The sequence below is a fragment of the Streptomyces hygroscopicus genome, assembly GCF_026168105.1.
GTDB lineage: Bacteria > Actinomycetota > Actinomycetes > Streptomycetales > Streptomycetaceae > Streptomyces > Streptomyces hygroscopicus_D.
This window is the reverse complement of sequence record NZ_LBMW01000014.1, coordinates 57,090-161,575: the sequence shown is the minus strand read 5'-3', so window position 1 is coordinate 161,575 and position 104,486 is coordinate 57,090. Positions and strand designations below refer to the sequence as shown.

General features: G+C 71.8%; 78 protein-coding genes and 7 pseudogenes. 39 read left to right on the top strand and 46 right to left on the bottom strand.

Features of this window, described 5'->3' with window-relative positions; all coding sequences use genetic code 11:
* From AAW14_RS16450 to AAW14_RS16430, 5 genes are all read right to left on the bottom strand, one after another.
* A partial coding sequence (locus tag AAW14_RS16450; protein WP_265564582.1) for a dynamin family protein occupies positions 1 to 778 on the bottom strand: 778 nt, incomplete at its 3' end.
* Positions 779 to 864: 86 nt separating this feature from the next.
* Positions 865 to 2,433, bottom strand: a complete 1,569-nt coding sequence (locus tag AAW14_RS16445) for a hypothetical protein (RefSeq protein ID WP_265564581.1) — start codon at positions 2,431 to 2,433, stop codon at positions 865 to 867.
* Positions 2,433 to 2,969, bottom strand: coding sequence for a hypothetical protein (locus tag AAW14_RS16440; RefSeq protein ID WP_265564580.1), 537 nt, complete (start codon positions 2,967 to 2,969; stop codon positions 2,433 to 2,435). Before AAW14_RS16440 ends, AAW14_RS16445 begins: the two co-directional genes overlap by 1 nt.
* On the bottom strand, positions 2,966 to 3,679 hold the full coding sequence (locus AAW14_RS16435) for a hypothetical protein (protein WP_265564579.1): 714 nt from the start codon (positions 3,677 to 3,679) through the stop codon (positions 2,966 to 2,968). The genes AAW14_RS16440 and AAW14_RS16435 overlap by 4 nt, the downstream gene beginning before the upstream one ends.
* 124 nt (positions 3,680 to 3,803) lie before the next feature.
* Complete coding sequence (locus AAW14_RS16430; RefSeq protein WP_265564578.1) at positions 3,804 to 4,595, bottom strand: RNA polymerase sigma factor; 792 nt, start codon at positions 4,593 to 4,595, stop codon at positions 3,804 to 3,806.
* Positions 4,596 to 5,047: 452 nt separating this feature from the next.
* Between AAW14_RS16430 and AAW14_RS16425 the strand changes: the two genes are divergently transcribed.
* Positions 5,048 to 8,281, top strand: a complete 3,234-nt coding sequence (locus AAW14_RS16425) for a CHAT domain-containing protein (RefSeq protein ID WP_265564577.1) — start codon at positions 5,048 to 5,050, stop codon at positions 8,279 to 8,281.
* Positions 8,282 to 8,408: 127 nt separating this feature from the next.
* Positions 8,409 to 9,698: an alpha/beta hydrolase gene (locus AAW14_RS16420; RefSeq protein WP_265564576.1), complete on the top strand. Its 1,290-nt coding sequence runs from the start codon at positions 8,409 to 8,411 to the stop codon at positions 9,696 to 9,698.
* A gap of 122 nt (positions 9,699 to 9,820) precedes the next feature.
* Here the strand turns inward: AAW14_RS16420 and AAW14_RS16415 are convergent, their stop codons facing one another.
* The 7 genes and pseudogenes from AAW14_RS16415 to AAW14_RS16380 all read right to left on the bottom strand — a co-directional run.
* Entirely contained in the window at positions 9,821 to 10,057 is a 237-nt protein-coding gene (locus AAW14_RS16415; protein ID WP_265564575.1) for a chaplin, read from the bottom strand.
* A gap of 209 nt (positions 10,058 to 10,266) precedes the next feature.
* Positions 10,267 to 10,419: a hypothetical protein gene (locus tag AAW14_RS16410; protein WP_265564574.1), complete on the bottom strand. Its 153-nt coding sequence runs from the start codon at positions 10,417 to 10,419 to the stop codon at positions 10,267 to 10,269.
* 156 nt (positions 10,420 to 10,575) lie between these two features.
* On the bottom strand, positions 10,576 to 11,247 hold the full coding sequence (locus AAW14_RS16405) for a hypothetical protein (protein WP_265564573.1): 672 nt from the start codon (positions 11,245 to 11,247) through the stop codon (positions 10,576 to 10,578).
* A gap of 460 nt (positions 11,248 to 11,707) precedes the next feature.
* Positions 11,708 to 12,700: a phospholipase D-like domain-containing protein gene (locus tag AAW14_RS16400; RefSeq protein ID WP_265564572.1), complete on the bottom strand. Its 993-nt coding sequence runs from the start codon at positions 12,698 to 12,700 to the stop codon at positions 11,708 to 11,710.
* A gap of 440 nt (positions 12,701 to 13,140) precedes the next feature.
* Positions 13,141 to 14,304 carry a substrate-binding domain-containing protein gene (locus AAW14_RS16390; RefSeq protein ID WP_265564571.1) on the bottom strand — a complete coding sequence of 388 codons (1,164 nt, stop codon included), beginning with the start codon at positions 14,302 to 14,304 and terminating at the stop codon, positions 13,141 to 13,143.
* 23 nt (positions 14,305 to 14,327) lie between these two features.
* Entirely contained in the window at positions 14,328 to 15,479 is a 1,152-nt protein-coding gene (locus AAW14_RS16385) for an ABC transporter permease (RefSeq protein ID WP_265564570.1), read from the bottom strand.
* Positions 15,476 to 16,645 (bottom strand): annotated as a pseudogene (locus tag AAW14_RS16380) (ATP-binding cassette domain-containing protein); the annotation flags it as partial. The gene AAW14_RS16385 and the pseudogene AAW14_RS16380, both read right to left, overlap by 4 nt.
* A 465-nt stretch (positions 16,646 to 17,110) precedes the next feature.
* Between AAW14_RS16380 and AAW14_RS16375 the strand changes: the two are divergent.
* From AAW14_RS16375 to AAW14_RS16335, 9 genes are all read left to right on the top strand, one after another.
* Positions 17,111 to 18,373 (top strand): serine hydrolase domain-containing protein, encoded by a 1,263-nt coding sequence (locus tag AAW14_RS16375; RefSeq protein WP_265564569.1) that lies wholly within the window; start codon positions 17,111 to 17,113, stop codon positions 18,371 to 18,373.
* 384 nt (positions 18,374 to 18,757) lie between these two features.
* Entirely contained in the window at positions 18,758 to 20,857 is a 2,100-nt protein-coding gene (gene fusA, locus AAW14_RS16370; protein WP_265564568.1) for an elongation factor G, read from the top strand.
* Positions 20,858 to 21,261: 404 nt separating this feature from the next.
* A complete protein-coding gene (locus AAW14_RS16365; protein ID WP_322741075.1) occupies positions 21,262 to 22,728 on the top strand; it encodes a hypothetical protein in 1,467 nt (488 codons plus the stop codon).
* Positions 22,729 to 22,956: 228 nt separating this feature from the next.
* On the top strand, positions 22,957 to 23,451 hold the full coding sequence (locus tag AAW14_RS16360; RefSeq protein ID WP_265564567.1) for an SH3 domain-containing protein: 495 nt from the start codon (positions 22,957 to 22,959) through the stop codon (positions 23,449 to 23,451).
* 226 nt (positions 23,452 to 23,677) lie between these two features.
* Positions 23,678 to 24,484 carry a helix-turn-helix domain-containing protein gene (locus tag AAW14_RS16355; RefSeq protein WP_265564566.1) on the top strand — a complete coding sequence of 269 codons (807 nt, stop codon included), beginning with the start codon at positions 23,678 to 23,680 and terminating at the stop codon, positions 24,482 to 24,484.
* Between the two features lie 143 nt (positions 24,485 to 24,627).
* Complete coding sequence (locus AAW14_RS16350) at positions 24,628 to 25,320, top strand: hypothetical protein (protein ID WP_265564565.1); 693 nt, start codon at positions 24,628 to 24,630, stop codon at positions 25,318 to 25,320.
* A gap of 265 nt (positions 25,321 to 25,585) precedes the next feature.
* Entirely contained in the window at positions 25,586 to 27,418 is a 1,833-nt protein-coding gene (locus tag AAW14_RS16345) for a phosphatidylglycerol lysyltransferase domain-containing protein (protein ID WP_416223314.1), read from the top strand.
* Between the two features lie 216 nt (positions 27,419 to 27,634).
* Positions 27,635 to 28,648 carry a permease gene (locus AAW14_RS16340; RefSeq protein ID WP_265564592.1) on the top strand — a complete coding sequence of 338 codons (1,014 nt, stop codon included), beginning with the start codon at positions 27,635 to 27,637 and terminating at the stop codon, positions 28,646 to 28,648.
* Complete coding sequence (locus AAW14_RS16335) at positions 28,645 to 29,448, top strand: TIGR03943 family putative permease subunit (RefSeq protein ID WP_265564564.1); 804 nt, start codon at positions 28,645 to 28,647, stop codon at positions 29,446 to 29,448. Before AAW14_RS16340 ends, AAW14_RS16335 begins: the two co-directional genes overlap by 4 nt.
* A 120-nt stretch (positions 29,449 to 29,568) precedes the next feature.
* Here the strand turns inward: AAW14_RS16335 and AAW14_RS16330 are convergent, their stop codons facing one another.
* The 3 genes and pseudogenes from AAW14_RS16330 to AAW14_RS16320 form a co-directional block, all read right to left on the bottom strand.
* Positions 29,569 to 30,345, bottom strand: coding sequence for an MBL fold metallo-hydrolase (locus tag AAW14_RS16330; protein WP_416223313.1), 777 nt, complete (start codon positions 30,343 to 30,345; stop codon positions 29,569 to 29,571).
* 154 nt (positions 30,346 to 30,499) lie between these two features.
* Positions 30,500 to 30,784 (bottom strand): annotated as a pseudogene (locus tag AAW14_RS16325) (ATP-dependent DNA ligase); the annotation flags it as partial.
* 143 nt (positions 30,785 to 30,927) lie between these two features.
* Positions 30,928 to 31,557, bottom strand: coding sequence for a DNA polymerase ligase N-terminal domain-containing protein (locus tag AAW14_RS16320; protein WP_265564563.1), 630 nt, complete (start codon positions 31,555 to 31,557; stop codon positions 30,928 to 30,930).
* 134 nt (positions 31,558 to 31,691) lie between these two features.
* Between AAW14_RS16320 and AAW14_RS16315 the strand changes: the two genes are divergently transcribed.
* Positions 31,692 to 32,147: an RpiB/LacA/LacB family sugar-phosphate isomerase gene (locus tag AAW14_RS16315; protein ID WP_265564562.1), complete on the top strand. Its 456-nt coding sequence runs from the start codon at positions 31,692 to 31,694 to the stop codon at positions 32,145 to 32,147.
* A 63-nt stretch (positions 32,148 to 32,210) separates the two neighbouring features.
* Here AAW14_RS16315 and AAW14_RS16310 read toward each other — a convergent pair whose 3' ends face one another.
* Positions 32,211 to 32,996 carry a CDP-alcohol phosphatidyltransferase family protein gene (locus AAW14_RS16310; RefSeq protein ID WP_265564561.1) on the bottom strand — a complete coding sequence of 262 codons (786 nt, stop codon included), beginning with the start codon at positions 32,994 to 32,996 and terminating at the stop codon, positions 32,211 to 32,213.
* 107 nt (positions 32,997 to 33,103) lie between these two features.
* On the opposite strand from AAW14_RS16310, the gene AAW14_RS16305 reads away from it, so the two are divergent.
* The 5 genes and pseudogenes from AAW14_RS16305 to AAW14_RS16285 form a co-directional block, all read left to right on the top strand.
* Positions 33,104 to 34,084, top strand: a complete 981-nt coding sequence (locus AAW14_RS16305) for a zinc-dependent alcohol dehydrogenase (protein ID WP_265564560.1) — start codon at positions 33,104 to 33,106, stop codon at positions 34,082 to 34,084.
* Between the two features lie 162 nt (positions 34,085 to 34,246).
* A complete protein-coding gene (locus tag AAW14_RS16300; RefSeq protein WP_265564559.1) occupies positions 34,247 to 34,645 on the top strand; it encodes a 6-pyruvoyl trahydropterin synthase family protein in 399 nt (132 codons plus the stop codon).
* A gap of 5 nt (positions 34,646 to 34,650) precedes the next feature.
* Positions 34,651 to 35,823, top strand: a complete 1,173-nt coding sequence (locus AAW14_RS16295; protein WP_416223312.1) for a glycosyltransferase family 4 protein — start codon at positions 34,651 to 34,653, stop codon at positions 35,821 to 35,823.
* Complete coding sequence (locus AAW14_RS16290; RefSeq protein WP_265564556.1) at positions 35,820 to 36,788, top strand: class I SAM-dependent methyltransferase; 969 nt, start codon at positions 35,820 to 35,822, stop codon at positions 36,786 to 36,788. Before AAW14_RS16295 ends, AAW14_RS16290 begins: the two co-directional genes overlap by 4 nt.
* Positions 36,785 to 37,927, top strand: a pseudogene (locus AAW14_RS16285) (lysylphosphatidylglycerol synthase domain-containing protein); the annotation flags it as partial. The gene AAW14_RS16290 and the pseudogene AAW14_RS16285, both read left to right, overlap by 4 nt.
* A gap of 389 nt (positions 37,928 to 38,316) precedes the next feature.
* Here AAW14_RS16285 and AAW14_RS16280 read toward each other — a convergent pair.
* Positions 38,317 to 39,081, bottom strand: a complete 765-nt coding sequence (locus AAW14_RS16280) for a creatininase family protein (protein ID WP_322741076.1) — start codon at positions 39,079 to 39,081, stop codon at positions 38,317 to 38,319.
* Positions 39,082 to 39,228: 147 nt separating this feature from the next.
* On the opposite strand from AAW14_RS16280, the gene ribA reads away from it, so the two are divergent.
* The 5 genes and pseudogenes from ribA to AAW14_RS16255 all read left to right on the top strand — a co-directional run bounded on the left by ribA (position 39,229) and on the right by AAW14_RS16255 (position 43,978).
* Positions 39,229 to 39,918: a GTP cyclohydrolase II gene (ribA, locus tag AAW14_RS16275; protein WP_265564552.1), complete on the top strand. Its 690-nt coding sequence runs from the start codon at positions 39,229 to 39,231 to the stop codon at positions 39,916 to 39,918.
* Between the two features lie 161 nt (positions 39,919 to 40,079).
* The gene (locus AAW14_RS16270) at positions 40,080 to 41,057 is read left to right on the top strand and encodes an ornithine cyclodeaminase family protein (protein ID WP_265564550.1); all 978 of its coding nucleotides are present in this window, start codon (positions 40,080 to 40,082) and stop codon (positions 41,055 to 41,057) included.
* Positions 41,054 to 42,199, top strand: a complete 1,146-nt coding sequence (locus AAW14_RS16265; protein WP_265564548.1) for an NAD(P)/FAD-dependent oxidoreductase — start codon at positions 41,054 to 41,056, stop codon at positions 42,197 to 42,199. Before AAW14_RS16270 ends, AAW14_RS16265 begins: the two co-directional genes overlap by 4 nt.
* Entirely contained in the window at positions 42,196 to 43,251 is a 1,056-nt protein-coding gene (locus tag AAW14_RS16260) for a saccharopine dehydrogenase (protein ID WP_265564545.1), read from the top strand. The genes AAW14_RS16265 and AAW14_RS16260 overlap by 4 nt, the downstream gene beginning before the upstream one ends.
* Positions 43,244 to 43,978 (top strand): annotated as a pseudogene (locus AAW14_RS16255) (saccharopine dehydrogenase C-terminal domain-containing protein). Before AAW14_RS16260 ends, AAW14_RS16255 begins: the two are co-directional and overlap by 8 nt.
* 13 nt (positions 43,979 to 43,991) lie before the next feature.
* Here the strand turns inward: AAW14_RS16255 and AAW14_RS16250 are convergent.
* Genes AAW14_RS16250 through AAW14_RS16240 form a run of 3 tightly spaced genes read right to left on the bottom strand, consistent with a single transcriptional unit; the run spans position 43,992 to position 47,229 of the window.
* Positions 43,992 to 45,218: a serine hydrolase domain-containing protein gene (locus AAW14_RS16250; RefSeq protein ID WP_265564544.1), complete on the bottom strand. Its 1,227-nt coding sequence runs from the start codon at positions 45,216 to 45,218 to the stop codon at positions 43,992 to 43,994.
* Between the two features lie 53 nt (positions 45,219 to 45,271).
* On the bottom strand, positions 45,272 to 46,654 hold the full coding sequence (locus tag AAW14_RS16245; protein WP_265564541.1) for an MFS transporter: 1,383 nt from the start codon (positions 46,652 to 46,654) through the stop codon (positions 45,272 to 45,274).
* Positions 46,651 to 47,229: a TetR/AcrR family transcriptional regulator gene (locus AAW14_RS16240; protein WP_265564539.1), complete on the bottom strand. Its 579-nt coding sequence runs from the start codon at positions 47,227 to 47,229 to the stop codon at positions 46,651 to 46,653. The genes AAW14_RS16245 and AAW14_RS16240 overlap by 4 nt, the downstream gene beginning before the upstream one ends.
* 98 nt (positions 47,230 to 47,327) lie before the next feature.
* Between AAW14_RS16240 and AAW14_RS16235 the strand changes: the two genes are divergently transcribed.
* The 3 genes from AAW14_RS16235 to AAW14_RS16225 all read left to right on the top strand — a co-directional run bounded on the left by AAW14_RS16235 (position 47,328) and on the right by AAW14_RS16225 (position 48,747).
* The gene (locus AAW14_RS16235) at positions 47,328 to 47,771 is read left to right on the top strand and encodes a PPOX class F420-dependent oxidoreductase (protein ID WP_265564537.1); all 444 of its coding nucleotides are present in this window, start codon (positions 47,328 to 47,330) and stop codon (positions 47,769 to 47,771) included.
* A gap of 365 nt (positions 47,772 to 48,136) precedes the next feature.
* Positions 48,137 to 48,259: a hypothetical protein gene (locus AAW14_RS16230; RefSeq protein WP_416223311.1), complete on the top strand. Its 123-nt coding sequence runs from the start codon at positions 48,137 to 48,139 to the stop codon at positions 48,257 to 48,259.
* A gap of 137 nt (positions 48,260 to 48,396) precedes the next feature.
* Positions 48,397 to 48,747 (top strand): VOC family protein, encoded by a 351-nt coding sequence (locus tag AAW14_RS16225; RefSeq protein ID WP_265564535.1) that lies wholly within the window; start codon positions 48,397 to 48,399, stop codon positions 48,745 to 48,747.
* A gap of 25 nt (positions 48,748 to 48,772) precedes the next feature.
* On the opposite strand, the gene AAW14_RS16220 is transcribed toward AAW14_RS16225, so the two are convergent.
* From AAW14_RS16220 to tkt, 9 genes are all read right to left on the bottom strand, one after another.
* Positions 48,773 to 49,438, bottom strand: a complete 666-nt coding sequence (locus tag AAW14_RS16220) for a TetR/AcrR family transcriptional regulator (RefSeq protein ID WP_265564533.1) — start codon at positions 49,436 to 49,438, stop codon at positions 48,773 to 48,775.
* A 198-nt stretch (positions 49,439 to 49,636) separates the two neighbouring features.
* A complete protein-coding gene (locus AAW14_RS16215; protein WP_265564532.1) occupies positions 49,637 to 51,031 on the bottom strand; it encodes a hypothetical protein in 1,395 nt (464 codons plus the stop codon).
* A complete protein-coding gene (locus AAW14_RS16210) occupies positions 51,024 to 53,891 on the bottom strand; it encodes a peroxidase family protein (RefSeq protein WP_265564530.1) in 2,868 nt (955 codons plus the stop codon). The genes AAW14_RS16215 and AAW14_RS16210 overlap by 8 nt, the downstream gene beginning before the upstream one ends.
* Before the next feature lie 421 nt (positions 53,892 to 54,312).
* The gene (gene gnd, locus AAW14_RS16205) at positions 54,313 to 55,200 is read right to left on the bottom strand and encodes a phosphogluconate dehydrogenase (NAD(+)-dependent, decarboxylating) (protein ID WP_265564528.1); all 888 of its coding nucleotides are present in this window, start codon (positions 55,198 to 55,200) and stop codon (positions 54,313 to 54,315) included.
* Positions 55,201 to 55,205: 5 nt separating this feature from the next.
* A complete protein-coding gene (gene pgi, locus AAW14_RS16200; protein WP_265564526.1) occupies positions 55,206 to 56,891 on the bottom strand; it encodes a glucose-6-phosphate isomerase in 1,686 nt (561 codons plus the stop codon).
* Complete coding sequence (gene opcA, locus AAW14_RS16195; protein WP_265564524.1) at positions 56,884 to 57,819, bottom strand: glucose-6-phosphate dehydrogenase assembly protein OpcA; 936 nt, start codon at positions 57,817 to 57,819, stop codon at positions 56,884 to 56,886. Before opcA ends, pgi begins: the two co-directional genes overlap by 8 nt.
* Positions 57,816 to 59,420 carry a glucose-6-phosphate dehydrogenase gene (zwf, locus tag AAW14_RS16190; RefSeq protein ID WP_265564523.1) on the bottom strand — a complete coding sequence of 535 codons (1,605 nt, stop codon included), beginning with the start codon at positions 59,418 to 59,420 and terminating at the stop codon, positions 57,816 to 57,818. The genes opcA and zwf overlap by 4 nt, the downstream gene beginning before the upstream one ends.
* A complete protein-coding gene (gene tal / locus AAW14_RS16185; protein ID WP_265564521.1) occupies positions 59,417 to 60,562 on the bottom strand; it encodes a transaldolase in 1,146 nt (381 codons plus the stop codon). Before tal ends, zwf begins: the two co-directional genes overlap by 4 nt.
* A gap of 19 nt (positions 60,563 to 60,581) precedes the next feature.
* Positions 60,582 to 62,675 (bottom strand): transketolase, encoded by a 2,094-nt coding sequence (gene tkt, locus AAW14_RS16180; protein WP_265564518.1) that lies wholly within the window; start codon positions 62,673 to 62,675, stop codon positions 60,582 to 60,584.
* A 146-nt stretch (positions 62,676 to 62,821) separates the two neighbouring features.
* On the opposite strand from tkt, the gene AAW14_RS16175 reads away from it, so the two are divergent.
* Positions 62,822 to 63,718, top strand: a complete 897-nt coding sequence (locus tag AAW14_RS16175) for a helix-turn-helix domain-containing protein (RefSeq protein ID WP_265564516.1) — start codon at positions 62,822 to 62,824, stop codon at positions 63,716 to 63,718.
* A 142-nt stretch (positions 63,719 to 63,860) separates the two neighbouring features.
* Here AAW14_RS16175 and AAW14_RS16170 read toward each other — a convergent pair whose 3' ends face one another.
* Positions 63,861 to 65,264 carry a glycoside hydrolase family 16 protein gene (locus AAW14_RS16170; protein WP_265564514.1) on the bottom strand — a complete coding sequence of 468 codons (1,404 nt, stop codon included), beginning with the start codon at positions 65,262 to 65,264 and terminating at the stop codon, positions 63,861 to 63,863.
* 430 nt (positions 65,265 to 65,694) lie between these two features.
* On the opposite strand from AAW14_RS16170, the gene AAW14_RS16165 reads away from it, so the two are divergent.
* On the top strand, positions 65,695 to 68,370 hold the full coding sequence (locus AAW14_RS16165) for an FAD/NAD(P)-binding protein (RefSeq protein ID WP_265564513.1): 2,676 nt from the start codon (positions 65,695 to 65,697) through the stop codon (positions 68,368 to 68,370).
* Here the strand turns inward: AAW14_RS16165 and AAW14_RS16160 are convergent.
* A pseudogene (locus AAW14_RS16160) lies at positions 68,370 to 68,553 on the bottom strand (hypothetical protein); the annotation flags it as partial. The gene AAW14_RS16165 and the pseudogene AAW14_RS16160 sit on opposite strands and share 1 nt — an antisense overlap.
* Positions 68,554 to 68,591: 38 nt before the next feature.
* Between AAW14_RS16160 and AAW14_RS16155 the strand changes: the two are divergent.
* Positions 68,592 to 68,693: pseudogene (locus tag AAW14_RS16155) on the top strand (ArsR family transcriptional regulator); the annotation flags it as partial.
* 130 nt (positions 68,694 to 68,823) lie between these two features.
* On the top strand, positions 68,824 to 70,164 hold the full coding sequence (locus AAW14_RS16150) for a 6-phospho-beta-glucosidase (RefSeq protein WP_265564511.1): 1,341 nt from the start codon (positions 68,824 to 68,826) through the stop codon (positions 70,162 to 70,164).
* 104 nt (positions 70,165 to 70,268) lie between these two features.
* On the opposite strand, the gene AAW14_RS16145 is transcribed toward AAW14_RS16150, so the two are convergent.
* Positions 70,269 to 71,954, bottom strand: a complete 1,686-nt coding sequence (locus AAW14_RS16145) for a carbohydrate binding domain-containing protein (RefSeq protein ID WP_265564510.1) — start codon at positions 71,952 to 71,954, stop codon at positions 70,269 to 70,271.
* A gap of 209 nt (positions 71,955 to 72,163) precedes the next feature.
* Positions 72,164 to 73,291, bottom strand: coding sequence for an ATP-grasp domain-containing protein (locus AAW14_RS16140; RefSeq protein WP_265564508.1), 1,128 nt, complete (start codon positions 73,289 to 73,291; stop codon positions 72,164 to 72,166).
* Positions 73,292 to 73,603: 312 nt separating this feature from the next.
* Between AAW14_RS16140 and AAW14_RS16135 the strand changes: the two genes are divergently transcribed.
* Complete coding sequence (locus AAW14_RS16135) at positions 73,604 to 74,527, top strand: metallophosphoesterase family protein (protein ID WP_416223310.1); 924 nt, start codon at positions 73,604 to 73,606, stop codon at positions 74,525 to 74,527.
* Complete coding sequence (locus AAW14_RS16130; RefSeq protein WP_265564506.1) at positions 74,472 to 75,155, top strand: 4'-phosphopantetheinyl transferase family protein; 684 nt, start codon at positions 74,472 to 74,474, stop codon at positions 75,153 to 75,155. The genes AAW14_RS16135 and AAW14_RS16130 overlap by 56 nt, the downstream gene beginning before the upstream one ends.
* Before the next feature lie 233 nt (positions 75,156 to 75,388).
* Here the strand turns inward: AAW14_RS16130 and AAW14_RS16125 are convergent, their stop codons facing one another.
* The 5 genes from AAW14_RS16125 to AAW14_RS16105 form a co-directional block, all read right to left on the bottom strand.
* On the bottom strand, positions 75,389 to 75,610 hold the full coding sequence (locus AAW14_RS16125) for a hypothetical protein (protein ID WP_265564505.1): 222 nt from the start codon (positions 75,608 to 75,610) through the stop codon (positions 75,389 to 75,391).
* 741 nt (positions 75,611 to 76,351) lie between these two features.
* The gene (locus AAW14_RS16120) at positions 76,352 to 77,848 is read right to left on the bottom strand and encodes an NAD(P)/FAD-dependent oxidoreductase (RefSeq protein WP_265564503.1); all 1,497 of its coding nucleotides are present in this window, start codon (positions 77,846 to 77,848) and stop codon (positions 76,352 to 76,354) included.
* A complete protein-coding gene (locus AAW14_RS16115) occupies positions 77,832 to 79,040 on the bottom strand; it encodes an MAB_1171c family putative transporter (RefSeq protein ID WP_265564501.1) in 1,209 nt (402 codons plus the stop codon). The genes AAW14_RS16120 and AAW14_RS16115 overlap by 17 nt, the downstream gene beginning before the upstream one ends.
* A 20-nt stretch (positions 79,041 to 79,060) precedes the next feature.
* Positions 79,061 to 79,591: a toxin-antitoxin system, toxin component gene (locus tag AAW14_RS16110; RefSeq protein WP_265564589.1), complete on the bottom strand. Its 531-nt coding sequence runs from the start codon at positions 79,589 to 79,591 to the stop codon at positions 79,061 to 79,063.
* A 32-nt stretch (positions 79,592 to 79,623) separates the two neighbouring features.
* Complete coding sequence (locus AAW14_RS16105) at positions 79,624 to 80,280, bottom strand: helix-turn-helix domain-containing protein (RefSeq protein ID WP_265564499.1); 657 nt, start codon at positions 80,278 to 80,280, stop codon at positions 79,624 to 79,626.
* A 233-nt stretch (positions 80,281 to 80,513) separates the two neighbouring features.
* On the opposite strand from AAW14_RS16105, the gene AAW14_RS16100 reads away from it, so the two are divergent.
* Entirely contained in the window at positions 80,514 to 81,182 is a 669-nt protein-coding gene (locus AAW14_RS16100; RefSeq protein WP_265564497.1) for a hypothetical protein, read from the top strand.
* Between the two features lie 131 nt (positions 81,183 to 81,313).
* Here AAW14_RS16100 and AAW14_RS16095 read toward each other — a convergent pair.
* The 4 genes and pseudogenes from AAW14_RS16095 to AAW14_RS16080 form a co-directional block, all read right to left on the bottom strand.
* Positions 81,314 to 81,514 (bottom strand): annotated as a pseudogene (locus tag AAW14_RS16095) (hypothetical protein); the annotation flags it as partial.
* Positions 81,515 to 81,637: 123 nt separating this feature from the next.
* The gene (locus AAW14_RS16090; protein ID WP_265564495.1) at positions 81,638 to 83,053 is read right to left on the bottom strand and encodes a M1 family metallopeptidase; all 1,416 of its coding nucleotides are present in this window, start codon (positions 83,051 to 83,053) and stop codon (positions 81,638 to 81,640) included.
* On the bottom strand, positions 83,050 to 86,910 hold the full coding sequence (locus AAW14_RS16085; RefSeq protein ID WP_416223309.1) for a Pls/PosA family non-ribosomal peptide synthetase: 3,861 nt from the start codon (positions 86,908 to 86,910) through the stop codon (positions 83,050 to 83,052). Before AAW14_RS16085 ends, AAW14_RS16090 begins: the two co-directional genes overlap by 4 nt.
* Positions 86,911 to 87,434: 524 nt before the next feature.
* Positions 87,435 to 90,008, bottom strand: coding sequence for a SpoIIE family protein phosphatase (locus AAW14_RS16080; RefSeq protein WP_265564493.1), 2,574 nt, complete (start codon positions 90,006 to 90,008; stop codon positions 87,435 to 87,437).
* Between the two features lie 592 nt (positions 90,009 to 90,600).
* Between AAW14_RS16080 and AAW14_RS16075 the strand changes: the two genes are divergently transcribed.
* On the top strand, positions 90,601 to 92,652 hold the full coding sequence (locus tag AAW14_RS16075; protein ID WP_265564491.1) for a phosphocholine-specific phospholipase C: 2,052 nt from the start codon (positions 90,601 to 90,603) through the stop codon (positions 92,650 to 92,652).
* Between the two features lie 77 nt (positions 92,653 to 92,729).
* Complete coding sequence (locus AAW14_RS16070) at positions 92,730 to 93,593, top strand: phospholipid scramblase-related protein (RefSeq protein WP_265564489.1); 864 nt, start codon at positions 92,730 to 92,732, stop codon at positions 93,591 to 93,593.
* A gap of 88 nt (positions 93,594 to 93,681) precedes the next feature.
* Here the strand turns inward: AAW14_RS16070 and AAW14_RS16065 are convergent, their stop codons facing one another.
* Entirely contained in the window at positions 93,682 to 94,647 is a 966-nt protein-coding gene (locus tag AAW14_RS16065) for a DMT family transporter (protein ID WP_265564487.1), read from the bottom strand.
* The gene (locus tag AAW14_RS16060; protein WP_265564485.1) at positions 94,644 to 95,531 is read right to left on the bottom strand and encodes a phosphatase PAP2 family protein; all 888 of its coding nucleotides are present in this window, start codon (positions 95,529 to 95,531) and stop codon (positions 94,644 to 94,646) included. Before AAW14_RS16060 ends, AAW14_RS16065 begins: the two co-directional genes overlap by 4 nt.
* A 202-nt stretch (positions 95,532 to 95,733) precedes the next feature.
* Between AAW14_RS16060 and AAW14_RS16055 the strand changes: the two genes are divergently transcribed.
* Positions 95,734 to 96,348, top strand: coding sequence for a TetR/AcrR family transcriptional regulator (locus tag AAW14_RS16055; RefSeq protein ID WP_265564484.1), 615 nt, complete (start codon positions 95,734 to 95,736; stop codon positions 96,346 to 96,348).
* Positions 96,349 to 96,508: 160 nt separating this feature from the next.
* On the opposite strand, the gene AAW14_RS16050 is transcribed toward AAW14_RS16055, so the two are convergent.
* Entirely contained in the window at positions 96,509 to 97,582 is a 1,074-nt protein-coding gene (locus AAW14_RS16050; RefSeq protein ID WP_265564482.1) for a DUF2510 domain-containing protein, read from the bottom strand.
* Positions 97,583 to 97,913: 331 nt separating this feature from the next.
* Here AAW14_RS16050 and AAW14_RS16045 point away from each other — a divergent pair, with 331 nt between their 5' ends.
* The 3 genes from AAW14_RS16045 to AAW14_RS16035 all read left to right on the top strand — a co-directional run bounded on the left by AAW14_RS16045 (position 97,914) and on the right by AAW14_RS16035 (position 102,133).
* A complete protein-coding gene (locus AAW14_RS16045) occupies positions 97,914 to 100,601 on the top strand; it encodes an ATP-binding protein (protein WP_265564480.1) in 2,688 nt (895 codons plus the stop codon).
* 314 nt (positions 100,602 to 100,915) lie between these two features.
* The gene (locus AAW14_RS16040; RefSeq protein WP_265564478.1) at positions 100,916 to 101,674 is read left to right on the top strand and encodes an IclR family transcriptional regulator; all 759 of its coding nucleotides are present in this window, start codon (positions 100,916 to 100,918) and stop codon (positions 101,672 to 101,674) included.
* A gap of 126 nt (positions 101,675 to 101,800) precedes the next feature.
* Positions 101,801 to 102,133, top strand: coding sequence for a hypothetical protein (locus tag AAW14_RS16035; protein ID WP_265564476.1), 333 nt, complete (start codon positions 101,801 to 101,803; stop codon positions 102,131 to 102,133).
* A 28-nt stretch (positions 102,134 to 102,161) separates the two neighbouring features.
* On the opposite strand, the gene AAW14_RS16030 is transcribed toward AAW14_RS16035, so the two are convergent.
* Positions 102,162 to 103,232 (bottom strand): ATP-dependent DNA ligase, encoded by a 1,071-nt coding sequence (locus AAW14_RS16030; protein ID WP_265564474.1) that lies wholly within the window; start codon positions 103,230 to 103,232, stop codon positions 102,162 to 102,164.
* A 148-nt stretch (positions 103,233 to 103,380) separates the two neighbouring features.
* On the opposite strand from AAW14_RS16030, the gene ligD reads away from it, so the two are divergent.
* Positions 103,381 to 104,409, top strand: a complete 1,029-nt coding sequence (gene ligD, locus AAW14_RS16025) for a non-homologous end-joining DNA ligase (RefSeq protein WP_265564472.1) — start codon at positions 103,381 to 103,383, stop codon at positions 104,407 to 104,409.
* Positions 104,410 to 104,486 lie beyond the last annotated feature (77 nt).

Here is a 104,486-nt window from a genome sequence, read left to right as displayed (position 1 = left end):
AGGCGGGGCCGCCGAGGTGGTCGCGGACGTACTTGTTCCAGACGTACCCCTTGAGCCGGTCGTCGGCGGCGCGGCCGTGGAAGAGGTTGACCACGGTGAAGATCCGCGTGCCCTCCCGCACCAGGTCGGAGGCGTTCATCAGCTCGTTCTGGCCCATCAGCACATCACTGCGGTAGACCAGTACGGCGGCGTCGCAGCGCTGGGTGGCCTCCTGGGTGACCTTGGTCCGGGTGGGGTGTTCGTCCAGGCCCGGCGAGTCGTAGACGACAACGCCGGCCTTGCACAGCCTGGCGGGAAATCCCATCTCGAACTCGCGGATGTACCGGAAGCGGCGCTCGCTCTCCTGCTCGTCGATGTCCAGGGTGGACTCCCGCAGATAGCGGTCCAGGGACCAGGTCTCGGACTTGCCCTCGAAGCTCCACGCCTTGATGTACGGCTCCTCGGCGTAACGGACCCCGGTGAGGGTGGCGGTGGCGGGCAGATCGTCCACGATCATGGGCCCCTGGTGCCCCGCGAGGTCGACGGGCTGTGTGGTGCCGCCGAGCAGGGCGTTGAGCAGGGTGGACTTCCCGTTCTTGAAGCGCCCCATCACCATCAGGTTGAAGGTGTCCGACCTCAGCTGGACGGCGGTCGCCTCCAGCCGGGACGCGGTTTCCTTCATCTCCAGCCCGCGCGCCAGCGCCGTCAGGCCGTCTATGGCCACGCCGGCCTCCCCGGTGGCCCGCTCGGCGCCCTGCAGCATCATTTCCGCGAGCGTGCTGTTCGTGTGCTGTGCCACGGTCTCCCCTCCCTTTCGTCCGGGCGGGCAGGTCGAGCGGCCCGCCCGGCATGTGGCGCGTCATCCGCCCCGCGAGGCGGAGATTCTCAGATCGTTACTGCGGCGAGCCGGCGCCGCAGCGCGTCCAGCTCGGCAGCGGCCTCGGCGGTGGCGCCGCGGCCGGTCGCAGGCGCTGCTTCGGGCGCGTCACGGCCGCTGTCCTGCGGCGGGCACAGGACGTTCAGCTCGCGGCCGGCCCGGTCCAGCGTCTGCTCCACGGCCCGGCGCAGCGCTCCGACCTCCCGGCGCACCGCGCCGGGGACGGTCTCCGACAGGCCGGCGACGCGCTTGCGCACGGCGTCGCGCCCGTAGGCGGTGGCGCGGACCAGCTGCTGTTCGGCCTGCCGATGGTGCAGCATGCCTCCCGCGGCGGCCCCGACACCGGCGCCGAGCACGGTGCCGAGTCCACTGGTGAGCACCGCTCCGGCGGCGGCCCCCAGGACTCCGCCCACCACGACCTCGGTCGCCATGCCGGCCGAGCGTCCGGGCGCGGCCCGGCCGGCGGAGGGATTGACGGAGGCCAACAGGGCGCCGTCGAGGGACACCGGGGATACCGCCCCCACGCTGCCCGGAGTCGCCCCGCAGGCCCTCAGTGCCTCGTCCAGCTGGTGGAAGAGCTCGCTCACCGCGAAGTCGATCCGGGCGGCCCTGGCCCTGAGCCCGGGACCGGTGGTGGCGGCCCAGCGGCCGACGCCCCGGTCCACGCAACTGCCGACCAGGCTCCGGACACGGGCGGGCTCGGACAGTTCCTCGCGATGGCTCTCCAGGAAGCGCTTGACATCGCGCAGCAGGTCCTGCTCCAGCATCCGCAGCGCCGCGGCGACCTCTTGCTCGGCGGCGGCCGCCTCGCCATCCAGGGTGCGCAGCAGCCCTCGGCGGCCATCCGTCAGGGCGATGCGAGCGGCCGCGCCCTGCCCGGCACGGCGCTGTGCCGGGTCGGCGGGCCGCGCCCGGGTCTGCTCGGCGATCAGGCCCGAGGCGAGGTCCAGGAGGTGAGCGATCCGGTCCGCCTGCAGTCCGGCGGGAGCAGCCACCTCACCGGTCAGCCGCTCCTCGAGCGCTGCGGCGTCGCGTGCGAGGCGCTCACGAAGGACCTCGGGCGCCTCGGCCCCGGTCCACAGCAGCCATTCGGGGTCGCCCCCGGCCCACTGCTCGTCGGGCCCCGCGTACAACAGGCGCCAGATCCGGCGGGCCACCAGGTCCAGGTCGCCGTCGCCGGTAAGCGCCTCGGCCCCGGTGAGCACCACGACCACCGTGCCCGGCGGGCGTGCCGCCAGTGCGGCGGCGGCCTCGGCCGCCTCGGGGCCCAGCAACTCCGCGCAGCCGAGGGCGAGGACGACACGGTTGGCGCTCAACGCGGGCCCCGGGTCGGCGTGCAGGGACTCCAGGGAGGCGCTGAGCGGTTCCCGGCCGTCCAGGCAGGTGCGCAGCCGCTCGGCGAGCGCCGGGACGTCCGCCTTGGGCGAGGCGCACAGCAGTACGGTCCGGTCGTCCGGCTGCGGAAGTGCGGCCGCGGCCTCGGTGACGGCCGTCCAGCCGTGGCGTGCAGCGGCCTGGACGACAGCGGCGCGCAGCGTGTCCAGTTCGGCGGCTGCGGGGATTGCGGAGTCGGACATCACTGCTCCAGCCAGGCGTAGAAGTCGGGCGTCAGGGCCCGGGACCACTCCTGGCACTCACGGGGCAGCACCAGGGGGAGGGTGGCGGCGAGGTCGCCGCGGACATCGGGATCGCCGGGGCTGCCCGCGAGGAAGGAGGGCAGCGCCCGGTCCATCAGGGCATCGAAGAGCCGCTGGTCCTCCCGTACCGCGGAAAGGGGCCGACCGCTCGGGGGCACGGTCACCGGGCCGCCCAGCGGGGCGTCGCCGAACGGGACGGCGGAGACCAGGGCGTACACGAGCAGCCGCGGTCGCACGATGCCGACCGCCCACCAGCGGTCGGGGGTGCCGATCCGCAGCGGCTGCCGCGGCGCACGCACGGCGGGGGCGGCGAAGACCGCGTACGCGGCGGTGCCCCAGCGAAGGGTGGGCAGCGGTGTGCAGACGTAGTGCTCCAGCGGCACCTCGGCCGAGCGCAGCGCATGCTCGGTCACCCCTTTACGGGCCTGCTCATAGGGCGTACGGGTGTGTTCGGACGGAGCGTCGGCGGTGTTCACAGCGGTGTCCCCTCCCCGGGGGCGGCGGCATGGACCCGGTCGGTCACCACGCAGTTGCCTCCCGCCCCCAGCCAACTGTCGGCCATGGTCGCGGCGTCGACGAAGCGAGCGGACTCGCCCGTGCCGCTGTCGTTGACGAAGAATCCTTCGATCTCCCCGGTCGCCGGGTCGCGGGCGACCCCGATGGGGACGACCGCGTGGTTGGCCCGGCCGCCGTCCCAGTAGGTGGCGTCGTCCCAGAGCGCACCGGCGTTGGCGGCGACGATCACTCCGTGGCCCTGTTCCAGGTTGGAAGCCAGGTCCTCCAGCGAGTCGGAACTCTCCACGTGTGCGGGCACGCCGTAGTCCGACAGGATGCGGGCCTGGTCGGGCAGTGTGGTGCCGCCGCGGGCCGCGGCGTCGCCCCCGGTCTCGCACAGGCCGTGGGAGACGGCGTAGGAGACGACATCGCTCTCGGTGACGTCGATGCCGAACTGCCTCAGCACTCCCTCACAGGAGCACAGCCCACAGGTGCCCTGGAAGCCGAAGGGGTTGTCGCCCTGCCGGTGGCTGTAGTCGGCGTAGGTGTCGACATCGCCGATGACCAGGGTCTCCCGTCCGTCGGGCAGGGTGCCGAGTGCGTACGGGACGTCGATGTCCGCTTCGACGGACTGCGTGACGACGTCCGCCGGTAGCTCCTGGAGCGGCTCTAAAGGTGACGCATGGTCCACTGTCCCCTCCTCCGTGGCTGCTGGCCCATCGAATGTGCTGCTTCACCCGTTGCAGACCCCGGTGGGCTCAGCGGCATTACCGACTTCGCGGCGCGACATGGTGCTGCGGGCGCGGCGCGGAGCCTCATGGCATGGCCAGGTGTCCGACGACCTTGGTGCAGGCCGAGCGCAGCAACGTGGGCCAGTTGCGGCGGCGGTGGTCGGTACGCCGATCGAGGACGGCACGCCGGAAGACGTCGGCCTCCGCATCCGTGAGCGGGTTGCGCGGGACGCGTGCGGCCTGCTCCATGGCGCGCCGCAGCGCGGACTCGCCGCCGACGAGCTCGGGGTGGTGAAGGAGGAGCGCGACCCTCAGCTTGGCGACCGCCCGGCAGTGGGCGACGGCGCAGCGCGGGCCGGGCAGGCCCAGGGCGGTGCCGATCTCGCCCCAGGTACGGTCGGGCAGCGCGAGCCTGGCCCGGACGACGGCGTACTCGGTGGGGTTGAGTTCTCCTTGCGCGCGGGCCTGTTCCGCCAGTGCGGGCAGCCAACAGGCGCTGGACGGGTCCGCGGACGGCGGGTCGGGCTCCGCGGACGTCTCGCGGTGCCGGTCGAGCGGGACCTCGCGCTCGGCCCGCCTGAGCTGACGTACCGCCAGCCGCGCCGCCTCGCGGGTGGCGATGGCCATGACCCAGGTCAGAAAGGCCGACTCGCCCCGGAAGGTCGCATAACCACGCCAGGCTCGCATCGCCACGGCCTGGCCCAAATCCTCGGCGTCGGCGGCGTTGCGCATCGTAGATCTTGCGTATGCGGCGACATGTGGACGAGCGGCGATCCATCTGAGTGTGAACTCATCGTGGTCGGTTGGGCACTTGCGCAGACCCGGGCCGGCACGGTCCTCCCGACCAGCCCCGTCCGGGAACAACTGTGCGTGCATGTGCGTCGGCAACCCCCCCTGGCGCAGACACATATTCGGCCCATCCCGGACCGACGGGGTGCCAGCCTAGGGGGAGTTGGTACCCGTTAGCGGTCTCTGTACTTCTTTGCCCGTGAAGCCCCATGACATGACCGATCCTGTCCGATTGCGACCGCCTCTCCCTCGGAACGCGGCGTCGTACGGAGCTGGAGGCCGCTGGAGGCCGCTGGAGAGGGCTGGAGGGGCCGGAGGGGCTGGAGCGCAATGGCTGGGGCAGGCCGGATGATATGTCCGCAGATCCCGCCAACTGCGGGGGATCGGGCGCTACGCTGCGACTCGTCGTATCGGCGCCTGCGCGGTGCCCGAGCTCGACGTGCCTGTCGGCCGGTATGCCGTGGGCGGGGGATTGGGGGGTCCTGATGCGCTGGTCCCGGCCGTGGAAGGCGATCGTTCGGACTATTTCGGTCGTCCTGGTGAGCCGGAAGGCCGGCCACCTGGCGCTGGCCGACGATCCGGAGAGAGCGGCCCGCCTCGTCGAGGGGGCCGTCGGCCTCACGGCGGCGGACTACCGGTCGTCAACGCGTCTGCGAGGAAAGCTGGACGGCTACCTGGAGAGCCTGCCCGACTTGATTGCCGCGCAGTACGTGCTGCTGCTGTCCGGTGCCCTCGGCACGGTTCGCAGGCAGGCCGACGCGCTGCGCGTGCTCGAGGCGTACTTCGCGCTGGAGGAACACGACTATCAGGACGGCTCCCGCGTGGCCGGGAAGCTGGCCACGCGCGGGGAACGGCTGCCCGAGGACATGCAAGTCTTCCTGCTGTTCGCCCTCAGCGGCTGTCTGGGGAACAACAACCGCGGTTCGGAGTGCACGAGCCTGCTCGCCGCCGACCTGGGCCTCGATCTCGGGCGGCCGCCGTCCGATCCCGAGGCCAGGGCCGAGGAACTGCGGCTGCGCCTGGCGCGTCGGCTGACCGGGTTGCATCCGGACGTGGCGGCGGCGTATCTGCAGATGGTCGTGATGAGTCTGGACGAGCTCGGCGCGGGCGACGCCGGTGGGCTCGTGTGGGAGGACCACCTCGGCCTGCGCGCGGAGGACTACCGCTCCTCGGAGCGTCTCGGCGCGAAGCTGAGCCCCTGGATCGACACTCTCGACTCGCCGGTGACCGCCGCCACGACGGTCGCCGTCCTCGCCGGCCACAAGGAGCTCACGAACCCCGAGCAGGCCCTGGCTCTGCTCGAGTGGTACGTCGGCGTGGGTCCCGACGATTACCGGAACGGGGCGGAGCTGGCGCGCAAGTGGCAGGCGTTCTGCCGTCGGCAGCCGGCGGACGTGGGACCGACGATCTGGCGGGTCTGGGCCGGGGCGCTCACCTCGGCCCATCGCCTTGACGACATGGTCACGCTGATGGAGGCCGACAGCGGTGTGGGCCTCGAGGACCTGGCCCACTCCGACCGCTTCGGCCCCAAGTGGGCCGAGCGTCTGCGCAGCGCCCAAGTGGACACGCAGGCCGCCTACATCCTCTCCCTGACGTTCCATCTGGTGGAGCACGGCCACCAGGAGTCCGCCGACCGGGTCGTGGACTGGTTCCTGCGCGGCTACGCCAACCTGTGGGAGATCCCGGCCGCCGGCGACCCCGGGGTGCGGCATGTGATCCCGCTCCTGGGACGGTGGCTGGAGGCACTGGCCCACCGGGAACCGGTGTTCTGCTTGCAGGTGTGCGAGCAGGCTGTGCTGTATCTGCGCCACAGCCTCCTCCTGACGGACCTGCAGATGCTCGACCGGCGGGAGTTCATCGCATACGTGGACGACCTGCGTCGCAGGATTCTGGAGGTCGCCGACCGATGGAGCGACGACGCGGCGACCTTCGCCGACGTGCACGAGCGCATCCTTCAGGCGCAGCTGTGGGACGCCGAGCTCGGACAGCGCCTCCGCTTCGAGGAGTTCCTGCTGACCAGGGTGCAACCGATCGCCCCGGCGAGCGCGCCCGAGGACCGCTGGCCCCTGACACTGCCGGAGCCGCTGTACTGGGACAGCCATCTCCCCGATCCCGACGCCTGCCGGGATGAGGATGTCCTGCGCCTGCTGAGCCCCGGCCGTTGGCGCAGGGCGTCGTACGAGACGGACGGCGCGGCTCCGACGGCGACCGGCGACAAAGCCGGGGCGCCTCCGGCCGAGCAGTCCGACTGGCTGCGCGAAGCGGAGGAAATCGTCCGGGGAGGGGTGACAGAGGGCCTCCTCGCCCGGATGCTGGGCACGAGTGGGCTGCTGGTACGCGCCGGATTCCGCGCCGACGGCGCCCTCGTCTGGGCGGCGCTGCGCAGCCACGACGGGCAGGCACTCCAGGTGGCGGCGGCCGGCGTGGGCAGGACCGGTGATCTCTGGCGATTGCGCTGGGCGGTGTTCCGGCACGACCTCGGCCTGTTGCTGGCCTCAGGGCGCGGGCAGTTGGCGGACGTCGTACCGGACGGGTCGGTGATGGATCCCAGGGACAGCCTCGTCGAAGTCCTCGAGTCCGTCCTCGACACCGTGACGGACTCACTCGTGCAGCACGCCGCAGGGCGCGACCGCACGGCCGCCGACTGGCTGGCCGAGATATCCTCGCAGGTCGAGGCGCTGGACTCCTCGAACTCGAGAATCGCCGGGGACGAGCGGCTCGGCACCCGCCTGCGCGACCTGCTCAACGCCGCCCTGGAGCCACCCTGGTGGCAGGACTCGGGCGCGCTGCTCCGGGACGAGATCAGCAGCCTCCGGACCGTCATGGCGCGCCGCCGCCAGGGACGTGCCTCGCGCAATGACCTGCAGGAGATCGACGACGCCACGCGCGCCTATCTGGCCGACGTGGCGGGCATCTGGTCGCTCGGCCCGCTCCCGGACCAGCTCCGGGACGGGGACGACGTGGTGTTCCAGCTCGAGGATGCGCTGCAGGCCGTGCCGGTCGCCCACTATCCGCTGCCCGACGGTAGCCCGCTGTACGCCCGGGTGCGGTCCACAAGGGTGTCGCTGTCCGTGCTCATGACCCTGTTGCAGCAGCGGGCCGAGCAGCGGTTCGCCACCGATACGCGACGCATCCTGGCCGTCTCCTACTTCGACGAGGACGACGAGGACGACGAGGAGAACTTCAGCTACGCAAGGTGGCTGCACCACGGACAGCGCCACCTCGCCCGGGCCTCCCGCGATGGCATCACCTGTCTGAACGCCGCCGAGGATCCCCCGGCCGCCCCCGGTACCCTGCGGGCCGCACTGGAGTCGTACCGAGCATTCCAGACCGTGACGGTGTGCGGGCACGGTTGCACCGACCAGGCCGGTGTGAAGCTGAGCGGCGGTGTCTGGGACGGCACGGGGTGCGACTGGAGAGCGGTCAACCTCCTGCTGCTCGCCAGTTGTTCCGTCGGCAGGCTGGAGCAGACCCTCGACTACGACGTCGAGGGACTGTGCGTCCAACTCGTCCTGCACCGCGCACGGTCCGTACTGGCCTGCCGCTGGCCGGTGATCACGCCGCAGGCAATCGCGTTCGCGAACGAAGTGGTCGCGCAGTACCTGGACCTCCGCGAGCTGTGTGACGGGGCGGCCACGAGCGCTGAGAACTTGCGTGCACGCGCCGTCAACGCGGCCCGGCACCGGTTCCTGCGCGGCGGCGACTCACGGGCTCCCGGCGAGATCGCACAGCTCAACACGGTGGCCGCCTTCGAGCTCTACGGGCTCGGCTGAGGGGCGACGCCTCCCCGGGCAGGGCAGGACGCCCTCTTGAGCAGGGCGGGACGCCCTCTGAACGGGAGCAAGACGCCCGCTGAGTAGGAAACAAGACGCTCTTCGAGCAGGGACAAGGAGTTTGGACGTGCCCCAGCAGGACGATGCCGTGCATTTCGGGCTGGTCTCCTTCGACCAGCACGGTGCGCTACGCGACGACCAGGACCTCCTGGCTCGGCTGGACGAGAGGCTCCGGTACGACGAGCCCGGGATCACCGACGTGTTCGTCTTCAGCCATGGCTGGCTGAACGACCAGGCGGCCGCCACCACCACGTACCAGGACTGGGTGCGCGCCATGGCCGAGTACCATCGCACGCGCCGGGCGGACATCCAGCGTCTGCGCCCGGGCTTCCGGGCGCTGCTGATCGGGATCCACTGGCCGAGCGCGCCCTGGGAGGATCCGGTCGGTGTTTCCTCGCTCGAGCAGCAGGTGACGTTCTACACGGACCTGATCGGCGACCCGTCCGCCGCGGACGAGCTCACTCCGCTCCTCGCTGAGGCTCGGCGGGCCCCCGACGCCGACACGCTGTCCGGCGTCGACGAAGCCCGGCTGCACCGCCTCGACGACATGGCAGGCCTGCGCAACGATCAGGTGGGCGCCATGCCGGGCAACGACCGTGAGAATTTCGATGCCGGACGCATCTTCGCCGACTTCAGGCGCAAAAGCGCGTCCCTGGGCCATTCGATCGGCGGCGGACCGCTCCGGCCGCTGCTGTCCCCGCTGTGGGTGACCAGTTTCTGGAAGATGAAGAAGCGCGCCGTGCACGTCGGGAGCACCGGCGTGCACCGGTTGCTCAGGGCTCTGCAGGCGGCGGGAGAGGGGCGCGGGATCCGGCTGCACCTCATAGGCCACAGCTTCGGCTGCATCGTCCTGTCCGCGGCCCTCCAGGGAAACACCGTGCGGAGCGGTCCGCTGCCGAAGCCGGTGCATTCACTGGTCCTGCTTCAGGGGGCCCTGTCCATATGGTCGTTCGCGCCCGCGATCCCGGACACTCACCGTTCCGGCTACTTTCACCCGGTCATCGCCGAGAAAATGGTGGCCGGGCCGGTGGTCACGACTCAGTCGGCACACGACCGCGCGCTGCGGTGGTTCTTCAGGGCAGCGGCCACGGTCTCCGGCGACGCCCGACTGGGTCCCCGGAGCCTGCCCCGGTACGGAGCCGTGGGCAGGTACGGCCTGGGCGGCCTGGCCGACCGGACCGTCGAGACGGCGGCCCAGCCAGGGCAGTTGCTGTACGAGTTCTCCCCGGCGTCCTGCTACAACGTCGACAGCAGCTCAGTGATCGTCCGCCACGGCCTGTCCCTCCAGGGTGCGCACTCCAACCTCGTTCGACCGGAGCTCGCCGGTTTGGTGTGGGGAGCAGTACTCTCCGGATGACCCGGCGCCGCCTGGCGCAAAGGGCGTCGGCAATGCTCCGAGAGACCGAATCCCGCCAATCCCCGGAGGGATTTGCCCCCGGGGGTGGGCGGGTGGTGACGTGGGCAACGGCAAGTTGATCGCTACTTGTTCACGCAGAGGTTGCCGGCCGCGGGGTCGATGAGTCCGACGACGTTGACGGTGCTCCCGCAGACGTTGGCATCCACTTCCACGGGGACCTGGACCACGTTCCCCGAGACGACGCCGGGCGAATTCCGGGCCTTCCCGTCGGCGTCGTGAGCCAATGCGACTCCCGCACCGGTACCGAGAACGCTCCCGGCAACCATGGCGACGACAGCTGCCTTCTTCAGCATGTTCATTCTCGCTTCCCTCTCTGGGTCGCGCCGCGACCACCCGCCGCAGCACTCCCCAGGAGCAACCATCGACGTCGGCGGGCGATGCGCCACGAGGGTGTTTTCCACCCGTTCGTACGAACGGTGGCACCTGGGCGTCGTGCGGTCGGCCCGCCAGGGCGATCCCCACAGTGCAGCCCGGCAAGAGCCGATGGGCGGCCTCCGTATGACTCCGGTCAGCTCGCCGCACGGGTGGAGGGCCCCGCCGTCACATGCTGGGCCGAGACGTTGAAGTACATGGCGTCCTTGGTGAGCGGCAGGGCGGCTTCGAACGTGCCGTTCTGGTCGAGGGTGACGGTGTGCAGGGCGACCCGCGTCGCTGCGAGCAAGCCCCCGGGCGGGGCCGGGAGCGGCTCCCGGCCTGACGGCCCCTGCGGCCTCCGGTCCTCCCGGATTCTGAAGCCCATCGCCAACCCTGAACCGGGTGTTGCAAGGACCACCAGAACCCCGGGAGGCCGGGGCCTTCGTTCCTCTGACGGACGGCGTCAGCGGCTCAGCCGGAACGTGCTGCCCTTGCGGGAGTCGGCGGAACAGGACGCTTTCTCCGCACCGGTCATCTTCCTGGTGCTGACGACCACCGCGTTGTTGGCCCCGTCGGTCCCGCTCGGGGCGGGACCGGTGACGGTGTCGGGGACGTACCAGTAGTAGTGGCCCCACTTCCGGCTGTCGTAGTGGGTCTGCCAGGTGCCCGAGACCGTCTGCATCACCTGTGCGCGGGATATCCAGCCCACCTCACCCGGCTGCACGGTCATGGTCAGTGAGCTGCTCTCCGAGTGCGAGCTGGACCAGGTGTGGTTGTAGGTTGCCGTGACGCTGAGGTCGATGATCCCCGCGATCTTGCCTCCCGCGGTGACGGAGACGCCCGCGGAGTCCGTGGAGCCCACGGTGTCCGACCAGGTCATCGTCTGGGTGGCCGCCGAGGTGCTGCAGTTGTGGAGCACATCGGACACCTTGTGGAACGCGCCCAGGTACGCCTGGCCGAGCACCGGCTCGTTGAAGGTGCACTTGCCTTCGCCGGATGCGCAGTCGGACGTGATCTGGGCGCGGGTCGGTCCGTCGTCGGCCGTGGCGGGCGTCGCCAGTGCGCCCAACGACACGATCGCCGCCGCCAGCGCGAGCAGCGCCCGGCCGTTCCGCACGGTGTGGTTCTTCCGCATGCGTGTGCCTCTCGCCTTGCTTCATGGGGGGTCGGTGACGCCCAACGAGGCTGCTGTCACCGCCTGTTGTGAGAGAAGACTCTTGCAAAAGATGTGGCAAGAACACCAAGTCGAGGCAAAGTAGTGTTTGATGTCGAAACAGTCCATGCCATTGCCCGATGAAGCGTCAACTACCCCTGGGGACATTCACAGTTGAGGATTGCGACGCACATCGGCGGAGGTGCTCGAGGGTGAACTCGGGCAAGGCGTGGGGGTCGGCCTGGGGTGCGGCTGGGTCGGCCGGGACGTCTGCTCCGGGGATGTCCCGGGCGTGGAGTTCGGCGTCGTCGAGCAGATCCGCAAGAGGCGCGCCTCGTCCGGCACATCGCCCGTCGACGCCCATCGGCAAGGCGCCCGCCCCTTGGATGCCCGCGGCACTTGCGGGTGCCGTGGGCATCGCTGCAGGATCACCCGTTCAGGGTCACGCGGGAGTGCCACCCGCGTAATCGCTGTTGAAGGTGGTCTCAATGGTGGTGGTCACGGACTCGGCAACCCCGGTACCGGTAAGGATGAGGCCCAACTCCCGGTTGTTGTTGAGCGAGTTGCTGCTGATGTTCATGGAGCCCGCCTCCACCTTCTGGGTGGACAGGCCGTAGTCGGCGATCATCGCCTTGGCGTGGATGTAGAACCCGTTGGGGTCGGAGTATCCGACGACGGTGCCGCCTGCCCCCTTGATCGCCGACACCTGGCTGGAGTAACTGGACGGGTTCTCCAGGACCACGCGCACGGCCACGCCTGCCCGCGCCCGCGCCACGATGGCGTTGACCACTGTGCTGTCGCCGAGCTCCAACTCCTCGACGTCGAGCTTCGCAGTGGCGCCGTTGATCAGGGAGAGCAGGCGGTTTCGGGAGTCGGTGGGGGACCAGAGCAGATGGTCGCCGTCGGTGGGGGTGATCGAGGTGCTGGTGTAGTCGGCGTTGAAGACCTTCTCGACCGAGGCGACGTCGCGGCTGTCGTCGTCGAACACCCCGTAGTCACGGCTGGTGGTGTAGTACTGGGAGGTGAGGTTGCCGGTCATGACCAGTGACTTGACGTCATCGACCGTGATGGTCTTCTGGTGGGTGTAGACGAAGGCGGACGGCGACCACACCACTCCTACGCCCGCGCTCGTCAGGGCGTTGTACGCCGAGCTGTTGGCGGTCTGGTGCTGGCGGTCCAGGATGACTCGCACGGTGACGCCCCTGTTCTTCAGGGCTATCAGGTCGTTGACGGCAGTGGTGTCCTCCAGCTCGTACATGGTCATGTCGAGGGAGGTGGTGGCCGAGTTGATGAAGTCGTAGATGGTGGGCTGACTGCCGCTCTGTGAGAAGGCGAACGCGGAGTAGCTGGCGGCGTTCGCCGGGACAGCGGTGGCGAGTACGGCGGCACTGGCCGCCAGGGCGACCCCCGCACGACCGAGAACCTTCCACAACATGCGTGACTCCTAGTCGAGTTGACGATCACGGCGGGGGGTGGCAGACGCGTGCATGACACCACGCGCGTAGAACGGTGAGGAGGGGCAGCGCGGTGAACTTGGCGTGACCGGCAAGCCGTGCCTGCGGAAAAAAGGAGGACGCCGCGCAGGTCGGAGGCGGTGCGGGCGATCCCCGCGAAATGGCAAAAGCTTCGTATGCGGCGCGCTCCGGCACCGGATCCGACCGGGCCCGTCCGGGAAGGTCGGGCGACACCGCCGGTTCAGCGCCCCCGCGCAACACGGGCATTGAGTTCCGCCCGGACGGTCTTGCCGCCGGGTGGACACGATTCCGTGCCCCAGCGGTCGGCCAGGGCGGTGACGAGGGGCAGGCCGAGGCCCGTCTCGCTGTCGGAAACCCCAGAAGGGCGGCGGTTCGCGTACTGGTTCAAGTCCAGCTGCAGCTACAGCCAGGGGGACGCCTTACTTTCCCAGATCTTCCGGTAAGCCACCTGGTACCCCACCGGATCCCAGGCCAGGGCCCCGCCCGCGTTCCCCGCCGTGGCCACATGCACCGGCGCCACATACCCGCTCGCCGGGCAACCCGTGAATGCGCGGTTGAACTCGTCGATCATCTGCCAGCCCTGTTGTGTGAGGGGTTCCGGGACCGTCGCGGACTGGTACTGCCTGCTGTTGATGCGCTGGAAGGCGGACGGGCCGCCGTCGCCCGCGCCGATGTTGAACGGGGGGCCGGAGCCCGGCCTGCCCTCGGCGCGCAGGGCCGGTGCGGCGTCGCCGAAGTACAGGTCGTTGATGGCCGCGGAGTCGGTCCAGCGGGAGCCCAGGCGGGACAGGAGGGAGGAGACCTCCTGGGGGACGCGGCTGCTCGCGTCCGGGAGCGGGATGTTCTCGTAGGACAGGAGCCGCACACCGGAGCAGGCGGCCAGTGCCTTTCTGATCAGTTCGGACTTGTTCCTGGCGAACGGGATCGAGGCATCGGTGAAGAGGACGACACCGGCGCGGCCGCCCGAGCGCGCGATGATCCAGTGGGCGGTGATCCTCGCGACGTCCTGGACCTGGGTGGTGATGTTGGTGAAGAGCTTGGGGTCCTTGCCGGGGCCGGGCTCGTCCACGGCGTGCCAGCCGATGAGCGGGATGCCCTCCGCGTTGGCCTCGGAGACCTGTTGTGACGTGGCCCTGGGGTCGAAGCCGCCGAGCACGATGCCCGAGGGCTTGAGGGCGATGGCCTGGCCGAGCGCCGCCTGGATCCCGGCGGGCGTGCCCGCCCCGTCGATCGTCTCGAACTTCCAGCCGATGGCCTTCGCCGCTTCCGCCGCGCCGTGCACCGTGCCGACGACGCCGGGGTTGGTCATGGTCTGGGCGACGTAGACGATCGTCCGGTGGGGAACGGCCTTCGGGCCGGTCGTGGGGCCGGTCCATGCGGTGCGTCTGCTCTCCGCCCCGCGGACGGCGGCCTTCGCCGTGGCGAAGGCCGCCGGACAGCCGGATGTCGACGGCTCCACGGAGGCACCGGTGCTCGACGAGGAGCCGCGCTCGCAGCCGGTGGCGACAACGGCGAGTGCCGCGAGGGTGGCGGCTCCGAGGGCGGTCCTGCGGTTCGGGTGCACAGCTGCCTGCTCCTGGTGGGGTGTCAGGGAGTCTGCGGAGGACCGTTGTCGGGGGTCGGCGAGGGAGTCATTGGCGCGGGCTCCTGACGGCCGGCCGTCGCACCGCTCTCGATGCGGCGGCGGGCGGCGTAGCCGGCGATACCGACCGCGAGCAGCAGTGTGCCGCCGTCGAACAGCGGGGTGACCCAGAACTCTGCGCCGAGTTGCTGGACTCCGGCGAGGCCGATGGCCAGGACGGTGACGGCGACGACGGTTCCGGCGGCGTTGGCGCGGCCCGGCCTGATCGTGGTCGAGCCGAGCAGGGCACCGACGAAGGCGGGCAGCAGATAGTCCATGCCGACGCTCGGGTTGCCGATGCGCTGCTGTGCGGCGAGCAGCACCCCGGCGAATCCGACGACCAGACCGGAGCCCGTGAAGGCGTAGATGCCGTAGCGGCGGGTGGGGATGCCGACCAGGCCGGCCGCGCGGGGGTTGGACCCGATGACGTACAGGTAGCGGCCGAGCGGCAGCCGTTCCAGCAGCAGCCACAGCAGGACGGCGAGTGCGAGGACGTAGTACGCGGGTGCGGGCAGGCCGAGGAGTTTGGAGTCGTACAGGTCGGTGAAGGCGGGCGGCAGGCCCTCGGGGCCGGGCACGATCCGGGCGCCGCCGGTGATCCAGCCGGTGAGGCCGTACATGACGGTGCCGGTGCCGAGGGTGGCGATGAAGGAGTCGATCCGGGCGAACTCGACCAGCAGACCGTTGAGTACGCCGACGACTCCGCCGCCGATGAGCACGGCGAGGCAGGCGTACGGCCAGGCCCAGCCCTCGTTCACGATCAGATGCATGACCATGACGTGGGCGAGGCCCAGGCCGTATCCGATGGACAGGTCGAACCTGCCGGTCGCGATGGGGATCGTCGCCCCGAGCGCGAGGACCGCCGCCACCGACTGGGCGGACAGGATCGCGGAGACGTTGTCCAGGGTCGGGAAGGTGTCCGGCAGGACGAGAGAGAAGACGAGGAAGAGCAGGGCGGTCAGGAGCAGCAGGCCGTAGGCGCCGATGAAGTGGCCGCTCACTCGGCCCAGCGGGAATCGGGGTCGCCGGGACGTGGGCTCGCGGCCCGGACGCCACCGGGGGCGGTGGGGTCCGGATCCGGGGCTCTGCGGTGATTCGGAGGGGCGCGGCCCGGTCATCGCTCCGTCGCCGTCCCGGTGATGGCCGGCATGGCGGAGGCCCGGCGGGTGAGTTCGGTGACCGTGAGGGTCTCGCCCGTCAGCTCGGCGGTCAGGGCCCCGCGGACGAAGACCAGGGCGCGGTGGCACACGTCGGCAATCTCCTCGAAGTCGGTGGAAATGAGCAGTACCGCGGCACCGGCGGTCAGCGCGTCGTCGAGCAGGCGGTGGATCGCGGCCTTGGCGCCGACATCCACACCGGCGGTCGGCTCCTCGAGGATCAGCAGACGCCGCTCCAGCCCCAGCCACCGGCCGACCATGACCTTCTGCTGGTTGCCGCCGGACAGTGTGGCGATACGGGCCTCGCTGTCCGGCGGCCGTACCCCGTACCGCTCCACCAGCGCCGCGGCCTCGGCACGCTCACGCCGGGGGCTGATCCAGTGCAGTGCCCGCAGGCCGTTCGCCCTCGGGTTGGGCAGGAAGTTCTCGCGCACGGTGAGGTCGGGCAGGCAGCCTTCCTCGTGGCGGTCGTTGCTCACGAAGCCCACTCCGGCGGCGACGGCGGCGGCCACCGTCCGCGGCCGGTACGGGCGGCCGTCCAGCAGCATGCGTCCGGAGCGGACCGGCCAGGAGCCGGCGAGTGCCCGGCCCAGGTCGAGATGACCGGCGCCGGTGAGCCCCACAATCCCCAGGAGTTCCCCCGACCGCACCTCGAGGCTGACCGGCCCGGCGGCGTCGGTCCGTACGTCCTCCAGCCGCAGCAGGACCGGCCCGTCCGTGCGGGCGGCCGCGGGACGGTGGTCGGCCGGTTCGTGTCCGACGATGTCGCGCACCAGCCGGGCCGGGTCGTGTCCGGCGAGGTCGCCCTGGCTGACGAGGCGGCCGTCGCGCAGTACGGCGAAGCGGTCGGCGACCTGGTACACCTCGTCGAGCCGGTGGCTGACGTAGATGATGCCGTGGCCGCGGTCACGCAGACTGTGCAGTACGTCGAAGAGCCGCGCGCAGTCGGCCGCGGGCAGGCTGGCGGTGGGCTCGTCAAGCACGATGAGCGCGGCCCGGGCGGAGAGAGCGCGGGCGATGGCGATCAGGGAGCGCTCGGCCCGGCTCAGATCGGCCACGCGGGCGTCGGGGTCGAGATGGCCGACGACGATCTCAAGTGGGCGAGTGGAACGGTCCGCGGGTTGCCGGCGCGCACGTGGATTGCGGGCGCCGCAGGCACGTTCGTCGATGCGGACGGGGGCCTTCCGTGCCGAGGGGCCGGACGGCCACGGGGGTGATGGCCAGGGCGGCGCGGGCGTCCTCGACGACGGGTCATCGCCCGTCTGGAGGGGGAGGCGGCACCGGCCCGGGAAACCGTCGTCCCGCCGCGCCTCGTCGCGCGTGGGACCACGGCGCAGCCGCGCGGGCGGGCCGGGCGGAGCCCCGCGGCGGCCTGGGCGGAGTCCCGCAGTGGTCTGCGCGGGGTCCCGTGGGCGGTCTGGGCGGAGTGGCCCGGCGGCCAGGATGGAGCCCCACGGTGGCCTGGGGGCGCCTCCATCGGGCGGATCGCCGACGGGCGGGGCGGCACGGGCGCTCCTATGCTGAGCCCGAGATCTTTTGCGGCTTATGTCCAACGGCAGGGCCGTGACCTGCGGCCCGGTTGGAGTCAGCTCATGAGGCGTCTTTGTGCACGGTTGCGCAAGGGGGGCGCGACCGCCGCCGCGGTGGGCACGCTCGCGCTGCCGATCGCCGTCGGGGCGGCATTCGGGCTACCGGGGTCGGACCCGTCAGTTCCGGTCGCCGTACCGACCGCACCACCCGGTTCCGCGGCGCCCGCCTCGGGCGAGATGCGCACCCTCACCCCCGCCGTGACAGGGCGGCTCGACAGGGCCGTTCAGCGGGTCATGCGGGAGGCGCACATCCCCGGAGTGACCGTGGGCCTGTGGACGCCCGACGGCGGCAACTACGTACGCTCGTTCGGGGTCGCCGACAAGAGCGACGGCCGCAGGATGTCACCGGATCTGTACATGCGCATCGGCAGTGAGACCAAGACGTTCACGGTGACGGCGCTGCTCCAGCTGGTGGACCGGGGCAAGGTGGGCCTGGACGACCCGATCGGCAAGTACGTCGCCGGCGTGCCGAACGGACACAGGATCACCCTGCGCCAACTGGCCGGAATGCGCAGCGGGTTGTTCAACTACTCCGAGGACGACGGCTTCTACAAGGCGCTGACCTCCGATCCACAGCGGCCGTTCACCCCGCGGCAGTTGCTGAACTACGCCTTCGGACACCCCGTGAAGTTCCCGCCGGGTCAGCGGTTCGACTACAGCAACACCAACCTGGTCCTGCTCGGCCTTGTCATCCAGAAGGCGAGCGGTCAGCCGCTCGCGGACTTCATCCGCGGGAACATCCTCGTACCGGCCGGCCTGACCCATACGCTCTTCCCGGCCGACGCGGCGTTCCCGGCCCCGCACGCACAGGGGTACACGAACCAGACCGCGAGCGGGAAGGTCGAGGACGCGGCCGACTGGAACCCCTCCTGGGGATGGGCGGCGGGTGCCATGATCTCCGATGTGCGGGACCTGCGTGTGTGGGCCCGTACGGTGGCCACGGGCAGACTGCCGGACGGCGGCAGGCTGATCAGCCCCGAGTTGCAGAGCCAGCGGCTTGTCACGCTGCCGACCACGATCCCCGGTACCGGGTACGGCCTCGGCGTCTTCAACGTCCAGGGCTGGATCGGGCACAACGGTTCACTGCCGGGCTACGAGTCCCTGACCGTCCACCTCCCGTCGGCACGTGCGACCCTCGTCGTGCTGCTGAACACCGACATCGACCATGGCGGTCAGGAACCCAGCACGCTCGTCGGCGAAGCGATCACGAAGATCGTCACGCCGAGGCACATCTTCAATCTCCCGGCGCAGCCGGCGGCCAGATGAGAACCCCTCAGGCCCCGTGGCCTGCCGCGTCCGGGCGCCCGGAAAAATCCGGTGCCGGGACCCTGACCTGCTTCCTACACTCATGACGCATCACGCGCCGCCCTTCCTCGCGGCGCGTTCGTGACGAGTGAGGGGAGCCCGGCCGTGCGTGAGTACACCGCTGTCGTCGTTCCCCCCTCCCGGTACGAGGTGATCCTCGTGTCCTCGTACGTCCGGTGCCGGCTGCGCGGCCGGAACCGGATGCCCGCGACGAACATCTGACCCCCGCTTGCTTCCCGGTCCCTTCGCACGGGACCGAGCCGGGGGCGGCCCCGGCCTGATCAGGGGCCCGTTCGCCGGGGAATCGCGCCGCCCTGTTCGGATCACCACGAAAGGCCACGGGCTGTGCGTACCGACCCGCACCGTCAAATCACCAGCCGCATCGAGACCGTTCGCAATCTCGGCATCCTCGCCCACGTCGACGCGGGCAAGACCACCGTCACCGAGCGGATCCTGTATGTCACCGGGACCACCCACAAACGCGGCGAGGTCCACGACGGCACGACCGTCACCGACTTCGACCCCCAGGAGCGCGACCGCGGCATCACCATCTTCGCCGCCGCCGTCAGCTGCGCCTGGAACGGCCACCGGATCAACCTGATCGACACCCCGGGCCATGTCGACTTCGCCGACGAGGTCGAGCGCTCGCTGCGCGTGCTGGACGGCGCGATCGCCGTGTTCGACGCGGTCGCGGGCGTCGAGCCGCAGAGCGAGTCGGTGTGGCGGCAGGCCGACCGGTACGGCGTGCCGCGCATCGCCTTCGTCAACAAGCTGGACCGCGCGGGCGCCGACCTCGACACCGCCGTGGAGTCGATCCGGCAGCGGCTGCACCAGGCTCCGCTGGTCGTCCAGTTGCCGATCGGTGCCGAGGACGGCTTCACCGGAGTGGTGGACCTGCTGCGGATGCGGTCGTCGGTGTGGGCGGACGGCGACGGCACGGCCGAGGAGGGCCCGGTGCCGGACGCCCTGCGTGAGGAGGCGCTGCGGCGCCGGCGGCTGCTGGAGGAGGCCGTGGCCGAACTCCACCCGATGGCGCTGGAGGAGTTCTGTGCCACGTCCGCGCTCCGTGCCGAGACCCTTGGCTCCGCGCTGCGCGACCTCACCCGTACGGGTGAGGGAGTGGTGGTCCTGTGCGGCTCGGCCTACCGCAACCGCGGGATCGAGCCGCTCCTTGACGCCGCCGTGGCCTACCTGCCCTCGCCACTGGACGTGCCGGCGGTGCGCGGCACCGAGGACGGCGCGGAACAGGAGCGGGCCGCCGACCCGGCGGGGCCGCTGACGGCACTGGCGTTCAAGGTGAACGCCACCCCCACCGGACGGCTCACCTATCTGCGCATCTACTCGGGCACTCTGCGGAAGGGGGACACGGTGATGGACGCGAGCGCCCGGCGCACCGAGCGGATCGGCCGGATTCTGCGCGTCCGGGCGGACCGCCATGCCGAGCTGGACCGGGCCGCGGCCGGGGACATCGTGGCGGTGGTCGGGCTGAAGTCGGCCCGTGCCGGGTCGACGCTGTGCGCACCAAGCGCACCGCTGGTCCTGGAGCCGCCGACGGTCGCCGACCCGGTCGTGTCCGTCGCCGTGGAGGCCCGGGGGAGCGCCGACGCCGACCGGTTGGCACCGGCGTTGGCCCGGCTCGTCGAGGAGGACCCCTCGCTGGCTGTCCGCACCGACGCCGAGACCGGGCAGACGGTGCTGTCCGGCATGGGCGAACTGCATCTGGAGGTGGCGGTGGAGAAGATCCGCCGCGCCCACGGCCTGGACGTCAACGTCGGCCGGCCGAGGGTCTCCTACCGGGAGACGGTCGTCCGCGGGGTGCGCCAATTGGTGTACCGGCACGTCAAACAGGACGGTGGCGCGGGCCAGTTCGCTCATGTCGTGCTCGACGTGGAACCCCTGGAGGAGGGCGGCGACGGCAAGGCGACCGGATTCGAGTTCCGCTCGACCGTCGGCGGCGGCGGTGTGCCGCAGGAGTACGTCCGGGCGGTGGCGGCCGGCTGCCGGGACGCCCTGGCCGAGGGGCCGCTGGGCGGCCACCCGGTGACGGGGCTGAGGGTGGTGCTGACCGACGGGGCGACCCATCCGAAGGACTCCTCGGACCTGGCCTTCCGCACGGCGGGCCGGCTCGGGCTCCGGGAGGCGCTGCGGGCCTGCGCCATGGTCCTGCTCGAGCCGGTGGTCGAGGTCACGGTCACCGTGCCCGAGGACGCCGTCGGCTCCGTGCTGGGCGATCTGGCGGCGCGCCGCGGCCGGGTCTCGGGCTCGACGGTGCGCGCGGGCCGGACGGTCGTCACCGCCGGCGTGCCGCTGGCCGAACTGTTCGGCTACGCGACCCGGTTGCGCAGCCGCACCCAGGGCCGGGGGGCCTTCACCACCCGGCCCGCCGGCTACGCCCCCGCCCCGGGCCAGGCGTCCCGGGCGTCCAACGGGGCACCGGCCCGGTAGCCACGTACCCGGGTGGCCAGGCGACGGTCCCGCTCCCGCAAGGGCGGGACCGTCGCCGTCCGGGATCGGCCGTCGCTGCTCCGGGGACCGTCACCGCTTCGCTTCGGGAGGGGAGCGCAACGGGGGCGGCAGTGGAGTGTCGCTGTGTCGGCAGGGGGAGTCGCTGCGTCGGCGGGGACGCGTCGCTGCGTCGGAGGGAGCGTCAATTTCGCTTCTCCGCACGCGGGTTCGCGGTTGTGGTGTGAGTCGGGCGCGGCTCGATGCGTGGTTCACATCACAGCCCCCGGACGGGGAAACGTGGAGCGGAGCTTCACATCTTCATGGCATGCTCACGACTTGTTACCCGCCGGTATTGTCGGTCCGGCGGGCGCTTCCTGCTACCCCCCACCACCTCAGGACAGGTCTTGCGCATCCGCAAGTGGCACCTGCGTGCCCTCATGCCCGCACTCACGGCATCCGCCCTCCTGCTCACCTCGGGCTGCTCGTCCGGCCCCGGCTCGTCCGCTTCCTCCGCCGCCGCGCCCGCCGGAGGAGCCGAGGCCTCCGCCTCGCCGGCCGCGGACGCCGGCAGCCCACTCGCCGTGGCGGCCGCCCCTGCGGCCACGCCCACCGCGCTCGCCACGGGCGGCAGCGGTGGACGGGCCCACCGGAGCACGCTCAAGGTGAGTTCGTACGACAGTCGGACCCGCCGCGCCGTCATCACGCACACCAGTAAGGGAACCTCCGCTCCTCCGAGCACCCCGGGGGCGACAGCGGGGACTCCGTCGGGCACCCCGGGCAGCTCGGCCGGACCGGGGCGGATCGCCGCCGGCGACGTCCTCGCCAGCGCCCCTGCGCCCGGCGCTCCCGAGGGCCTCCTCGCCAAGGTCACCAAGGTGATCGGCGACCGGGGCGACGGCACCGAGGTGCAGACCGCGCCGGCCACCCTGGACACCCTGCTCGGCGACGACACGGCCAAGGGCACGGTGCCCGTCGATCCCTCGACGTTCACCGTCGAGAAGCTGCTGCCCGACGTGCGGGTCTCCTGGGCCAGGACGGGCGGCATCCACTCGGGGCCCGAGGGCACGAAGGTCCCGCTCGGCAGTCTGCGTGTCGACGTGCGGGCCGACGCGCCCACGCCCGCGGGCCTGCCGGTGGCCGCGGACGCCACCGTCGCCGGATACGTCCAGGTCGCGCCCGAGGTGGACTTCTCCTACGGCGGAGGCGGCTCCGGGGCCGCCCAGCAGGGCGGCCCCGCGTCGGCGTACCTCGGGGTCTCGGGCGACTGGACCTCGCAGTGGTCCCTGAAGGGGCGTGCCGCGGCCTCGGTCAAGCCCACGCGGCTGCCGTTCGCGAAGCTCCACGCCGACCCCGTCCTCCAGGTGGGCCCGATCCCCGTCGTGGTCAACCTCGATCTGACCTGCTACCTCGAGGTCAGCGGTGACGGCACTGCGACCGTCTCGATCGAACAGAGCCTCAAGGGCGGCTTCAAGGCCGGTGGCAGCTTCGGTCCGGCCAAGGGCTGGACGCCTGTGAACGAGTCGACGATGTCGGGCACGCCGGTGCGCGCCTCCCTGTCCGCCGCGGGGAACGTGAAGGCGGCGCTCGGCGCGCAGGCCACCGTCGGTCTCTACGGCATGGTGGGTGTCACCGCCGACCTGGCGCCGTACCTGCGCGGCGAGGCGTCCGCGACGGTCACCGCTGCCACCGGCTCGGGTACGCGGCCCACGGCTGCCGCGGTCGCGTCCTGGGGTGTCTACGGCGGCTTCGACCTGAGGGGGGCGCTCCAGTTGCAGCTGTCCGTGTTCGGGACGCCGGTCTTCCAGCGCACGATTCCGCTGGGTGCGCTGCACCGGGAGTGGAAGCTCGCCGAAGGCGGCGCACAAGGATGAGGCGCCCCCGCGCGACGGCCCGTCGCCGTCGCGCGGGAGCGGCTCGGCGGCCGGAAGGGGACGAGGAACACGCCGGTGCGGTTCCCTGCGGGCATGGGTCATCCATCCGGCCGCCGTCCCTCGGGACATCCCAGGAACAGCGGGACGGAATTCCCGGCCACCGGCGCGGAAACGCTGGGTGACGTGAGATCACGCATCGTGATCGGCAACGTCAGTACGGAGGTTTCCATGATTCGTCGGACACTGCGGGGCGGTCTGCTGGCCGCAGTTGCGCTGTTCGCGCTGGTGCCCACGGCGGCCGTCGCCGTCGGAGGCGACCCCGCCGGCCAGGCGCCGGTCGTCGCGACGGTCCCGCATCGCCCGCACGCGCCGCTCCCCGCCCCCATCCGGCGTACGCCGGTCCGTCACTGTGCGCACCGCGCCCTGCGGTGCCCCCACCGCGCCCGCCGTGTACGCCACGTTGCGCGCCCGGCGTGCCACCGTCACACGCTCCGTGTCGCGGGGCGCGTGGCGACACGCCGCATTCGGCTGAATGTCCGCTCCGGTCCCGGGACCGGCTACCGGGTGGTGGGCCACCGCCGCGTGGGCGGCCGGGTGCTGCTGGTCTGCAAGAAGCAGGGCTCGTACGTCCACGGAAACGCGCGCTGGTACCGGCTCGCGGGGGGCAAGGGATACGTCTCCGCTCACTACGTCCGTACGCGGGGCGCCGTGCCCTGGTGCTGACGCGCTGCGCACCCCCCGGCCCCGAAGCGACGGCCTGTCCGGTCACCCGTGCGTGCCCGGGCGGGCCGCCGGCACGTCCCGTCCTCGCAACTCACCCTTCTTGTACCGGATTCGATGTGTGGCGGCACCGCGGAAGCGGGAACACATCCAGACAACGTGGGCGAACCGCCCATACCGGAACCGGCGTTGAGGGACAGGTCATGCGACAGCCCCAAGGATCGAGACCGTGAGACACGGCGCAGCACGGACGGCGCCGCCCTACCGGCAGGCGCCCTCCCCTCCCGGGCAGGTGAACGGGCCGTTCGTGACGGAGCTGCGCGATCTCAAGGAGCGTACCGGTCTCAGCCTCGCGGCCCTGGCCGCGCGCACCCCCTACAGCAAGTCCGCCTGGCACCGCTATCTCAACGGCGTCCAGCGGCCCCCTCGCTCGGCGGTGGAGGCGCTCGCCGGACTCGCCGGCGTCGACGTCACCTCCGTCCTTGCCCTGTGGGAGACGGCCGAGCGCCTGCCCGTCGCGGACGCGCCGCCGCGCGACGCCCCCGCGGTTCGGGCCGCCCGGCCCCGGCGCATACCGCTGTCGGCCCTCGTCCTGGTCGTCACGATCGCCGCGGTGGCCGTCACGCTCGTCGCCGCCGACCGGTTCGGCGCGCCGGGCGGCGGGCGGCCGGCGTCGGCCGTCCCGCGGTGCCGGGGGGCCTCCTGTCAGGGGCATCTGCCCGATGTCGCCGCCTGTGACCGGGATGCGCAGACCAAGAGCGCGGTGCGCGACACCTCCTATGCCGTGCGGCTGGAGTACTCGCCGTCCTGTGGCGCGGTCTGGGGCGAGGTCAGGGCGAAGGCGTCGGACGCCCGCGTCATCTCCGTCCGGGCAGGGCGGGATGCCCTGTCGGCGACGTACCCGGGAGACGGCTCCGGCGGCTCGGCGAGCCCCATGCTCGCCGTGACATCACCCGAAGGTGTGGAGGCGTGCGCCAGGGTGGACGGCAAGGTGGCGTGCACCGGCCTGGACGACGAACCCGCCGGAGACCGGTGAGCGGATGATCGGACGGGTGCCCGTTGGGGACACGTCCCGCACGGGCGCACTTCACTCCGGCGGAGGTCCTACATGTTGTAGGGTTTGCGTCGTTCGTCCGCCGGTCGGTGTCGGCCGGCGCATTGTCGCCGATCGGGGAATCCGTGCAGGACACCGACGAGCCGTCAGCAGTGATCGGCCCGATCTTCGAGCGGATGGTGGAGCGCGCCCTGGATCTGCCGGAGATCGCGACCGCGACCGGTTCCGCCGAGGCGGGTCCGTCGCGCGAGCGGCTGCGCGCCGAGGCCTTGGAGGCACGCGACCGCCTCACCGGAGTCGCGGCATGTGAGTACGACCACTACCGCACGCTGCGGACCGCCGCCCGTGTGGACGGAACGCGGCAGGACGCCGACCGGACCACCAAGAGCGGGTTCCTGCCGGTGCTCGCGCTGCTGGTGCCGAGCCTCGGGGCCGTGGCCACCGGTGCCTTCCTGCTGTGCGGATTCGGCCTGCGGGCCTTCGCCGCCCGTCCCCATATCGACGACGGGCTGGTGATGGCCGGGGTGATCGCGGCCGCCGTGACGGCCGGAGCGGCCCTCGGGGACCTCGGCTGGCTTCTGGTGAACCGTGCGCGGCGCCGCCGCCCCGGCAGTGACGATCCCGTGGACCGTGATCCCGGGGTGCGCCGGGCCCGCGAGGCCTTCGAGTGCGCCGTGCTGGAGCGCGGGCTGGTGCCGTTCCTGCTGGAGCGGGTGCCTCCCGGGCTCGTGGAGCACGAGTGCGGGCACGAGGGAAGTGGGGGAGGGAGGCGTGTGGACGAAGGGCGCGCCGTGGGTACGGAGGAGAGGGTGCGGTAGACGTGCCCGAGCCGCTCACAAGGGTGACCCGCGCATTGGCCCCGTCGGCCCCCGTCGGGGCCGTGGTCCCCGGGCGCTGGCGTCCTCCTTGTCTGACTCCTACCCTAGGTGAGGTTCCCGTCACCCCTACGAAATGTAGGGTCACCCCCACGAAATGTAGGGTCTACGAGAACTCTGGGAGAACCAAGGGCAGTCCCGCGCCCGTGTGTCAGCTTCCGTCCGCGCCGGTCCTTCCGGCCCTTTGTATCAAGGATGAGTCATCGCGTTGCCCGCACAGCAAAAGCCAGTGATCCCCCAGCAGCGCGCCCAGCGCCCGCAGACGACGCCGGAAGGGCGACCGCCCCTCCTCACGCGGCTGCGCCCGGGGGCGGCCGCAGCCACGGTCTGGTACCTGCGCCTGCTGGCCCTGCTGAACATCGTGGCGGTCGTCTCGCTGCCCTTCCGTGAGGAGGTCCACGAGCACAACGCCGGTCAGTTCTTCACGCCGTACCTGGCCACCGCTGGTCTGGTCTCGGCGGCGCTGGCGCTGTTCCTGTCCCTGGTCATGCGGCGCCGCAAACGGGCGGCGTGGATCTTCAACATGCTGCTGGCGGGCCCCCTCTTCGCCCTCTACGTGCTCGCGCTGACTCAGCACCACTACGGCCGGCACGTCTTCAACTGGATCTCCGCCCTGCTCACCGGCCTGTTCGTGGCCGCGCTGCTGCTCGGCCGCAAGGAGTTCAGGGCCGTGGGCGACCGCTCCAACCCCAAGCTCGCGGTGATCGTGGCCGTCGGCGGCGTTCTGGTCAGCGGCGGTATCGGCACCCTCCTGGTGAACGCCACCAACAAGAAGGCCGGGGCCTCCCTGACCGACGAGATCGCCTACACGCTGCTGCGCGGCGTCAGCGTCGGCCCGCTCGCCGACCACATCAACCACGTGCACGCGCCGCGCTGGGTGGACATCACCATCAACGTCCTGATGGCGGCCTCCTTCCTGCTCGTCCTTTACGCCTGCTTCCGTTCGCCGCGCGGCCAGGAACTCCTCGGGGAGGAGGACGAGCGGCGGCTGCGGGCCCTGCTCGACAAACACGGCGAGCGGGACTCCCTCGGCTACTTCGCGCTCCGCCGCGACAAGGCCGTGGTCTGGTCCCCCAGCGGCAAGGCCGCCATCACCTACCGGGTGGTCGGCGGTGTCACCCTGGCCTCCGGCGACCCGATCGGCGACCCCGAGGCCTGGCCCGGAGCCATCGACGAATGGCTGGAGGAGGCCCGTCGGCACGCCTGGACGCCCGCCGTCATGGGTGCCGGCGAGGAGGCCGGGACGATCTACGCCCGGCACGGTCTGGACGCCCTGGAACTGGGCGACGAGGCGATCGTGGAGGTCGCCGATTTCAGTCTCGAGGGGCGCGCGATGCGCGTCGTGCGGCAGGCGCACAACCGCGTCCGCCGCGCCGGGTACACCGTGCGGATCCGCCGCCACGGGGACATTCCCGAGTCCGAGATGGCCACCCTCATCGAGAAGGCCGACCACTGGCGCGACGGCGGCAGCGAGCGCGGCTTCTCCATGGCGCTGGGGCGCCTCGGCGACCCGGCCGACGAGAACTGCGTGATGCTGGAGTGCCGCGACGGCGAGGGCGAGCCCCGGGCCCTGCTCAGCTTCGTCCCCTGGGGCCGGCAGGGCCTGTCCCTCGATCTGATGCGCCGGGACCGCGGCTGCGAGAACGGCCTGATGGAGTTCATGGTCATCGAGCTGCTGCTGCGCGCCCAGGACCTTGGCATCGAGCGCGTCTCGCTCAACTTCGCCATGTTCCGCGCCGTCTTCGAACGCGGCTCCCGGCTGGGCGCCGGCCCCGTCCTGCGGCTGTGGCGCTCGGTGCTGACCTTCTTCTCACGCTGGTGGCAGATCGAGTCCCTCTACCGCGCCAACGCCAAGTACCGGCCGGTCTGGGAGCCCCGCTTCCTGCTGTTCGAGAAGACCAGCGACATCCCGCGCATCGGCATCGCCAGCGCGCGGGCCGAGGGCTTCCTGGACGTGCCGAGCCTGCCGTCCCTGTTCGGCCGTCGGCACGCCCCGGCCGCTCGGGCCCAGCAGCGGCCGGCGCTCGAGCGGAGCCATTGACCTCGAGCGGAGTCGTTGACGGAGTTCGAGCGGAGCACTTGACGAAGTACGGCGGGGTAGTCGACCGAGTACGGAAAGGGTCACCGGGTACGGAAAGAGTCATCGAGCGGCAAAGTCCGGGTCGGGGGTGAGACGCGCGCCGCGGCTCGGCGTAGTGAAGGGGAGGGGGAAGCCCCCCCGCCGCCCGCCCCTCCCGGAGGTACCCCGTCCGTGACGATCGTCAAAACACCCCCGGCCCCGGCCGACCGGGGCCATGAGGAGGAGACTCCGCAAGGGCAGGGCTGGCAGTTCAACTCCTCCCTCGGGCTGACCCTGCTCCTCCTCCTGCTGGTCGTCGGCCAGGGCCCGATCCGCCGGGCGCTGGCCGCGCCGGTGATGCAGAGCTGGATGACCGTCTTCCTGGCCGTCGTCGTCCAGGCCCTGCCCTTCCTCGTCCTCGGCGTCCTGCTGTCGGCGGCCCTCGCCGTATTCGTCCCACCGTCGTTCTTCGCCCGGGCCCTGCCGAAGCGGGCCGCCCTAGCGGTGCCGGTCGCCGGGGTGGCCGGGGCGGTTCTGCCCGGCTGCGAATGCGCCTCGGTGCCGGTCGCCGGGGCGCTGGTGCGCCGGGGCGTCACACCGGCGGCGGCGCTTGCCTTTCTGCTGTCGGCTCCCGCGATCAACCCGATCGTGCTGACCGCCACCGCCGTCGCGTTCCCCCGCGACCCGGAGATGGTGCTCGCCCGGTTCGCGGCGAGCCTTCTGGTGGCGTGCACGATGGGCTGGCTGTGGCAGCGCCTGGGCCGCACCGACTGGCTGCGGCAGCCGGCCCGCGCCTCGTACGAGGGCCAGGGCAAGGGCGCCGCGTTCTGGGGCTCCGTACGGCACGACGTGATGCACGCCGGCGGCTTCCTGGTCGTCGGCGCCATGGCCGCGGCCACGCTCAAGGCCGTGGCACCGGCGAGCTGGCTGCGTACGGCGGCCGACAACCCGGTGGTGGCGATCCTCGCGCTCTCGATCCTCGCGGTGCTGCTCTCCATCTGCTCCGAGGCGGACGCCTTCGTGGCGGCGTCGCTGTCGCAGTTCTCGCTCACCGCCCGGCTCGCGTTCCTCGTGGTCGGGCCGATGATCGACCTGAAGCTGTTCGCGATGCAGGCCGGGACGTTCGGACGGTCCTTCGCGCTGCGGTTCGCGCCAGCCACCTTTGCGCTGGCGATCCTGGGGTCGCTCCTGGTCGGGGCGGTGCTGCTGTGAACCGTCAGGCGCAGGCGGCGGTCCTGTTCCTGGTCGGCGGGGCGATGCTGCATGCCGGAACCACCGACCTGTATCTGCGGTACGTCAAGGCCGGGCTGCGCCCGCTGCTGCTGGCGGCCGGCGCCGTCCTGATCGTGGCCGCCCTGGCCACCGTCTGGTACGAACTGCGCCGGGCACGGGCGGCCCGGATGCGGCGGGACGACGTGCATGACCATGCGCGGCACGAGCCGGGCGACGAAGGGCACGACCACGCCCCGTACGAACCGGGTGACGACGGGCACGGTCACGCACACCGCGAGCCGCGGATCTCCTGGCTCCTCGTGCTGCCCCTGTTCGCCCTCATCCTGGTCGCCCCGCCCGCGCTGGGCTCGTACAGCGCCCTGCGCAGCGGTACGGCGCTTCAGCCGCCCCTGGCCTATCCGGCCCTGCCGTCGGGCGATCCGGTCCGTCTCGGTCTGGTGGACTACGCCGGCCGCGCGGCGTACGGGCACGGACGCTCCCTCGGCAGCCGCAAGGTGGAGATCACGGGGTTCGTCGCCCTCGACGGCGCCGGCACGCCCTACCTCGTTCGGATGGCCCTGAACTGCTGTGCGGCCGATGCCCAGCCGGTCAAGGTCGGTCTGTCCGGGAAACTGCCGCCCGTGCTGCAGCCCGACTCCTGGCTCGACGTGACCGGCACCTACACGGGCAAGCGGACCAAGGACCCGGTCAACGGCGGCATCGTCCCGTTCCTCGATGTCATCCGGGCCAAGCCGGTGCCGACCCCGAGCGACCCGTACGACGAGAGCTGGAACAGCTGACGGCGGGGCCGATACGGGGGGCGCCGACCGCGCGGCTCGTGCCGGCCCGGCGTTGCGGCCGGGTCGCCGTGTGCTGGTGCCCGACCGCCGCCGTTGCGGAGCGGACCGCCGGCTTGGGGGTCAAGGCGCTCCGGCGGACCGGTCCTCCCGGGCCGCCAGATCGCGGGCGTGGGCGACTGCGGCGACCGCGTTGAGGTGGACTGCCGGGCCGTGGCCGGGGAGCAGGACCTCGGCGGTGAGTTCTTCGAGGGCGGTCAGGGAGTCGAGCGCGCGGCCCCGGTCCCGGTGGAACATCCGGGGCAGCAGCTGGGGTCCGCGCCGACGGGACGTGGGATGGCCGCTGACCAGCGCGTCGCCCGTGATCAGAATCCCGGCGTCGGGCAGATGGTAGGCGCAGTGCCCGTCGGTGTGACCCGGGGTCGGCACCGGAACCGGATGCCCCGGAACGTCCAGCACGTCCTCCCCGGGGAACGGCTGCGGTTCGACGACCGGGATGTGTGCCGTGCCGCCCGCCCGCAGGGCATGGACCGCCCAGGGCAGGACTCCGGGACGCCAGCCGTTGGCCAGGACCTGGCCGACGGAGACCTGGTGCAGGAACTCCCGCCGTGCGTGTGCCAGTTCGGCCCGGTGCATCAGTACCCGCGTCCCATGGGCGCGGCGCAGATGTTCCGCCGCGCCCATGTGGTCGTTGTGCGCGTGCGTGATCAGCACGGCGGCCAGGGCCCCGGGGGCGACCCCGACCGCCGTCAGTGACGCGAGGAGACGTTCCCGGTCCCTGGGATAGCCCGTGTCGACCAGGGTGGCCGTGTCGCCGTCCTTGACGATCACCCAGTTGGTGCTGCTCCCCGCCACGAGGTACACGCCGGAGCCGACCTCGACGACGTCGTCGTTCAGCATGGATCACCGCACCTTCTTCCGGGCCCGAAAGGCGGGCCGACCTCGGGCACTCGCGGCGGGCGCCTCGCCCGGCGTCACCGAGCGCATCCTCTCGCAGCCCGAGTGCCGGGCCCGTCCTCTCCCGCCGGTCGTCCCCTCACCGGCCATGCACCCGTCACCCGGCCACGCGCCCAGCCGGACGCTCGCGCACGACCTCGCTCGCCTTGTCGTCGCGCAGCCCGAGGAACCGCGGATGGCGCAGCATGCCGTCCCGGGTCCACTCCGTGAACCCGATCTGCGCGACCAGTACGGGCTTCACCCAGTGGGCGCCCTTCTCACGCACCGCACCGGCGAACGGCGAGGTGGCGACCGCCATTTGGTCGAGCCGGGCGCGCAGGCCGGGCAGCGTACGCCGGTCGAACCAGGTGCCGGCCCTGCCCGCGTAACGGAGCCGAAGGCCCACTCGCCGTCGCGGCAGAAGTCCCGTCTGTTGCTCAGCGTGACGAGCATGGGGCGTGCGGCGAGTTCGGCACCCGCACGCGCCGGGACGAGGAGCCGTCGCTGCTCTTCGGGCAGCGCATACAGGAGACGGCCCATCAGCGCTCACTCTCCGTGGGTGCGCGCGAATACCTGGGCGAGCGTACGTCCGCTGCACACCGAGCGGGCACGGCGCGGGTCCGGCGTCGTGCGTCCACCGGAGCGGGCGTGGCCGGCCTTCACCATCAGCCAGGCCTCGTCCCCGCCTTCTCGCCCGCGGAACCGGGTGAGGGCGTACTCGCCGCGCAGCTTGGACCCGTGCAGCCGGAACGTGGCGTGCCCCCGCCTCAGCGACTCCTCGAAGGGCACGGGCCGATCACGGCGGTCATGGCTCAGCGGTTCGTACCAGCCGCGATCCCAGACGATCACCGTTCCGGCCCCGTACTCGCCGTCCGGAATGACACCCTCGAAGTCCGCGTACTCCAGCGGATGGTCCTCGGTGGGCACGGCGAGGCGCCTGTCGCCGGGCACGGTGGACGGCCCCTTGGGGATGGCCCAGGACTTGAGGACGTCGCCGACCTGGAGCCGGAAGTCGAAGTGCATCGTGCTCGCGTCGTGGATCTGCACCACGAACAGGGGCGCCTCGCGGGACGCCTCGTCGCGGTCGCCGGAGGGCGCCTGGGCGCCCTCCGGCTCGCCGGTCCGGCCGAAGTCGCGTTTGCCGCGGTACTCCCGCAGCCGCTCGCTGCCGCTCACGTCCCGTTCCTTTCCGCGCCGGTCCGCATGGTGTGCCCGCCTCGTGGGGCCCGAGTACCCCGTGGGCCGCCATGGCCACCTGGGGGGCGTGAACGAGCACGTTCCGGAAGACCGGGGCGAGTACGCTCCGGAACATGCGGATCGCCGTTTCCTCGGACATGGACGAACCCGTGGCCCGCTGCCTCGTCGAGGAGCTGCGCAGCCGCGGCCACGAGGTGCTGACGCACGGGGCGCTGCGCCCCGGGGCCGACCCTCAGTGGGCGGCGTGCTCGGAGGCGGCGGCCCGTGAGGTCGCCGACGGGACGGCGGACCAGGCGGTCGTGTGCTGCTGGACCGGCACCGGGGCGTCCATCGCCGCGAACAAGGTGCCGGGAGTGCGTGCGGCGCTGTGCACGGACGCGTACACGGCGGACGGCGCCCGCCGCTGGAACGACGCCAATGTGCTGGCGCTCAGCCTGCGGCTGACGTCCGGGCCGCTGCTGAAGGAGATCCTCGACGCCTGGTTCGCCGCCGAGGCGAGCGGGGACACCGACGACCGGGAGAACGTGGCCCATGTCGGCCGGCTCGACCTCGGCAGGACGGCCCCGTAGCGGGCCGTCGCGGGGGTGCGCCGGTGCCGCGGCCCGTCGGCCGGGAATGCCGCAGCCCGTCGCTCAGCCGCCCGCCACCAGCTCCGCGACCGGCTGCATCACCGCGTCGCCGACCGTCTGGGCCGGTCCCCGGTCACCCTCCCGCACGCTCCACAGCCACAGCACGTCCCGTCCGAACGACCACACCAGCGACGCCAGGGCGGATGCGACGACCCCCGCAGTCGCCGCATACGGCAGCAGGCCCGAACCAGCCATCAGCAGGGCGATGCCCTGCCACGCCGCCACCGTCTTGCGCGCCATGCTCGGCGGCAGTTCGCCGTTCAGCCACGGCAGCACCTTGGCCGCCGCGACGAACACGTACCGCATCGCGCCGATCAGCAGCACCCACGGGCCGAGCGACATCGACACGTACACGCTGAGCACCAGGATCAGGAACGCGTCGACCTCCATGTCGAAGCGCGCGCCGAGCGCGGTCGAGGTGCCCGTGCGGCGGGCCACCTTGCCGTCCACACCGTCCAGGATCAGCGCCACCGCGGTCAGGCCCACGAAGAGCGTCACCGGCGGCGAGCTCTCGAACGAGTCCGCGACCAGCGCCGTGACCCCGCCCACCAGGGTCGCCCGGCCCAGGGTGACCCGGTTGGCCATGCCGAACGAGCGCAGACGCGAGCGGAGCACGGCGCGGGTGAGTACGGCCCAGGTGGCGAGCGCGAACGCCAGCCCCGTCAGCCAGCCGGCCGGGCCCATGCCGATCGCCGTGCCCAGCAAGGTCAGCAGCAGCACCTGCACGCCCGCTCCCACGGTCGTCTCCTGCTGCAACAGCCTCGCGTCGTATGTGTGGTTCAGGGCCACCGCTCACCCTCCGGCCAAGTGACAGATTCGATCTCCGCGCGTACCTTGTGCGCGACTTCTCGTAGCTGCGTACGTGAAGAGTCGGCCGATCGTTCAGGAGCACGCACATGGACCTCACAGCACGCGCCTTCTGGCTGCGCTCGCCGGGGCAGGGGGAGGTGCGGGACGTCGAGCTGCCCGAGCCCGGTGACGGCGAGGTGCTGGTGCGCGCGCTGTGCTCGGGCGTCAGCCGCGGCACCGAGACCCTCGTCTTCCGCGGCGGTGTGCCGGACAGCCAGCATGCGGCCATGCGTGCCCCCTTCCAGGAGGGTGAATTCCCGGCACCCGTGAAATACGGCTACCTGAGTGTCGGACGGGTGGAACACGGACCCGCCGAGCTGGTCGGACGGACCGTCTTCTGCCTGTATCCGCACCAGAGCCGATACGTCGTCCCGGCCTCGGCCGTCACCGTCGTACCCGACGCCGTGCCCGCCGGGCGCGCCATCCTCGCAGGCACCGTCGAGACCGCCGTCAACGCGCTGTGGGACGCCGGACCCCAGGTCGGGGACCGGATCGCCGTCGTAGGCGGCGGCATGGTCGGATGCTCCGTCGCCGCCCTCCTCGCCCGCCATCCCGGGGTCCGCGTCCAGCTCGTCGACGCCGATCCCGCACGCGCCGAGACCGCCCGAGCGCTCGGCGTCGACTTCGCCCTGCCCGAGGACGCGCTCGGCGAGCGCGACCTCGTCGTCCACGCCAGCGGGACCGAACAGGGACTCGTACGGTCCCTGGAGCTGCTGGCCCCGGAGGGCACAGTCGTCGAACTCAGCTGGTACGGCGACCGGCGCGTCACCCTGCCGCTCGGCGAGGCCTTCCACTCGCGCCGCCTCACCCTGCGCAGCAGCCAGGTCGGCACCGTCTCGCCGCGCGCCCGCGCCGGACGCACGTACGCCGACCGGCTGGCCCTCGCCCTCGACCTGCTCGCCGATCCCGCGTTCGACGCGCTCATCACCGGTGAGTCCGCCTTCGAGGACCTCCCCGACGTGCTGCCACGCCTCACACGTGGTGAGCTCAAGGGGTTGTGCCACCGAGTCCTGTACGACGCCGACTGATCCCCCGCCGCCCGAGTTGCCCGGACTCCGGGGAAACCCCCAAGGAACTCCCAGGAAACCTCGAAACAAGGAGAACGGGCACCTGAACAACGCGCACGGGGCAGCCGTACTACACGACGTGCCCCGGCAGGGGATCAGAGGCAGCACCTGGAGGGTCGTCCGTTGTTCAGCATCACCGTCCGCGATCACCTGATGGTCGCCCACAGCTTCCGCGGCGAGGTCTTCGGACCCGCGCAGCGACTGCACGGAGCGACGTTCCTCGTGGACGCCACCTTCCGCCGCGCCGAGCTGGACGACGACAACATCGTCGTCGACATCGGACTGGCCACGCAGGAGCTCGGCGCCGTGGTGAGCGAGCTCAACTACCGCAACCTCGACAACGAACCGGACTTCGCGAACACCAACACCTCGACGGAATTCCTGGCCAAGGTGATCGCCGACCGCCTCGCGGAGCGGATCCACAAGGGCGCGCTGGGCGAGAGCGCCCGTGAGATCGGGGGCATCGCCGTCACGCTGCACGAGTCGCACATCGCCTGGGCGAGTTACGAGCGTGCCCTGTGACAGACATGACCGTCGACCGGGCCTCCCTGAGCTACGTGCCCGTGCAGCACCCGGCTCTGAAGAACGCGGACATCATTCCCATGTCGCTGCGCACCGTGCACTTCGTCATGCCGGGCGGCGTGGACGATCCGGCCGCCCCCAGCGGCGGCAACGCCTACGACCGCCGAATCTGTCTCGACCTGCCCGGCTTCGGCTGGCAGATCCACCCGCACACCGTCGAGGGCTCCTGGCCCCGGCCGGACGCGGCGGCCCGCGCGGAACTCGCCCGGGCGCTGCGGGAACTGCCCGACGGCACGGTCGTCATGCTCGACGGTCTCGTCGCCTGCGGCGTCCCCGAGATCGTCGTGCCGGAGGCCGAACGCCTGTGCCTCGCCGTCCTCGTGCACCTGCCGCTCGGCGACGAGACGGGTCTCGACCCGAAGACCGCGGCCGAGCTCGACGCCAAGGAGCGCGCCACCCTGCGGGCCGTGCCCGCCGTCGTCGCCACCAGCGACTGGGCCGTGCGCCGGCTCGTCTCCCACCACGGGCTCGCCCCCGAGCGCGTCCATGTCGCCGCCCCCGGCGCGGACATCGCGCCCCTGGCCCCCGGCACCGACGGCGTCTCACGGCTGCTGTGCGTCGCAGCGGTCACCCCGCGCAAGGGGCAGCACCGGCTCATCGAGGCCCTCGCCACGGTCACCGACCTGCCGTGGACCTGCGTCTGCGTCGGCGGGCTCGGCCACGACCCCGCGTACGTCGAGCGCCTGCGTGCCCTCATCGACGAGCACGGCCTCGGCGACCGGCTGCAGTTGGCCGGACCCCGGACCGGTGCCGAACTGGACGCCAGCTACGCCGCCGCCGACCTCATGGTCCTCACCTCGTACGCCGAGACGTACGGCATGGCCGTCACCGAGGCGCTCGCCCGCGGCATCCCGGTCCTCGCCACCGACGTCGGCGGCCTGCCGGAGGCGGTCGGGCGCGCGCCCGACGGCGGTGTGCCCGGAATCCTCGTCCCGCCGGAGGACCCCGCAGCGCTCGCCGCGGAGCTGCGCGGCTGGTTCGGCGAGGCGGACGTGCGGCGGCGCCTGAAGTCCGCCGCGCGTGGACGCCGGGCCGCGCTGGACGGATGGGCGACCACGGCCCGCAGCCTCGCGGGCGTCCTGGGGCGGCTGCACCACGACCCTCGGAGGGCGGCATGAACACGGGTACGACCCCTTCGGGACCCCAGGCGGGTACGACACCGGAGATACCCCAGCGCACCACGGCGCCCGCGGACACCTCCGAGCCCGGGGCCCTCTCCGCGATACCCGCACCAGGCAACGGTCAGTCCGAGGTACCCCGATACGCCCCGCAATGGCTCCAGTTGCGTGAGCCCGCCGACGCGGCGGCGCGCTCCGGTGACCTGCTCGACCCGCTGCGGATCCGGCTCGCCGACCGGGCCGGCGGTCCCGCCGACATCGTCGTGCACGACCTGGGGTGCGGCACCGGTTCGATGGGCCGCTGGCTGGCCCCGCTCCTCGAAGGCGCCCAGCACTGGGTCCTGCACGACCGGGACCCGTATCTGCTGCACTTCGCCACGGTGGGGGCGCCCCGGACGGCCGCCGACGGCAGCCGGGTGACCGTCACCACCCAGCGCGGCGACATAGGGCGGCTCACCCCCGACGCCCTGGCCGGGGCCTCGCTGGTGACGGCGTCCGCGCTCCTCGACGTCCTCACCGCCGAAGAGATCGACACGCTCGCCGCTGCCTGTGTGGGCGCAGGCTGCCCGGCGCTGCTGACGCTCTCCGTCGTCGGCCGTGTCGACATCACGCCCGCGCACCCCTTGGACCGGGAGATCGGCGAGGCGTTCAACGCGCATCAGCGTCGTGGTGAACTCCTCGGCCCCGACGCGGTGGACGCGGCCTGCGAGGCCTTCACCCGGCTGGGCGCGAGCGTGCGGGTGCATCCGAGCCCCTGGCGGCTCGGCGCCGAGCAGGCCGCGCTGACCGAGGAGTGGCTGCGGGGCTGGGTCGGCGCGGCCGTGGAGGAGCGGCCGGACCTCGAGGCCTCCGCCGAAGCGTATCTGCGGGAGCGTCTGGCCACCTGCGTGGCGGGGGAGTTGCGCGTGGTGGTGCACCACAGCGACGTGCTCGTCCTGCCGCAGCCGTCGGGAGGAACGTCATGACCGCGCCGACGGCAGCGCCGACTGCGGTCGTCGGCACGCAGGCGGTCGCCGGCGCCCTGCCCGCCGACGGCACGGCTTCCCCGGCACAGGCCGGTGCGCCGTCGGCCGAGGAACGTGCGGCGACCCTGCCCGCGCCTCCCAGGGAAGCCACCTCGGCTCCCGCCTCGGACGAGGCACCCTCCACCCCGCGCCGCCCTGTCCGGCGCGCCCTGCGCACGCACCTCGGCACGGTCGCCGGGGCCGCCATCCTCGGGGTGCTCCTGTGGCGGCTCGGCACCGGTGTGTTCCTCGACGGGCTGCGGCGGATCGACGTCCCGACCCTGCTCGCGGGGCTCGGGATCGGCGTGCTGACCACTGTGTTCAGCGCCTGGCGCTGGTGTCGCGTCGCTCGTGCGCTCGGTATCCGGCTGCCGCTCGGCGCCGCCGTCGCCGACTACTACCGCGCGCTGTTCCTCAACGCGGCGCTCCCCGGCGGTGTTCTCGGCGATGTGCACCGCGCGGTGCGGCACGGACAGAGCGCCGGTGACATGGGCCGCGGCGTCCGCGCCGTGGTCCTGGAGCGCACGGCCGGCCAGGTGGCCCTCGTGGCCGTCGGCGTGCCGGCCCTGCTCACGATGCCCTCGCCGGTGCTGAGCCAGGCCCGTCACCTCGCCGGACTGCTGGCGCTCGGCGCGCTCGGTGCCCTCGCCGTCGTGGCGGCGGTGCGGATGGGCCGGGCGCCCCGCCCGTCGCGCGGGCGCCGTGCGTTCGGCGCCGCGCTCGTCGAGGCGCGGACCGCCCTGCTGGCCCGCGGCAGCTGGCCGGCCGTCCTCCTTTCGTCCGTCGTCGTACTCGCCGGGCATCTGCTGATGTTCCTGGTGGCTGCCCGCGTCGCCGGGTCGGACGCGTCCCCGGCCACCCTGCTGCCCCTGGCGTTGCTCGCCCTCATCGCGATGGGGCTCCCGCTGAACATCGGCGGCTGGGGTCCCCGTGAGGGCGTCACCGCCTGGGCCTTCGGCGCGGCGTGCCTCGGCGCGGACCTGGGGCTCGCAGTCGCGGTCGTCTACGGCGTACTCAGCTTCGTGGCGAGCCTGCCCGGACTCGTCGTCCTTCTCGCCCGTTGGTACGCGGGACTGCGGCGCCCGGGCACGAATCCGGAGCCGCCGGAAGGTGGCGAACACTCCTGTGTCGCGGGTGCGGAGACGCCGGAGGTGGGCGAACACGCTCCTGTCGCAGGTGCGGAGACGTCCCCCGATGGCGAACAGGTCCTTGTCGCGGGCCCGGAGACGTTCACCGGTCGCGAACCCGTCTCCGCCGTGGGCCCGGAGACGTCCGCCGGTGCCGAAAATGTCTGTGCCGCGGGCGCGGAGAGGACTGGCGGAAGTGGACAGGCCCTCACCGTGGGCACGGTAGAACCCTCCGTGGCCGTGCCCAGGCCGCGCCAGCCGGGCCCGGAGCGCACCCCCCACGCGCTCCGTGCCCCGGTGCCGCACGCGACCACCTATCCGCGCTCACCCCCGGCGCCGCGAACACCGGGCCCGACGCGGCGTCATGACCGGTGCAGGCCCTCCGGTTTCGCGACGGGCACGCCGCCGGCGGCCTCGTCCGAGGCGACCAGGGAGAAATACGCGTCGAAGGAGTCGGCGAGCGTGGCGAGCAGTTGCTTCCCCTTCTCCGCGGAGGCAAGCGAAGGACGCCCCACGACACCGGACTCCGTATAGGCCGACATACCGAGGGTGAGCAGATGCCTGCGGTCGTCGGCGATGAAATCCGTCGTTTCGTAACCGGGCCTGACCAATTCGGGGTGACAGTGCAGAAGAATGGAGGTCTCGATTTCCCCGGCATGCATGTCACTGAGCAACGAGGTACGCACACCGGCCCGTTCGCGGGCCGCCTCCCAGTCCTCCAGGGCCGGGAAAAGCGCCATCCGCACACCGCTGCCCGCGGATTCCTGGACGACATTGCCGAGGACGTAATTCCCGCCGTGCCCGTTGACCAGCACCAGGGCCTCGACGCCCGAGCGGCGCAGCGATTCGGCGATGTCCTTGACCATTGCATGGAGGGTGACGGAGGAGATGCTCACGGTTCCCGGCCACGCCGCGTGCTCGTGCGAGCAGGAGATCGTCACGGGAGGAAGGAGGTGAACCGGATACGCCGCGGCGATCTCGCGAGCGATCGCGCAGGCGACCAGCGTGTCGGTCGCCAGCGGAAGGTACGGGCCGTGCTGTTCGAAACTGCCCACGGGAAGGACGGCGACCTGACGGTGGGGACCGGCAGCCCGTGCCCGTACGTCGTACGAGGTGTCCCGCGGCAGCACACCGGAACCATGCACGCGCGACGCCCCGGAGGCAGCCGCGTCACCCGTCGGCCCCGTCCCAGCGGTGTCCGCAATTCCCGAATCGCTCATCTTTACACGGCCTTTCGTCTCGTACCGCCTGCGCTTACCAGATAGGAACAGATCATGACAGAAATTGACGGCGTGCTCGGCGGGAATGCCCACCGCTCGGGAGTCCCCCGAGTCGTGAATGCCCGTTCGTCCGGGGTCACCCGGGTCGTCAAGGCTCCCCTGCCCACCAAGTACGGTGATTTCCAGGCCTTCGGCTACCTCGACCACGACCGCGGTGACGAACAAGTGGCCCTGGTGTACGGCGACATCAGGGAAGAGGGGATGCTCACCCGGCTCCATTCCGAGTGCCTTACCGGGGACGCCTTCGGGTCCACGCACTGTGAGTGCGGGCCCCAACTCTCCACCGCGCTGCGGGAGATCGTGGCCGAGGGGCGCGGCATCCTCGTCTACCTCCGCGGCCACGAGGGCCGTGGCATCGGCCTGCTCGGCAAGCTGCGCGCGATGAAGCTCCAGGCGGAGGGCCTGGACACGGTCGAGGCCAATCTCGCCCTCGGGCTGCCGGTGGACGCGCGCGACTACGGCGTCGCCGCGGAGATCCTGCACGACCTCGGCGTACGATCGGTGCGCCTGCTCTCCAACAACCCGCGCAAGCGCGAGGCGCTGCTGCGGCACGGCATCAAGGTCGACGAGCAGGTGTCGCTGCTGATCCCGCCCTGCGAGAACAACATCACCTATCTGCGTACCAAGCGGGAACGGCTCGACCACTACCTGCCGCACCTGGACGCGGTGGTCCACTCCTCCTGAGCGGGTGCGCGGCGGCCGGCCGGCGTCCCCTCGACGCCGGCCGCCGCGCCCGCCGGCTGGGGTGCACCGGCCGTCCCGTCCGCAGCCCGTGCCGTCTTGACGCACGCCGCCGTGCCCGCGGCCGTGGTGACGTCGGCCCGGATCCCGGAAACAATCGGGGAATGACCGACGACGTCCTGCACCTTTCCGCCGAGCGGGTCCTGGAACTGCTGGACACCGACCGGGCGATCCGCTCCCAGCGTGCCGCCTTCACCGCGCTCGGGGAGGGTACCGCCGAACTCCCCGGCAAGCTCATGCATCCCAGCCGCCACGACGACAGTGTGGTCTTCGCCTACCTCGCCCGCCTGTCCGCCGACACCGGCCCCGTCGCCAAGGTGGGCAGTGTGAACCCGGGCAACTCGGCCGCCGGGCTGCCCACCGTCCACGCGGTCATCAACGCCCTCGACCCCGTGACGGGACAGCTGGTCGCCGTTCTGGACGGCACGGCCGTGACCACACTGCGCACCGCCGCCGCCAGCGCCGTGGCCTTCGACGTCCTCGCCACCGCCGGCAGCGCGGAACTGGGTCTCCTCGGCTCCGGCGCCCAGGCGCTCGCCCACGCCCGGGCCGTCGCCCGGGTGCGCCCGCTGCGCTCCGTACGCCTCTGGAGCCCCACCCCGCACCGGCGCGAGCGCGCGGCGGACGTCCTCGCCGCCGAACTCGGCATCCCCGTCAAGGCCGCGGCCACGGCGGAGGATGCCGTCGCCGGGCTCCCCATGGTCGCCGCCTGCACGCTCAGCAGTACGCCAGTCGTCCGCGGCGCCTGGCTCGCACCCGGATGCACCGTCGTCAGCGTCGGATCCTTCGAGCCCACGCGCAACGAGGTCGACGCGCAGGCGGTACGGCGGGCCGCCGCCGTGGTCGTGGACGACCCGGAGACGGCCCGGGAGCACGCGGGGACGGTCGTGGCCGCGCTGCGCGACCGGCTGCTCGCCGAGGACGACCTGATCCCGCTGGGCGGGGTGCTCACGGGCCGCCGCGAGGCGCGCAGGAGCACCGACGACATCGTGCTCCACATCAGCGTCGGGCTCGGAGTCCAGGACGCGGCGGCGGCCTGGGCCGTGATCGACGCCGCCCGTGGCAGGGACCCGCGCCCATGACCACGCGCGCGAGCGTCGTCGTCATCGGCGGTGGGGTGATGGGAGCGAGCGCCGCCTACCACCTGGCCCGCGCGGGCGTTCCCGACGTCGTCCTGGTCGAGCGTGACGAACTCGCCTCCGGCTCCACCTCGCGGGCCGCCGGCGGCATACGGGCGCAGTTCTCCGACGAGCTCAACATCCGGCTCGGGGCGCGCAGCCTCGAGGCGTTCGCGCGGTTCGCCCGGGAGCCGGGGCAGGACATCGGGCTGCACCGGGTCGGCTATCTGTTCCTGCTCTCCACCCCCGAGGAGGTGGCCGCCTTCGAGGCCGGGGTGCGCCTGCAGAACTCGCTCGGTGTGCCGAGCCGCATGATCGACGCGACCGAGGCGCGCCGCCTGTCGCCACTGATCACCACGGACGGGCTGCTGGCCGCCGCCTTCTCGCCGGACGACGGGCACTGCACCCCCGAGTCCGTGGTGCACGGCTACGCGGCCGGGGCGCGCCGGTACGGCGCGCGCATCCTGCGGCACTGCGCGGTCACCGGCATCGAGCTGCGCGGCGACACCATCACCGCCGTCGTCACAGAGCGGGGCCGGATCGAGACCGACACCGTGATCTGTGTTGCGGGCGCCTGGTCGCGGGCGGTCGGCGCGATGGCGGGCGTCGACCTTCCAGTGGTGCCGCTGCGCCGCCAGATCGCGGTCACGGAGGCCGTGCCGGAGCTGCCGCCTGGGCTGCCCATGACCATCGACTTCACCACCAGCTTCTACTTCCACACCGAGGGCCCCGGCCTGCTCGTCGGCATGTCCGACCCCGACGAGGAGCCGGGCTTCGCCACCGAGCCGCACGACCGGTGGATCCCGCGGCTGTGCGAGGCGATGGAACGCCGGGCACCCGGCCTGCTCGACCTGCGCCGCACCGGCGGCTGGGCGGGCCTGTACGAAATCACTCCGGACCACAACGCGCTGATCGGAGAGGCTGCTTCACCCTCGCGCTTCCTCTATGCCACCGGCTTCTCCGGCCATGGCTTCCTCCAGGGACCCGCCGTCGGCGAGGTCCTCAGGGATCTCTGCCTGGGGCGCGTACCCTTCGTCGACATCAGCCCTCTGAGTGTCGACCGCTTCGCCGCCGACGCCTTGCGCCCGGAGGTCAACCGCGTATGACCGCGCTCCATCTGTGGCTCCGCCACGAGTCCCGTACGACCGAACGGCGTACGCCGATCGTGCCGTCCGACGCCCGGCGGCTGATCGAGAGCGGAGCGACCCTCACGGTGGAGGACTCACCGCAGCGGGTCTTCCCGGCAGAGGCGTACGAGGCGGTGGGTTGCCGTGTCGCCGAGGCCGGCTCCTGGGTGACCGCGCCGCCGGACGCAGTGATCGTCGGACTCAAGGAACTTCCCGACGATCCCACGGCGTTGATACACCGTCACATCTTTTTCGGGCACGCCTTCAAGGGGCAGCCCGGCGCCGGGAGCCTGCTGCGGAGGTTCCTCGCGGGCGGCGGCACGCTGCTCGACCTGGAGTACCTGGTGGACGACAACGGGCGTCGGCTCGCGGCCTTCGGCTACTGGGCCGGATACCTGGGCGCCGCCCTCGCTCTGCTCCACCACCGAGGCCTGCTGACCGCACCACTGCAGCCGACCTCGAAGGAGGAGCTCGACGAACGGCTCCGCGCGGCGACCGGCGAGGTGCGGGCGCTGGTGATCGGTGCGCTCGGGCGCAGCGGACGCGGCGCGCGGGTCGCCCTGGGCGTGGCCGGGGCCGACCCCACGTGCTGGGACCTCGCCGAGACCCGTGAACTGGACCGGCCGGCGCTACTCGGCCACGAGCTGATGGTCAACACCGTACTCACGACGCGCCCGGTCCCGCCGTTCCTGACGGACAAGGACCTCGACGACCCCGGACGGCGGCTGCGCACGCTGTGCGATGTGACGGTCGACGTGGGCTCGCCGCTGAACCTCCTGCCGGTCTACGACACCCCGACCGGCTGGGACGAGCCGGTCCGCCGGTTGCGCGAGCAGCCCGTCCTCGACCTGATCGCCATCGACAACCTGCCGTCCCTGCTGCCGCTGGAGGCAAGCACGGACTTCTCGGCGGCGCTGACACCGCTGCTGCCGGACTTCGAGGTGGGCGGATCCTGGGGCCGCTGCCGGGAACGGTTCGACGAGGCGGTCCGTGAACTCCGGGCCGGAAAGGGGGAATCGGGCGATCTCTGAGTCCCGGGAGCGGTCCGCGCCGGTTCCGGCGAGCGGCACGGTCCACTGGATTGGCGCGGGCCTGTCCACCGGCAGCGGTCTCGCGGCGTTGTGCGACACCGCCGACCGCGTCCGCCTGTGACACCGGACGGAGGAACGCGCCGCGCGGTGTCTGGCCGGTCTCGGCCTGACGGGGCGGGTCGTGCCGCGCGCGTTCACTCTGCCCGCGCTCGCGGCGGAGCCGGCGCCGGGCGACGTGGTCGTCTCGATGCTCCCGGCGCCGGACCACGCGGCCCGTACGGCCTTCCGCCCGCCTGGAGGATACGGACCTTCGTCCGCGGCACGCTGCGTCTCGACGGCTGGCTGCGCGCCTGGGACCGGGTCTTCGAGGAGCTGAGGGCGGGCGACGACGCACGGATCGCGACCCTGGCCGCCGAGTTGGCGGCGACGTACCCGACGACGGACGAGGACCGCGACCGCGTGGTCCTCGCCGTGTCCCTCGACGTACGGGCCGGGACGGGGCAGACCTGGTCCGGGCGCGCTACCGCCTGGACCTGCGGGGCACGACCCAGGAGAGCGCGATGGCCCGCTGCGTCTCCCGCCCCTGGCCCTCGGGGTCCGCCACACCATGACGGGCTCCCTGCCGCCGGGGCTCAACCGGGCTGCCGGGACCCCAGTGCGCTCCGCGCAGTGGCTGGGCGAACTGGCCGCGGACGGGCTGGAGTTCACACTGCGGACGGAGAGCTGAAGGACACGGCGCCTCAGCCGGTGACAGCCTCGTGGACGAGTCGCTTCAGTTCCGGGTACACCGTGTGCGAGCCCGTGGGACGCAACTGGGTGAGGAACTGGACCGTCAGGTCGTGGTGCGGATCCACCCAGAAGGTCGTCGTCGCCACACCGCTCCAGCCGAACGAGCCCAGCACCGCGGGCGAGCGGGTGAGTGCGGGGTCGGTGACGACGGAGACGCCCAGACCGAAGCCGAGTCCGGCCCTGCCGGGTTCGCGGTGGACCTGGCTGCCGTAGGAGCGCAGGTCGGCGTCGCCCGGGAGCTGGTTCGAGGTCATCGTGGCCACCGTGCCGGCGCTCAGCAGGCGGACGCCGTCCAGTTCGCCGCGGCGGCGGAGGAACTCCATGAAGCGGTGGTAGTCGTGTGCGGTCCCCACCATGCCGCCGCTGCCGGACAGGAGGCGGGGGCGGCCGTGCACGGGCAGACCCGGGACCGGGGTGATGCCGCCGTCCTCCGTCTCGCCGTACAGTTCCGCGAGCCGGGGCGCCTGGGCCTCGTTCACGCACAGGCCCGCGTCCTCCATCCCCAGCGGGCCGAAGACCCGTTCGGCGAGGAAGTCGTCCAGGTCCCGGCCCGACACCACCTCGATGAGCCGGCCCACGACGTTCGTCGCCACCGAGTAGTTCCACTGCGTGCCCGGCTCGAACTGCAAGGGCAGCCTCGCATACGCCTCGCACGTCTCGGCCAGATCCGTGCCCGGCACGACGGACGAGCCGATGCCCGCCTCCCGGTACAGGGCGTCGACGGGGTGCGCGCGGTAGAAGCCGAACGTCAGCCCCGCCGTGTGGGTGAGCAGATGGCGGACCAGGATCGGCTGCCCGGCGGGACGGGTCCGGACGGCGGGGCCGAAGCCGCCGACGTACACCCGCGGATCGGCGAACGCCGGAAGGAACTCGGCCACGGGCGTGTCCAGTCCGAAGCGGCCCTCCTCCATGAGGATCAGCGCCGCAACCGATGTGACCGGCTTCGTCATCGAGTACATCCGCCACAACGTGTCGGTCTCGACCGGCAGCCGTTCCCGGACGTCGCGGTGGCCGTGGGCGGTGAGGTGGGCCATGCGGCCGTGCCGGGAGACGGCCACCAGATAGCCGGGCAGCCGGCCCTCGTCGACCTGGCGCGCGAAGTGCTCGTCGAGGCGGGCCAGGGCCTTCGGATCGAGGCCGACCTCGTCCGGCTCCACCTCTTGCCGCAGGTGTCCCATCGTTCTCCTCCGGTCTCTCCCCGTGCCGTCCCGGGGCTTCCGGGTCCAACATTTCATGATCGGCTTCGGGCCGGGACCGATCCCTCCACGCCGGTGGTCCGGATTCCGGACCGGCCGGGCAGCCGCAGGGCGAGCGGTACGCCGAGCAGGGCCACACCGGCGAGCACCGTGAGGGTGAGCCCGGACGCCGCGTTCGTGCACGTCATCAGCGTGCTCGCGGCGGCGACGCCGACCGTGGGCCCGACGTTCAACGCGGTCTGCTGCAACCCGCCGGACACCCCGGCCGATGCCACGGGCACCCCACGGACGACGACGGCGGTCGCCGTCACCATCACGGTGCCGAATCCGGCGCCCGCCAGCAGGAATCCCATTCCCACCGACACGGCCGAGGACTCCGTGCCGAGAGGGGACAGCATCAGGACGCCGAGAGTGAGGAGCACCGCGGCCACTCCCGCTGTACGCCGGTGACCGTAGCGGCGCATCAGTACGGCGGACACCGGCGCGCCGGCCACCATCGCCACAGGCAGCGGCAGGGCCCGCAGAGCCGTCCGCAACGGGTCGAGCCCCAGCACGTCCTGCAGCACGTAACTGCTCACGAACAGCGCCCCCAGCATCGCCGCCGACGCGGCCACCAGCAGCCCGAGCGCACGGCGGACGGGCGCCGAGCCGAGGACGTCCGCCGGCAACAAGGGGCTCGCGGTGCGCCGTTCGTGTCGTAGGAACAGGCAGCCGAGGGCCGTTGCCGTCAACAGTGCCGGTACGGACGCCGTCGGCCTGCCGGGCTCCGACAGGCCGACGAGGGCGAACACCAGGGACACCAGGGCCCCCGCGAGCAGACCCGCGCCCGGAAGGTCCAGCGACGGCCGGGAAGCAGGCACGTGTTCAGGACTCCGTACGACGCCCACCAGGACGCCCATGACCAGCGCGGGGGCGACGTTGAGGAAGAAGACGGCCCGCCAGCCGAACGGGGTCACCAGCGCCCCGCCCACCAGCGGACCGGCCGCGGCAGCAATCCCGATCGCGCTGGTGCGCAGCGCGATCGGCATCCCCAGCCGGTCGGGCGGATACGCGGCCCGGAGCATGCCGAGCGTCGCAGGCTGCAGCAGGGCGCCGAACACGCCCTGGACCACCCGTAGCCCGATCACCCATCCGATGCCCGGGGCCACCCCGATCCCGGCGGAGGCCACGCCGAAGCCCACCATGCCCAGGGCGAAGACGCGCCGGTGGCCGTGGCGGTCGCCGAGGCGGCCGGCGAAGACCAACAGGCTTGCCACCGCGATGAGATATCCGGTGCTCGTCCACTGGACCTGGGTCAGGGAGGCGTGCAGATCCTGTTGGAGGGCGGGCTGCGCGACGGTCAGTACCGTGCCGTCCAGCGCGACGATCAACGCCCCGACCACGCTGCCCGCGAGGGTCAGCCCACGGTGCGCCCTCACCGGGCCCCCGGACCGAGGTGCGCGTCCAGAGCGGTGCGCAGCAGGGGCGTGATCTCGTCCGCACCCGTGGCCAGGGGGAGACTGCCCCAGGTCCACAACTGGGCGATGCCGTGCAGGTTGGCCAGCAGGGAGCCCGCGACGAGTCGCGCGTCGGCGTCCGGCCTGGCCCGGCCGACCAGGTCCACCAGCAGGGAGAACAGCGGCAGGCTCGTCTCGCGCAGCCCCAGATGGCCGCTCTCCAGCAGATCATGACGGAACATCAGCTCGTGCATTCCCCGGTGGGTCAGCGCGAAGTCCAGATAGGTACGTCCCAGCGCCTCGAGCCGCTCCCGGGGGCTCGTCCTGCCGTCGCCGACCGCCTCCGCCGCCCGCGCTGCCAGGTCGGTGAAGCCACGGCGCGCGATCGCCGACAGCAACTCCAGATGGGTCGGGAAGTAACGGCGCGGCGCCCCGTGTGAGACCCCCGCCCGCCGGGCGATCTCCCGCAACGTCAGCGCCTGGGCGCCCTCCGCGGTCACCAGGTCGACGCCCACGTCGATCAGCCGGGCCCGCAGCCCTGTCTCCGGATCAGTCATGGACACTGTCTACCAGCCGGACGTAGACACTGTCTACCACTTCGGTGGACGCTGTCTGTCCGGGAATGCGCAGCTCTCCCCGGCGAGTTGACGAGGGTATGACTGAGGACACCACGCAGGACACGCTGCTCGCACTGCTCTCCGAGGGCCACGGCGGGGTGCTGGTCACCCTCAAGCGAGACGGCCGCCCCCAGCTGTCGAACGTCAGCCACGCCTACGACCCGGACGAGCGCGTCATCCGGGTCTCGCTCACGGACGACCGCGCGAAGACCCGCAACCTACGCCGGGACCCGCGGGCCTCGTACCACGTGACCAGCCCCGACCGGTGGGCCTACACGGTCGCCGAGGGCACGGCCGACCTCTCGCCCGTCGCACAGGACCCCCATGACGAGACAGTCGAGGAACTCGTCCGGCTCTACCGCGACGTCCTGGGCGAGCATCCCGACTGGGACGACTTCCGCGCCACCATGGTCCGCGACCGGCGCCTGGTGCTGCGGCTTCACATCGAGCGCGCGTACGGCATCCCCAGGAACCGGACGTGAAGTCCGGACGGTCCGCGCGAGTGCCGCCGCGGGCTCACGCCTCCCGCACGGCGGCGTACACCTCGGCGTTCACTGCCCAGGTGTGCTGTCCGGACAGCACACCTGGGCAGTGAACGCCGAGGGCACCGGTGCGGCAGGGCGGACCCGCGCCGGCGTGGGGGTCGCGGTTCAGCCCCGCACCGGAATCGGACGGCGCGCGACACAACCCACCGGCTCGGGGCGCCGCCGACGACCAGGACGGCCAGGGAGGGAACGTCCGTCAGCGCCTCGGCCACCGGGCGCGTCCCGTGAGCGAACGCCGCTGCTGCAGCCGTCCGCCTGGAGTGGGCGTACCGGCCGCCCGTTCGGAGCCTCCGGCCGCCCTGATGATCAACCCGTTGGAGGGCGCACTGCTGATCGCCCGGAGCGAGCGGGACGTACGTGCCCTGACGGCCGTCGCGCGGGAATTCGGACCGCTCCTCGACGCGGGCAGGGAACGGGGCTGGTGAAACCGGGGCGTACCGGACGCCCGCCCGTGAGCCAGGGGTGCCCCCTTCACCCGTATGGTCCGAGGCCGTACGCCAGTCGCATGGCGCTGCGCGTGCTCACGCTTGTCTGCCGCGCGGGTCCGGCCTAGTCTCCGCCCGTGATCAATGGGGCACATGTCGTGATCTACTCCCAGGACGCCGAGGCCGACCGGGCCTTCTTCCGGGACGTCCTCGGCTGGGCGCACGTGGACGCGGGCCGTGGCTGGCTCGTCTTCAAGGCGCCGCCGGCCGAACTCGCCGTCCATCCGGTCGATGGCGAGCCCTGGCACGAGCTGATGCTGATGTGCGACGACCTCGACTCCACGATGGCCGGACTCACCGGGAAGGACGTCGAGTTCACCAGTCCCGTCACCGAGGCACGCTGGGGGCGGGTCACCGGCTTCCGGCTCCCGGGCGGGGGCCACATCGGACTGTACGAACCGCTCCATCCCGTGGCGCACGGCCTGTGAGCCGCAGGTTTGCCCACGGTGACGCTCAGTCCTCCGTGCGGTCCGCCGTCAGATAGGCGATGACCATGTCACCGAGCATCCTGCGATAGTGCTCCCGCCGACCGGAAGCCACCAGGTCCCGGCCGAAAAGCGCGCCGAACGTGTGCCGGTTGGCGACCCGGAAGAAGCAGAACGAGCTGATCAGCGCATGCAGGTCCACGGCGTCGACGTCCGCCGTGAACAGTCCCGACTCACGGCCCGCGTCCAGGATGCGGCCGATCACCTCCAGCGCGGGCGAGCCGATGCTGCCGAGTTCCTCGGACGCGGCGATGTGCTCCGCGCCGCGGATGTTCTCGATGCCGACCAGACGGATGAAGTCGGGGTGCTGCTCATGGTGGTCGAAGGTGAGCTCGGCGAGCCGGCGGATGGCCGCCACCGGGTCCAGGTGCTCGACGTCCAGCTCCTGCTCGGCCCGGCGGATCACCCCGTACGCGTGCTCCAGAACGGCTGTGAACAATTGCGCCTTGCCGCCGAAGTAGTAGTAGATCATCCGTTTCGTGGTGCGGGTGCGGGCGGCGATCTCGTCGACCCTGGCCCCGTCGTACCCGGCGCGCGCGAACTCCTGCGTCGCCACGTCCAGGATCTCGGCCTTCGTGCGGGCGGCGTCACGGATGCGGCCGGCTGGGCGTGCCGGTTCGTCGACGCTGGTCATCGGGTTCCTTCGGACGAGGGGCGAGCCCTCCGGCTCGTTCGCGTGCCCGCGATTGTAGAAGCCCGTTCCCACGGCCGTGGAAGCCCGGTCACGCCCCGTTCCGGGTCGGCGAGGACGCCGGGCCGCGAGCGCGTCGCCGTCCTCGCTCAGGGGGGTGGCCCGTGCGCCGACGGTGACCGCACGGAGATGGCGACGGACTCAGTCGTGGTCCCACAGCTCCGAGTGCCGTCGGTGCGCCTCGGTCAGGCCGTGGCGGAAGAACCGGTCGTAGTAGTCGCCCTCCACATGGTGAGCCTGCAGCCAGACGCCCGGTACATGGATCGCGTCCGTGTGTGCCGGGAAGCGGCGGTGCGTCGCGATGACGTACTCGCAGACGTCCCGGGCACAGTCGATCACCCGCTCCTCGTACTCACTGGCCTCCGCTAGATAGCGCTGCCCATAGCCCTCCCGGTAGATGCGGGTGAAGACGTCCTTGTCGGTGTAGACGCCGCCCGGACCGAACTTCGCCCCGACGACCGCGTCCACCGCCTGGGACATGGACGGGTACGCGGGCGGGCAGGCTGCCGCGATCAGGGGCTCACCCTCGGGCGAGGTGAGCCCCACGGGATGCGAGCGCAGCGTCGCGTACCGGGGCAGCGGGACGTGCCAGCGCCAGATGTCGGCCGGGCGCCAGCGCGGGGTGACGAACGTGAAGCCGAGCATGCTGCCGTACGCGCGCGAGAACTTCGGGTCGCCGAGCGCGATCTGGGGATTGATCGAGGCGTGGATCCAGGCGCCCAGGCCCATCGCCTCGGCCGTCAGCATCAGGTTCTGCAGCAGAAGGTCCGCCTCGATCTGGGTGCGCATCGGGCCGAGCGCGCCCAGCGGCAGCTTCAGGTCCTTGTTCAGGAACCCGCTCGCGACCCACTTCCGCACCCCGGCCGGACGGTAGAAGTTGCGGTCGTCGACGAGCGTGGGGCGCGCCCCGTCCGGCTGGGTGAGCAGATACATCAGCGCGTTGATGTACTGGTGCGAGAGGTCGACCACCGGGAAGAACACGGTGGTTCCCGGCAGGTTGGACAGGAACCTGTTCGAGTCGAGGTACGCGGGGAAGTCGCGCATCCCCCGGTCCACGTCGAGCCGGTGGTCGAGCACCCGCACCTTGGCCTCCCGGGCCCGTGCCACCAGGGTCTCCGCGTCGAAGGGCTCCTGCGGCGCCGGGGGCAGCCTGCGCAGGTAGTACGTTCCCGTGTCGTTGATCATGAAGAAGTGGGTGCCCTGCGCGTTGTCCGGGCTGCCCGCGGTGCGCCCGGTCATGGTCAGATTGGGCTTGGACATGATGGGCGTGCCGTCCCGCGGGTCCTCGAAGGGACGGTCGGGCATGGTCAGTCCCGTGGAGCCGGTCAGCGCGATCAGCACCGCCTCCTCCAGTTCCGACAGGGGGAGCGGGGGATGCGGGGAGCGGTAGCTCATCGAGCCCGCGGGCACCGACGCGCCGCGGCTGACGCGGTGGGTGCGGCGGTGCCAGACCGTCTCCAGCAGGGGCCGGGTGAAGAGGTCCTTCAGGCCGCGGGCCGTGCCGTGGCCACGCACACGGTCGCTTCCGTCAGTCATCCGAGCCCCCGTCGGTCGTCGGCCGTACCGTCCGCCACGGCGCGAAAGCGCTCGCGTCCCGTGGCAGCAGCGCGGCCAGCTCCGGGCAGTGCCGCAGGACCACGGAGTTCATGCCGCCCGTCTCCACCCAGTCGATGCCCAGCGGGGTGTACACCTCGGGCCGGTAGTCGACGGTCAGGAAGCGGTCGGACTGCAACCTGCGGCTGGCCATCAGGATGAAGACACGGAACGCGGTGTCGCTGAAGCCGAACCCCGTCGGCGGGTTCTCCGCGAACAGTCCGACCATCGTGTCGATCTCGTCGACCGACCGGTAGACCTCCTTGAGGCGCCCCAGCGTGTCGGCGTTCTCGGTGAGTTCCTCGAAGGAGCGGATGCGCCGCTTGTGCAGACCCGCGCGGAAGTCGTTGTAGCGCGGGACACCGCGCCGCCGGGTGCGCACCAGGTCGACCACCGACAGATCGATGATCTCGCCGTCCCGCTCGAAGTGCCGCAGTGCGTGCGGGAAGTTGTGCAGGGTGATCGCACCCGGGTGCGCGATGCCGAACGAGTACAGCGTGTTCGCCAGGCCCGTCTTGCGGATCCGCGACTCGGCCGCGCCGCCCTGGATGTCCGCGAATCCGACCGTCTCCAGCCGCTTCCCGAAGTGGTGCTCGCACAGCTCGAAGTCGTCCGGGATCAGTGGGTGCATCCGGTAGACGGTGACGAAGTCCTCGGTCAGCGAGTACGGCGCCGTGTGGTGGTCCGGCAGGGTCTTCGGGATGCCCTTGAGCGAGTGCGCCTCGAACAGCCACAGGCCCAGTTGGTTCAGCCAGTTCTTCGGGGGGCCCTGCCAGTTGGTCCGCAGCGCGAGGTCGATGGCCTCGGTGGCGAGGATCGCCGGGGTCCACTCCACTGTGTGGATCTTGGCGATCAAGGCCGAGACCACCAGCCGGGCCGTGTGGTGGATCCGCTCCTCGCTCATCGACGGGTACTCGGCGCGCAGCGCCTCGCAGACCGCGTTGTGCTCGCGCGCGAACAGGGTGTGCATCGCGCTCAGCCCCATCCACCAGCTGTCGTGGAAACCGGTGAGCGGAATGCCGCCGGCCCCGATCGGCAGATGCCCGTCCTCCAGCCGGATGCCGGCGCCACCGTCCGGCTCACGCAGGAGTCGGGCGGTCCGTTCGTCCTCGCCGTACACCTCGGACCCGTCCCACCAGTGCGAGGCCGTGTTCCCGAACAGGATCGGCGGACGGCCCGGCACCTCGATGCCCTTGTTCTCCGCGAACCGCATCACCTTCTCGGCCGGGCCGCCCGGCGTGTTGTGCCAGGTGCCGCTCGCCGGCGGCAGCGGCACCTCGACGGACCGCTCGCCCGGCTGGTACCGGCGGTGGTTGACCCAGTCGTGCACCTGGAACTGGATCCAGGCGGCGGCGAGGACGTTCAGCGACGTCGCGGGCAGGAACCGCTCGCGGTGCAGCAGTTCTCGGCCGACCGTGACCGGGTTGGGGGTGTCGAAGAGGTCGGGCCGGTAGTCCGGGGCGAGGTTGCGGCCGAAGGCGGCGCCCACCGCGCCCATGCCGGGGACGGACAGATCGCCGTACGTGCCGTCGTAGGACCGTTCGGTGCGCAGCCGCTCCGGAACCGGCTCCGGCACCGGCTGGGCCCCCGGCGGTGCCTCGTGGGGTTCGGCGTCGATCAGGTTGTGCCGGCGCAGCGCCTTGCGCAGGAACACCAGGTTGAGAAGGCTCAGCGGCAACGGCAGCCGGTGCCAGGGGACGGACCGGTTCAGCAGCCGGAAGGCCGCGCCCACGGGCGGTGCGAGGAGCCGGTTGCGCAGGGGCTCCGGAGTGACGAAGCGCAGGCCCTGGCGGTGGGCGCTGCTGGCCTGGTAGGCGGCCTTGCGCGCCCGGTTGATGTTGCCGAGCGGACGGAACTCGTCCGTGGTGTACCAGGGGTTGAAGGAGAGGTCCTCCACGCGGCGGGCGGCGGCCCGGGCCTCGGCGGCGTCCACGTCCTGGCCGGGGATGGTGAGCAGGGCGACCGGTACGACGGGCGCGACCCGCTCGGTCCACTCCGACGACGCGTTCTCGACCGGCGTTCGCCGCTCGTCCACGAACCGCTGGACGCACAGGTCGAAGACGACGTCGCCCTTCGCCAGCCGCTGTGCGATCTCCCGGCGGAGGAAGTCCGGGTCCGTGCGGTCGGGCGGCGGCGCGGGCGGGCTGCCCGGCGCCGGACGCAGCAGATAGCGCACCGGCCCCGCCTCGCCCCACAGGATCGCGCCACGGCTCCAGTAGGTCTCCTGCGCCAAGGAGGTCACGACGCGCCGGATCCCGGCCAGGACAGTGCGACGCATACGCAGCGCGGTGCCGAGACCCACCGCCGCCGGCAACCTCACGAACAGCCCCCAGGCCTTCAGCAGCGGAGTGCGGGCCCCCGCCATCGCCTTGGCGAACGCCACGAACTCCCGTGCGTCGCGGGCGTGCGAGACCGGATGACTGGTCGCCAGCAGATCATGGCTCTCCCGCTCCGACACCCGCACCCGTACGGCCGCGCCCCGCAGGTCGGGCGCTCCGTCCCCCTGCTGGATGCCGCTCGCGTTCGACAGTCGTACGGTCGCCGGATACTCGGCGCCCGGCCGGGCGAAACCGACGCACAGACCGGACGGCAGGTCGTCGTGGAAGCGGAGCCGGGCGTTCTCCACGGCCAGTGCGGCCTTGGCGTGGAATGTGCGCTCGATCCGGCCACCCCCGGTCCGCCGGTTCCCAAGCTGAACCTCCATCAGTTCCTTGGCCAGGCGCTCGAACACCAGCCGTTCCGCCTCGGGACTTCCGCCCTCGTACCGCTCGTACTGCCGCTCGTGCTGCCCGCTCTCGGCCATGGTCGCTTCCTTCGTGCGGATGCGTGCGCAGGGGCCAGCACGGTATCGGTCGGGTCCGGGATGTCCACAGCTGTGGTTTCCGCCGATGTGCGCGGTCTCTTCGGTTATACGAACATCAGGGCGGACGGCGGCATTCAAGCGGGTCAGCGGGATGGCCGGATTTCAGTTCGGAACTGGTGTACAACCCGCGCACTCCTCCGCTCCCAGCAACCCCATCCGGCCCCGTCGAGGTTGGCCGAGAAGTAACTCGCCCGCGAAGCGCGCCCTGCCTCTCGTTCCTGCACGGCGAGCAGCGGGGCGAGGAACTGGCATGTCCCTCGCCCCGCGGGGTGAGCAAGTGGTTCTCGAGCCGGTGTGCCGACCCGTGACGCTCCACTCGGTTTCGCCGTGGCGGACCAGCAGGAGGTCGCCCACGGCTCGCCTAGTCCGCGGACTCGACGGACTCGACGGGGTGGCCGCCGAACTGGTTGCGCAGCGCCGCGACCATCTTCATCTGCGGCGAATCCTGCTGCCGGGACGCGAACCTGGCGAACAGCGACGCTGTGATCGCGGGCAGCGGCACCGCGTGGTCGATGGCGGCCTCGACGGTCCAGCGGCCCTCGCCGGAGTCCTCGGCGTAGCCGCGCAGCTTGTCCAGGTGCTCGTCCTCGTCGAGGGCGTCGACCGCGAGGTCCAGCAGCCAGGAGCGGATGACCGTGCCCTGCTGCCAGGAGCGGAAGACCTCGCGGACGTTGTCCACGGAGTCGACCTTCTCCAGCAGCTCCCAGCCCTCGGCGTAGGCCTGCATCATCGCGTACTCGATGCCGTTGTGCACCATCTTGGAGAAGTGGCCCGCGCCCACCTTGCCCGCGTGGACGAAGCCGTACGGACCCTCCGGCTTGAGCGCCTCGAAGATCGGCTTCAGCCGGGCGACGTGCTCCTTGTCGCCGCCCACCATGAGGGCGTAGCCGTTCTCGAGGCCCCACACTCCGCCGGAGACTCCCGCGTCCACGAAGCCGATGCCCTTGGCACCCAGCTGCTCGGCGTGCTTCTCGTCGTCGGTCCAGCGGGAGTTGCCGCCGTCGACCACGGTGTCACCGGGCGAGAGCAGAGCCGTGAGCTCGTCGATCGTGGACTGGGTCGGGGCGCCTGCCGGGACCATCACCCAGACCACGCGCGGGGCTTGGAGCTTCTCGACCATTTCGGTCAGGCTGCTGGCGTCGGAGACGTCGGGGTTGCGGTCGTAGCCGATCACGGTGTGGCCCGCGCGGCGGATCCGCTCGCGCATGTTGCCACCCATCTTGCCGAGACCGATGAGTCCGATCTGCATGTCAGTCACTTCTTCCTCAGCTTGCGGTACGCGGCCACGAGGGCGGCGGTGGACGTATCGAGACCGGGGATCTCGGCTCCCTCGGTCAGGGCGGGTTCGACGCGCTTGGCGAGGACCTTGCCGAGTTCGACGCCCCACTGGTCGAAGGAGTCGATGTTCCAGACCGCGCCCTGGACGAACACCTTGTGCTCGTAGAGAGCCACGAGCTGGCCGAGGACGGACGGGGTCAGCCCGGTGGCCAGGATCGTGGTGGTGGGGTGGTTGCCCTTGAAGGTGCGGTGCGGCACCTGCTCCTCGGGCACACCCTCCGCCCGGACCTCCTCGGCGGTCTTTCCGAAGGCGAGGGCCTGGCCTTGGGCGAACAGGTTGGCCGTCAACAGGTCGTGCTGGGCCTTGAGTTCGTCGCTCAGCTCATCGACCGGGTTGGCGAAGCCGATCAGGTCGGCCGGGATCAGCCTGGTGCCCTGGTGCAGCAACTGGTAGTAGGCGTGCTGGCCGTTGGTGCCGGGCGTGCCCCACACCACCGGGCCGGTCCCCCACTCCACCGGCTTGCCCTCGCGGTCCACGGACTTGCCGTTGGACTCCATGTCCAGCTGCTGAAGGTAGGCGGTGAATTTGGACAGGTAGTGCGAGTACGGCAGCACCGCGTGCGACTGGGCGTCGAAGAAGTCGCCGTACCAGATGCCCAACAGGCCCAGAATGAGTGGGGCGTTGGCCTCCGCCGGGGCGCCGAGGAAGTGCTCGTCGACAATCCGGAAACCGTCGAGCATCTCCCGGAACCGCTCCGGGCCGATGGCGATCATCAGCGACAGGCCGATCGCCGAGTCGTACGAGTACCGGCCGCCGACCCAGTCCCAGAACTCGAACATGTTGTCCGGGTCGATGCCGAACTCGGCGACCTTGCCGGCGTTCGTCGACAGCGCCACGAAGTGCCTGGCGACCGCCTTCTCTCCGCCGCTCCCGGCTTCGCTCGAGCGGGAGGTGCCCCCCTCGTCCAGCCCCTTCAGGAGCCAGGACCTGGCCGAGGTCGCGTTGGTGATGGTCTCGATGGTGGTGAAGGTCTTCGAGGCGACGATGAACAGCGTCTCCGCCGGGTCGAGATCCCGTACCGCCTCGTGCAGGTCCGCGCCGTCCACGTTGGAGACGAAGCGGAAGGTCAGCGAAGGGTCGGTGCAGGCGCGCAGCGCCTCGTACGCCATCGCCGGGCCGAGGTCGGATCCGCCGATGCCGATGTTGACGACGTTGCGGATCCGCCTGCCCGTGTGGCCGGTCCACTCGCCCGAGCGGACGCGGTTCGCGAAGGCGGTCATCTTGTCGAGCACCGCGTGCACCTTCGGCACCACGTTCTCACCGTCGACCTCGACCACGGCGTTCCGCGGGGCGCGGAGTGCGGTGTGCAGGACGGCCCGGTTCTCGGTGACGTTGATCCTCTCGCCGCGGAACATGGCGTCCCTGAGTCCGAACACGCCGGTGGCGGAGGCCAGTTCCTGGAGGAGGGCGAGGGTCTCGTCGGTGATCAGGTGCTTGGAGTAGTCGATGAGCAGGTCGCCGACGCGCACGGTGTACCGCCGCGCCCTTCCGGGGTCGTGGTCGAAGAGCTCGCGCAGGCTCGGGTGGAGCATGGCTCCGGCGCGATGGTCCTCCAGGGCCGTCCATTGGGGGCGGCGGGTGAGCCTGGGGCGGTCAGACATGACTGGCCTTCTCCTTGACGCCCTTGCTGCGCAGGGCGATGGCGTACATCTCGTCCGCGTCGAGGCGGCGCAGCTCCTCCGCGATCAGTTCGGAGGTGGGGCGCACCTTGAGCGCCATGCTGCGCGGCGGCTGGCCGGGCAGGGTGAGCGTGGCCATCGGGCCCTCGGGGCGGTCGATGACGATCTCGCCGTTCGCGGTGCCCAGCCGGACGGCCGTGACGACCGGGCCGCCGCTGACGACCCGCTCGACGGGCACCTTCAGGCGGCTCTCCAGCCAGCGGGCCAGCAGCTCGGCGCTCGGGTTCTCGGCCTCGCTCTCGACGGCGGCCGAGGTCACCTTCGCCCGGGCCTGGTCGAGGGCGGCGGCCAGCATCGAACGCCAGGGGGTCAGCCGGGTCCAGGCGAGATCCGTGTCGCCCGGAGCGTACGAGGAGGCCCTGGTCTCCAGCGCGGCCAGCGGGTCCTCGACGGCGTACAGGTCGGTGATCCGGCGCTGGGCGAGGGCACCCAGCGGATCGCCGGACGGGTTGTCCGGCATGTCCACCGGCCACCACACGACGACGGGTGCGTCGGGCAGCAGCAGCGGCAGCACCACCGAGTCCGCATGGTCGGACACCTCGCCGTACAGGCGCAGGACGACCGTCTCGCCGGTACCGGCGTCCGCGCCCACCCGGACCTCCGCGTCCAGGTGCGAGCGCGTACGGTCGCGCAGGGTGCGTGCGTGCCGCTTGATGACGACCAGGGTGCGCGAGGGGTGCTCGTGCGAGGCTTCCTCGGCCGCCTTGATCGAGTCGTACGCGTTCTCCTCGTCCGTCACGATGATCATCGTCAGGACCATGCCCACGGCGGGGGTGCCGAGGGCGCGGCGGCCCTGCACCAGCGCCTTGTTGATCAGGCTTGACGTGGTGTCGGTCAGGTCGATCTTCATGGCCTGCGCCAGCTCCGTCCGTCTCGTGCGAGCATCTCGTCGGCTTCTTCCGGACCCCAGGTGCCCGCGGCGTACTGTGCGGGCTTGCCCTGCGTGGCCCAGAACTCCTCGATCGGGTCGAGGATCTTCCAGGACGCCTCCACCTCCTCGGGGCGGGGGAAGAGGTTGGCGTCGCCCAGTAGTACGTCCAGGATCAGCCGTTCGTACGCCTCCGGGCTGGACTCGGTGAACGACTCGCCGTAGGCGAAGTCCATCGTGACGTCCCGGATCTCCATCGAGGTACCCGGCACCTTGGAACCGAAGCGCACCGTCATACCCTCGTCGGGCTGCACCCGGATGACGATCGCGTTCTCGCCGAGTTCCTCGGTGGCCGTGGAGTCGAAGGGGGAGTGCGGCGCCCGCTGGAAGACGACCGCGATCTCCGTGACCCGGCGGGCCAGGCGCTTGCCCGTGCGCAGGTAGAAGGGGACGCCCGCCCAGCGCCGGTTGTCGAGCTCCATCTTGATCGCGGCGTAGGTGTCCGTGGTGGAACCGGGGTCGATGCCCTCCTCCTCGAGGTAGCCGACCACCTTCTCGCCGCCCTGCCAGCCGGCCGCGTACTGTCCGCGCACGGTGTGCACGCCGAGGTCCTCCGGCAGCTTCGCCGACTTCAGGACCTTCAGCTTCTCGGTGGCCAATGCCTCGGCGTCGAAGGCGATCGGCTCCTCCATCGCCGTGAAGGCCAGCAGTTGCAGGAGGTGGTTCTGGATGACGTCCCGGGCGGCGCCGATGCCGTCGTAGTAGCCCGCCCGGCCGCCGATGCCGATGTCCTCGGCCATGGTGATCTGGACGTGGTCGACGTACGACCGGTTCCAGATCGGCTCGTACATCTGGTTGGCGAAGCGCAGCGCCAGGATGTTCTGGACGGTCTCCTTGCCCAGGTAGTGGTCGATGCGGAAGACCTGGTCCGGCTCGAACACGTCGTGCACGATGGCGTTCAGCTCGCGTGCGCTCTCCAGGTCGTGGCCGAAGGGCTTCTCGATGACGGCGCGCCGCCAGGAGCCTTCCGCCGCCTTGGCGAGCCCATGCTTCTTGAGCTGCTGGACGACCTGCGGGAAGAACTTCGGCGGCACGGAGAGGTAGAACGCGTAGTTGCCGCCGGTGCCGCGGGTCACGTTCAACTCCTCGACGGAGGAGCGCAGTTGCTCGAAGGCCTCGTCGTCGTCGAACGTGCCCGGGATGAACCGCATGCCCTCGGCGAGCTGCTGCCACACCTCCTCGCGGAACGGCGTCCGGCTGTGCTCGCGCACGGCTTCGTGCACCACCTCCGCGAAGTCCTGGTCGGCCCAGTCGCGCCGGGCGAATCCGACGAGCGAGAAGCCCGGCGGCAGCAGACCGCGGTTGGCCAGGTCGTACACGGCCGGCATCAGCTTCTTGCGGGACAGGTCGCCCGTGACGCCGAAGATGACCAGGCCGGAAGGGCCCGCGATACGGGGAAGTCGGCGGTCGCGCTGGTCGCGCAGGGGGTTGACCCAGCCATTGGGCCGCTGGGTCTCACCGGCCTTCTCGGCCTCGGCCTGCGTGACTTCCCGAACCGTCTCCTCAGGACGCTCCGTGCTCATTCCCCGGCACCTCCCTTGTTCTTCAGCGACGTCGCCACGGCGTCCAGCAGGTCCTGCCAGGCCGCCTCGAACTTGGCGACGCCCTCGTCCTCCAACTGCTTCACGACCTCGTCGTAGGAGATCCCGAGCCGCTCCACGGCCGAGAGGTCGGCGCGGGCCTGAGCGTAGCCATCGGTCACCGTGTCGCCGCGGATGTCGCCGCCCCTGGCGGTGGCGTCGAGGGTGGCCTCCGGCATGGTGTTGACCGTGCCCGGCGCGACCAGCTCGTCGACGTACAGCGTGTCCTTGTACGCCGGGTCCTTCACGCCGGTCGAGGCCCACAGCGGCCGCTGCCTGTTGGCCCCGGCCCGCTCGAGGGCGAGCCAGCGCTCCCCGGCGAAGACCTCCTCGTAGGCCTCGTACGCGAGCCGGGCGTTCGCCAGGGCCGCCCTGCCCTTGAGGGCGAGGGCCTCGTCCGTGCCGAGCTTCGTCAGCCGCCCGTCGATCTCGGTGTCGACACGGGAGACGAAGAAGGAGGCGACGGAGTGGATGGCGGACAGGTCCAGCCCGGCGGCCGCGGCCTTCTCCAGGCCGGCGAGGTAGGCGTCCATGACCGCGCGGTAGCGCTCCAGCGAGAAGATCAGCGTGACATTGACGCTGATGCCCCGTCCGACGACCTCGGTGATGGCCGGAAGACCGGCCTCGGTCGCCGGGATCTTGATCATGACATTGGGGCGGTCGACCAACCAGGCGAGCTGCCTGGCCTCGGCGATCGTCGCCCGGGTGCGATGGGCGAGCCTCGGGTCGACCTCGATGGAGACCCGGCCGTCGCGGCCGACCGTCGCGTCGTACACGGGCCGCAGGACGTCGGCGGCGTCGCGTACGTCGGCGGTGGTCATCATGCGGACGGCCTCCTCGACCGTCACGCCCCGCACCGCCAGGTCGGCCAGCTGCTCCTCGTAGCCTTCCCCGGAACCGATCGCCGCCTGGAAGATCGACGGGTTGGTGGTCACGCCCACCACGTGCTTGGTGCGGACGAGTTCGGCGAGGTTCCCGGAGGCGACCCGCTTGCGGGACAGGTCGTCCAGCCAGACCGAGACGCCCGCGTCGGACAGGCGCTCGAGGGGATCCGCGGCTGCGGACGGTTCAGTCACTGTGATCATCTTCTTTCTGGCGATCGGATCAACCGCGTACGGCGGACGGGCCCGTGGTCGAAGTGAGCACGGCCCGGGCCGCGGCGGCCACGTGCTCGGCGGTGAAGCCGTACTCGGCGAACAGGGTCCTGGCGTCGGCGGAGGCGCCGAAGTGCTCGAGGGAGACGATGCGTCCGTTCTCACCGACGTACCGGTACCAGGTCAGGGCGATGCCCGCCTCGACCGCCACGCGGGCCTTCACGGACGGCGGAAGGACGCGCTCGCGGTACTCGGCGGGCTGCTCCTCGAACCACTCCACGGACGGCATCGACACCACCCGGGTGCCCACGCCCTCGGACTCCAGCCGCTTCCGCGCGGCGACGGCGAGCTGCACCTCGGAGCCGGTGGCGAGAAGGATGACGTCCGCAGTCCCGGTGGAGGACTCCTGCAGGATGTAACCGCCCTTCGCCGCCTCGGGGTTCGGGGCGTAGACCGGCACGCCCTGGCGGGTGAGCGCGAGGCCGTGCGGGCCCGGGTCGGTGGAGTGCCGCCTGAGGATCTCGGCCCAGGCGATCGCGGTCTCGTTGGCGTCGGCCGGGCGGACGACGTTCAGGCCCGGGATCGCGCGCAGCGAGGCCAGGTGCTCGACGGGCTGGTGGGTGGGACCGTCCTCGCCGAGGCCGATGGAGTCGTGGGTCCACACATGGGTGACGGGGAGCCGCATGAGGGCCGACAGCCGGACGGCGTTGCGCATGTAGTCGGAGAAGACCAGGAAGGTGCCGCCGTAGATGCGGGTGTTGCCGTGCAGTGCGATGCCGTTCATCGCCGCGGCCATCGCGTGCTCGCGGATGCCGAAGTGGACCGTACGGCCGTACGGGTCCGCCTCCGGCAACGGGTTGCCCTGCGGCAGGAAGGAACTGTTCTTGTCGATGGTCGTGTTGTTCGACCCGGCCAGGTCGGCGGAGCCGCCCCACAGCTCGGGGATGACCGCACCCAGCGCCTGCAGCACCTTGCCGGAGGCGGCACGCGTGGCGACGGACGCGCCCTCCTCGAAGACCGGCAGCGCCTGCTCCCAGCCCTGCGGCAGCCGGCCGGCCACGACGCGGTCGAACAGGTTGGCGCGCTCCGGCTGCGCGGTGCGCCACTCGGCGATCCGCTTGTCCCAGTCGGCATGCGCCTCGGCGCCGCGCTCGAGGGCCCCGCGGGTGTGGGCGAGTACGTCGTCCGCGACCTCGAAGGTCTGCTCGGGGTCGAAGCCGAGGACCCGCTTGGTGGCCGCGACCTCGTCCGCGCCGAGCGCCGAGCCGTGTGCGGCCTCGGTGTTCTGTGCGTTCGGGGCGGGCCAGGCGATGATCGTGCGCATGGCGATGATCGAGGGGCGGCCGGTCTCGGCCCGCGCCGCCCTGAGCGCCGCGTACAGCGCGTGGACGTCGATGTCACCGTTCTCGGCGGGCTCGATGCGCTGGATGTGCCAGCCGTAGGCCTCGTACCGCTTCAGCACATCCTCGGAGAAGGCCGTCGCGGTGTCGCCCTCGATGGAGATGTGGTTGTCGTCGTAGAGGAAGACGAGGTTTCCGAGCTTCTGGTGGCCGGCGAGCGAGGACGCCTCGGCGGAGATGCCCTCCTCCAGATCGCCGTCGGAGACGATCGCCCAGATCGTGTGGTCGAAGGGGGAACTGCCCTCGGGGGAGTCCGGGTCGAACAGTCCTCGCTCGTAACGGGCGGCCATCGCCATGCCGACCGCGTTGGCGACGCCCTGGCCGAGCGGTCCCGTGGTGGTCTCGACGCCGGCGGTGTGACCGTACTCCGGGTGGCCCGGCGTCTTCGAGCCGGGCGTGCGGAAGGCCCTCAGATCGTCCAGCTCCAGCTCGTATCCGGCGAGGAAGAGCTGGGTGTAGAGGGTCAGCGAGGTATGACCGGGGGAGAGGACGAAGCGATCGCGGCCGGTCCACTCGGGATCGGCGGGATCGTGTCGCATCACCTTTTGAAAGATCGTGTATGCCGCGGGGGCCAGGCTCATCGCGGCGCCCGGGTGGCCGTTGCCCACCTTCTGCACGGCGTCGGCCGCCAGAACGCGGGCGGTGTCGACGGCCCGCCGGTCGAGTTCGGTCCATTCGAATCCGTCGGTGCTCGGGGCACTCATCTTCAGGAAGTCCTCACTGGATGCGGAATCACTGGCGGAACGTCGTCAAAACTAAAAGTCTGACTTTTGCTGGGGAAGGTGCCCCTGTGTCAGCCTTCGGTGAAAGTGGGACAGCGGCAGCGGGGCCGGGGTGGCGTGAGACGGACATGGCGGATATGGCGGACAGAAACGCGCAAGGCGGCGATGAGATCAGGACGTACCCCTTCCCGGTCGACCTGAGCGTCTGCGGCGTCGGCATGCAGATCGGGCCCATGGGAAGCGACCGCACTTGGCACCGGGATGCTCCGCTGGACCGCGTCCACCGCATCGACTTCCATGTGGTGATGCTCTTCACCGGCGGCCCCGTGACACACATGGTGGATTTCGCCGAGTACCGGACGACCGCCGGCGACCTGTTGTGGATCCGGCCCGGCCAGGTGCACCGCTTCTCCCGGACGAGCGAGTACCGCGGCACCGTGCTGACCATGCAGCCCGGATTTCTGCCACGCGCCACGGTGGAGGCCACGGGCCTGTACAGCTACGACCTGTCGCCGCTGCTGCACCCCGATCCGGCCCAACTCGCCGGGCTGCGGACGGCCCTGGCCCATCTGCGGAGCGAGTACGAGGACACGGACACCCTGCCCCTGAGCCTGCACACGGCGGTGTTGCGCCACACCCTGACCGCATTCCTGCTGCGGCTCGCGCATCTGGCAGCCGGCTCGGCCGAGGCGGAGCGGGGGCAGGCCGACACCACGTTCACCCGGTTCCGGGACGCCGTCGAGAAGGACTTCGCGACCAATCACAGTGTCAGCGCGTACGCCGACGCTCTCGGCTACTCGCGCCGCACCCTCGTCCGCGCCGTTCGTGCCGCCACCGGCGAGACGCCCAAGGGCTTCATCGACAAGCGTGTGATCCTGGAGGCCCGGCGGCTGCTCGCGCACACGGAACTGCCGATAGGCCGCGTCGGCGCCGCCGTCGGCTTCCCCGACCCGGCGAACTTCTCGAAGTTCTTCCAGCTTCACACCGGGCAGACACCGGTGGTGTTCCGCGCGGAACTGCGGTAGGCGGCCGCGCCGCGGCGCGCCCCCGACCGGCCACGGCGGCCTCAAGGCCCGTGCCGCGGTGCCTGTTTGCGCTCATGACGGCGACGCCAGGGGTTGACCCGTGCAGGTCGACCTCCCGGCGCCGCCGGATGTGCCCGTGGGGTCAGTGACCGAAATCGAACCAGTTCACGTTGACGAAGTCGGCGGGCTGGCCGCTGGTGAAGGTGAGGTAGACGTCATGCGTGCCGGTGACGGAGGTGATGTTCGCCGGGACCGTTCTCCAGCTCTGCCAGCCTCCCGTGTTGGCCACCGCGAAGCTGCCGATCGGTGCGTTCGTACGGCTGTCCAGGCGCACCTCGACCAGTCCGCTGACGCCGCCGGCCGCACCGCTCGCGACCCTTCCGTAGAACTGCGTGGCCGGACTCGACCCGAAGTCGACGCCCTTGTAGAGGGCCCAGTCGCCGTTCGCGAGGGAGCCGACGTCCTGGCCGCCGCCGGTGTCCGTGGTCGGCTCGGGGACCACGCCGGACTGGCTGTCGTAGGACTCGGCCTGGATCGGGCCGTAGGCGTCCCGATTGCCCGACGGCGGAGGTGTGGTACCGCTCCCACCCCCCGACGACTGGAGCACCTGCACGTAGTCGACCACCATGGGGTGGCCCGGCTCGGTGCCGCTGTCGGGGCCGCCGCCGAACGCGCCCGGGAAGCCGCCGCCCATGGCCACGTTCAGGATGATGAAGAATCCGTGACCGGTGGCGTTCGCCCAGGTCGTCGCGTCGACCTGGTTCGCCTTCACCGTATGGAAGTTGACGCCGTCGAGGTAGAAGCGGATCTCCTCGGGGCTCGTCGACCTGTCCCACTCCACCGCGTAGGTGTGGAAGCCGGCCTGGCACGTGGTGCCCGTACACGGTGTGGAGTTGCCGATGCCGGACGTCTCGTTGCAGGGGCCGCCCGGGTTGGTGCCGCAGTGCATGGTGGCCCAGTCGGTGTTGAGGCCCTGGACGTTCTCCATGACGTCCAGCTCGCCGACGCTCGGCCAGTTCTGGTAGTTGCCCCGGTAGGGCGCGCCCAGCATCCAGAACGCGGGCCAGTAGCCCTTGGCTGCGGCGCCGGTGACATCGGGCATCTGTATCCGCGCCTGGACGCGCAGCTTCCCGCCGGCCGGGGGCTGGAAGTCGGTGCGAGTGGTCTCGATGCGACCCGAGGTCCAGTTGCCGGACGCGTCACGGCGCGGGGTGATGAGGAGATTGCCGTTGCCGTCGAGCGAGACGTTGCCGGTGCTGGAGGACATTGTCTCGACCTCACCGGTGCCCCAGTTGGCGGCGCCGCCCGGATAGCTGGTGCCGGTGTCGTACTGCCAGTCGGCCGTGTTGACGGCGGAGCCGGCCGCGCCGTTGAAGTCGTCCAGGAAGACCTGGGTCCAGCCGGAGGGGGGTGTGGGTGCCGAGGCGTTCGCGGGCAGGGTGGCGGCCGTGGCGGCCGCCACGGCCAGACCCATCGTGCCGAGCACGGCGACCAGGACGCGCCGGAGTGGCCCGCGTCTCGCGGGTATGCCGGAAGTGACCTTCATGGGGAGCCTCTTCGCGTACGGAGTGGGGGTGTGCGGGGGCCCAGGAGAGCGGTGGTACTGCGCGGATGGACGTGAGAGCGCTCTCAGGCAGCGCGGCCAATGTGCTCTCTGTCACTTCCGCCGTCAAGAGGTAAAGCCGAAAAACTCCTTGCGGTGGACGGGAGTTCAGATGCCGAAGTGAGTGTGCGGACCGCCGTTCGACACCGTCTCCGCGGAGCCACCCGGCGCTCGGGCGGCCGTCGCCGTGTACTGCGTCCAGCGTCCGCTGTATGGGTTGATTCTTTGAATCGGAAGGGGCGCGGCCTGGGATTCCTTTGAAGACACGCTGAGAGACGGCCTGAACGACGGTTGTCCTGGTACCGCCGATGATGAACACAGTAGGAACGGGCGTCGCGACCTGCCCCGGACCCAACGATCGGCGGAGGTACATGTGATTCCAGCCCGCACGCGGCACACGCTGGCCATCGTCGGTGCGGGCGCGGCCGGCGCACTCACCGCGATCCAGGTGTGCGAGACGGCCGCGCGCCGCCGAGCGCCCCTCGACCTCGTCCTCATCGACCCGGCGCCGGAGGCCGGACGTGGCACCGCATACGCCACCCCCGACCCCCGGCACCGGCTCAACGTGCCTGCCGGCGGAATGAGTTGTTACCCCGACGACCCCGGTCACCTCACCCGCTGGCTGTGCCGCCATGGCGAACCCACCGTCACCGCGGACGACTTCATCACCCGCTACCGATTCGGCGCCTACCTCGCCGACACCCTCGGCCAGGCCATCGTCCGCGCCCACGGAGTGGTACGGGTGCGGCGGGTGCGGGCACGGGCGGAGAGCTGTGCGGACGCCGCCGACGGGCGGGTGGAGGTGCGGCTCGCGGACGGCGGGCGCCTGTCGGCGGACAGCGCGGTGCTCGCCACCGGGCCCGCCCCCGGCAGCGGCGCCTGGGCTCCGTCCGCGCTGCGGACGTCACCGCGGTTCGTGGCCGCGCCCTGGGTGCCGGGCGCGCTGGACGGGCCCCTTGCCGACACCGCCGATGTGCTGCTCGTCGGTACGGGGCTGACCGCCGTCGACCTGGCCCTGACCCTCGACCGTCCGGGCCGCGTGCTGCACGCCGTGTCCCGGGGCGGTCTGCTCCCGCAACCGCACGCCCTGCACCCGGCGGGGTCGATGCCCCCGCCGGAGGGGCTGACCGGGGCCTCCCTGGCCGAGCTGCGGCGGGCCGTCTACCGCCACGCAGGGCGGGCGTTGCGCCGTCACGGCGACTGGCGCCCCGCGCTGGACAGCCTGCGTCCGCACACGGCTCAGCTGTGGGGGAGTCTGACCCCCGGCGAGCGAGCCGAGTTCCTGGAGCGGGACGGTGCGCTGTGGAACACGCACCGGCATCGTATGGCGCCCGCCACGGCGGAGGCGCTGGCCCGGGTGCGGGCGTCCCGGCGGCTGCGGGTGCACTCCGGCCGCATCGCCGAGGCCCGCACCGAGCCGGACGGCACGGTGGCCGTCGTCCTCGCCGACGGCCGTACCCTCCGCGCCGGCTGGGTCATCGACTGCACCGGCCCCGGCCGTCATCTCGACGACCCCCTGTGGCATGCGCTCGTGGACGCCGGAGCCGCCGTCGCAGGCCCCCTCGGCATGGGCGTGGCGACCCGGGACGGACGGCTCCTCGACGCCCACGGCCGGGCCGCCCGGCCGCTCTTCACGCTCGGTGCCCCGCGCCGCGGCGAGCTCTGGGAGACCACCGCCGTTCCCGAGATCCGGGTGCAGGCGGCCGCGCTGGCCCGGGAGTTGCTGGCCCCGCTCACTCCGCCGGTGCGTCGCAGCCGCCGTCGCCCCGTCGACGGGCACGGCCTCGCCCTGTCCACCCACGCCGACGCGGCCGCCGCCTACCGCACCGGACTCGACCGGGTCCTCAAGGTCAGGGCCGGTGCGGAGGACGCCTTCCGGCGGGCGGTTGCGCTCGACCCCGGCTTCGCCCTGGGACACGCCGCGCTCGCGCTGCTCGGCCATGAGTGCGGCGCCGAAGTCGACGTACCCCGGGCCCTCGCGGAGGCACAGCGGTCCGCGCGTGAGCGGGCCGACGACCGCGAGCGCTCCTTCGTGGACGTCGTCACCTGCCGAGTACACGGGACCGACGCGGACGGGACCGCCCTGCTCGGCCACCTCGACGCTCATCCGGGCGACGCGCTCGCGCTGGCCGCCGCCGTGCCCACGATCGCCTTCTCGGGTGTGAGCGATCTCGACGACGCCTACGCGCTGCAGCTGGTGGAGCGCACCTCGCCCGCGTACGACGGCCACTGGTTCCACACCTCGCTGCTCGCCTTCCTGCGCCAGGGGCAGGGCCGCTTCCACGAGGCCGGCGAACTCGCCCACCGGGCCCTGGCCGCCGAGCCCGCCTCCGGGCATGCCGTGCACGCGCTCGCCCATGTCCACTACGAGTGCGGCGTCCATGAGTCGGGCCGTGACTGGCTCGACGCGTGGGTGTCGGGTCAGGGGCGCGGCGCGGTCCACCGGGCGCACTTCTCCTGGCACATCGCACTGCACGAACTGGCGTTGGACGATCCGGCCGCCGTCCGCAGGCGATGGTTCGCGCATCTGGCACCGGGACGTGTGTCCGGGGTGCGCGCGCTGGTCGACTCGGGGTCGCTGCTGTGGCGGGCGCGGCTGAGCGGCAGCTGGCCGGGCCAGGTGCCCGCCACGGACGTGCTCGATTCGGTCGCCCGGGAGGTCGTGGAACGGCCCGCGACCGCGTTCACCGCGCTGCATGCGGCCGTCGCCCTCGCCGCGGCGGGCGATACGGCCGCGCTGCGCCGGCTGCGCGACCATGCGGCGGGCGCCGACTCGGTACAGCGCGAGGTCATCGTCCCGCTGTGCGAGGCGTTCGCCGCGCTCGTCGAGGAACGCTTCCACGAGGCGGCCCGGGGGCTCGACGCCCTCCTGCCCGTGCTGCGCAAGGTCGGCGGGAGCGCCGCCCAGCGCGAGGTGGTCGAGGAGACGCTGCTGTACGCCCTGGTCGCCGACGGCCGCTGTGACGCGGCGCGCAGGCTGCTGGACTCCCGGCTGGACCGCAAACCGGCCCCCAGGGACCGGCGGATGCTGGCCGCCCTCCCGCGCTGACGGACGCCGGGCGCGGTGACACCGCTGTCGTACCGCCCGACGCCACCGTGCCCGGCCGGCCGGTCTTCCGTCGCTCACACGCTGGAGAATTCCGTGGTCCCAGAACTCCCGGATGAAGCCGCCCTGAAGACGGGGGGTGGACTCGATGGCGGCCCAGTGATCGGCGAGTGTGCCGTTGCCGTTGATCCACACCTTTGAAAATGACGAGTAGTGTTCACGGCGTGCTGGCGGAACGACGACATCGGCTCATCCCGCGGGCTCTGCGCTCCGGCGGCCCCGCGGCCGTTACCGACCCCTCCCAGCAGCCGGGCGCCCTGCGCCGAGGTCGCCTGGGAGGGCGTACCGGAAATGGACGCCAGTGCGGCGTGCGCCCCGGGGCGCCGGCCGACCCTGCGACCCGGTCCTGCCTGGAAGAGGCGGCGTCGAGGTGATCGTGGCAGGAAAGGTGCAGACGTGAAGCTGACGATTCTGGGCGGCGGCGGATTCCGGGTGCCGCTCGTCCACGGAGCGCTCCTCGGGGACCGCGCCGAGGGCCGGGTCACCCGTGTCGTGCTGCACGATCCGGACGCGGAGCGGCTGTCGGCGGTGACCCGGGTGCTGGCCGAGCAGGCGGCGGGTGTGCCCGACGCGCCCGAGGTGACCGCCACGACCGGCCTCGACGAGGCGCTGCGCGGCGCCGACTTCGTCTTCTCCGCGATCCGCGTCGGCGGTCTGGAGGGGCGCGCGAACGACGAGCGGGTGGCGCTCGAGGAGGGCGTCCTCGGCCAGGAGACCGTCGGGGCGGGCGGCATCGCCTACGGCCTGCGGACCGTGCCCGTCGCCGTCGAGATCGCGCGGCGGGTGGCCCGGCTGGCTCCGGACGCCTGGGTCATCAACTTCACCAACCCGGCGGGTCTCGTCACCGAGGCCATGTCCCGTCACCTCGGCGACCGCGTCATCGGCATCTGCGACTCCCCGGTCGGCCTCGGCCGCCGTATCGCCCGCGTGCTCGGCGTCGCGGACCCGCGCGAGGCCTTCATCGACTACGTGGGACTCAACCACCTGGGCTGGGTGCGCGGCCTGCGCGTCGGGGGCCGTGACGAACTGCCGCGGCTGCTCGCCGACCCCGACCTGCTCGGCTCGTTCGAGGAGGGCAAGCTGTTCGGCGTCGACTGGCTCCGGTCGCTTGGGGCGATCCCGAACGAGTATCTGCACTACTACTACTTCAACCGCGAAGCCGTCCGCGCCTACCGCGAGGCCGGGAAGACCCGCGGCGCCTTCCTGCGCGACCAGCAGTCACGGTTCTACGAGGAGGTCAGGCGCCCGGACGTCGCGGCCCTGGAGGTCTGGAACCGCACGCGGGCCGAGCGGGAGGCCACGTACATGGCCGAGAACCGGGAGACGGCGGGCGCCGGAGAACGCGACGCCGACGACCTCTCCGGGGGGTACGAGAAGGTGGCCCTCGCCCTGATGCGGGCCATCGCCCGTGACGAGCGCACGACGCTGATCCTCAACGTCCGCAACCGCACCACGCTCTCGGTTCTCGACGCCGAGGCGGTCATCGAGGTGCCCTGTCTGGTCGACGCCAACGGCGCGCACCCGTTCGCCGCCGACCCGCTCCCGGATCACGCGACCGGCCTGGTGTGTGCGGTCAAGGCGGTCGAGCGCGAGGTGCTGTCCGCGGCCGAGTCCGGCTCCCGTGCGACCGCGGTGAAGGCCTTCGCGCTGCACCCGCTCGTCGACTCCGTGAACGTGGCCCGCAGGCTGGTCGGCGCCTACACCTCGGTCCACCCCGGCCTGGCCTATCTCGAGTAAGCGCCTGGCGGGGGTTTCGCGGGGGCCGCTGCCGACGCCGTGGGCCGGGCCGTTTCCCAGGGTGTCGGGGGTGCCCGGCTCCTCGGGCACCCCCACACTCACGCTCAGCCGGTGAACCCGGCCGTGATGGACGTGAACTGCCAGTTGTTCTGGCTGATGCCGGAGCAGTTGCTCACCACGCCGCCGCCCGCGCACGGCCGGTCGCGGTTGACCGCCCAGAAGGCCAGGCGGGCGATGTGGTGCGAGTTGGCCCAGTCGCGGATCTGGGTCCAGATCGCCGGGGTGGTGTTCTCCTGCTGGTCGGACAGGCCGTTCATGCCGGAGATGCCGATGTGGGAGTAGGCCGTCGCGTCGTCCCAGCCGAACGTGGACTTCAGCTTGGCCTTCAGGCCCTCGGCGGCGTTCACGGTGTTGCCGTACATGTCGGAGCCGCCGCCGAAGTCGAACGGCATGATGGTGAAGACGTCGATGCCCGCGTTCAGCGACTGCGCCTGCTCGATCAGGCGGTTGCCGTAGTACGTGGGGCCGGTCGTCGAGGTGCCGAAGGTGACGATGGTCCGCAGCCCCGGGTTGTTCGCCTTGACGGTCCTCAGCGCGGTAAGGATCTTGGCCTGCACGGCCTCGTTCTCGAACTCGTCCGTGTTCTCGATGTCCATGTCTACGGCCTTGAGGCCGTAGGCGTCGATCACCTTCTGCAGGGCCCCGGCGAGCGCGCTCGCCGAGGAGCAGTTGGCGCCGAGCTTGCTGCCCTGCCAGCCGCCGAACGACGGGACGACGTCACCGCCCGCGGAGCGGATCTGGTTGATGACGGTCTGGTCGGTGCCGCCGGTAAGCGGCCGGTTGCCGTCCCAGGCGGGTGTGCAGCCACCGGAGTCCAGCATGAACGCCATCGTGTACGCCTTGATGCCGGTGGAGCTCATCACCGAGGTCGCGCTCGGCGGGTCGCCCCAGCCGAGGTAGAGGTAGGGCGCGGCCTGTTTGAAGCCGGAGCCGCCGCCGCTGCCCGCGTCGGTCGTGACGGTGACCGCGTTGGAGGCCGCCGAAACGTTGCCGGCCGCATCGCGCGCCTTGACGGTGAAGGTGTAGCTCGTGCTCGGCGCGAGCCCGCCGACCGTCGCGGATGTGCCGGAGACGCTGAGCACCTGGTTGGAGCCGCTGTAGATGTCGTACGCCGTCACTCCGACGTTGTCCGTCGCGGCCGACCACGACAGCGAGACGCTCGAGGAGGTCTTGCCGGTGGAGGCCAGGTTCGCCGGTGCGGTCGGCGGCTGGGTGTCCGAGCCGCCACCGCCGCCCGGCCCGTCGAGGCTGATGTCGTCCGCGTAGTAGGTGCCCTGCGCATACCAGCCGTGGACATAGATCGTGGCGCTGGTCTGCGAGGCACCGGTCGTGAAGGACACCGACAGCCGGCTGTACGCCGACGGGGATGTCGTCCAGGTGGAGGCGCCGCCGCTCACGCCGAGGTACACGTAGCTGCCGCGGACCCAGCCGCTGAGGGTGTACGCGGTGTTGGGCTGGACCGGGACGGTCTGGCTGCACTGCGCGTCGTCGCTCGAACTGGGCGCCGCCGCAAGGGCCTTGGAGCCTCCGTGGACGGGGCTGGAGACGACCGAGCCCAGATTGCCGGTGCAGGACCAGGGTGAGAGGCTGCCCGACTCCAAGCCCGGATTGGACAGGATGTTGGCCGCGTGGGCGGTCCCGGGGAGGGCTACCGCCCCGGCCAGGGCGAGAGCGCCGGAGCCGACGAGTGCGAAGAAGGCACGTCTGGAACGTCTGAGGAGTGTGCGCACGCGATCTCCCTGATGGGGATGGGGGGTTCGGGAGTGCTGGGGAGTGCAGAAGGGTGCGCAACCCAAGTTGGTATGGACCAATCGGGCTGTCAAGGTGTCACACCACAATTGGTCCAGACCGCGTCCCTTCCCGGGCGCGGGCCGTGGCAGGGTGCGGATCTGGCGCGTGGGCGCGGCAGGACACGAACAACCCGCTCTCGGCGGACGTCCTACAGGGGCAGGACCTCCGCCGCTCCCACCCCGACGGAGCCGACCGGAACCGCGGACAACACCGACGCCTGATCCGCCTCGTCAACCCTTTGCTGCGGCAGCGAAACGGAGCGAACGGGCCGCGGCCCCGACACCACCGTGTAATCCGTCCCCAGGAACGGCGGGGCAACCTCGCCCGGATCCTCGCCGAGAGCCAACCGCAGCGCCGCCCACGGCGCGTTGATCCCGCAGAGCGACAGCTGGTGCAGCCCGCCCGCCGGGCGGGTGTTGACGTCCAGGAGCACCGGCTCTTCGCCGTACATGCGGAACTGGATGTTGGAGAGGTGGTGCAGACCGAAGCCCTCCGCGAGCCGCCTGGCCGGCTCCAGCCACTGTTCGTGCAGCGTGAAGCCCCGGCGGCGGCCGTTCTTCGTGCGGCCCACCGCCATACGGATCCGGTTGTCGGGACCGGTCAGACAGTCGACCGACACCTCGGGCTCCTCCAGCCGCGGCATCACCAGCCAGTCGACCGGCTCGCCGGCCTCGCGCACCGCCTGGACGACCAGATCCAGCGGCACGTAAGGGCCCGGGAAACCGTTCAGATGTACGAGTGAGAACGGGGCACGCGTGATGACCCGGAAGCCGACGCCGCCCGCACCCGCAGCCGGCTTGAAGCACGCCTTGTGCCCGTCGGCCTCCAACTCCTCGACGGCGCTGGTGAGTTCGTCCTCGGTCGTGACCCGCCGCCACGGCGGCACCGGGACCCCGATCGACTGTGCGGCCTGGTATGCCGTCGCCTTGTCCCGGAAGAGCGCCGCCGCCTCGGCGGACGGCGCCAGCAGTGCCGTACCGGCAGCCTCGAACTCGGCGCGGTGCGCGACGATCGCCTCCTGGTGCTCGCGGGGCACGAACACATCGATGCCCCGGCGCGCGCACTGGTCCAGGGCGTATTCGACGTACGCGGCCGGGGACAGGCCCTCCGGCTCCAGTTCGGCGGTGTCCGCCGCGGCCAGCACGGGCGAGTCGGGGTCGCCGTGCGTGGCATGGATCTCGACGGCCCGGTCGCTGGGATTTCTCCGCAGCTGATCCATGAAGAACACGTTCTCCGCGTACGTGCGGTTGAGCCAGACGCGTACGCGAGAGACCATTCAGGCCGCCTTTCACGGTGTGCGGGCAGGGCGGAGCGGGCCGTGCCCGGCCAGGGGAGGGGGAGGTACACCAGACCGCCGTACGTGGACGACCGTCCGTGGCGGATGTGTTGGGGCGATCATAGGCCCTCCGTGGTGCTTCCACTGCTACGCGCGTGTAACGGATTCCCCCGGCCCGTGTGCACCCGCCACAGGTGGAGTCCGAGGTGATCGCGCCGCGGTTTCGGCTGCCTTCCGAGGTACCCGTGCCCCTGCCGCGGGTCGCTCTTGTCCGTCGGCCGTCCGATGTGTTCTTGTGGTCCCATCCGGTTCATGAAAGGGGCGAGTGTGGAGTCGACGGACGGCCGTGGACGACTGCTCGCCATCAGCGACCTCCACATCGGATACCCGGAGAACCGCGCCCTCGTCGAGCGCATGCGCCCCACGTCGGACGAGGACTGGCTGCTGGTCGCCGGTGACGTGGCCGAGACGGTCGCCGACATCCGCTGGGCCCTTGAACTGCTCGCCCGACGCTTCCGCAAGGTCATCTGGGCCCCCGGCAACCATGAGCTGTGGACCCACCAGAAGGACACCGTCACCCTTCGCGGTGTCGAGCGGTACGAGCACCTGGTCGCCCTGTGCCGGGAGCTGGGCGTGACCACGCCCGAGGACCCCTACCCGCTCTGGCAGGGGCCGGGCGGCCCGGTGGTCGTCGCGCCGCTGTTCCTGCTCTACGACTACTCGTTCCTGCCGGAGGGCTGTACGACCAAGGAGCAGGGGCTGGAGTACGCGCGCGGCACCGGGATCGTGTGCACCGACGAGTTCCTGCTGCACTCCGACCCCTATCCGAGCCGCGAGGCGTGGTGCCGGGCCCGGGTCGCCGAGACCGAGCGCAGACTGCAGGAGATCCCAGGCGATCTCTCCACGGTGCTGGTGAACCACTATCCGCTCGACCGGCACCCCACGGCCGTCCTGCGCTACCCCGAGTTCGCGATGTGGTGCGGCACCACGATGACCGCCGACTGGCACCGCCGCTTCCGGGTCGCGTGCATGGTCTACGGTCATCTGCACATTCCGCGGACCACTCACCACGAGGGCGTCCGCTTCGAAGAGGTGTCGGTGGGCTACCCCCGGGAATGGCGCCCGCGCGCCGAGCCGCCGGGGAGGCTGCGCCGCATTCTGCCGATGGAGGTCCAAGCAGGTGATCGAGGAGCTGCTCCCGGGGTCGGTCGCGGTCGTGGAGGCGCACGGCGGTGACGCCCTCGGCGACGGCGACCCCCTCTACCCCGAGGAAGAGGCGGTCATAGCGCAGGCCGTCGAGAAGCGGCGCAGGGAATTCACGGCCGTACGGGCCTGCGCGCGGCAGGCCATGGAGAAGCTCGGTGTGCCGCCGGGGCCCGTCCTGCCCGGCGAGCGCGGCGCACCGCGCTGGCCGGACGGGCTGATCGGCAGCATGACGCACTGCGCGGGTTACTGCGCCGCGGCGCTGGTCCGCTCCGGAGAACTCGTCTCGCTCGGCATCGACGCGGAACCCCACGACCAACTGCCCGAGGGCGTCCTGGAGGCGGTCGCCCTGCCCACCGAGCAGACGCGGCTGCGAGGCCTCGCCCACAGCCATCCCTCCGTCCACTGGGACCGGCTGCTGTTCAGCGCCAAGGAGTCCGTCTACAAGGCGTGGTTCCCCCTGACCGGGAAGTGGCTGGACTTCCTCGAGGCGGACATAGAGATCGCCCCGGGCGCCCCCACGGATGTCGCCGGCGGCTTCCGGGCGCAACTCCTCGTGCCCGGCCCGCTGGTGCAGGGCCGTCGCATCGAGGCGTTCGACGGCCGCTGGATCGTGCAGCGGGGGCTGGCCGCGACGGCCGTCGTCGTACCCCGCCCCTGAAGGGTTCCCGCCAGGCGGGGCCCGGCGCATTCCCGCCGTGCGCACGCCGCCTGGCCCATTCCCGCCGTGCGCCGCACGACGCCTGGTGCGTTCACCTCGCCGCGTTGCCGGATCACCCGCCTACGCCCCGTACGCGGGAGGTTCTCCGCCGTGCCATGCGCCCAGCCCACCGCTGGGAGATGCCCCTGCACCGGACGCGGCGCGCCACGCCGAGGAGAGTCGTCGGACACCCACTAGGGGCACCACTGTCCGCACAGCCGGAAGAACTCCTCCTCGGTGCCCGCCAGTCCCGCATCCGCCAGGGCCCGGTCGGCCTCGGCCAGGGCAGCGGTCGGGACCACGGGTGGTCGTTGCGCGTCCGGCGGGCCGTCGAAGGCTGCTCGTACGGTGTGGAGGAGGCGCAGATAGGCCTGGACGGCGGCGCGTTGATGGTCGGTCAGTACGGCGGTCGGCATCTGTTGGCCCTTCCCGGGTCGGCCGTGCGACGGGTGTCGCGCGGTGGCATGTGCTTGGCATGCGCCCCGCGGTCCGCGGACTGTCGTCCGCCCGCACCGGTGGCGCACCTCCAGCTTGCCGTCCGCCACTGACAATCCGGCTCGGGTGCCCGCGGGTTCGCCCGCTCAGCGGAAGCGAAAGGCATCGGGGACTCGTCGGTGACCTGGGCCGAGGTGCTCCCCGGCCTCGCCCGCAGGACCCACATCCGCCGGCGCCGGGCGAGTGAGCCGGGAGGACGGCCCGGAGCTTCGGGCCGTCCTCCTCTTTCGGGTGCACCTGGGTTTCTCCACCGTCCGTCTGCCCGGCCTACGCCCCCAAGTGGGCCTACCCTTCCGCCTGATGAGGCCGCGGGACAACGATCCGGGCCTGGGGCCGCGGAGTTGCCGACCCTCCTGGGCGCCCTTCCGGACGCCCTCCCGCAGCGTGTCCATCCGCACCCCTGCGGGCCGCGGACGACTGGCGCGGGCCGTCGTGGACCGTGCTCGACCGCTGCTGTCCTACCGAGGGCATGCCCACGATGCTGATCCTGGGCGACCGCAACGCAGTGGCGACGCTCATCCGTGCGACGACCCCAGTCCCGCCGGCCAGGTCGGCCCCGAGAGTCCTGTGGGCGTCATCGCACGGCTCCTCGCCCTCCAGGCGTGCGTCGGGGCCTCCCTCTCCTTGCCCGTCGGGGCGAGAGGACCGCTCGTGCCGTGTCGTCAGGACGTGCCGGAGCGCGCGGCATTGCCGGTCGGGGAAGCCCCGGCCGTGCGTCCCCGGGCCCCCGGGACCTCCCCTCCCTGCGTCGTGCCGGTGACCGCCTCCCACTCCGCTCCGGTCAGGGGCGGAGCCGTGAGGAGCGGTCGGCGTGGGCCGCGAAGCACCGCGATCGCCACGGCCGGTCGCAGCAGTTCGCTGACGGGCTTCGACAGGGTGACCACGTCGAAGAACGCCCGGGCCACCAGCGGGCGCCCGGTCGCCGTGAGCATCAGCCGGTTGACGTAGGCACCGAGGAGGCGGTTCGCTGGGCCCGGGGCCTTGCCGATCGCGAACGGGTAGTGGATGTCGGTGCTGGTCGCCAACTCCCAGGCCGTCGCCACCGGACGAGCCACCGCCCGCTGCGCCCGCCGCGCGAGCCCCGGCGCCGTCAGCCCGTGCTCTGCCACCAGTTCGCCCAGCGCCAGCGCGCCCTGCGCGGCCACCGAGATTCCGTGCCCGTAGACCGGGTTGTACGTGGCCACCGAGTCACCGAGCGCCATGAACCCTTCGGGCCAGCCCTTCACCTTCTCGTAGAACCGGCGGCGATTGACCGTGCTGCGGGTGACGACCGGGTCGGACAGCGGCTCCGCGTGAGCGATCAGCTCGCCCACCACGGAATGCCGGACGCTCTCGCGTGCGAAGGTCTCGAACTCCGCGGCGGAAGCGGGCGGTTCGCCGCCCCGGGTGCCGGAGAGCGTCACCAGCCACCGTCCGCCCTCGATGGGCTCGATGGTCGTGGTCCGTCCCGGAACCGGCACCGTCGCGTCCGACTGCACGTTCACCAGAGGGAACTCCTCCGTGTCCGGAGGCGCCCGGAAGATTCGGCTCGAGTAGACGAGTCCGGAATCCACCTCCTCCAGCGGCGCCGCGGGCACACCGATCGCCTCAAGCCAGACCGATGCGCAGGAACCGCGCCCGGCCGCGTCGACGACCAGGTCGGCAGGCAGCGCCCGCTCCTCGCCGTCGGGCGTGCGCACGCGTACGCCCGTCACCCGAGCCGCGCCGCCCTCCAGGGAGAGCAGTTCGGTGCGCTGCAGCACGGTTACGCGCTCGTGCTTGGTGACCCGCTCGCGCACCACCCAGTCGAGCAGGTCACGACTGCACGCGATCATGAACTGCATCTCGGGCCAGCGCCGGAACCAGCCCCGCGGCTGCATCGACACGAGTCCCGTCGGCAGCGGGATCCGCCGGGCGCCCGCCGCCAGCCACGCGTCGGTCACCCCCGGCAGCAGCTCCTCCATGGCGCGGGCGCCCCCGGACCAGATCACATGCACGTGCCGGGCCTGTGGGAGTCCCTTCCGCGGCTCGGGTCCGTCGGGCAGCACGTCCCGCTCGACGACGGTGACGTCGGCGTACGTGCTCAGCGCCGCGGCGGCCAGCATGCCGGCCATGCCACCGCCGATGACGACGGCTCTACGGGGTGCTGCACCCGGGGAGGTGCTAGCGGGTTCGCTCATGGAAGTCGCTTCCTGGCCTGGTCCCGGCCGACTCCCGGGCGGCCGCGACGACGGGTGAGTGACGCAGGGCGATCGACATCCGTACGAGGTCCCGGGGACCCTCGGGGGACGCGGCGGGTGCATCGTCGGCCGCCGCCGAACTGATCACCCTGCCTTCCGGATCGGCGGCCCTCGCCCGTACGGCCACCGCCACCATCGCCGCGTCGGCCTCGGCCCCTGCCCGTGCGGGGGAGGATCCCGCCGCCACGGCGGCGGCGTAGGCGCGGGAGCGCACCGCTGGGTCGAAGTAGGGGTACAGGCTGAGCATGCCGTCGTGGATGTCGGACTCGCGCTGTGTCACCTGCAGTTCGACCGGTGACCACCAGGAGATCCGCACCCCGCGGTCCGCAACACAGGACACGGGCCGCAGCTCGTGCCACAGCGGCCCGAGCCGGCGGTAGGTCGACCACGAGGTCCAGCTGTCCCCGACGCGCCGGCAGGCCAGCGGGAGGCAGAAGCCGACCGCGCTGACCTGTGCTCCGACGGAGGCCAGTACGGGTGCCGCGTCGCTGCTCAGATAGTCCAGGTCATGGCCGTTCCAGCGCGCGATGACGGCGGTGAACTTGGTTGTCAGATAAGCGAGGTTGAACAGATAGCCGATCACGATGATCAGTAGTCCGGCCCGGAGCCAGCCGCGCACCTGGAGGGCCCAGCGGCCGCACATGAAGTTCATCGCGACGCCGGCGACGGTAAGGGCCGCGAGGTACAGCACGATCATCTCGCGCATGTACGGGGTGCGGGCGTAGTACGTGTCGAAGTCGACCAGTCGCTCCACCGGAGCGTGGCCGAGCGTGAACAGCATGATCAGGGCGGCCACCACCACGCCGTACCCGGCGATGATCCGCCGGGTGGTGCGGCGGGTCTCCTCTGGCGGGCCGCCGCGCCAGTTGACCACGAGCACCAGACACGACGCGCTGAAGGCGCTCAGCAGGCAGTACACCAGCGGGGCCGAGACGTTGCCGATGCCCGTGATGTCGTTGACCTCGGCGATCGTCGGGGGCGCGGCGAAGAAGAACACCAGCCCGGCCAGTGAGAGCAGCGCGCACACCGACCGCAGCAGCGGGTCGCGCCAGGAACGGCTCAGCGCGGGCGCTTTGACCGTGAGCGCCAACCCCATCGCGGCAGCCGGAATGTAGTAGCTGGATCCATCCATGGTGTCGGCGTCTTCGCCCCTCAGCCCTGCGGCCCGCGGTACCCGAGCGAGGCCTCGATGCGCCCTGCCAGGTCGTCCCGCTTGACCGGCCCGCGCAGCGACGAACCGGCCAGCCACGTACGGCACTTGCTGGCCAGCAGCAGGCCGAAGCTCTCGGCCTCCTTCTCGTCGGCGAGGTCGAAGTGCGTACGGGCGGCGACCTTGTGGACGGTCGCCTGCAGATCGGTGGTGTCGCTCAGCAGACGGGCCGCGACCGCTGCGCCCTCCACATGGTGACCGTGGTGCCCGGCGTTCATGTGCCACAGTTCGTGGCCGAGAATCACCAGCTGGTGGTCGGGGGCGGTGCGTTCCTCGACGACGACGAGGTCCTGGTCGGCCATGTCGAGCCAGAGTCCGCTCGCCGTGCCGGGCGGGAAGGCGGCCGTACGGAACTGGACGGGGCGGCCGCGCCGCCTGCTCATGCAGTCGCACAGCGCGGCGTACAGATCACTCGGCTGTGCCGGCGCCTGAAGCGAGAGCTCCGCGACCAACTCGCCGCACAGACGGCGCATTTCCCTTCCCATGCCCATGTTTCTCCCCCGGATCAGGACTCGGGCCGCTTGACGCTCTCCAGGAGCATGTCCAGCCACTCCGCGACCTTGTCGCGGTGCTGGTCGGTGGGCAGCTGGGCCGCCCGCCAGGCGATACCGCGCACGCCGTGGTCCTGCAGCAGACGCTCCAGCGGGTCGACGGCGGCCTCGGCCGCCTCCCGCTCACGGTCGGCGAGCTGTTGGAGGAGCTCCTGCTCGGAGCGCTGGAGGGCGTTCGCGAGTGCCTCGGGGTCCTCGGCCGAGAAGAATCCGGCATGCACCCTGAAGAAGCGCTGAATGGCGTCGCAGTGCTCCATCGTGGGGCGGCGGTCGCCGTTGATGAGGGCACCCGCCTGCTGGCGCGACATGCCCGCGCCGTCGGCGATCTCCTGCTGCGTGTACCGGCGCCCGTTGGGTTTCAGCCGGGTGCGCCGCAGCAGGTCGAGTCGCTGCAGGAAGCGCGCCTGAAGATCCGGCTCCCCGGCGGGCACCCCGCTCAGCAGGGCTTTGACCACCGGCTCCGGGACACCGGATGCGACCGACAGGCGCGGGACGTCGAAGATCTCCTCGTGCGGCACGCCCAGCCGGTCGGCAAGGGCGGTGACACGGGCCACGACGGCCGGCAGCAGACCCGTCGCCGTGGCGCGCGGAACCTCGAAGCCATCCGTCACCGACAGGTCTCCTACGTCTCTCTCGGATCGTTCTCACAGATCGTTCTCATGGTCGTCCGGAACCATCCGGAGATTAGCTGTTCTCTCGAACGCACATCCAGGTCTCGCCACAACTGTGGCGAGATTCGGCCGTCAACCGGCGGTAAATGCCACGATAGTTGACACCGCTCGATCGGGGCAGCAGGATCGGGGCGCCGCGTGAAGGCCGCAAGGGCAAGAGGGGTGACCTCCCGATGGCGTTTCAGGCAGGAGGGCAGCGGTCGCAGCCGCGGCCCGTCCCCAAAAGTCCGGAAGCACGGGCGTATTTACAGGACTACGCAACGCTCCTCGAAGGCGTCCCCTTCCCGTCCGTGGTCTTCGACCACCGCTGGGACGTCGTCCTGACCAACACCGCGTTCGACGCGCTGTTCCACGGAGTCGGACCGCATCCGACGGCCATGCCGGGGGACAACTTCCTGCGGTTCGTCCTCTTCCACCCCGACGCGGGCCTCGTCCTCGGCGAGCACGAGTCGAGCTGGTGCCTGCCGATGCTGGCGCACTTCGCCGCGGCGGTGGAGCGGCACGGCCACGACCACGGACTGCAGTCCATCCGCCGGGACATCGCCCAGGACCCCATCATGGAGGCCGCTTACCGGCAGGGCCTGCCGCACTGGATCCGCGCGGTCGGGCCGCACGCCATGGAGCACGACGGGGCGGTGCGCCCCCTGCTGCACCCGGACCCGCGCTGGGGCAGCGACTGCCGTGTGGTGGGGGAGACCCCCAAGACCCTGCAGGACATGGGTTATTCGCGGCTCACGCTGGTGCTGCGCGAGGCACGGCGCCCGGTGCACGGCCGACGCGCCGGGCGCCGCCCCCGGCGCACGGCGAGCCACCTGAGCGTGGTGCCCGCTCCACAGGACTGAACCGCCCGGGCCCCGGCTCCGTCGGTGTTCAGGTCACCGACGGCGCCGGGGCTCGTCGCCGTCCGCGTGCCACCGGCTGTCGACCGGGTCGCCGCGGGTCCGTGGCGTCGTCCGGGGTGCGGCGACCGGGCTCAGCCACCGACGGCCGGCACGAGTACAAGGGGGACGCCGTCGCACGGAATCAGCCGCAGGCCGCGCCAGGTGTCCGCCCGCGCCCCCTCCAGGACGGCCGCGAAGTCCGGCCCCCTTGTCGCCAGATGCACGGGCGCCGACAGCGTGAGGCTGTACTCGTCGGAGCAGAGGTAGTCCACGTACGGGCCGGCCACCGCCCTTGTCCACGCCCGGTTCCTCGACAACGACAACCTCGTCGTCGGGGACGATCGCATCCTCGACACCACGGCCGACGGTCTCGACCGGGTCGGCGTACTCGACGGTGCGTCCGGCCGGGTACCGGCTCACGTGTCCGCACGGTCGGCCCGCAGTGGCGGCAGACGTGTCTCGTAGAGCCACGCGTGGAGCAGCGGTGCGGCCGTGTGCGGCGCGTAGCGCTCGGCGTGGCCGATGAAGGCGGCGGTGTTGGCACTGGCACCGCGGTGAGCGTGGTGCCAGGCGCGCATCATCGGGAAGAAGCGGTCGTCGCCGACGGTGAGACGCAGCGCGTGGAGCGCGCACGCGCCGCGGGTGTAGACGCGGTCGTCGAAGATACGGTGCTCACCGGGGTCGGCGATCCGCAGGTCCTTCGAGCCGTCTCCGAGTTCACGCCACTCCTCCCTGGCAATCATGTCGGCCGAGTCCTCGCCGATGTGCTCCGACCACAGCCACTCGCAGTAGGTGGCGAAGCCCTCGTTGAGCCAGATGTCCCGCCAGTCCCGCAGACTCACGCTGTTGCCGAACCACTGGTGGGCGAGTTCATGGGCGACGAGCGTCTCCCAACCACGCGTGCCGTCGATGTGATTGCTGCCGAAGACGGACAGGGTCTGGTTCTCGACGGGCTCGTCCAGCTCCGCGTCCACGACCACCGCCCCGTAGGACTCGAAGGGGTACGGGCCGAACCACCCGGTGAACGCGCTGAGCATCTGCGGCTGGCGGGCCAGGTCGTGACGGGCCTCCTCCGACAGCCGCATGGGGTAGGCGTTGCGCCCGGTGACGATCCGGCCGGTCGCGCTGTCCCGGGCCCTCCACAGCTCGTGGCCGAAGCGGCCGGTGTACACCGCGGCGAGGTAGGGAGCCATGGGTCCGGGGTGGTGGTACGTCCAGCACTCGGTGGATCCGTCGCACCGCCGCTCGCGCAGGGTTCCGTTGGCGAGCGCGTGGTGGCCGTGCGGCACCGTCACCCGGAAGGTGAACTCGGCCTTGTCGTCCGGGCGGTCGTTGCACGGGAACCAGGACGGCGCGCCGAGCGGCTGCGCCGCCACCAGCGTTCCGTCGTGCGCGTCGCCGGTGCGGTCCCAGCCGATGGATCCGAACGGCGTCCGTACGGGGCCGGGCCGGCCGCCGTAGCCGATCTCCACGGTGAACGGCATGCCCACCGGGAGCAGGCGCGGCGTCGACAGGATCAGCTTGTGGTGCCGCTGCCTGACGCGGACCCCGACCCCGTCGACACGGGCAGCGTGCACCGTCAGCCGGGCGAGGTCGAGTTCCACCCGTCGCAGCGGCTGGTCGGCCACCGCACGGATGCGCGCCCGGCCGTCGAGCACGCCGCTCGACGGGACGTAGGCCAGGCGCAGGTCGTAGGAGACGGTGTGGTGACCGTACGAACCATGGGTCGCGAAGTAGCGCTCGGGGGACTTGAGAAGGCGGTCCGCGGCGGCCGCCGCGAGCGGGACGAGAGCCGCGCCGCGGATCAGTGCACGTCGGCTGCACCGCGTCATGCCGCTTCACCTCCGGCGAGCGCGGCGGTGACGCCGGTGGCGGGCGCGCCCGCGATTGGGTTGCCGACCCACCGGGTGCCGTCGGGCACGGTCTCGCCCCGCATCACGAGCGACGACGCGCCGATCGACGTGCCGGCCCCGACCGAGGTGCCGGGCAGGGCGATGCTGTGCGGTCCGAGTGACGCTCCCGCGGCCAGACGCACGGTGTCCATCCGCATGATGCGGTCGTGGAAGAGGTGCGTCTGGAGTACGCAGCCGCGGTTGACGCTGACCCCGTCGCCGAGGCTGATCAGATCCGTCTCCGGCAGCCAGTAGCTCTCGCACCACACTCCGCGCCCGATGCGCGCGCCGAGGCTCCGCAGCCACCAGTTGAGCGCGGGCGTCCCGAGGAAGGCCCCCGCTCCCCACGGCACGGCCAAGGATTCCACGAACGTGTCGAACAGCTCGTTGCGCCATACGAACGAGGACCACAGCGGGCGTTCGCCCGGCTGGAACCGGCCCACGAGCAGCCATTTGGCGCCGGTGGCCGTCAGACAGGCCGCCACGCCCGCCGCCAGCAGCAGCGGAGCGCCGACGAGTGCCGCCAGCGGCAGACCGCCTCGGTCCAGGGCTTCCTGCTCGCCGAGGAACACGCCCTCGGCGAGCAGCATGCCCAGCGTCACCGGCAGCAGACGGCACACCTCGACGGCTGCCCGTGCGCCCACCAGCCGCCGGGGCGGGGCGAACGTCCGCGCCGGGTCGGTGTTCCCGGGCACCCGGGGCAGGGGCATCGCGGGCCGCCCGATCCACGACATGCCCGGCCTGCCCTGGGACGGCGCGTCGGACAGCACACCCACCAGGCCACGGTCGGCGACGTCGCGGCCGGGGCCGACGATGCCGGAGTTGCCGACGAACGCGCGCTTGCCGATCCGCACCCGCCCGAGCCTCATCCAGCCGCCCCGCAGCTCGAACGGCGCGACAAGGGTGTCGTCGGCGAGGAACGCCCCGTCCTCCACGTGCAGCAGGGACGGCAGGGGCAGCACCGTCGAGATCTCGGCGCCGCGGCCGACGCGTGCGCCGAGCAGACGCAGCCAGTGCGGCGTGGCCAGACTGGCGTACAGCGGGAACAGGCTGCCACGGGCGCCGTCGAGCAGCCGGGTCACCAGCCAGGCCCGCCAGGCCACTCCGCCGTCCGCGCGGTGCACACCCGGCTTGAGGGACCGGCTCAGCAGCCGTACGGCGAGTGCGACGACCAGCATCCAGCACACCGTCGTCATGACCGCGAACAGCGGTGCGGCGGCCAGCAGGTGCGGCGCCGCGGCCGACAGCGTCGGCATGTGGCGCACCAGCAGGTAGGTGGCGAACAGAGCGGGCGCGGACGCCAGCAGCGGCAGCAGCGGCAGTACGCCGAGAGAGAGCGCGTAGGCGATGTGCCAGCGGCGTCGGCGTACGCTCGGGCGCGCCGGCCAGCCGCCGTCCGCGCACTGTTCGGCCGGCTCGACCGGCCGGGCGGGGGACCCGGTCCAGCTCTGGCCGTCCGGGATCCGGCCGTCCAGGCAGCTCCCACCCGTTAGCTCCGCTCCCCGGCCCACGACGGCGCCCGGCATCAGCATGGCGCGGTGGCCCACACGCGCGTCGGCGCCGACCGTGACGCTTCCCACGTGCAGTGTGTCGCCGTCGAGCCACCACCCCGAGATGTCCGCCTCGGGCTCGATGCTGCATCCGTCTCCCAGTTCGGCCAGACCCGTCACCGGAGGCATGGCGTGCAGCCGCACCTCACGCCCGGTGGTGCAGCCCAGCACCCGGGCATGAAGGGCGGCCCATGGCGTGCCGAGCAGGGCCGGAACTCCGAAGGCCGTCACGGCCCGTTCGGCGCTCCACAGCCGCAGATGGGCGCTGCCGCCCCGCGGATGGGCGCCAGGGGCGATGGAACCGGCCAGCGCGCGGGCCAGACCCGCCCCGATCGCGCAGCGGAACGGCGCGCTGAACAGCACCACCCAGCCCACCACCACCAGCCACCACGGGGTGTGCGGCGTCCAGGCGTGAGGCGCGGCCCAGCCGAGGACGTTGTCCGCCACCGACAGGCCGACCAGGCCGCGCAGGCCCGCGACCCCGTAGGCGGCCAGCTGGACGAGGAACTGGACGACAGCGGCCCGCCTCGGCACCGGCCGTGCCGGGCGGACCTCCTCCGCGGTGCCGGCCAGGGAGTCGAGATGCGCGGCCATGCGGTGCAGCACGGAGTGGCGGTAGAGGTCCGCGACGGACAGACCGGGATAGTGCTCCCTGAGCACGGACGCCATACGGGCGGCCGTCAGGCTGGTGCCGCCGAGCGCCACGAAGTCGCTGTCCGGGCCGGGACGGCGGCCCAGCAGCTGCTCCCACACGTCCGCCAGCCGCGCGGCCGTCCCGTGCAACGGGTGTGCCGGGCCGTCCGGGCGCCCCTCGTCGTCGGCGAGTGGCACCGGCCAGGGCAGTGCCTTGCGGTCTACCTTGCCGGAGGCACGGGTGGGCAGGTCCGCGACCTCTACCAGGACGGGCACCAGCTGTGCGGGCAGCCGCTCCGACAGCAGCACCCTCGCCTTGCCGGTCCGGAAGGCCGATCGCCCGTCGACGGACCGCTCCGGCACCACATAGCCCACCAGCAGCTGGGCGCCGGCCGCCGTCGTCTGCACGGTCGCGGCCGCGGCCCGTACCGCCGGCAGATCGTTCAGGGCCGCGTCGATCTCCCCGAGTTCGACGCGTCGGCCGCCGAGCTTGATCTGGTCGTCGGCGCGGCCGAGGAACACCAGGCCCCGGGGGTCGGCACGCACCAGGTCGCCCGAGCGGTAGGCGCGCGGCGAGTCCAGCGCGGGGCAGGGCCGGAAGCGTTCCGCGTCCTTGACGGGGTCGAGGTAGCGCGCGGTGCCTGCCCCGGCGATGACGAGCTCTCCTTCCTCCCCGTACGCCACGGGCTCCCCGGCCTCGTCGACGACCGCCAACCGCCAGCCGGCCAGCGGCAGTCCGATACGGACGTCGCGGCCCGGCTTCAGGAGGGCGGCGCAGGCCACGACGGTCGTCTCGGTCGGGCCGTAGGTGTTCCACATCTCCCGCCCGGGCCCGGCGAACCGGTCGACGAGCCCGGGCGGGCACGCCTCGCCGCCCAGAATCAGCAACCGCACCTGGCGCAGCGCTTCTTCGGGCCACATCGCAAGCAGCGTGGGTACGGTGGAGACAACGGTGACGCCCCGCTCGAGAAGCCAGGCGCCAAGGTCGTGGCCGGCCCGCACCAGCCCGCGCTCGGCCGGTACCAGACAGGCGCCGTGCCGCCATGCCAGCCACATCTCCTCGCAGGAGGCGTCGAAGGCGACGGACAGCCCCGCGAGCACCCGGTCGCCCGGACCGAGCGGCCGTTCCTGCAGGAACAGACGCGCTTCGGCGTCGACGAACGCCGCCGCCGACCGGTGGGTGACGGCGACGCCCTTGGGCTTGCCGGTCGAACCGGACGTGAAGATGATCCACGCGTCGTCGTCCGGGGCAGGCGCACGACGGCCCGAGGCGGCCGCTCCCGACGGCACGGCGAGCCGCTCCGGCCGCGGATACGGCCCCAGGACGGCGCACACCCCGGCCTCACCGAAGACGGTGGCGGCCCGCTCATCGGGGTCGTCGGCGTCGACCGGTACGTAAGCCGCTCCGCAACGCAGTACCGCGAGGATCGACAGATACAGCTCCGCGGTGCCCGACGGCACCCGGACGCCCACCCGGTCACCGGGGCCGATCCCGCGGTCCGAGAGCAGCCGTGCGCGGCGGACGACCTCGGCGTACAGGTCGCGGTAGGAGAGCACCTCCGCGCCTGTGTCCAGAGCGGGCGCGTGCGGATGCGCCGCGGCAGTGGCCTCCACGATGTCGATCAGGGTGCGTGGCGAAGGCGCTTCCCCGGTGCGGAAAAGAGCCCGGTCGTCACACGGGACGGACGGCTCGAAGGGCGGCTCGAAGGGCGGCTCGAGAGCGGGTGAAGACAATGACGTGCCTCTGTGTGCGGGTGCCGGCGGGTGAAAAACCCTTGACGGTCCAACAGATGCCACGCCACGCGGTGTGGTTCACCGTCCCCTTGCAAGTTAATGGAATCGAACGCATGGCAATCGGGTGTCCGGCCCCGATTTCAAAGGGTCGCTCCGTTCCGTTCGCGACCTGCTCATGGGAGAAAATTGATGATCCGCAAACACTAAGTTCGGCCAGCTCGGAGCGGTTGACGTTCATACTTGCCGGACTCTGCGATTCCGGCAAGTAATTGGCCAGAGAATGGTTTGATTTCACTCAACGGCAGGCGGCTGGCCGCCTTATGTTGCGTCATATGGAAGTCATATCGCAGGCGGTGGGAGGGGGCAGTTCCGGCCCTCGGGAGAACCGCCTTCTCCGAAATCGCTCACCATGCCGTCGGTTCAGCGGATGTGAGAGGCAGCTCCGCCCAAATGGTCTTGCCGGAACGGGTGTGCCGGCTGCCCCAGCGCCGGGAGAGCTGAGCGACGATCAGGAGGCCCCGGCCGCCCTCGTCGGAGAGGCGGGCGCGCCGCAGATGAGGAGCCGTGCTGCTGGCGTCGCTGACCTCGCAGATCAGAGCCGTGTCGCGGATGAGCCGGAGGTGGACCGGGGGAGAGCCGTAGCGGAGCGCGTTGGTGACCAGCTCGCTGACCACGAGCTCGGTGACGAACGCGGCATCCTCGAGATGCCAAGTGGACAGACGTTCGCCGACCAGTTCACGGGCCAGCGCGACGACGGAGGGCGCGGCGGGCAGCTCCCAGCCGGCCACATGATCGGTGCTCAGGGCCCGGGTCCGGGTCAGCAGGAGGGCGACGTCGTCCGTGCGGGCCTCGGGGAGCAGTTCGTGCAGCGCCCGGTCGCACATCTCCTCCAGCGGCCGCCGGGGATCGGCGAGGGTGGCACTCAGCACCTCGCAGGCCTCGTCCACGTCGCGGGCCGGAGACTCGATCAGCCCGTCCGTGTACAGGGCCAGGACGCTGCCCTCGGGGAGGACGAACTCCGTGACCTCGAACGGCAGGCCGCCCAGGCCGAGCGGCGGCCCGGCCGGCACGTCCAGGAAGCGGACCGTGCCGTCGGGGGTGGCCAGTGCCGGCTGCGGGTGGCCGGCCCTGGCCATGGAGCAGCGACGGGACACGGGGTCGTACACCGCGTACAGGCAGGAGGCGCCGACCTCCCCCGGGCTGTGGGCGGGGCGGTCGGTGCCGTCCCCGGGCTCCCTGCGGTCCAGGCGCAGGACGAGGTCGTCGAGGTGGGTGAGCAGTTCGTCGGGAGCCAGATCCACGTCGGCCAGGGTGCGTACGGCCGTGCACAGCCGCCCCATGGTGGCGGACGCCCGGATGCCGTGGCCGACCACGTCGCCCACCACGAGCGCCACCCTGGCACCGGACAGCGGGATCACGTCGAACCAGTCGCCACCGATCCCGGCTCCGGAGTGGGCGGGCAGATACCGCGAGGCGACCTCCACGGCGGGATGGTGCAGTGCCGGGTGCGGGAGGATGCTCCGCTGCAGGGCGAGCGCGGTGGCGCGTTCCTGGCCGTAGCGGCGGGCGTTGTCCACGAGCACCGCCGCACGGGCACCGAGTTCTTCGGCGAGCCGCAGGTCGTCCTCCTCGAAGGGCGCCGGGTTGCGGTGGCGGAAGAACTGGGCCAGCCCCAGGGTCACGCCGCGCGCCCGCAGCGGCACGGCCATGAGCGAGTGGATCCCGTGGGTGCGCAGGCGGCCGGCGCGCTCGGGAGAACTCGTCTCCCACCACTGCAGGATGTCCTTGGCACGGTGCAGTGCGCCCCGGCCGGTGGCGAGGGCGTGCCCGGGCGGGGAGTCCTCCGGATAGATGTAGGTCCCTCCGAGCGGGACCACCGACTCGGGGCATCCGGGGAGCACGGAGCGCTGGGCGGTGCGGCGGAAGAGCAGCCCGCTGTCCTGGCCGGCGACCGTCTCCTCGTCCTTGAGGACGCTGTCGAGCAGGTCCACCACGGCGAAGTCGGCGAAGTAGTCCGTGGCGACCTCCGCCAGCTCGTCGGCCGTGCGACTGAGGTCGAGAGTGGTGCCGATGCGCAGCCCGGCCTCCGTGAGGATGGTCAGTTGCCGACGGGCACGGAACTGCTCGGTGGTGTCCACGGCGGCCGCCGACAGGCCGCAGATCCGGCCGTCGCCGTCGCGCACGGGATACAGCGACAGCAGCCAGACGCGCGGGCCGGGACCGTGGGAGCCGGGCGAGTGGGCCTCGAACGTCATCGCCTTCCCGGTGCGGAGCACCTCCTGCACGGCCTCGCTGATGCGCGGCAGGCCCTCCAATGTGTTCCCGGACCCGGACTCCCCGATCGGCCAGCCGAGGAGTTCGTGATCCGGCCTTCCCGTCTCGCGCCCCATGGCGGCGTTGACCTCGAGCCGCACGCCCCTGCGGTCGTACAGGGCCATGGGCAGCGGAAGCTGGTCCAGTGCCCACTGCTTGAGCAGCGAGGCATCCGGTTCACCGTGGTTCCCGTGTGCGGCGCGGGGGGACCGGGGGGCCACCGCCGTGACGGACCAGTACGTGTCCCCGGCCGTGCCCCGCAGCGGGTGGGCCTGGAGCGCCAACGACAGAGGGTGACCGTCTCGATGGCATACGGTCACGGTGCCGCTCCAGCTCTCCCGCGCGGCGCAGCTTCGCCGGACCGCCTCCGGCAGGGGCTCGGCGAGCAGTTCGGTCGCCTCCCGGCCCACCACCTGCGCCGGCTCGTACCCCAGCAGCCGGCCGGCACCCTCGCTCAGCGCGATCACCACGCCCCGCGGGCCGACTACGATCCCGGCCTCCGCGGTCGGCTCCCGCCGCGTCGAGCGAGGCCGCTCCGGTGTCGCGGCGCCCTTCGCCATGTCCTCTGTCCTCGCCTGCTCGTCCGGGTGGTACCGCCTGGAGTCGGCGATCGGCCCGTCCGCAGCACTGGTGTCCAGGCTGCTCCTGCGGTCATGCTTTCTCAACCGCTGCTCGGGCCCGCGCGGCGGGCAGCAACTTTGCCCCCGGTCCCGGCCGCCGCGGACGCTGCGTCCCCGTCCCACCCGCCGTGGCGGGTGGTGTGTGTCGGTCCCGGTTGCCGCGGCGGGTGGTGTGTGTCGGTCCCGGTTGCCGTGGCGGGTGCCACGGCCCCGTCCCGGACGCGGGCGCCGCGTCCCGGCCGCCATTGCGGCGTCGTCGTCCACGGCCCGCGGGGCGAGAGTCGTGCGGTGCCGAGGGGTGACGCGGCCGAGAGCACGGTGCGTTTCTCGCCGAGCGGGCGTGCACCGGACGCGCGCCCGTGCCCGGTGCCCGGCTCCGTCGCGGCGCCCCGGGCAACGCGAGACGGGAGCTCCCAAGCCGCCTCGGCCTGCGGGGACCTCCCTGTCCGGCGGTCCGACCGGTCCCGGTGGCGCTTGGGAAGGTCTTGGCCCGCACCACTTCTGTCGTACCCGTGACTTTCACATCGGCGCCACCGCACCCTTTCCTGACGTTTGGTGCTCCTGGAACACTCCTTTCGCGCAGGTTCCCTCACCATCGGGCGACACATGCCCCGTCAGGACAAGAGGTCACCCCGTCATGCCCCAAGTGAATCGGCGCCGATTCCTTCAACTCGCGGGCGGCACCGCCGCCTTCACCGCGCTGTCCGGCAGCATCGAGCGCGCCGCCGCCCTTCCCGCGTACCACCGGTCCGGCACCATCGAGGACGTCGAGCACATCGTCGTCCTGATGCAGGAGAACCGTTCCTTCGACCACTACTTCGGCACCCTGAGAGGCGTCCGAGGCTTTGGCGACCCGCACCCGGTGACCCTCCAGAACGGCAAGCCGGTCTGGTACCAGTCCGACGGGACGAAGGACATCCTGCCCTTCCACCCCGACGCCGACGACCTGGGGCTGGCGTTCATCCAGGACCTCCCGCACGGCTGGAACGACGGACACGCCGCCTTCAACGGAGGCAAGTACGACAAGTGGGTGCCCGCCAAGTCCTCGACGACGATGGCGTACCTCACGCGCAAGGACATACCGTTCCACTACGCGCTCGCCGACAACTTCACCATCTGCGACGCCTACCACTGCTCGTTCATCGGCTCCACCGACCCGAACCGCTACTACATGTGGACGGGCTACACGGGCAACGACGGCCAGGGCGGCGGCCCGGTGCTCGGCAACGACGAGGCGGGCTACGGCTGGACGACCTACCCCGAGCGCCTGGAGAAGGCCGGGGTCTCCTGGAAGATCTACCAGGACGTCGGCGACGGCCTCGACGCGGCCCATTCGTGGGGCTGGATCCAGGACGCCTACCGTGGCAACTACGGCGACAACTCGCTGCTCTACTTCAAGCCGTACCAGGACGCCAAGCCCGGCGACCCGCTCTACGAGAAGGCTCGCACCGGCACCGACGCAGGCAAGGGCGAGGGCTTCTTCGACCGGCTCAAGGCCGATGTGAAGTCAGGCAAGCTGCCGCAGATCTCCTGGATCGCCGCCCCCGAGGCCTTCACCGAGCACCCCAACTGGCCCGCGAACTACGGCGCCTGGTACGTCTCCCAGGTCCTCGACGCGCTCACCTCCGACCCCAAGGTGTGGGCGAGGACGGCCCTGTTCATCACGTACGACGAGAACGACGGGTTCTTCGACCACCTCGTCCCGCCGTTCCCGCCGGCGTCCGCCGCGCAGGGCAAGTCCACGGTCGACCCCGATCCCGACCTCTTCAAGGGCAACGGCAGCCACCCGGCCGGACCCTACGGGCTCGGGCAGCGTGTGCCGATGCTGGTCGTCTCGCCCTGGAGCAAGGGCGGTTACGTCTGTTCCGAGACCTTCGACCACACCTCGATCATCCGGTTCATGGAGCGCCGCTTCGGCGTGCACGAGCCCAACATCTCGCCCTGGCGGCGCGCCGTCTGCGGCGACCTGACCTCCGCGTTCGACTTCTCCCGCCAGGACACCAAGCCGGTGTCGCTGCCCGCCACGGACGGCTACCAGCCGCCGGACCACAACCGCCACCCGGACTACGTGCCCGTTCCGCCCGCGCACCCCGCCCTGCCCAAGCAGGAGCGCGGTCTGCGTCCGGCCCGCCCGCTCAAGTACGCGCCCATGGCGGACGGTTCGGCGAACACCGCGGCCGGGACGTTCACGCTCACCTTCGCCTCCGGCAGGCACGCCGGGTCCGCCTTCCTGGTCACGTCCGGCAACCGCGGCGACGGCCCGTGGAGCTACACCACCGAAGCCGGCAAGACGGTGTCCGACACCTGGAACTCGGCGTATTCGAACGGCTCGTACGACCTGACCGTGCACGGTCCGAACGGCTTCCTGCGAGTCTTCAAGGGCCCGGGCAAGCGGCCCGGAGCCGAGGTCGTCGCACGGCACGCCGGTGACGACATCGAGCTGACCTTCACCAACAAGGGCTCGGGCACGGTGAAGCTCAAGGTCACCAGCGGGTACGGCGGTCACGCCACGACGGTCACGGTACGGGCCGGTGCGACCGTGCGGCACACCTTCGCGCTGAGCGCGAGCAGGCGCTGGTACGACCTCACCGTGACGTCCGACGCCGACCCGTCGTTCCTGCGCCGCTTCGCCGGACACGTCGAGAACGGGCGGCCGGGCGTGAGCGATCCCGCGATCGTGGCGGAGTAGGCGGAGTAGGCGGAGTAGGCGGAGTAGGGGAAGTCCGGACTGACCGGGGCCGGGGCACGCTCGGGTAGTGTGCCCCGGTGACCACACAATCGAACACACCTGCAGGCTGGTACGCGGATCCGCACGGCGCGGCGCAGACGCTCCGGTACTGGGACGGTGCCCAGTGGACCCAGCACACCCACGCGGGCCAGCAGGCCCCTGCTGCGGCCCAGGTGCCGCAGCAGGCGCCTCCGGTCCAGCAGCCGCAGCAGGCGTACGGTCAGCAGACCGCGGCCCCCGATCCGCGGGTCCAGCGCCAGGTGCACCAGCAGGCCGGGGTCACCCCGGGCGGCCCCGGCGGCGGCACCCTGTTCACCGAACCGGTGCTGGTCGTGAACCAGAAGGCCAAGCTGATCGAGCTGACGAACGAGTACAGCGTCTTCGACCAGAACGGCACCCAACTCGGTTCGGTCACGGAGGTCGGGCAGAGCGCGCTGAAGAAGGCGGTGCGCTTCGTCTCCAGCCTCGACCAGTTCATGACGCACAGGCTGGAGATCCGCGACGCCTACGGGCAGCCGCAGCTGGTGCTGACCCGGCCTGCGAAGGTCTTCAAGTCGCGGGTGGTCGTGGAGCGTCCGGACGGACAGGTCGTGGGCGAGATCGTCCAGCAGAACATGATCGGGAAGATCAACTTCGCGATGAACGCGAACGGCCAGCAGGTCGGTGCGATCAAGGCGGAGAACTGGCGCGCCTGGAACTTCGCGATCGTCGACCACGCCGAGAACGAGGTCGCCCGGATCACCAAGACCTGGGAAGGCCTGGCGAAGACGATGTTCACGACCGCCGACAACTACGTCCTGCAGATCCACTACCAACTGCCCGAGCCGCTGCGAAGCCTGGTCATCGCGACGGCGCTGACCGTGGACACGGCACTCAAGCAGGACTCCCGGGGTCTCGGCTGACGCGCGAGCGGTGCTCCCGGACCTCGGCCGGTCCCGCGGACAACGAAGGGCGGTCCGGCGTGTGCGCACACGCCGGACCGCCCTTCGTTCACAGCGCGCTGAGATGCTCCGGCGGCGCGGACGTCGGCTGCTGGGGCAGCAACGGCCGCTCGTGCAGGGCCTGTCGGGGCTCGAGCGCAAGCACCGCCGCGACCGGATGGCCGTCGTCCGTGTCCGGCACCGGACGGGCGGTGCCGGCCGGGGCCGGGCGCGAGAGCGTCACCACACCCCATGACGCAAGCCCCGCGCCCGCCCCGGTGAGCAGCAGGCCCCCCGTGCCGCCCTGAAGGCGTTCCCCGAGGAGGCAGACGCCGATCGCCGCCGCCGCGACCGGATTGGCGAGGGTCACGACCGCTAGCGGTGCGCCGAGGCCGTTCCGGTACGCGGTCTGCGACAGCAGCAGGCCGCCCGTCGCGAACACCGCGACCAGCAGCGCCACCACGACCACCGGTGGGCCGAGCACCGGCCCCGAGCGGTTCGTCGCCGCCACGGTCACCGTCTGGGTGAGCGCGGAGGCGACGCCGGAGGCGAACCCGGAGGCCGTGGCGTGCCGAAGCCCGGGACGTACGCCCGGTCGGGAGAGCACACCGATCGCGGCGGCGGTGGCACCGGCCACGGCCAGCGCCTGCGGAAGGCTCAGCACGTCGTCGGGCTCGGGCCCCGATGCCGTCACCAGCAGCGCGGCGAGGCCGAGCAGGGTCAGGGCGGTGCCCCGCCACTCGACCGCGCTGACCCTGCGTCCGGCCGCCCGTGCCCCCAGCGGCACAGCCGCCACCAGGGTGAGCGCGCCGAGCGGCTGAACCAGCGTCAGCGGGCCGAACTTGAGGGCGGCGACGTGCAGCAGGGCCGCGGAGGCGTTCAGTACGACCGACCACCACCAGGCGCCGTGCGCCAGCAGCCGCAGTACACCGGTGCCGGAGGTCCGGGCGGCGAGCCGCTCCTGGGCCACGGCGGCGGCCGCGTACGCGACGGCGGAGAACAGGGACAGGACGACGGCGAGGAGTGTGGCGTTCATCGGGCCGCACCCACCAGGCCGGGGCCGTCGGCCGGCGCCCCGGCGACCGGCTGTCCCGCCACTGTGCTCCGCGCGGCGGGCGTGGGCCCGGTGGCCGTGGGCTCGGGGGACCTCGGTGCCGGGGCATGGCTCGGCACTCCCGTGCCGGCCGCGCGCCGCACCGGCGACGGTGCGCGGACCACCGCCAGCGCGATGCCGAGCAGGGCGGTCGCCACGATCGCGTCCACCCAGTAGTGGTTCGCGGTGCCGACTATCACCAGCAGGGTTTCCAGCGGATGAAGCAGCCACAGCCGTCGCAGGCGGGACCGGGTCGCCGAGATCAGACCGATCGCGACCATCAGCGCCCAGCCGAAGTGCAGCGACGGCATGGCGGCGAACTGGTTCGCCATCGAGTCGGTCTCCGGTTCGGCGCCGTACACCGTCGGCCCGTACACCTGCCCGGTGTCCACCAGATGCGCCACGTCGAGCATCCGCGGCGGGGCGAGCGGAAACGTGAGGTGCAGCACCAGCGCGGCGCCGGTGACCAGGGCGAGGACCCGGCGGGCCCACAGGTAGTGGGTCGGCCGCCGTAGGTACAGCCACACCAGGAAGGCCGCGGTGGCCGTGAAGTGGACGGCCACGTAGTAGAGGTTCGCCGCGCGGACGAGGGTGTCGCCGTGCAGCAGTGCGGACTGCACGGCGCCCTCGCCCGGCAGCCGCAGGGAGCGCTCCCAGGCCCAGACGCGATGTGCGTTCGCCAGAGCCTCGGCGGTGTGGCCGTTCGCCAGTTGCCGACCGAACTTGTACACCAGGAAGAGCCCTGCGACCAGCAGCAGTTCACGGACGAGGGGCGGCCGGCCTATCGCGGCTGCCCCTTCTCTCTCAGGCTCGGTGCGGGATTCCATCCCCCGGCCCCCTTGCTGACGGTATGTGCGTGGGGTGGTGCGTGGTGAGCCCAGGACAGGGACGACGCGACAGACGCGTGGTCCCTGTCCAAGGCTCATCGATACGCCAGTGTACCGATACGCTGGCGTACCGATACACTGGCGTATCGATATACTGATGTGGAGCGGCCCACCCGGCCGTGACCACGACCGAGGAGGCAAGATGACGTCGCAGGCAGCGAACGTGCCGGAGCCGGTCGTCGCCTCGCGCCGCTCCAAGCTCACGCCCCAGCGCGAGCAGGAGTTCTTCGAGACCGTGCTCGACCAGATCCGCGAGTGCGGCTACGAGGCGGTCACCATGGAGGGCGTCGCCGCCAGCACGCGGTGCAGCAAGTCGACGCTGTACCGGCAGTGGAAGACGAAGCCCCAGTTCGTGGCCGCCGCCCTGCGGGCCAACCGCTGTGTTCGGTTCGCGGGCGTCGACACCGGCTCGCTCGCCGGAGACCTGCGTGCCGTGGCGCGGGCCGCGGCCGAGTGGTCCGGCCATGACACCAAGCTGCTCCAGGCCCTCGGCCCTGCCGTGATGCAGGACGAGGAGCTGGCGCAGGCGCTGCGCGAAGCCCTCGTCGAGCCCGAGGTCAGGGCCCTGCAGGAGATCATCCGGCGCGGGGTGGAGCGCGGGGAGGTGCCCGCCGGCCATCCGGCGCTGGAGTTCGTGCCCGCACAGCTGCTCGGTGTGCTGCGCGTGCGCCCCATCCTGGAGGGGCGGTATGCGGACGAGGAGTACCTCACGCGCTTCGTCGAGTCCGTGGTGCTCCCCGCACTCGGACTGAGATGAGGACCAGGCCGCCGTCCGTGGGATGACCGGACGCCGGCCTGCTCGCGCCGCACCGTGGGGACGGGAGCGGCGCACACCCCCGGCCGGGCGGGGATCCCCTGGAGCGGAGGGGGCCCCGCCCGGCCGCATGGAGCCCGACCGGGTGCGGATGGGCGTCGGCTCAGACCTTCTGCCCGGTGCCGCCCGCCGACGTCGCCTTGATGCCCTGGGCGATCCGGTCGAGCACGGAGAGCCCGGGCGCGTTCGATCCGGCGTCGATGCCGAAGCGGACGACGACCAGCTGCCGGGAGTCGGCGGGCGACGGGAAGACCAGCGACTCCACATAGCCGTCGGAGCCTTTGCTGGTGATCGCTCTCCAGCGGACCATGTACCCCCGCTGCCCGGCCACGGTCATCGCCGTGGAGGCGAGCACCTGGTGGGAAGTGATCCCGCCGTAGGACTTGCCGCCGTACGACTCCTGGGCGTTCTTGGCGATGTCCTCCTTGGCCGCCGCCTCCGCCGTCGTGGACTTCAGCCCCTGTTCCTGGGCGGACGCCGAGTACGCCCCGCCGGTGTTGCACGTCTTGGCCGTGTCGCCGGGGCACTTGTACTGGTCCTTCGACTCGACCGCCGCACCCCCGTCGAGGGTCGAACCCGTCCAGCCGTCCGGCACGGGGATGCTGATGCCGTTGGCCGGATCCACCGCGTAGCCCGTCTCGGTCCCGGGCTGCCCGGGCTGCCCGGGCGCGGGGCTCTGGCCGCCCGGACCGCCCCAGCCGCCCGACCCGCCGGGTCCGCCCCGGCCGCCGAAGGGCGCGCCTTGGCCCCCCTGGCCGCCGAAGGGTGCGTCCTGGCCCCCTTGGCCTCCCTGGCCTTCCGTGCCGCCGAAACCGCCCTGGCCGCCCGGCCCCTGGGCGTTCGCGGAGTTTCCGCTCCCGTCGCCGTGGGCGCCGAGCGCGTAGACACCGCCGCCTATCCCGGCGAGCACCACAACCGCCGCCGCCACGGCTGCCCCGGTCCGCGCGAGCCCACGCCGGGGGGCGGGCCCGGCGCCGGGATACGGGACGCCCGCGTACGGATCGCCCGGAGGCGCGCCGACCGCCGACGGCTGCGCCGGCGGACCCCACGAGGCGGCAGGATCCACGGGGCGGGTCCGGTCCGTCCATGCCCTGCCGTCCCACCAGCGCTCGGCCGCGGGTCCGTCACTTGTCTGCCCGGGGTCGGGGTACCAGCCGGGAGGAGTCACCTGCGTCATGGATCCACCGTATGAGGCATGCGTGAAAGCGGGATGAGAGCGTCCGGCCGGGAAGACGCACCGGGCACCGGCCCGCACGGCCGCGCAGCCGCCGGCCGGCAGGGAGTACCTCGCCGACGGGGAGCAAGCGCATTGGCAAATTAACTTCATTTACAAGGGCTTTGACAGCCAATAACTTGTATCAGGGCTGGTCGGCGGCAGTTCGCGTCGTCTTGGGGCACCCGATGTCACCCGTCACGGCAACTGGTGCCCCGACCTGCCTCCACCGGGGCACGGGGAGGGTTAGGCTCGGTGTTCGTACGTCGTTTGGGCGACCTGGGGAGGTACCGGGATGACGGAGGCACGGCCCGGAGTGGCCGCCTCGGCTTCCCTGTGGGAACGCGACGCGGAACTCACCGTCGTCACCGAGGCGATCGCCGCCCTGTGCGACGACTCAGCGCCGTCGGCGTCGGGGAACCTGCTGGTGTTCAGCGGGGAGGCGGGCATCGGCAAGACCGCTCTCCTCGCCCAGACACGGCGTATCGCGCAGCGGCGCGGCTGCACGGTGTGGTCGGCGCGAGGCGGCGAGACCGTCACGTCCGTCCCCTTCAACGTCGTACGGCAGCTGCTCCAGCCCGCGCTCGTCTCACTGATGCCGGAGGAGGCCCGGGAGTACCTCGGCGACTGGTACGAGGTCGCGGGCCCCGCCCTCGGGATAACAGAGCCCGGGGAGCGGCAGGCAGACCCTCAGGGCGTGTGCGACGGCCTGGTCGTGGCCGTCTCCCGGCTCGCCAAGCGGGAGTGGCCGCTGGTGCTGCTCATCGACGACGCGCACTGGGCCGACCAGGAGACCCTCCACTGGCTGGCCGCCTTCTGCGAGCGCCTCGACGATCTGCGCGTGCTCGTCGTGGTCGCCCGCCGCCCCGGCGAGGCCGGCGGCGACAGCGTGCGTCACCTCGACACGGTCGCCGCGGCCGCCCGCCGCCCGATCAGCACCCTGAGCGAGCTCACGCCCGCGGCAACCGCGGGACTCACCAGGGCCACCCTCGGCGAGCACGCCGACGCCGCGTTCTGCCGTGAGGTGTGGGCCGTCACCGCGGGCAATCCGTACGAGACGGTCGAACTCCTCGCCAAGGTGCAGGACAGCCAGCTCGAACCGGTCGAGGCGTCGGCCGCGGAACTGCGCCCCCTGAACCGCTCGGCCCGGGGCAACGGCCTCGTCGCCCGCCTGGAAGGCCTCGGCATCGAGGCCACCCGCTTCGCATGGGCCGCCGCCATCCTCGGCACCGGCATCACCGTGGACCTGGTGGCCAGGCTCGCCACCCTGCGCCGCGAGGAGGCGGCACGCTGCGCCGAACTCCTCGGCGTGGCCCGCATCCTCACGGAGCCCGACCGGGCCGGCCACCAAGGGGACGACGGGGAGCTCGAGGTCGTGCACCCGCTGATCGCCAGCGCCGTCTACCGCTCGATCCCGGACGGACTGCGCACCGCGATGCACGGCATCGCCGCGCAGGTCGTCACCGACTCCGGCCTCGGCGCGGCGGCCGCCTCCCGCCATCTCCTCGAAGTCCACCCGGACGACGACGAGGAGCTCGTGGACCAGATGCGCGAGGCCGCGCGTGAACACCTCGCCGTCGGCGCCCCGGAAGCGGCCCGCCGCTGTCTGGAGAGGGCCCTGCTGGAGCCGCCGTTGCCCGAAGTCCACCCGTATGTGCTCTACGAGCTGGGCTGCGCCACGCTGCTGACCTCACCCGCCACCACCATCGACTACCTCCAGGCGGCCCTCGCGATGCCGGGCCTGGAGGGCGACACCCGGGTGGACGCCGTCTACCGCCTCTCCCAGGCCCTGCTCCACAACGACCAGCTGGACGAGGCAGTCCGCACCGTGGACGAGGAGGCGGCCCGTCTCGAGCCCGGCCCGTCCCGGATGCGGCTGCAGGCCGTGCACTACATGTGGGAGGGCGTCCACGCGGCCGAGGAGGACTCCCCGATCCGCTCCCGGGAGCTGGCCGAACTCGCCGCCACCTGCACCGGACGGGACAACTCCGAGCGCGCGCTGCTCATCCTGCGCGGCTTCGACGCGATGACCCACGGCGAGAACGCCGAGGAGGTCGTGGAACTGTGCGACCGCGCTCTCGTCAACGGCCGTCTCGCGCCCGGACTCGGCTGGACCGACACCGAGTGGGGCATCGAACTGCTGCTGATGCTGGGCAGCGCCTACGCCTACACGGACCGCCTCGACCGAGCCGAGAGCCTGTTCACGGAGGGGCTGCGGTCCTACGAGTCCGCCGGCTGGAGCGGCGGCCATCTGGCCCTGGCCCATGCCTATGTGGGCCTGGCCCATCGCAGGCGGGGCCGGCTCCGGGATGCCGAGACCTCCCTGCGCGAGTCACTGCGCCTCGCGGAGCGCGTCGGCCGGGGACTGCCCCTGTACTGGTCCGCGACGTGCGGACTCGTCGACACCCTGCTCGCCCGCGGGCATGTCGAGGAGGCCTGGTCGATCGCCGAGCGCTACGGTTTCGCACCGCCGTACCCGTCCACGATCGTGCTGCCCGACACCCGCTCCGTGCGCGGCCGGCTGCTCCTCGCCGTCGGCCGGACCGAGGAGGGCGTCAACGAACTGGAGGCTGCCGAGAAGGCGTCCGGCGGACGCGGGCACAACACCGTGCTGGCGCCCTGGGCGGGCGACCTCGCCCGCGCACTGGCCGCCGGCGACCCGCGCCGCGCCGCCGAACTGGCCGCGACGGCCCGCCGAAAGGCCGAGATCCTGGGCACGGACACGGCGATCGGCGAGGCGCTCCGCGTCGCCGCCACCCTGGAGACGGGCCAGCGCGCCACCGCGCTCCACGCCCGGGCGGTGACGTATCTGGAGTCCTCGCCCTGCGCCTACGAGCATGCGGCGGCCCGCGTCGAGTACGGGATCGCCATGCGGTCGGTGGCCGAGCTCAGACGAGGGCTGACGCTGGCGCGGTCGTGCGGGGCGGACGGGCTGGCGGCCCGGGCCCAGGAGGTGCTGGACAACGGCAGGGGACTTCGCTGACGCCCCGCTGCAGCGGGAGCAGTTGAGCGGTGACCGCCGCCAGGCGCTTGCGCACCTGGCGGTCGTACCTCTGCTCATGCGCCTGCGACGAGCGGCTGCCGTCGAAGTCTCCGCTCGTGCCGGCGACGCGCGCCGCGTGTCTCGGGGCCGCCGAGGGCCTGCGCAACCCGGCGGCGCCCTCGTGGAGGCCAAGGCCTGATCCGGTGTCCGGCCCGTCCGCCGCGGATCCGCTCAGCGGACCTGTTCCGAAGTACCGTGCAGGTGCAGGGGCGCCAGCAGGGCCGCGGTGCGGTCCTGAGTCGGGAGGATCAGTGATGACAGCCGAGGCCGGACCGGCGGGGATGAGGACCGTCCAGCGCGCGATCGACATCCTGGGACTCTTCGACGAGAGCCGCCCCGCGCTGTCCACCCGCGAGATCGTCTCCGCGTCGGGCCTGCCCAAGACCACCGTGCTGCGCCTGCTGGGCACCCTCCGGCTCAACGGGCTGCTCTGGGTCGACGAACACGGCCGCTACATCGCGGGCCCGGCGCTGCTGCGCTGGTCCCGGCTCGCCGAACAGGCCTGGCGGCTGCCGCCCGCTGCCGGGGTAATCCTGCGGGACCTGGCCGCCGAGCACCAGGAGACGGTGCACCTTTCCGTGCGCCGCGACACCCAACGCGTGTGCATCGCCCAGGAGGAGGGGCCGCAGACGCTGCGGCAGGTCGTCCGGGTCGGGGACGAACTGCCGCTGTGGGCGGGCGGCGTGGCCAAGGTGCTGTTGCTCGACGCCCCCGAGGCGCTGTTGCGCCGTGTCGCGGAGACCTCTCCGTACGGCACCGCCCATCTGGAGACGCTGCACGCCTGGGTCGAGGAGGCGAGGGCCCATGGGTACGCCGCGAGCCACGGCGAGCGTGAGGAGGGTCTGTCTGCGGTGGCCGTGCCCGTGCGAGGACGCGACGGAGCGGTGGCGGCGGCCCTGTCCTTCGGCGGCCCCAGCCCCCGGTTCACCGAGGAACGCGTACGACGCTTCGCGGACGGGCTGAGTGCGGCGGCACGGGAGCTGGCGCGGGCGGGGCTGCCCTTCGAGGGATGAGGCGCACCCGGGGACCGTGCGACGTGGTCCATTCAGCGGACCAGACGTGCCATTGGTCGGATCATCGACCTAGACTGAGGGCTCCGCAGCACCCTATGCGTACCCGGGAAGGAAGGCGGCACCACCGTGGACCGGACCCTCGTCACCCGTTCCCCGCACGGTTCCGCGGACTGGTGGGTCACCGCCGACCAGGCGCGGCACGCGGCGCAGGGCGGACTCACGGAGGCCGCGACGGCACCCGACCTGCTGCGTACGCTCGCCGAGCTCGACCGGGCCCGCCAGGCGACGGTGGTCGCCGTCGGCGCCGCCGTGGAGGCGCTGCTCCTCGGAGGTGTCGCGTGGGAGGCGATTGCGGCGGCCCTGGGATTCGGCTCGGCCGAGGAGGCGGAACAGGCACTGGCCGCCGCCCGCGAGGACGCGGGAGCGGCGCTGGCACGCCGACTGGGCCGCCGGTCCTGAGGTCCCGCGGGAAGCGCTCCTGGGGGTGTCAGCCCGGGGTTCCGAGGATCTCCGCGAGGTCGTAGCGCACCGGTTCCTCCAACTGTGCGTAGGTGCAGCTCTCGGGGGTGCGATCCGGGCGCCAGCGGCGGAAGCGGGCGGTGTGCCGGAAGCGCACTCCGTTCTCCATGTGGTCGTACGCCACCTCCGCCACCCGCTCGGGCCGCAGCGGCACCCAGGACAGGTCCTTCTTCCCCGACCAGCGGCTGGGCGCGCCCGGCAGCCGGGCCGTCTCGTGGGCCACCTCGTCCGACCAAGCCGCCCACGGATGCCCCGCGACGTCGTCCATCCGCAGCGGCTCCAGCTCCTCCACCAGCTCCGCGCGCCGCTTCATGGAAAACGCGGCGGTGACCCCCACGTGCTGGAGGGCGCCCCGGTCGTCGTACAGGCCGAGCAGCAGCGACCCCACGACCGGGCCGCTCTTGTGGAAGCGGTAGCCCGCGACCACGACGTCCGCCGTGCGCTCGTGCTTGACCTTGTACATCACGCGTTCGTCCGGGCGGTAGGGGAGCTGGAGCGGCTTGGCGATCACCCCGTCCAGGCCCGCCCCCTCGTACTGCTCGAACCACTGCTGTGCCACCGCACGGTCCGTCGTCGCCGGCGCGAGGTGCACGGGTGGCGTGACCCCGGACAGGGCTCTCTCCAGCAGGGCGCGGCGGTTGCTCTGCTCCACGTCGAGCAGCGACTCGTCGTCCAGCGCCAGCAGATCGAACGTCACGAACGAGGCCGGTGTCTTCTCCGCGAGCATCCGCACCCGTGAGGCCGCGGGATGGATCCGCTCCGTCAGCGCGTCGAAGTCCAGGTGTCCCTCACGCGCGATCACGATCTCACCGTCCACCACGCACCTCTGCGGCAGCCGCTCCCGCAGTGCCTCCACCAGCTCCGGGAAGTACCTGGTCAGCGGCTTTCCGGTGCGACTGCCCAGTTCCACCTCGGCGCCGTCGCGGAAGACGATGGCCCGGAAGCCGTCCCACTTCGCCTCGTACTGCATGTCCGGCGGGATCGCAGCCACGGGCTTGGCGAGCATGGGCTTCACGGGCGGCATCACCGGCAGATCCATGGCTTTGACTCTAGGAGCCGTTCCAGGCGTCCGCCTCTCGGATGCCGCCCTGGACGACAGCGGCGAAGAAGGCGGACCGCGGCCGCACAGCGGGAGTGCCGCTCCCGCCCGTGTGCGAGGTCAGGTCCGTACGCCTACCGTGGCTCGCATGGGCGATGCGGTGGAACTGGAGATGGAGGGCAGGACGGTACGCCTGTCCAGTCCGGACAAAGTCTTCTTTCCGGAGCGCGGCTTCACCAAGCTCGACCTCGCGCGCTACTACATCGCTGTCGGCCCCGGCATCCTGCGCGCCCTGTACAACCGGCCCACCACCCTGGAACGCTACCCGGAGGGCGTGAGCGGCGAGTCCTTCTTCCAGAAGCGGGCGCCCAAGAACATGCCCGACTGGATCCCGACCGCCCACATCACCTTTCCGAGCGGGCGCAGCGCCGACGAGATGTGCCCCACCGAGGCCGCCGGCGTCGTCTGGGCCGCGCAGTACGGCACGCTCACCTTCCACCCGTGGCCGGTGCGCCGGGACGACGTCGACCATCCCGACGAACTCCGCATCGACCTCGACCCGCAGCCCGGCACCGACTACGCCGACGCGGTGCGCGCCGCCCATGAACTGCGTGCCGTCCTGGACGAGTTCGGCGGGCTCCGTGGCTGGCCCAAGACCTCCGGCGGCCGGGGGCTGCATGTCTTCGTGCCCATCGAACCCCGCTGGACCTTCACCCAGGTGCGCCGCGCCGCGATCGCCGTCGGGCGGGAGCTGGAGCGCCGGATGCCCGAGCACGTGACCATCGCCTGGTGGAAGGAGGAGCGCGGCGAGAAGATCTTCGTCGACTACAACCAGACCGCCCGCGACCGCACCGTGGCCTCCGCCTACTCCGTACGCCCCAAGCCGCACGCCCCGGTGTCCGCGCCCCTGCGCTGGGAGGAGGTCGGTGTCGCGGTACCCCGCGACTTCGACCTCGCCACCATGCCCAGCCGGTTCGCCGAACTCGGTGACGTCCACGCGGACATGGGCGACCATGCCTTCTCACTCGAGGCGCTCCTCGAACTCGCCCGGCGCGACGAGCACGACCACGGCCTCGGCGATCTGCCGTATCCGCCGGAGTATCCGAAGATGCCGGGCGAACCGAAGCGGGTGCAGCCGAGCCGTGCCCGGCGGGACGGCAGGCCGGGCACCCCCTAAGGGAGCATTCGGCGGGAAATATGACCGAAATACCACAAGTTGATCCTTGATGCGGATAAGATCCCGGCATGCCGCTA

Bases quoted from the DNA above. Each gene is read 5' to 3' on its own strand.
- AAW14_RS16090 (WP_265564495.1), bottom strand. From the start codon at position 83,053: ATGACGCGGTGCAGCCGACGTGCACTGATCCGCGGCGCGGCTCTCGTC.
- AAW14_RS16415 (WP_265564575.1), bottom strand. From the start codon at position 10,057: ATGAACATGCTGAAGAAGGCAGCTGTCGTCGCCATGGTTGCCGGGAGC.
- opcA (WP_265564524.1), bottom strand. From the start codon at position 57,819: ATGAAGATCGACCTGACCGACACCACGTCAAGCCTGATCAACAAGGCG.
- AAW14_RS16290 (WP_265564556.1), top strand. From the start codon at position 35,820: ATGAACACGGGTACGACCCCTTCGGGACCCCAGGCGGGTACGACACCG.
- AAW14_RS16445 (WP_265564581.1), bottom strand. From the start codon at position 2,433: ATGTCCGACTCCGCAATCCCCGCAGCCGCCGAACTGGACACGCTGCGC.
- AAW14_RS16360 (WP_265564567.1), top strand. From the start codon at position 22,957: ATGATTCGTCGGACACTGCGGGGCGGTCTGCTGGCCGCAGTTGCGCTG.
- AAW14_RS16045 (WP_265564480.1), top strand. From the start codon at position 97,914: ATGACGGAGGCACGGCCCGGAGTGGCCGCCTCGGCTTCCCTGTGGGAA.
- AAW14_RS16260 (WP_265564545.1), top strand. From the start codon at position 42,196: ATGACCGCGCTCCATCTGTGGCTCCGCCACGAGTCCCGTACGACCGAA.
- AAW14_RS16215 (WP_265564532.1), bottom strand. From the start codon at position 51,031: ATGACTGACGGAAGCGACCGTGTGCGTGGCCACGGCACGGCCCGCGGC.
- AAW14_RS16270 (WP_265564550.1), top strand. From the start codon at position 40,080: ATGACCGACGACGTCCTGCACCTTTCCGCCGAGCGGGTCCTGGAACTG.
- AAW14_RS16140 (WP_265564508.1), bottom strand. From the start codon at position 73,291: ATGGTCTCTCGCGTACGCGTCTGGCTCAACCGCACGTACGCGGAGAAC.
- AAW14_RS16040 (WP_265564478.1), top strand. From the start codon at position 100,916: ATGACAGCCGAGGCCGGACCGGCGGGGATGAGGACCGTCCAGCGCGCG.
- AAW14_RS16125 (WP_265564505.1), bottom strand. From the start codon at position 75,610: ATGCCGACCGCCGTACTGACCGACCATCAACGCGCCGCCGTCCAGGCC.
- AAW14_RS16315 (WP_265564562.1), top strand. From the start codon at position 31,692: ATGCGGATCGCCGTTTCCTCGGACATGGACGAACCCGTGGCCCGCTGC.
- AAW14_RS16430 (WP_265564578.1), bottom strand. From the start codon at position 4,595: ATGCACGCACAGTTGTTCCCGGACGGGGCTGGTCGGGAGGACCGTGCC.
- AAW14_RS16175 (WP_265564516.1), top strand. From the start codon at position 62,822: ATGGCGGATATGGCGGACAGAAACGCGCAAGGCGGCGATGAGATCAGG.
- AAW14_RS16065 (WP_265564487.1), bottom strand. From the start codon at position 94,647: ATGAACGCCACACTCCTCGCCGTCGTCCTGTCCCTGTTCTCCGCCGTC.
- AAW14_RS16100 (WP_265564497.1), top strand. From the start codon at position 80,514: ATGGCGTTTCAGGCAGGAGGGCAGCGGTCGCAGCCGCGGCCCGTCCCC.
- AAW14_RS16075 (WP_265564491.1), top strand. From the start codon at position 90,601: ATGCCCCAAGTGAATCGGCGCCGATTCCTTCAACTCGCGGGCGGCACC.
- AAW14_RS16060 (WP_265564485.1), bottom strand. From the start codon at position 95,531: ATGGAATCCCGCACCGAGCCTGAGAGAGAAGGGGCAGCCGCGATAGGC.
- AAW14_RS16170 (WP_265564514.1), bottom strand. From the start codon at position 65,264: ATGAAGGTCACTTCCGGCATACCCGCGAGACGCGGGCCACTCCGGCGC.
- AAW14_RS16405 (WP_265564573.1), bottom strand. From the start codon at position 11,247: ATGCGGAAGAACCACACCGTGCGGAACGGCCGGGCGCTGCTCGCGCTG.
- pgi (WP_265564526.1), bottom strand. From the start codon at position 56,891: ATGTCTGACCGCCCCAGGCTCACCCGCCGCCCCCAATGGACGGCCCTG.
- AAW14_RS16265 (WP_265564548.1), top strand. From the start codon at position 41,054: ATGACCACGCGCGCGAGCGTCGTCGTCATCGGCGGTGGGGTGATGGGA.
- AAW14_RS16375 (WP_265564569.1), top strand. From the start codon at position 17,111: ATGAGGCGTCTTTGTGCACGGTTGCGCAAGGGGGGCGCGACCGCCGCC.
- AAW14_RS16220 (WP_265564533.1), bottom strand. From the start codon at position 49,438: ATGACCAGCGTCGACGAACCGGCACGCCCAGCCGGCCGCATCCGTGAC.
- AAW14_RS16295 (WP_416223312.1), top strand. From the start codon at position 34,651: ATGACCGTCGACCGGGCCTCCCTGAGCTACGTGCCCGTGCAGCACCCG.
- AAW14_RS16235 (WP_265564537.1), top strand. From the start codon at position 47,328: ATGACTGAGGACACCACGCAGGACACGCTGCTCGCACTGCTCTCCGAG.
- AAW14_RS16110 (WP_265564589.1), bottom strand. From the start codon at position 79,591: ATGCGCCGTCTGTGCGGCGAGTTGGTCGCGGAGCTCTCGCTTCAGGCG.
- AAW14_RS16055 (WP_265564484.1), top strand. From the start codon at position 95,734: ATGACGTCGCAGGCAGCGAACGTGCCGGAGCCGGTCGTCGCCTCGCGC.
- zwf (WP_265564523.1), bottom strand. From the start codon at position 59,420: ATGAGCACGGAGCGTCCTGAGGAGACGGTTCGGGAAGTCACGCAGGCC.
- AAW14_RS16030 (WP_265564474.1), bottom strand. From the start codon at position 103,232: ATGGATCTGCCGGTGATGCCGCCCGTGAAGCCCATGCTCGCCAAGCCC.
- tal (WP_265564521.1), bottom strand. From the start codon at position 60,562: ATGATCACAGTGACTGAACCGTCCGCAGCCGCGGATCCCCTCGAGCGC.
- AAW14_RS16330 (WP_416223313.1), bottom strand. From the start codon at position 30,345: ATGCTGAACGACGACGTCGTCGAGGTCGGCTCCGGCGTGTACCTCGTG.
- AAW14_RS16135 (WP_416223310.1), top strand. From the start codon at position 73,604: ATGAAAGGGGCGAGTGTGGAGTCGACGGACGGCCGTGGACGACTGCTC.
- ligD (WP_265564472.1), top strand. From the start codon at position 103,381: ATGGGCGATGCGGTGGAACTGGAGATGGAGGGCAGGACGGTACGCCTG.
- AAW14_RS16400 (WP_265564572.1), bottom strand. From the start codon at position 12,700: ATGTTGTGGAAGGTTCTCGGTCGTGCGGGGGTCGCCCTGGCGGCCAGT.
- AAW14_RS16240 (WP_265564539.1), bottom strand. From the start codon at position 47,229: ATGACTGATCCGGAGACAGGGCTGCGGGCCCGGCTGATCGACGTGGGC.
- AAW14_RS16120 (WP_265564503.1), bottom strand. From the start codon at position 77,848: ATGAGCGAACCCGCTAGCACCTCCCCGGGTGCAGCACCCCGTAGAGCC.
- AAW14_RS16250 (WP_265564544.1), bottom strand. From the start codon at position 45,218: ATGGGACACCTGCGGCAAGAGGTGGAGCCGGACGAGGTCGGCCTCGAT.
- AAW14_RS16230 (WP_416223311.1), top strand. From the start codon at position 48,137: ATGATCAACCCGTTGGAGGGCGCACTGCTGATCGCCCGGAGCGAGCGG.
- AAW14_RS16115 (WP_265564501.1), bottom strand. From the start codon at position 79,040: ATGGATGGATCCAGCTACTACATTCCGGCTGCCGCGATGGGGTTGGCG.
- gnd (WP_265564528.1), bottom strand. From the start codon at position 55,200: ATGCAGATCGGACTCATCGGTCTCGGCAAGATGGGTGGCAACATGCGC.
- ribA (WP_265564552.1), top strand. From the start codon at position 39,229: ATGACAGAAATTGACGGCGTGCTCGGCGGGAATGCCCACCGCTCGGGA.
- AAW14_RS16385 (WP_265564570.1), bottom strand. From the start codon at position 15,479: ATGACCGGGCCGCGCCCCTCCGAATCACCGCAGAGCCCCGGATCCGGA.
- tkt (WP_265564518.1), bottom strand. From the start codon at position 62,675: ATGAGTGCCCCGAGCACCGACGGATTCGAATGGACCGAACTCGACCGG.
- AAW14_RS16050 (WP_265564482.1), bottom strand. From the start codon at position 97,582: ATGACGCAGGTGACTCCTCCCGGCTGGTACCCCGACCCCGGGCAGACA.
- AAW14_RS16210 (WP_265564530.1), bottom strand. From the start codon at position 53,891: ATGGCCGAGAGCGGGCAGCACGAGCGGCAGTACGAGCGGTACGAGGGC.
- AAW14_RS16305 (WP_265564560.1), top strand. From the start codon at position 33,104: ATGGACCTCACAGCACGCGCCTTCTGGCTGCGCTCGCCGGGGCAGGGG.